This is a genomic window from Thalassospira mesophila (assembly GCF_002115755.1).
Taxonomy (GTDB): Bacteria; Pseudomonadota; Alphaproteobacteria; order Rhodospirillales; family Thalassospiraceae; genus Thalassospira; species Thalassospira mesophila.
The window spans coordinates 57,672-173,014 of the sequence record NZ_JFKA01000008.1 but is presented as its reverse complement, the minus strand read 5'-3'; the positions used below and the strand labels follow the sequence as shown (position 1 = coordinate 173,014).

The window sequence follows — 115,343 nt, the reverse complement described above, 5'->3', positions numbered from 1 at the left end:
GCATCGACTGGCTGCGCGCCCATCTTGATTCCGCCTATCTTGCTGCGCTGGCCCTTGAAGCAACACCGGATCAGATGGTGTCCAAAGATCTGGCGCGCGAATTATTGTCCAATGCCGGGGTTGAAGCGGTGGTTTTGCGCCGTGAAGATCGCAAATTGCTGCTCCAGCGCGACGATATGCCCGCCAAAACCGACCATAATGTCGATCTGGGCGAATTTACCATTGCCTCGGCATTGTCCGAGGCATTTGAAACCCTGATCCAGCCCAAAGACCGCATGTTACGCGTGATGGGCATGCCCTCGATGGCGCCAACCTTTAAAATCGAAATTCTGGTGCATGAACATAAACTTGCCCATGAAATGTATGAATTTGGCTGGCGGGTGCTGGGTCTGTCGCTGGTGATTTCGTTTTGCACGGCAGCACTGGTTTATTTTGCCCTTAACCTGTTGCTGGTGCGCCCGATGCGGCGCTTTACCCGCGAAATGATCCGGTTTCGCAAAAACCCGCAAGACAGTGCCAATATTATTGTCCCCGATCACCGCGAAGACGAAATCGGCATTGCCCAGCAAGAACTGGCCAATATGCAAAAAGACCTGCAGGCAATGCTTAACCAGCGCCGCCGTCTGGCCGCACTGGGCACGGCAGCCACCAAAATCAGCCATGATTTGCGCAATGCGCTGGCAACATCGATGCTAATGACCGAACGCCTGGCCAGCAGCGACGACAAGGAAGTGCGCGCCGTGGTGCCGCGCCTGTTGGCTTCGATGGAGCGGGCGGTTTATATCAGCGAACAAACGCTGTCTTACGCCCGCGAAGCCCCGCCAGTGCTGGATATTTCGCGTTTCACATTGCTAGAACTGTTTGAAGAATGCAGCGAAACCATCTGCGAACAGATTGCCGTTGGCAAAATGGACGACACCGACCTGAGCCAAAGCCCGATGATCATACCGCCCCTGGCACCGCACCCGCGCGAAGTGGCACTAAACATTGCCGATGAAATGGTGGTCGAGGCCGATTATGACCAGTTATTGCGGGTTTTTGGCAACCTGATCCGCAATGCATTTGAAGCCGGTGCCAGCAAAATCACCATTACCGCCAGTATGTGTGACAGCCCCCGGCCCACCGATAATAACGACCTTGCCGGGCCGCTTGACCTTGGGTCTGTTTCCGCCCGATCCGACGATTATGACGACCTGCCGGTGTCGCCCGCGCAAAAATCCATTCAGATCCTGATTACCGATGACGGGCCGGGTTTGCCGGAAAAAACCATTAAAAACCTGTTTGTCCCCTTTGCCGGAACCGCGCGCAAGGGCGGCACCGGGCTGGGCCTGGCCATTGCGCGCGAATTAATGGTGGCCCATGGCGGCAATTTGCGCCTGCGTGCTTCTGGGCCACAGGGCACCACATTTTGTGCCATCCTGCCGGTTAACGCCACGCCAACCGCGACTTCCCCTACCGCCTGATATCGCCATATCGCCATATCGCCGCGCAAGTAACGTCAAGCACCGCGTTTGTGCGAACTGACCCGCAAAAAAATGCAGCTGACCTGTATGGAAATTTGCGCCGGAAACTGTGCAACGGCAATTCCTAAACAGTTTTTTGGCGAAATCCATATGCTGCCCCGCGCAAATCAAAGGCATCATTTCAAGCCCCCCGAAATACCACACGCAATCAGGACCACTTTTCAACGGCATCATCGCCGTGCCGCGAATACGAAAACCCGTAAATAGATTTTACCTATCAAAAATAACATTTTATTCGATTTAACCCGGCGATTTGAATTTGGCATAGTTACGGCAAGGCGATACCGGGCCCATATCCCGATCCCCGATCCGCTCCTGACCCCGGGTTTGGTATCGCCCAAAAATTCACCAGCCCCCAAACTGGTCCCGGTTATCTGATCGCTCCCGCACAGATAACCAAATACAAAACCCCGCCGGGCAAGCTGGCGGGGTTTTGGTTATTGCTATATTTGAAATTAAATTTCACGATTAGAAATTTAATCGCGCCAAAAGTCCGGCGACAGCAAAATCAGCACAGTGAAAACTTCCAACCGGCCAATCAGCATCCCGGCCGACATCATCCATTTCGCCCCGTCGGGCAAAGTGGCAAAATTGCCCGATGGGCCCACAATCGGCCCCAGCCCCGGCCCGACATTGGCAATCGCGGTGCCGGCACTGGAAATGGCGGTGACAAAATCCAGCCCCATCGCCCCCAGGCCCGCGGCCAGCACGACAAAGCAAAACACAAACAGGAAGAAAAAGCTCAGCACCGATTCCGTCACATCCTCGGTCAGGGGTTTGCCGTTATAATAGGCAATGAAAACCCCGTGCGGGCGCAGCATGTGATTGAGCTGAATTTTGGCAATTTCATAAAGAACCTGCAGGCGGAAAATCTTGACGCCACAGGTGGTGGACCCGGCACAACCGCCGACAAACATGACAAAAAAGAACACCGCCACCGCAAATGCCCCCCACAAACCATAGTCCGTGGTGGCATAGCCCGTGCCGGTCATTACCGAAATGATATTAAACGACGAAAACCGTAATGCGGTCCAGAAACCGACATTATTAACTTCGCTATGCCAGATCGCCACGGCAAGGATGATGCTCGCCGCAATGGTGACAAACCAGCGCACCTGTGAGTCCCGAAACAACGACAGGGGCCGCCCGCGCAGGGTTTGCAAATACAGCAAAAACGGCAGCGCCCCGGTGGTCATGCCCAGCGTGATAATCACATCAATCAACGGATTGTCATAATAGCCAATCGAGGCATCCTTAGTCGAAAAACCGCCCGTGGCAATGGTGGTCATGGCGTGCGCCACCGCATCAAAAAACGACATGCCCGCCCACCACAACAAGAACGTCCAGATAATGGTAAACACCACATACAGGGTGAAAATGCCCATCGCGATCTGGGTGGCGCGGGGAAAGGCCTTGTCCGATTTGTCGGAATTTTCCATACGGAAAAGCTGCATCCCGCCAACACGCAGCATCGGCATGACGGCAATTGCCATCACAATAATCCCGATCCCGCCCAGCCATTGCAACAAAGCCCGCCACAGCAAAATGCCCGGCGGTGCGGTATCAAGCCCGACCATCACGGTTGAGCCGGTGGTGGAAATACCCGACATGGCTTCAAAAAACGCGTCGGTATAGCTCATATTCATGTTGGAAAAGGCAAAAGGCAGGGCCGACACCGCCGTAAGCACCAGCCAGCTTGCCGTGGTCAGGATAAAAGCCTGACGCGAGGTCATGCGCAATTTTTCGGTGCGGTTCATCATCACCAGCGCCCCGCCAATAAACAGCGAAACCGCCGAGGCCGCCGAAAACACGCGCCAGTCCGGGTGGCCATAATACAGATCGACCAGCGCCGGAACGATCATGCCAATCGCAAGCGTTGCCAGCAAAATGCCAATGATAAAAAGGATTGGTCGAAAATCGATCAATGAATAGCCCCGTCTTCGCCTGTCGGCATATGGCCGCCCTGTTTGTTCGTCACCGCAATATCATGTGCGATGCCGGTTTGCATCCTGCTTTGAGACCATCGCGTGCAATCGCGTTCACAATATGGGCCCGGGCTGATGCAATCTGGTTTACGGGCCTGATGAACGCTTCAAAAACCCGGCCATTCGCCACTGCGCCATGCCGCCCGCAAGGATGCCCGGTCAGGCGGCGGATTCTTGGCGAAAGTCCCGGCAATGTCCAGTTCTTTCCCTGTTTCACGGGCAGAACCGGGCCGGATGCAGACATATCCCGGCGATGGAAGACCGTAATATTACGTAGCGTACCAGCAAAATTACCGTTTACGGCGAAACGGAAAACACTTTCGCTGCAATAGCGGGTTGGCAGCGGCCCGGTCAGCCGCTATATCGCAAGGTCTGACATGCCTAATTGAATGAAAGCCGCAGCGGAAATGTCCGAACTTTCCAAAACCTTTATCCTCACCATCACCTGCCCCGACACCTTTGGCATTGTTGCCAGCGTCACCAGTTTTCTGGCCGACGAAGGGGCGTTTGTGACCAAGCTTGAACAGTTTGGCGACCCCGAGAGCAAACGTTTTTTTATGCGGGTCAAATTCGAGGCAGGCCGGGCATTACGAACGGAGGCCGAATTTGGCGACAAATTTGCCGCCATCGGCAACCGGTTTTCGATGCAGTGGCATTTGCATGATTATTACCGCAAGCCGCGCGTGGTTCTGCTGGTGTCAAAATTCGGTCATTGCCTGAACGATATTTTGCACCGCGTGGCATCGAACAATTTGCGCATTGAAATTCCGGCCATTATTTCCAACCACGAAGAAATGCGGGGCATCGTCGAATGGCACGGCATTCCTTATTATCATTTGCCGGTCAATCGCGAAAACAAGGCCGAACAGGAAGGCAAGCTGCTTGATGTGGTAAGCGCGCATAAAGCCGACCTGGTGGGGCTGGCGCGCTATATGCAGGTGCTCTCAACCGAGCTGTGCCAGGAACTTGAGGGACGGTGCATTAATATCCATCACTCGTTTCTGCCCAGCTTCAAAGGGGCCAAGCCCTATCATCAGGCCCACAAACGCGGCGTCAAGCTGATTGGGGGCACCGCCCATTATGTTACCGCCGACCTTGATGAAGGCCCGATCATTCATCAGGCCGTGGAACGGGTCGACCACAGCATGACAGCCGAAGACATGGTTGAGATTGGCCGCGATATTGAATCGGTGGTTTTTTCCCGCGCCATCCAGATGCATTGCGAACACCGGGTTTTTCGGAACGATAGTAAAACGGTTATTTTCCGACGCTAGAAAATTTTCCCCGGAATGCCGTTATAACCAGAAAATCCCCGGTCAGAAATCCATCTGACCGGGGATTTTTCATACCAAAAGTGCAAAAACTATCGTTACGAGTAGTAAAAACGGCGATGGCGTTCCGCGGTAATTTAAAATAGATTACACAACAGGAAATGATAATGAACGCGCATATCATTGGCCTTGTTTTTGTCTCTTAATCAGGAAGTCGACGTGCCGGGAAAAAAGCTACATTTCGCCATCATTCTTTGTATTTTGCTTGGAATAGGCTTTTTGACGACCAGTTTTGTCAGCTTTTACGTTGCCCGCGATTCCCTGCAAGAACAAATCGCCGAAAGCACCTTGCCGCTTACCAGCGACAACATCTATTCGGAAATCCAGCGCGACCTGTTGCAGCCGATTTTCATATCGTCGCTGATGGCGCATGACACTTTTTTCCGCGACTGGACCCTGAATGGCGAAAAAGACCCCGAACAGGTCAAACGCTATCTTAGTGAAATCCAGAAACGTTATGGCACGATAACGGCGTTTTTCGTCTCGAACAAAACAAAGAATTATTACCATACCAGCGGCATCTTAAAGCAGGTCTCGGAAGATAACGCCGATGATGCATGGTATTTTCATGCGCTGAACATGAAAGACACCTACGAAATCAATGTCGACCATGACACGGCCGACCGGTCGCGACTGACAATTTTTGTGAATTACCAGGTCCGCGATTACGAAGGAAAAGTCATTGGTGTCACCGGTGTCGGCCTGTCTGTCAGTTCGGTAACCAACCTGATCGAGACCTATCAGCAACGATATGGCCGTACCATTTATTTTGCTGATCGCAATGGCAATATCACCCTGCATGGCAGCGATTTTGGCAATGCAGCCACCTTGCAAACCCGCAAAAGCATCCGCCCGCTGGCAACCCAGATCCTGACATCGCCGGGAACATCGGTCAGCTATAATGACGGCACCCAGACAATTTTCGTCAATAGCCGTCTGGTACCGGAATTTAACTGGCTTTTACTGGTCGAACAGCATGAACAGCTGGGCGACCAGCGGATCGAAAACACCTTGCTGATCAACATTGCCATTTCGCTGTTCATTACCGTATTGGTGGGCTTTACCGCCTATTTCACCATTCGCGGATATCAGCGACGGCTTGAAGAACTGGCGTCCTATGACAAGCTGACATCGGCCTGCAATCGCCAGGTTTTTGATCTGGTATTTGAAAAAGTTACCAAGGCGTGCCGTCGGCGCAAGGAAGCCTTGTCGATGATCTGCATGGATCTGGACCAGTTCAAGGAAATCAACGATACCTTTGGCCATCCCGGTGGCGATGCCGCCTTGCGCGATGTTGCCAGCATGATCCGCAGTGTTATTCGCGATGAAGACACCCTGTGTCGTTGGGGCGGCGACGAATTTGTTGTGTTGCTGCCGGGCAGCGACCGCAGTGCGGCCATGCTAATCGCCCGCAACATTGCCGATATGATCCGCCAGAACGGTGTGCGCTTTGGCCGCGAAAACATCAACCTGACCATCAGTGCCGGTGTCACCGAATATCGCGACAATGAAACATTGTCGTCGATCATTACCCGCGTTGATCAGGCCCTGTACAGTTCCAAAAATGCCGGTCGCGACCATATTTCGCAGGCCTGATCGGAATACAGGCGACACCCACAAGCATTTGATTGCAAAGACGACATAAAAATGGCCCCGCAATTTTTTGCCGGGGCCATTTTCGTCTTGTTGGGTGCCGGTCAGTCATACCAGCCACGAGAGTTCTGCTCAGGCAATCGATGCTTCGGCAATCTGTACGGCATTGAGGGCGGCGCCCTTTAACAGTTGATCCCCGGCAACAAACAGTTCCAGCCCGTGGTCACCGAAAATCAAATTGGTACGAATGCGGCCAACTTCGACATCATATTGTTTGGTCGCGTTGATCGGCATCGGATATTCCAGCTTTTCCGGGTTATCCACCAGCTTCACACCCCTGGCTTTCGCCAGCACATCACGGGCGGCCTGCGGGGTTACCGGCTTTTCGGTTTCAACCACGATCGATTCCGAATGGGTCCGTTCGGTCGGGATCCGCACTGCGGTGCAGGAAATCGCCAGATCGGGCACGCCGAAAATCTTGCGGGTTTCCCAAGTGACCTTCATTTCTTCACGGGTATAGCCGTTTTCCTGGAAGGTATCGATATGCGGGATCACGTTAAATGCCAGCGGATGTGAAAACACTTCCGCCTTGATTTCCTCGCCCTTCAAGCCTGCCGCCAAGCCTTCGCGCAGTTCGTTCATGCCCGGCTGCCCTGCACCTGATGCCGCCTGATAGGTGGAAACAAACACCTTTTTCAAGCCAAACGCCTGATGCAACGGCCACAAGGCCACGGCAGCAATGGCGGTGGTGCAGTTGGGGTTGGCAATCAGCTTGGCTGTTTTGGCAAGGTCGCCATTGATTTCAGGCACAATCAGCGGCACATCGTCGTTTAAACGGAAAGCCGATGAATTGTCGATCACAAGGGCACCGTCCCCCGCCGCAATTTGCGGCGCGTATTCCTTGGCGAAATCGCCAGATACCGCCAAAAACACGATGTCGCATTTTCTGGCTTCTTCAACCGAAAACAAAGTCACGGTTTTAGTGCCGTATTTAGTCTCCAATGTTTTCCCTGCCGAGCGCTCGGACGCGAAAAGGGTAAGCTCACCCACAGGAAAATTGCGATCAAACATAACGTTGATCAGCTCGACGCCAACCGCACCGGTTGCGCCGATGACACCGACATGGAGATTTTCGGCACTCATAATATCTGACTATCCTCGTAATTTGTTGTGTCGTTTTGCGACCCCCGCGATCATCACGGGCCGTGCATTATAGGGATATCCGCCTATAACGCAAATCCGGGATCGTGCGGGTTATCGCGCAGAATGATTGCCCAGTTAAACGCAAATCGGGCATTATTGTTCCGTGCTGCCCTGGCAACGCACAACAAATGCCGGTGATCGCCGGTCTGTCAGATCCCATTCATCATTGATGATTTATGGCATGCAATTTTTGGCAAAGTCGCTGGTCTGGTTTGCGGTCCAGTCGCTTTTGGGCGTGTGTTCCAAATTGTTACACCAATCCCTGCTGCCAATTTCCGGCGCGCAGGCCACCAGTGTCATCGTTACCATCGTGGCGGTCAGGACAATGATCGTTTTGCGCATCGTTCCCATCAGGCTCCTCCGTTCTGGTTATTGTTAACCTGAACGCTAAAGCGGCGATGGGGCGAAAACAGGGCAAATACCTGTTCATCTAACGGCAACCAGCCCGATTGTGGCCCATACAGGCCTGATCGGACGTTATTTTTCTGAAAAATCAGTCACGCCAGAAGGCCGGCATCAACAACACCAGCAGGGTTTCAAATTCCAGCCGGCCCAGCACCATGGCAATATCAAGAACCCATTTTGCCGCATCGGGCAGGCTTTGGAAATTGCCCGCAGGGCCGATAATTGGCCCCATACCCGGGCCAACATTGGCAAGGGCGGTGGCAGATGCGCTCATCGCGGTAACCAGATCCAGCCCGGTCAGGCCCAGTGCCACGGTAACGCCGATATAGCTGATGGTCAGCAGGAAAACAAAAACCGTCACCGCACTATAGATGTCGCTGGTGATTTCGTTGCGGTCAATATAGCTGACCGTCACCGCGCTGGGGCTGCGCAAGCGCAGGAAATGGGCGCGCAGGCCGCTAAACACCACATAAAGGCGAAACATCTTAAACCCGCCCGCCGTAGAGCCGGAACAGCCGCCAATAAAGGTGGCAAAGAAAAACAGCATCACCGCCACCGGGCCCCATTGCAAATAATCGCCCGACGCAAAGCCGGTTGTGGTGATGACCGATACCAGATTAAATGACGCCAGCGTAAAGCTGGCCCATAAACCATCGTCGGAAATTTGCATCAGGCGAATGGTCAGCAACACGGTAAAAAAGGCCGACACCACAAAAAACAGGCGTATTTGCTGGTTATCGAACAAAGCGCGAATGCTGCGTTTGCGCACCATCACCGCATAGGCGGTAAAAGGCAGGCCGCCCGCAAACATAAAAACAGTACCCACCCAGTGCAGGGGCCAGTTACCGGCAAATTTGCCAAAAGACTGATCGGTGGTGGAATAACCACCGGTGGCCAGTGTGGTCATGGCGTGGTTGATGGCTTCAAACCAGGTCATGCCGAAAATACGGTACAAAACCATGCAGGTCAGCGACAGCATGGCGTAAATCACCACGATTTGCAGGCACATGTCACGCATGCGCGGGCTAAGCTTTTCCGACCGGTCCGAGCTTTCCATCTGAAACAACTGCATACCGCCCACCCGCATCATTGGCAGCAGGGCAAGGGCGGTCACGATAATGCCAATTCCGCCCAGCCATTGCAGAATAGACCGCCACAAAAGCAGACCCGGCGGCATGGTATCAAGCCCGGAAAGCACGGTGGAGCCGGTGGTGGTTAACCCGGAAATGGTTTCAAACACCGCATCGCAAAAGCTGATATTCAACGATGAAAACCACAGCGGCAAGGCCCCGGTTACACTGACCGCGATCCATGAAAACCCGGTCAGAACATAGCCCTGACGGGCCGTTACCCGTGGTCCGATATCGGACCGGCAGGCAAGGCAGGTCATGCCGCCAATACCAATGCTGGTAAACGATGCCTGGGTGAAAATCAGCCAGTCCGGGTTGCCAAAATACAAATCCACACATGCCGGAATCAGCATGGCCGCACCGATGATAATGACCATCAGCCCAACAACAAAAAAGATCGGTTGCAGTCGTAACAAGGCGGCATCCATGCAAGTTTGTACGATCGGCATTAACCCTGCCGGGGCTTTTGGGTCGGGAACGATCTGTAAACCCCGTTATCGCGCGGGCAGCGCCAGCATGGCTGTTTATGCCACGCCCTTTTCCCCGATCCCTGTTTTATCCTATGCTCTATAACCGCAAATTGTCCCGGGTGCATCCCGTTATCGCAAACTTGCTGTCAAACTGGCATCTTTTCGCCGTGTTTTCGCATCATCAATGTTATGGTTTGCACCACAAACCGCCAGGAAACGGCATGTCCCTGCCCGCCCGGTTTGTGCGCCCGGCCTCACTGCCCACCCGTTAACCGGGCGACGCATGGCGATATGGCGCAAAGCGGCCAAAACAACGATAAAACAAAGAGAACACCCATGACCCTGCCCGCATATTTATCGCGATTTTCCCACAAATCCCTCCGGCCCCGCCACATGAAAATTCCGGTTTTTCTTGTTGCCGTGATCGCGGCATGGACAGGTTGGCAGGGCACGGCCATGGCGCAAAAAGCCACGACGGCAACGCCCGCCACCCCGCCCGATATCAGCAATCAAACCACGTTCGAGGCCGATGGCCACAAGGTGCTGGCGGTTGATGGCGACACCATTTTGATCGACGGGCACGTGTTTGACATCGCCGGGATCGACGCCCCCGAACTGGGCCAGCAATGCCTGCATGACGAAAACCTGCAAGATTGCGGGCTTTCTGCCGGGATGCAGTTGCAAAAATATTTCATTATGTCGCCATTCCCCGCCAAATGTGTTTTGGCCGATGACCAACGCAACGATGCGGGCAAAAATAACGGACTTGATGGCAAAAACTGGCCACGGGTGGAATGCTCGATCGGTGATCGCGATATCGGCTCGGCCATGATCGCCGATGGCGAAGCCCTGCCGATCCCCGGTTTTTCACTTGATTATGATGACCAGGCCAAACAGGCCGCCAATGCCGGTATTGGCCTTTATGGTGCCAAAATGGTGCCGCCGGTCGACTGGCGCACAGGGACTCGCCTGGAAGGTGAAAGCCAGCGCTGCCTGATGGTCGGCGATGGCAAGGGCCATTATATCAGCCCGCTTGACCCGCGCTTTGTTAAATATGCCCGCGAAGATGCCCCGGTAACGCCGTGCAGCGACGAAGAAGCCCGCGAAAAGGGGCTGGAATATTTGCCGCGCGAATAAAACCGCCATAAAAGCAGGCAGCAAGCTGGCAACAAAAATGCAAAAGAACCCGCACGCGCAGGATTTTCAAACCGGTAAAACTGGGGGAAGGAAAGCTGGAGCGGGTGAAGGGAATCGAACCCTCGTCGTAAGCTTGGGAAGCTTCTGCTCTACCATTGAGCTACACCCGCTTTGCGGCACGCTTTATAGCCCGGCTGACCCGCCCGTGCAACAAATTCGCGCAAAGAGCACTGCAAATAATTTTGGCGCCGTCACGAACCCGGCGTTAAGCGCCAGATCACCCCGGCATGGTCATCGGAAACCAGCACGCTGCCATCCTTGCCATAGGATTTGATATCGACCGGGCGGCCCAGAACCGCGCCGTTATCGCGCAGAAAGCCTGACAAAAACGGGCTGGCGGAGACGGGTTTGCCATCCCTGAACGCCACCCGCACCACTTTATAACCATCAGGCACGCTGCGGTTCCATGACCCATGCAGGGCGACGAGCGCATCACCGTTATAAAAATGCACGCCCAGCGGGGCATTGTGGGCGTTAAAGGTAAAGGCGGGGAAGGTCACTTTGTGCGGCAGGTCTTCGTTTTTAAAATCAGGCGCGCGGGTTTTATTGCCCGCAAACCACGGATAGCCGTAAAAATCCCCGGCCCGGGTGGCGTGGTTAAGTTCCTCCCGCGGGATGTTATCGCCAAGGCCATCGCCCCCATTATCGGTGAACCACAAATCACCGCTGTCCGGATTAAACGTCAGCCCGACCGAATTGCGCAAACCCGATGCGTAAATTTCGGGCTTCCCGCTTGTGACCGGCAAGGTAATGATCGTGCCTTCAAGGCCGGAAACCTTGCAAATATTACAAGGGGCCCCCACCGCAACAAACAGGGTTTTTGCATCGGGCGACAGGGCAATATAGCGCCAGCCATGGTGGCTTTTATCGGGCAGGCCCTCAAACAACACCCGGTCCGGCTTGCCCAGTTTTTCGCCCGTAAAACCGGCCACATCAAACGACACCACCCGGTCCTGATCGGCCACAAACAACGTACCGGGTTTATAGGCAACACCATTGGCCGAGGTGAAATCCGACGATATCAGCGTAACGGCTCCGCCGGTGCCATTCGCTGCCGGGTCACTGACAAAATACAGGTTGCGCCCGCGTGTGCCAACAAACACGCCGCCCAGATCCGGTGCCACCGCCATAGAGCGCGCATTGGGCACAGCGGCAAACACGGCAAGATCAAAACCGTCGGCCACATCAAGCTGTGATCGTATTTTTTCCAGAACGTTGGCATTATCAGCGGCAAAGGAACGGTTAACGGGCCAAAAGGCCATGATAACTGCCAGCAATGCCGTTCCGGAATAACGCCAGCACCGGCTTTTGCGCGCAAAAACAGCATGAAGAAACAAAAAACGCCCGCCTGACCGCAAACCACGCCAAAGCGCAAGAAAACCGGTTAGAAACGGGCGTATTTTATAAGCATCGGCTTTGGCATCGGGCATCGTATTTTCCCTCGGTCAGAGTTGACCTTGGGAAGGGAAAATCACGATCCCAAGGCGACTTAGCGAGCGCGTTCGGAAATCGGTGCGTTAACCGAAAGTTCCATATCCCACGGGAAATAGATCCAGGTGTCCTGGGATACTTCGGTTACAAAGCTGTCAACGACTTCGCGGCCCAGCGGCTTGGCATAGACGGTGGCGAAATGTGCCTTGGGCAGTTTTTCGCGCACGGCTTTGGCCGTTTTACCGGTATCAACCAGATCATCAATGATCAGCATACCTTCGCCGTCACCTTCAACGTCTTTAAGCCATTCAATATCGCCACGGCTTTTGTCAGAATAGCTGCGAACGCAGACCGTATCAATCAAACGAATATCAAGTTCGCGTGCAATGATTGCGGCGGGCACAAGACCGCCACGGGTAATGGCGACGATGCCCTTATAGGGGCCTTTTTCCAACAGGCGCCATGCCAATGCGCGCGCATCACGATGCATTTGCTCCCAGGAAACCGGGAATCCCTTGTTGTATGCGGCTTCGCTCACAACGTTTCTCCTGCAAAATCCACAGGGCCGGTCCGCACAGAAACAGGCGAAACGGTTACCCCAAAAATATCAAGGCGCTTTCCTACGCCTTGTCCGATTGAAACACAAGTCCCGGCACAGCGTGAACAGAGATTTCGCCCAAAAACCGGCACCGCAAATGCAACAAGGCACAATGTTGCCCGCTTCAAGATGAGGCCGGTGGCACAATTGCCGCCTTGCGCGCCGTTACCAGATTATCAAAATCGCGTTTCAGGGCCGCAAATGGCTCGTCCCAACACGCGGGTTCCTGTTGGCGATAAATGCGCATGGTCGGGTACCAGGGGCTGTCGCTGCGCTCCACCATCCAGCGCCAGTCGGTGGTGTAAAGCTGCAACATCCAAACCGGCAAACCCAACGCCCCGGCCAGATGGGCGGGCGCACTATCAATGGTAATGATCAGGTCCATCTCGCTCATCAGGGCGGCACTGTCGCCAAAATTGCCAATGCGGTCGCCAAGGTCGTGAATAAAGGCCGATGCGCCAAGCCGGGCAATATCGGCCCGGCGGTCGTCGATTTGAAAACTGAAAAACGCCACACCGGGCGTGCCCATCAGGCCCATGAACTTTTCTAGCGGGCAGGACCGGTCACGCGGGTTCAGTTTACCGGCCCAGATCAGCCCGACCTTTAAAACAACATCGCTGGCAATGCCTGCCAAGGTCAATTTTTGCGGCGCGCTCATATAAGGGCTGGCCGAGGCCCGATGCAGGTCCTGTGCCTCAATGCCCAGCAAATGCGGCAGGCTTAACAAAGGCGCATGAACATCAAACGGCGGCGGGGTTGCACCCTTGGCAATCACCTGCCCAACCCCGGCCACGGTTTGCATAATGCCCAGCATTTCGGTGCGGCATTCGACAATCACATGGGCGGCCTTTTGCGCCACCTGCGGAATGAAGCGGGCAAACTGGATCATATCGCCAAAGCCCTGTTCGGCGCGTAACAACAGGGTTTTGCCGCGCAAATCGGCTTTGCCATCCCATTCGGGCACATCGGGCAGTGGGCGAATGGGGTTATCGGCCAAACGGCGACGCACTTCATAGGCCCTCCAACCTGCATCATATTGGCCCAGCGCCAACAGGGCCAGTGATCGGTCCCACAGGGCTTCGACATAATCGGGGTCGCGTTGCAAGGCCTTGTTGAAATAATCAATCGCCTGCTCAAAGCGGTTCATATCGCGATACACCAGCCCGGCATTAAACAGGTGCGATTTATCGCCGCCATCACGCGCCAGCGATTGTTCATGGGCCGCTATTGCATCGTCAAACCGCATCATTTCACGCAGACAATTGCCCATATTGGACCATAAACCGGCATTTTCCGGGCGCAGTGCTGCCGAACGGCGATAGGAAACCAGGGCAGCATCAAACTGTTTGCGCCGACGAAGCGCCACCCCCAGATTGTTTAAAATATCGGGCTGATCGGGGCGGGCGCGCAAGATGGTGCTGTAGAGTGCTATCGCCTCGTCCAGCTTGCCGGCCTGATGGGCGGCAACGGCGCGCGAAAACAGGGTATCACGGGGCACCCCGCCCCGATGAACCGTAACCTTGCGTTGCGGCGCCGGTGTTTCACCCGCCACGGCTTGCGGCGGTGAAACCGTTTTCACCTCTGCCGTAGACGACACAACGGCAAGCTCGGGCACGGTTGCTGCCGCCATCACCTGTTTGTCGCGTTTTGGCCCGGCCCCTTTGCCGGGCAAGGCGGCCTTTTTGCCCGCCTTTGATTTTGATTTTGCCATACCCACCCCAATAAGACACCGGCCCGCCACGCGACCTTTTGACACAATGACCGTTAAACTACCCCGGCCCGCGCCCGCCGCAAACGACATAAAGCGGTAAAAAACCCGTCAGCAAACTTTCATGCCGATTCGTGCCACCGGTTTTAGCGCCGTTTCAAGGCCGCACAAACCCCCATATAAGATCGCATTTTCAGCCGAAAATCAGCCAAAGGCGACCTTTCAAACAATTTTTCCCAAGTTTGTTATTAACGTTTCAGTTATTCGCAACCATCAGCTAGCCTTTCATATAAGGGCGATAGAACAAGCAGACAGATCATTCGCACAAAGCGCGATGTTATCCCTGCGTAAGACTGTATCCCTGCAAACAAGCAGGACAACCTTAAGGCCCCGACCAACAGGGGCACGCATGAAAATGCATTTACCCGGAGACCAGACATACCCCGCAATACTCAAAAAAACGGGCGATGTTTGTAAACAACCGGGAGGAAACAAATACAGGCAAGGCTTAAATGGACTGGGAGACATCTATGGCCGCAAAGGGAAAGTCCGGCGCATCTGTCGGACGTAAAGTGATTTTGGTGCTTGTGGCATTGCTGGTGGTGGGTTTCGCCGCAATGATGAGCATTCAGGCGATATCGCAACGCGATGCCATGATTGATTTGATGTATCGCGAATCTGTCAAAAAAACAGAAATGTTATCAACCGGCGTACAGGCGGGTTTCATTGCAATGGATGCCAATTCCATTGAAAAGGAATTTCGCAAACTGACCGACCGGCCAGACACCGAACTGGCCACCTTGCAAACCAATATGCCCGACGGCACCAATATTGCGCAATTTCAGGCCGAAAGCATGAAGGCCTATGACCTTAAGGCACTGGTTGAGCCCTATATGGCCCAACTGGAAAACAAGGAAATGGTCAGCTTTGTTGCCAATGGCGCGGTTATTGTTGCCGCCCCGATCACCAAATATTCCAAACGCAAGGACGATGACGTTTACCGGGGCGTGCTGTTAACAGCATGGAGCCTTGAAAACGTTAATGCCTCGGTGCTTAAGGCGGTAATCCTGCAACTGGCCCTGGCGGCGGCCATTCTGGTCGTGTTGCTGGGTGCGACCTGGTATGTGCTGCGCGGCCAAATCCTGATCCCGCTTCGCAAAATTAACGGGGTGATGACGCAACTGGCGCACGGCGACCTTGACGTTACCATTCCCGGCCTGAGCCGACGCGACGAAATTGGCGAAATGGCCGGATCGGTACAGGTATTTAAAGACAATGCCATCCGCGTAAGCCAATTAGACCGCGAACGCGAAAAAGAACGCGAACAAGCCGAGTTAAACCGCCGCGATGCCATGCAAAATCTGGCGGGCCGGTTTGAACGCACCGTCATGGGTGTGGTCGATGGTGTTTCAGGGGCATCTGGCGAAATGCAACAGGTTGCCCAAAGCATGGTTGCCGCCGTTCATCAAAACGAATCGGGTTCGCAGGCCGTTGTCAGCGCCATGGACCAGGCCAATAGCAGCGTTGAAACCGTCGCCAGTGCCGCCGAAGAACTGGCCCGGTCCATTCAGGAAATCAGTGCGCGGGTCAACGATACCTCCAACATTACCGAACGCGCCGCTACCGAAGCCAACCGGGTCAATGAAATGGTGCAGGGGCTTGATATTTCGGCGCAAAAAATTGGCGAGGTCGTTCAGATCATTCAGGCAATTGCCGAGCAAACAAATCTTCTTGCCCTTAATGCCACCATCGAAGCCGCGCGTGCCGGGGATGCGGGCAAGGGTTTTGCCGTGGTGGCCAACGAGGTTAAAAACCTTGCCAACCAAACCGCACGGGCGACCGAGGATATTTCGGCGCAAATTTCCGGCATTCAGGGATCAACACAGGATGCGGTTGGTGCCATTGATGGCATTACCCGGATCATTAACGATTTGAATTCCATTTCAGCCGAGGTGGCATCTGCCGTGCATCAGCAAGGCAGCGCCACCAGCGAAATTTCACATTCCGTGCAACAGGCGGTTAGCAGCACCCGCCAGGTCAGCGTTCATATTCGTGAAATGCAGGATGCCGCCGGGCAAACCGGGCTGGCGGCCCGGCAGGTTCTTGATGCTTCAGAAAAACTTGGTTCCCAATCAGGCACCTTGCGCACCGAAGTCGGCAGTTTTCTGCAAGATGTCCGTGAAAGCTGAGTTGCGGGCGGTGTGAATTTTTTCATTTTTAGCAAAAGGCACCCGTCAAACGGTGCCTTTTGTTGTTTCAACCCGCCATCCCATAACCGGCCATCCCAGAACCGGCCCTTTCGCATCAGGTTATTTCAGCGCAGGATGGTCGATGGCACCGGGGTTAAGGCGCATCATCATCATGTCGTCAATTTCAACATAACCAAGCCGACGATAAACCGGTTGCATATCGCGGGTCGCCAGCATCCAGCGTTTGACACGCCGCATATCAGGATGGTCATGCAAAGCCGTAATCAGCATCAAGGCAATACCGCGCCGCCGATACGCATCATCGACAAACACATCGGCGACATAGGCAATGGAAATATGATCGGTAACCACGCGGGCAAAGCCAACCTGGCACCCGTCGCAAAATGCGCCGACGCACAGGGATTTTTCCAGCGATTTTTCAAATTCCGCTCGCGAGCGGTTCATCGCCCAATAGGATCTGGCGATAAAATCATAGCAGTAATCCATATCGATCCGACCACGATCCGTGCTGATCTCAACTGAATTCCCGTTTTCCATGACCTTCACCGTCCGCTCGCCTTTGCCCGCCATTATAATTCGCAACTCTCGCCAGACGCGCAGGTTATTTCAGCACAACAGCAACCGTCAGGGCAAGAATGGCCACCCATAACAACACACCGTTTTTAAAAATACTCCGCCCGGCTGCCCGCCCGCCAAGCATGGCAGCCACCGTCTCGGGGTGCAGTTTAAGCCCGTGTTCGGTCAACACCCCCGATGCCCGTTCTGCCGCCTCGATCACGCGGGGCAAGCGGCGCAACATCGACCCGGCCTGACGGGTGGCTTCGGCAATTTTGGCTTCGGGACCCAGATTGTCGCGCATCCAGTCTTCAATCAACGGGCGCGACAGGTTCCACATATTTTCATTGGGGCTTAAAATGCGCGACAGGCCTTCGGCCACAATCATGGTTTTTTGCAGCATCAAAAGCTGGGGCTGGGTTTCCATGCCAAATGTTTCGGTCACCTGAAACAATTGCCCCAACAGCCGTCCGACCGAAATATCGGCCAGTTCCTTGCCCAAAATCGGCTCGCCGATGGAGCGACACACCTGCTGGAAATTTTCCAGCGACTGGTCGCGCGGCACATAGCCTGCTTCAAAATGAATTTCAGCCACCCGGCGATAATCGCGGGTTAAAAAACCCAGCAACATTTCGGCCAGATACAGCCGTGTTTGCCGATCCACCCGGCCCATAATGCCAAAATCAACCACGCTGACGCGGCCGGTTTCATCGACAAACAAATTGCCCGGATGCATGTCGGCATGAAAAAAACCGTCGCGGAAAATCTGCTGGAAAAATGCGGCGGCGGCCTTGGCCAGCAATTCGGTGCGGTTGATGCCCATTTGCTCAAGGGCTTCAACATTATCAATGCGCACACCCTTGACCCGTTCCATGGTCAAAACATGCTGGGCGGTGCGTTCCCAGTCAATTTCCGGGATATAATAGGTGGGGTCGTCTTTGAAATTCTCGCGAAATTCCGACGCCGCAGCGGCCTCGAACCGGAAATCCATTTCCAGTTTAACGCTGTCTTCCAGGGTTTTGATGGTTTCAACCGGCTTTAATCGGCGCAACCGCGGCTGCGTCCACTCCACAAGTTCTGCCGCCCAGTAAAACAGGTCCAGATCGCGGGCAAAGCGCACGGCAATATCGGGTCGCAATACCTTAATCGCCACTTCGCGGCCATCAGGTGTTTTGGCAAAATGCACCTGCGCGATGGAGGCTGCGGCCACTGGCGTTTCATCAAATTCAACAAACAAATTGTCAAACGGTGCGCCCAACTGGGTGGAAATCAACCGTTTGGCAATGCTGGCGGGAAAGGGTGGCAACCGGTCCTGCAAGGAGGACAAATCAGCCGCAACATCATCGCCAATCAAATCGGCACGGGTGGCAAGGGTTTGCCCCAATTTAATAAAAGCCGGTCCCAGTTCCTCAAGCGCGCGGGCAAGCCTGCGCCCCGGCGGCAGGGTGGAACCACCTGAAAACGGCGCTGTCAAACGGGCCAGCACGGCCAAAATCTTGCCGCCCGGCACCAGGTCAAGCGGGAACAGGGCATCGTGGCGGGCCAGGGTTCGCGCCATGGTGATCAGGCGAAAACTGTTACGAACAAAGCGGATCATGTGAAATGGCCCTCAGATTCGCCAGCCGGAATGAATGGCAGCAATTCCGCCAGACAGGTTGCGATAGCGCACCCGGCCAAACCCGGCATTGCGGATCATTTGAGCGAAGGTTTCCTGATCGGGGAACTGACGAATGCTTTCGGCCAGATACTGATACGCCTCGCGGTTGCCCGCAATAAACCGGCCAATTTCGGGCAACAGCTTGAAGGAATACATATCGTAAATCTTGTCAAACCCCGGCACCACGACCTTGGAAAATTCCAGACACAAAAAGCGCCCGCCGGGTTTAAGAACACGGTACGCTTCGCGCAATGCCTCGTCCACGCGGGTGACATTGCGAATGCCAAAGGCGATGGTGTAGGCATCCATCGACTGGTCGGGCAGCGGCAATTTCTGCGCATCGCCCACCATCCAGTCGATATTTTTCAAAATCCCGTGATTGGCCGCGCGGTCGCGCCCGACATGCAACATTTCATAGTTAATGTCGCACACCGTCACCGCCCCGCCGCCGCGCTTTAAAAAGCGAAAGGCAATATCGCCAGTTCCCCCGGCAACATCGATCAGGCGCATATCGGCGCGCGGCTTGAGTTCGTTGATGAAACTGTCTTTCCACAGGCGGTGGATGCCACCACTCATCAGATCGTTCATCACATCATATTTGGACGCGACCGTGTCAAACACCTCGCGCACCATGGATGCTTTCTGGTTTTCCGGCACATCGCGGAAACCAAAGTGGGTTGTTTTATCGCCGGTTTCGCCCGCGGCTGGGCCTTGATGCTTGCTCATGGCCGGAAAATAGCGCAGCAACCGCCCGCCCGCCAGTGTAAACCGGCAGTTTTTAGAAATATCCTGTTGAAGGGGGCTGGTTTCTGATAAGGAAAAATACCAACACCTTGTTATATGAAATCATTACAAACAGGATCTGCCATGAGCTGTATGGTTAAAATTTGCGGTATCAACAGCGAAGATGCCGTTCTCGCGGCCATGAGTGCAGGTGCAGATGCCCTTGGTTATGTGTTTTTCCCGCCCAGCCCGCGTCACATTTCGCTGAACGGGGCCGCAACCCTGACCGAACGTGTGCCCGACAGCATTTTAAAGGTCGGCCTGTTTGTCGATGCCGGAAACGAGGCGATTGCCAATGCGGTTAAAGCTGGCAACCTTGATATGATCCAGCTTCACGGCAGCGAAACACCCGACCGGGTGAAAGAAGTGCAGGATGTTTTTGGCCTGAAAGCGATGAAGGCGATTTCTGTTAGCACCACCAAGGATTTGGACAAGGCCGCAAAAACCTATGACGGCGTTGCCGATTTTTTGCTGTTTGATGCCAAGCCCCCCAAAGACAGCACCCTTCCCGGCGGCAATGCCACAAGCTTTGACTGGACCTTGCTGGCCGGGCGTGAGTGGAAAAGCAACTGGATGCTGGCTGGTGGCCTTGACCCCGACAATGTCGCCGAGGCCGTTGAAATTTCCAACGCCCCGTGGGTCGATGTATCGTCCGGGGTCGAGCGCACACGCGGCGTTAAAGATGCGCGCAAGATCAACGCGTTCGTTCGCGCCGCCAAGGGATATTAAACCGCTGTACGAACAATATACCGTGCCCCGACCAGATAAGGTTGGGGCACGGTTTTTATTGAGATACAACGCGGGTCATTGCCATCATTGGTAAATTATTGTTTTCTGAAGTACCAATGCGCACTATGACCACCTCATCGCATTTTGGTGCGACATCAAAGTCATAGACGGAGCCTTTGTTGATGAGCCAAGCCCTGCGCCAACGCTGTTCGGATATTTTGCGTGCCAAAGAGCGCCGCGAACCGGTAACGATGGCTGTGCACGGGGCGTTGTCGCTGCTGATTATGATCAATGTGGCATCGGTGGTGATGGATACCGTCGAGCCCTTTGCCCGCAACCATATCGACTGGTTCTGGGCGATTGAAATTGTCTGTAGTTCGGCCTTTACCCTGGAATATCTGCTGCGCATCTGGAGTGCGCCCGATGACGAACGTTTTGCCGGTCGGTTCGGACGGTTGCGCTATATCGCAAGTCCGATGGCCCTTGTGGATCTGGTATCAATTTTACCGGTTTTTCTGCTGTTGCTGACCAGCATCGATTTACGCTTTATCCGCATCATGCGGTTGCTGCGGCTGTTGAAATTTACCCGCTATTCCTACGGGATGGACCTGCTCACAACGGTTCTGCGCCAACAAATCGGCATGTTGGGGGCCGCCAGCACCGCCCTGGCCTGTTTTCTGATTTTCAGTTCAGGCGCGATTTATCTGCTCGAACACCAGATACAGCCTGAAACATTCGGCAATTTGCCCAAAACCCTGTACTGGTCGATCATTACCCTGTCGACGGTGGGGTATGGCGATGTGGTCCCTGTTACGGTTGGCGGCAAAATTCTGGCTGCCTTCATAGCCCTTAGCGGCATTGTGATGGTTGCCGTCCCTGCCGGTATTCTGGCATCGGCCTTTAGCAGTGAATTGCGCCGCCGCGAAGAAACCTATCGCCAGACCGCCGCCCAGCATTTGCAAGGCGGGGCGCATTTAACCGATGCCATGCGGACCCGTTTACAATCACACCAGGAAGAACTGGGCCTGACCGATGAACAGGCCGAACTGATTATCAACGATGTACGCGAGGTTCATCGCGGTCATATTGTCGATGACACCCTGTTTTGCCCGCATTGCCGCAAAGCCCTGCGGATCGAGGTTTCCGACCGCATACATGGCCGGTAATGCCGCCAAAACCGCCAATCCGATCAAAAGCCTTGACGTGCCCCGATTGCCCGCGCATATTTTGCCCATGAAAACACAAGACATGACCCCGATCCGCATTGCAAATCGTTGGTGGTGGCGCGCTTAAAGCGGGCGGCCAACCCCATGTCTTGACCATATTCCGGCCGCCTGATTTTACAGGCGGTTTTTTGTTTTCAGGCATCCCCATTTTCCATCTGAAAAACATTCTCCGTCTGTGGCTGTGCCCCACAACAGGAGACTTCCCGTGACCACCCCGATCCAGACTGCCCAGACTTCCCAAGGCATCGCGACAAACGACGACAAACCCGCCGGTGAATACCGATATGTCAGCGATGGTGGCGTTGCCATTTTGCGCCGCCAGATCGACATTGATTACGAAACCGCCACCGCCGGGCTGATTGAAAGCCTGGACACAGCCAAAGGCGTGTTGTTGTCATCGTCCTACGAGTTTCCGGGTCGTTATTCGCGCTGGGATATGGGGTTTGCCCAGCCACCGCTGGAAATTACCGGGCGCGACCGGGGCTTTGCCATTCATGCGTTAAATGACCGGGGCCGGGTATTATTACCGGTGATTGCCCCGGTTTTGGAAAACCATGCCCATATCGACGGCATCACCATTGGCGATGATGGCATTTATGGCACCGTCGCCCAGCCCGAAAAATGGTTTGCCGAAGAAGAACGCAGCCAGCAGCCCAGCCTGTTTTCGGTGGTGCGCGCCCTGCGCGACCTGTTTGCCCATAATGGCGACGAACGGCTGGGGCTATATGGCAGTTTTGGCTATGATCTGGCGCTACAATTTGAACAGATTGCCCTAAAACAGGACCGCCTGGCAGATCATAAGGATTTGCACCTGTATTTGCCCGACAGCATCATCACCGTTGACCATGCCGCCCGCCACGCCATGCGCTTTGATTATGAATTTAGCGCAGCCAACGGTGAAACGACCGAGGGAGTGGCGCGCAGCGGTGCCGCCCATCCGCCATCGCATGGCAGCAATCAGGTGGTGCAAAACGATATGGCAGAAGGCGAATATGCCAAAATCGTCGATGACACCAAGCCGCGCTTTGCCCGTGGTGAATTGTTTGAAGTGGTGCCATCACGGGTGTTTCGCACCAAATGCACCACCGCCCCGTCCGAAATTTTTCGCCGTTTAAAACGGCGCAACCCGGCCCCTTATGGCTTTTTGATCAATCTGGGCCATGGGGAACATCTGATTGGCGCATCGCCGGAAATGTATGTGCGCGTTAGCGGCAAGCGGGTGGAAACCTGCCCGATTTCGGGCACCATTGCACGCGGACGCGACGCGATTGAAGATGCCGAAAACATTCGGACCTTGTTAAATTCGGCCAAGGAAGAATCCGAATTGACCATGTGTACCGATGTCGATCGCAACGACAAGGCACGGGTATGCAACCCCGGATCCATCCGCATTATTGGCCGCCGACAGATCGAAATGTATTCGCGCCTGATCCATACCGTGGACCATGTGGAAGGCCGCCTGCGCGAAGGGTTTGATGCCCTGGATGCTTTTTTAACCCATTGCTGGGCCGTAACCGTAACCGGTGCGCCCAAACGCGCCGCGATGACCCATATTGAAAATGTCGAACGCAGCCCGCGCGCCTGGTATGGCGGGGCGATAGGTGCCGTATTATGCAATGGCGACCTTAATACCGGCCTGACATTGCGCACCGTGCGCCTTAAACAGGGTGTGGCCGAAGTCCGCGCCGGGGCAACATTGTTATATGATTCACAATCCGCTGCCGAGGAAGCTGAAACCGTGCTGAAAGCATCGGCAATGATTGATGCCATCACCCGGCCCGATAGCCATATTGTGGCCGATGACCCGACCCGCTCGGGCGTTGGCAAGCGGGTGTTGCTGATCGACCATGAAGACAGCTTTGTGCAAAACCTTGCCAGTTATATTCGCGCCACCGGGGCCGAAACCCTGACCATGCGGCCCGGCTTCCCCGACGCGGTGTTTGACGATTACAAACCCGATCTGGTGTTTTTATCGCCCGGCCCGGGCCGCCCCGATGATTATAATTTAAAGGGCAATATCGAACGGGCGCTGGCACATGGCCTGCCGGTTTTTGGCGTTTGCCTGGGCCTTCAGGGCATTGTCGAATTTTTTGGCGGTAAGTTGGGGCAACTGGCAACGCCGATGCACGGCAAACCTTCGAAAGTACGACTAGATAGCACCGACCCGCTATTTTCCGGCCTGCCCGAGGACATTGTGGTGGGCCGGTATCATTCGCTGTTTGCCAACCCCGATACCCTGCCCAGGGACCTGATTGTGACCGCCCAAAGCAGTGACGGCGTGATTATGGCCATTCGCCATGCGTCGCTGCCGATCAGTGCCGTGCAGTTTCACCCCGAAAGCCTGTTAACCCTTCAGGGCGATGCGGGCATGCATATGATTGCCAATTTGCTGCGCAACCCGCAAGGCCGCCCCAGCAGCGAAACCGACATTCCAACCAGCAGCAAAGCCGCCTGAGCCGATATAGCCGGGTATTATTGCATCTGTGCGGCATCTTTTGCCCCAAACCACCGGCATCCCCTGATACCCGGTGGTTCCTTACAACGACCATGTTGCCTCCCGCATGGTCGTTGTTTTTTTATGCGGCCCGCCAAACAGGCAGGCCTGAATATTCATCAATCGTCCCCGTCGTCATTTTCAACAAGCGCACCGTCAAGCACGCTGTAATCGGGCGGCGGCGCACGGCGAAAACCTTCGGGGTTGGCTTTCTTTTTATCTTTCAGGGTGCGAAACAGCTGGCGACCATGAAACGGCACCGGCTTTTCCTCGGTCGGGCCACCGGCGCGTATCGGGCGCGGGGCAAAACGGCCCAGCGTTATCAAGCGGTCATACATCACGATATTGGCGGCAATTGCTACATTGATGCAAAATTTCATCGGAATTTTCAGGATAAATTCGCAATGTTCCTGGGTTTCGGGCGATAAATCGCCCCGTTCCGGGCCAAAAACATAGGCCGCACGCGACGGGTGTTTGAAACTGGGCAGCTCAATCGCATCGGCGGTCAGTTCCACCCCGACCAGCGAACAGCCGGTGGGCAGCATCATGTTGTCAAGATCGGGGAAATGATAATAGGGCATCTGTTCGGATGCCTTGGAGGTATCGGTGGGGTTGCTGGTATCGTCTTCAAAATCCGCATCCACGGTGAAGGCAAAGCTGGCACCAAAGGCATGAGCCGAGCGAAACAGGGTGCCGACATTTAAAGGTTTGCTGGCCCCCTCAATCCCGATCCCGAAATAACCGCGCATCATTTTCCTCCGTGCTGCACGCCTTGTGCGCTTTCACACACTCCAAAATATAATTTGTTGTCCGGCTATAGCCCGAAGGGGCGACCGGATCAAGCCGGGGCGCAGTTATGTCTGCCTAGCCGTCAATTTCGACCTTTCCGGCAAGTGACGATCAAGACCTTTTCCCATCTTCCTGCCAAGCGGTTTAAACGTGAAAACAGGGCTAAATATCCCGCCTTTGGCAGCCTGTTATCCCCGTGAGGGACAAGGATAATTTGGCATTTCCACCAAAATACTCCTGACTGTCGCAAGGAGCGTACCAGCCCAAATACGGAACATCTGCCCCGCCCAACCGTTCTATTACCAGTTAGCCCGGTGGGAAAAGATGCTCTTGCCCGACGCAAAATTCCCTGCGGTCTGACGCCTAAAAACGCATAATCCTAAATGACAGGACAGGAGATCCACAATGAATTGGGATCAAATTGAAGGCAAATGGAAGCAATTGCGCGGCAGCGTCAAACAGCAATGGGGCCAACTGACCGATGACGACATTGATCGCGTCGATGGTAGCCGCGACAAACTTGTCGGAAAAATTCAGGAAGCCTATGGGATCGAACGCGAAGAAGCCGACCGGCAGGTCAGCCAATGGTTTGATCGCCTGTAACAGGCCCGACCCTGGTGTTGATACGGGGTCGTAAAACAAAACTGCACTGACATCACAGTTTTAAGCCCCCTTTTGCGTGTTTCCTCATGCGTAAAAGGGGGTTTTTACGCATTCGGGCATTTACAGCATGTTTTATATGCCCGATAAAATCAGCGCTCTCCGGTTCATATCCCAAAATCAGGCGTCATCGAAAATGTCGGTATCATCCCCATGTGTTGGCATTTGCCAGCTAGACACAAACGGCAAGGTTTGCACCGGTTGTTTTCGCACGATTGATGAAATCGGCCAATGGCGCACAGCCAGTGACGGCCTGAAAAAACGCATCTTGAAAACAGCACGGGACCGCCAGGCCACAACCGGATCCTGCAAAAAAGCCTGACCACCTGGCATCGGAATAAGGCACCACCCGCCGGGCGACGATACCGCCAATGGCTAAAGTATATTTCCTTTAAGAACCCTTGCCTTTAATCCGCATTATATTGCACATCGGTGGTAATGCTGGCCAGGCTTGCAGTTATCGGCACAACAATTCGAAATGTTGTTCCTTCATCCAGCACACTGTTAACTGTGATTTCGCCCATCAACACGCGATTAACCACATTTGCCACCACGCTTAACCCCAAACCGCTGCCGCCACTGTTCCATTTGGTTGACCAGAACGGTTCAAAAATGCGCTCGCGGAATTCTTCGGGAATGCCAACGCCATCGTCGGCCACTTCAATGCAAATCGTTTTTTCTGACAGTTTAAAAGCCCGAACCGATATCGTTCCTGATTTACGCCCGACAAAAGCATGAATTTTGGCATTTTGCAGCAGGTTTAAAATAATCTGATCAATCGCACTGGGATAACTTTCCATTTGCAAACCAGCCGGGCAATCCTTGCGCACCACAATGCTGGCTTTGCGAAATTCCGGGCGTACTGTTTCAAGCAACGAATTTAGCACATTTCTCAAATCAAACTGCCGCCGTTTTTGCGTGCTTTGGTCAGTGGCCGTCCGTTTAAAATGGCCAATCAGGGCGATGGCACGTTCAATATTGGACTGAACAATCTTGCATCCATCTTTAAGGTCGGCAAGATGCTGATCCAGTGTGCTGCGTTTTATTTCCGACGATTTAAATGCTGTCGTCAGGTCATCGACATCTTCGGACAGAGCAGAAACCGTGGTCAGGGCATTGCCAATTGGCGTACGCAATTCATGCGCCACCCCGGCCACAATACGTCCCAACGACGCCATACGCTGTACTTCCTGCAATTGCACGTCTACACGTTGCTGAATTTCACGGGATTGCTCACGTTTTATAACATGATAGGCCAATATCCATGACAAGGTCGCGCTCAGCAAAAACCAGATCCCGATAAAAATAAAATCGCGTGTTTCGGGGGAGAACAAACGGCTTTCCACCCTGGTACTGCCCAAAATAATCAGGTTTTCATCTTCGACCCTGCGACTGGTTAATCCTCCACCTGCAACAATACCCGCCAGCGGTAGACGTCGAACGGTAAGAAGCTGACCGTCATACTCAAAAACGCCTTCACTTTTCTGTTTTTTTAGCAATTCCCACAAAGCAGGATCACTGGTTGCCAATGACGTGCCACTGCCCGTCATAAACCCCCAAAGTTCACTGGTTTCTTTTCCTGCAAGCCAGTATCCGTCGTTGTTAAGAAGAGCGGTGTCAATATTACGTGGCGCAAAATGCCCAAACTCGGTCAGCATATCCGCAGCATCAATATTGAAAATCAGGTAACCTTCTATAACACCGTTTTTATCAGAAATCTGTGTAACCAGCCGAACAGTCGGTCGCCAGGGCAGTTCGATCGTGCCATTTTCAACATTCAGATCCAGAGGCGAGATATAAATCTCGTTTGCCATAAGTTTGCGGGCACGCTTAAAATAATAACGGTCAGATTTATTTTGTAATTTGTTTGCCGGGATATTGGCAGCACGATTACCAATACGATCAACCCGAATAACTTCCATGCCATCCTTTGAAAGGATGCGGGCCTGAAAAATATTCGGCAGCTGATTGACAATAACGGACAAATGCAACGCAGCACTGTTTTCCTCTGTCCGGAACTTTCGAATGTCATCTGTTTCAGCAGCAATCAGTAATTGTTGTTCGAAACTGATAAAGGCATTGTAAAGCAGGTTTTCGCGGCGGTTGGTAATGCGTTCAAGTGCCAGTTCGCTATCTTCGCGCAGGGAATTCTGCTCTGCTTGTGTCCAAAAGAAAACGCCTGCGGCCAATATCACGGAACATAATGTAAAAATAAGGCTAAACAGCCACCAGAAATGCAGTGACAGAAGCAACGAATGAAAGCTGACCGCCCGTGACAGGACACCTTCCTGGGCGCGTCTGATCATTCCCCGACGGACGGTTGTCATTGATTAACAACCTTTGCCATATCCCAATTTTGTTCCCAGGTCATAAAATCAGCCTCCGTCATGGGGCGCCCATACAGAAACCCCTGCACAAACTTTACACCTATGAACCGCAATATCTGGTGCTGTTCAACCGTTTCCACACCTTCAGCCAAAACCTCCAGCCCCAGATTATCGGCAATTGTCTGGGTTGAAGCGGCAATACTTTGCCGTGCGGTCACAACCTGAAGCGGACTGACAAAAGACCGGTCAATTTTCACTTCATCAATCGGCAAATGATCAAGATAGCTAAGCGATGAAAAACCGGTACCAAAGTCATCAAGCGACAACCGGAAACCGGCATCTTTTAGCTTGTTTATCGCTACCAGCGCATCGCTGGCCCCGTGCACTGCGAAACTTTCGGTGATTTCAAACTGCAATGTCGCAGGCGTTAAATCCGCGTCGCGCACATTCTTCAGCAATTGCGGAATAAATTCTTTCTGATTGATATCGGATACCGACAGGTTCAGGGAAACGCGAATTTCAGGCAATGCCTGCGCCTTGCGTTTGGCCACAAACCGCCCCACGGCCCGTAATGCCTGAAATGTCAGTTCGGAAATCAGCCCGCTTTTTTCTGCCAGCGGAATAAAGTATCCCGGCGACACCGGGGTCCCATTAAATGTCCAGCGTGCCAGCACCTCGGCCCCGATCAGCGCGCCACTGTTTAAGGCCAGCTGGGGTTGAAAGTGAAACTGGATATCGCCGTTGCGCAGAGCATCGTGCAGCCCGCCGCGCAACTGCACCGAACGGGCAATGTTTTCTTCAAGGTCGGGGGTATATAGCATGGCGCGGCCCGGTGTTTTTTGCGTCGCGCGCAACAATGTGGTGCGCACGGCCCGGTCAACCGCAACGGATTCATAGTTTTTCACCCCTTCGCGAACCACCCCGATGGTGGCCGACAGGGTGATGTTATTGTCATCAATTACAAATGCATGATCAAAAACCGACGACAGGATAGCTTCGCCAATCGTGCAACTTTCATCAATAACGGCAAGGCGAAACTCGCCCAGACGGGCAACAAAAATATCCTTGCCGATCATGACTTTCATACGTGAATGAACCGCCAGTATCACCCGGTCGATAAATTCCATGCCAAAGGCAACGGCAAATTGCGGGGCTTCGTCAATGGCAACAAGGGCGACATGGCAATCCTTGTTATGAATATCGATGATATCGGAAAGTTTGCGGAAATAGGCATTATGATTGGGAATGCCAAGTTTCTGATCAACAAAGGCCAGTTCATCAAGCCGATTGATCAGGGCCAGGTTTTCAAAACACAGGGCCAGATTGCCCGAAAACAGCCGCAACAGGGAAATTGAATCTTTTTCAATGCCCCCGGCATGTTCAAAATACACCAGTAACTCGCGGTCCTTGTTGGCGGCAAATCGCATGGCAATGCTTTTGCCGATCAGAACCGGTTCATGATCATTAAAGGGAAGGCGGCTGAGGGCTTCAACATCAATGCCCGGCAGGCTGGCAATATCCAGACCGATCTGTTCGCTAAACCGCCCAAGGCCGGCAATAATCGGCAATTGTTTAATGGCACTGTCGTCACCCTGGGCCGGGCCGATTGCGCAAATGGCCCCTTCGGGTTCCAGATGCAGAAGCGCGGCAAGCTGAACCAGCACCCCTTGGGCAAACAGATCGAAGCTGCGGCGATGATAAAGATCGCGCGTGCTTTCAATAATCAGTTCAAGCCCGGAACGGGTTTGTTCCAGCATGTTAATGTAATCATAAGCACGAATGGAGGCCGTCAGGGTTGTAATCAGGCGGGTGCGGGTTAGCTCGTCCTTGGTGCGGTAATCATTGATGTCGTAATCGCGGATAATGCGGCTTTCGGGGGCATAACCAGGGTGCCCTGTTCGCAAAATAATGCGCGGTTTATGATGGCCCTGCTCACGCAACTGGCGCACCAGTTGCAAACCGGCATGTTCTTCTTCCATCACCACATCAAGCAGCAACACGGCAATGTCGCTGTTTGCATTAAAAACGCGGTTGCCTTCCTCGCCCGAATAGGCGTGGATCAGTTCAAGTTTGCGGCCCAGAATTGTAACCTTGCGCAAAGCAAATTCGGTTGCCTCGTGAACATCAACATCATCATCAACAACCAGAATTTTCCACGAAGAAACACATGTGCTGGCGGGATAAACAACAATGTCCTCCCGCGATACAGCCTCGTCGCCCGGTTCATCAAAAATGTGAATAATGTCGTTATGTTCGCTGGTCACGTATCCCATTCCCCTTAAAACCACCAACACACTGCCATCGGCAGTCTGCCAAACATTCAACTCAAACAGGCACGTCTGCATTGTCGGTGCCTGTCTAAATACACTGTTATCCGTAGTATCCCCTGTGTTCGATACTATGCCGGGAAAAGCGGGATGCAAAACATCTTTAAGCTAGCAAAAACCAACCTTGCGTATAATCCATCTGCAATCCCTATGCTTTTTACGACATTTCAACTGCGAATATTCCCCTTAAACCCAGTATAAAAATTTACTTATATGGAGATCGGGACGCATCAACGGTTTAACAACCATTCGATAGATTAAAATTTTAAATAAACGCTTTAAAATTGCGTATACCTTTTGTCATCGCAACCGGGAAAGCAAACTGTGAAACAGCCATCCGACCAGCCTGGAAATGACACAACCAGCTTACGCCGCCTGATGCGTAATGCGCACGGAGCAACCCTTGCCACCCTGGCTTGCAAGCATGGCCAGGTTGAAAATGGCTGGCCCGTCACATCCATGGTACATCCGGTAATTTATATCGACGGAACCCCGATAATCCTGATTTCGGAACTGGCTGATCACACCCGCCATATTCATAACGATCCAAGGGTTTCACTGTTATTCAGGCCTGCGTGCCCCGTTGCTTCAGCATCGCCCGTTAACCCGGGCACGGCATCTTCGCCAACGCCGCCCGCACCCCTGACCGCTACCCAACGATTAACCGTATTTGGCACCGCCACACGTACTGACGACGATTTTTTACGACGTTATTATCTGGCCTGTCAGCCCGATGCCGCCCTTTATGCCGGTTTCGGTGATTTCGGGTTTTACCGGGTCAATGTCGTGGCGGCATATTGGGTGGGTGGTTTTGGCAAACAGCGGCGGTTACGTGGCGACCAGCTGGTTCGTCCCGATACTGGCGAACTGGCCCACCACCATGATGACCTGGTTCACTACCTTAACAGCACGGCACAAAACCGGATTGATCAGATTGTGGCGCACAATACCCGCCCCGGCGGCGACTCCGCCACCGGCTGGAAAGTGGTCACAATCGACTGTGACGGCATGAATTTGACCTGTAACGATACAGTCTTGCGAATCGATTTTCCTCATACAATAAGCAGCATGATCGAGGGGCAAAAGATTCTGGTAGAAATGGGTCAGAAACGGCACAAAAAACCGACATAAAACGGCAGATTTCCGGCATTTTTTGCATATACGAACATGGCATTTTCACATTCGGAAAACGGGGGGCAAAATGCGGGTTATTTGCCCAAAGCAGCGGTTGCTTTTGCCATGTCATTGTAACAATATGTCGCAATGTCAGGGACCCACCCCACGGGACCCTTGCATATCAAGACATAAACCCCAGACTTCTTGATCCCACTAGGAGAGATCTGTGCTGCAATCAGGACCCGTTGTCAGCCGTGTAGGCCTTGAAAAACATGGCCTCAAAAATCTTGGCGCCGTTCACTGGAATTTGGACGCTGCCGGACTTTATGAACATGCCATCCGTCGTTCGGAAGGCAAAATTGCCAAGGGTGGCGCCTTTGTTGCCCTGACCGGCGAACATACCGGCCGTTCCCCACAGGACCGCTATATCGTCGAAGAAGAATCCGTTAAAGCCGATATTGACTGGGGCGATGTAAACCGCCCGGTTTCCCCGGAAGTATTTGAGCGCATGTATCAGAAAATGCGCGCATATTTTCAGGGCACCGAACTGTTCGTACAGGATTGTTACGCCGGTTCCGACCCGCAGTTCCGCCTGCCGGTGCGCATCATCAATGAAAATGCCTGGCACAACCTGTTTGTGCGCAACATGTTCATTCAGCCGCCCAAGGAAGACCTGCGCGATTTCGATCCCGGCTTTACCATCCTGCATGCGCCCGGCCTTCAGTCTGACCCCGAAGTGGACGGCACCCGTTCCGAAATCTTTGTTATGGTCAGCTTCGAGCGTAAAATGGTGCTGATTGGTGGCACCTGGTATGCCGGCGAGATGAAGAAATCGATTTTCTCGGTTCTTAATCACATTCTGCCTGCCAAAAACGTTCTGCCAATGCATTGTTCGGCCAATATTGGCCCCAATGGCGACACCGCCATTTTCTTTGGCTTGTCGGGCACGGGTAAAACCACCCTGTCGGCCGATGCATCGCGCACCCTGATTGGTGACGACGAACATGGCTGGGGCGAAGATGGCGTCTTTAACTTTGAAGGCGGCTGTTATGCCAAGGTGATCAAGCTTTCGCGTGAAGCCGAGCCGGAAATTTACGCCACCACCGAAACCTTTGGCACGGTTTTGGAAAACGTTGTCATGAACAAGCAAACCCGCGAGCTTGACCTTGACGACCAGCGCCACACCGAAAATACCCGTTCGTGCTACCCGATCGAATTTATCCCCAATGCGTCGGAAAATGGCCGTGGCGGCCACCCGAAAAACATTGTCATGCTGACCTGCGATGCCTTTGGTGTTTTGCCGCCAATCGCAAAGCTTAGCTCGGCCCAGGCGATGTATCACTTCCTGTCGGGTTATACCGCCAAGGTTGCCGGCACGGAAAAAGGTGTCAAGGAACCGACCGCCGCATTTTCAGCCTGTTTTGGTGCGCCGTTTATGCCGCGCCATCCGTCGGTTTATGCCAAACTGCTGGGCGAACTGATTGAAAAGCACGGTGCCGATTGCTGGCTGGTTAATACCGGCTGGTCCGGTGGCGGTTTTGGCGAAGGGGCACGGATGAAAATCGGTTATACCCGCGCTTTGTTAAACGCCGCCCTGAATGGCGAGTTGAACCACGTACCGTTCGCCACCGACCCGTTCTTTGGCCTGACCTATCCGACCGAATGCGGCGATGTACCGGCCAAGGTATTGAACCCGCGTGAAAGCTGGTCGAACAAGGCTGCCTATGACAAGGCTGCTGCAAATCTGACCGCACGTTTTGAAAAGAACTTTGCCAAGTTCGAAGAACATGTGAATGATGCAGTGAAAGAAATTGCCATTCGTAACAGCGCCGAAGTTAAAGCTGCCGAATAAGGTTGATTTCAACGAATACCGAAAGGGTCGGCCCCAATTCGGGCTGGCCCTTTTTTTATGCCGTCCAAATACGTTAAGATAAAAAACGGTTCGCAAAGAAACCGCCAACAGGGCCTTGCAAGACAAAATTGCCGACAAATTTATTTTGGGGAACTGGGATGACAGGGTATCGGATACTCAAACTGGGCATCGCCGCAATGGTGATGGCGGCCTTTTACGCGTCAACACACCCGGCGCACGCGGACGATACACGCCGATCTGTCACAATGGCCTGCAACCCTTTTCCGCCTTCAAAAATAGACGAAAACATCCCGCTTCCGGGATATGATGTTGAATTGCTCCGTGCGGCCTTTGCCGTGGGAAACCTGGCCCTTGAAACCCCGTTTTACCCATGGAAACGGGCCTATCTTTTGGCCGAGGAAGGCCGGGTTGACGGGCTATGTTCGTGTTCCTACACAGTCGAGCGCGAACGCGACATGCTTTATTCAACCGAACTGGGGCGGGTGCGGATCGGCTTTTTTTCCATTGCCGGGCATATCGCACAAAACATCACCAGCCTTGCCGATGCGCGCGACCTGAGAATCGGGGTTGTTGCGGGCTATAACCTGGAAAATGCCGCCGAAAATGCCGGGCTAACGGTGATTACTGCCAACAGCGAGCAAGTATTGCTGGGCATGCTTTATAACAACCGCATCGACATGATTTATTCATTTCGCGAACCGGTTCTGGTCGCCCACAAAAAACGCGACACCCTGTTTTCACTTCAATATCATGAAGTTAGCCAGGCCCCGTATTATAGCTGCATTTCGCGCCGGATCGACGATGCCAGATCGTTGTTAAACATCCTTAACCACGGGATCAGCACCATTCGCGCCAACGGCGTGTATCACAGCATTCTAGAAAAATATGGCGTCGCCGATATTACAGATATCAAACAGCCAACAGCCTGGATCAACTGACCCCCGGTCAATCAGGTGCAGGGATCAGCGCAAATAATCAAACAGCGACAAATCCGAAACCTTTGCCACGGCTGAATAGGATGCCTCAAGCTGTACCGACAAGGTATCAAGCTTGACCATTGCTTCGGCGATATCGACTTCGGACAGGTCCGACACCATGCTTTCGGCGGTAAGCTGGAAATCTGTGTGCATATCGACCACCGATTCAAGTTCGGAATGGACTGAAGACATCCGCGATTGCTGTTCGCCAATACCATCAAGGGCTGCGTTAAGCAGGGTGGTTGCTTCGGCCAGGGCATCGTCGTCAATCGGGTCGGTGCTGGCATTGGCCACAATGTTAAGCGCCCGCATGGCATTTTCAAACGGGTCCATATCGGCCGTAATGCCATAATCCACCGTCATGCCATCGGCCACGCGGGCGGATGCCACATCGTCATTGCCGGCATAATATGATGTGTCGGTGGTAGAGGGCACCGTAATTGCCCCATAGCTGGCACTGTCGACCGAAACCGGCAATGTGTCGGTGGCGGAACCGGCATAAAGATAGCGGCCTTCATATTGGGTATTTAACAAAGTCGCCATGGTAGCAAGGGCGGATGTTGCCGAATCATCAAGGCCAATCACAGAACTTGTGCCACTGCTTTGGGCGGCGGAAAGATCAGTCAGCATGTCGGTTAAAACCTCGGTCATGCTGGTCAGGCTGTCATAATAAACATCCACCCGGCCCTGAATGCTTTCGGCGAGATCGGCATAACTTGATGCCTGTGAAATCTCGGCGGACAGGCTGGTCAAGACATAAGCCTGATCGGCAACCCCGGCGTAATTGGTGGATTTAATCCCGGTGGTGCTTTGTTCGGACGCGCTGTTAAGCTGGGTCTGAACATTGCGCATCTGGGTGATCAGGGACTGTTGCATGGCGGATGTGGAAACTCTCATGAAATCAAACCGTTACTGAACCATTTCCAACAAGGTATCCATCATCGATTTGGTAATATCGATCACAGAAGCGGCGGCGCTATAGGCACTTTCAAGATTGGTAAGCGTCAGGGCTTCTTCATCAAGATTCACCCCGTACTGGTTGGAAAAGCTTTCCACCAGATCGCTATAGGCGGCATCGGCGACATCAGCATTTGTTTGGGCATCGGATGTTTGCCGGGCCACGTCAGATAATATTTCGGATGCATAATTAGACAGGCTGGAGGATGTCGCCCCCATCCCGCCCGCAGCGGAAAAGGACTGATTTTCGTCAAACATGGCGGACAGGCTGGTGGCAACATCGGCACTGCCCACCGCAATCACGCTATCGCCCACGGCCAGCGCACTGTCGGACGATCCACTGCCCGACGGCAGCAACGACGGATTATCGCGCCAGGCCGAATTTAGCGACATGTCAGCCGCAGAGGTGCCGGTGAACATGTCGTTAAAGCCGAAATAATCGGAAAAACCCTGATCATCATCGCCAATGACGGCATCCATATTGACGATGGCAACATTCACATCGTCATTGGCCGCCGCAATCGTCAGGGTGCCATCCGTATTCAGGGTGGCGGTCAAATTGCTGCTGGCATTGATGGTATCGACCAGATCCTGCACTGTCGAAATGGTCGAAAGATCAATATCGAGGATCTCGGCGGCATCGCCATTGTCATCGGTGGCGACCAGCCGCACCGTGCCGGTGCCCGAAACCGCATCACCCGCGGCCACATCCTGGCTTGAGGTCAGTTCATCGGCCCCGGGATAGGCCGTACCCAGGTTGGTAATGGCATTGACACTGTCCATCAGGGTGACGGCCAGATTATCAAGCTGGTCCTGAATATCGGGCAGGGTTTCGTCGCGCAGTTCGATCAACCCGCCCAGCGTGCCCCCGTCAATCGAGGATGTCACCGCCTTGCCATTAACCGTAATGTCGCCAAAGGTGGTATCGGCACTTACGGCACCGGACGGGGTATAGGACAACTCGTTGACCTGACTTCCGACAAGCTGGGTGCCGCCAAGATAGATCTGGGTCTGGTTGGTTGAATCGGTAAAATAGGTAACATTAACCAGTTCCGACAGATCATTGATCGCCTGATTGCGCGCATCGGTTAGCTCGCTTGCGGCAACCGTGCCGGTATCCATGCCGGTCAGTTGTTCGTTATAGGACTGGATCTGATAAAGCAGATTATTGACCTGTTCGACCGTTTCATCAATTTTCTGGTCGGCATTGCCGCGTTCGCTTTGCACCGTTTCCGACAAATTATTCAAACTGTCGGAAATGTCTTCGGCATCGGCCAGCACCAGCGATTTTTGCGAGGTGCTGCTGGCATTTGATGCCAGGGTTGCCAGCGATGTTTCCAGGTCCGTGATCAGGGTCGCGAGCGAATCATCTTCGCCGACAGTGCCAAAGGCCGAACTGACCGTGGTCAGCGGATCGGTGAAAACATCGGCATAGCCGCTGTCGGTGGCCGAACTGCTGATGGATTTTAAAAGGTAATTATCCACCGTGGCGCCCGTCGCCGTAACATTGACCCCGGTCGTTGCCCCGGCAAGGGTATTGGTGGCCAGACTTTGGGTTTTGGCGGTGTATCCCTCGACCGAGGCATTGGCGATGTTGTTCGACGCCACCGCGATGCCGGCCTGGCTTGCCTGAAGCGCGCTTAGCGCGGCTGTCTGGGCGGCACGAATGGACATGGAATCTGCCTTTCTATCGTCGGTTTCGGGAATTCGGGATTAAAGTTTCAGGTTCAAAAGAACGTGGGAAAAATCGCTGGCAAGGTCGCCATCGCGGTCATAGCGGGTGGCACTGTCGGGGCGCACGGCCAGCCATCCGGCACGAATACGTTTCAAACAGGCATCCCGGCGCGCCAACAGGCGGGTATTGTTGCGATCCAGCTTCTTTTTAAGGTCGCTAACCATAAAATAGCTGTCGTTAAAACAGGCCAGCGGGCCTTTGACCGATATGCGGGCAAATTCGGCTTGCATCGCGGCCTGCAGGCTGTTTTGCAATGCAACCTTTTCGGTCGTGATATCAGGCAGCAGGTCGTATTGGGCCTGTTCCAAAATACGCCATTCCACATCCAGCAACGTATCAAGCCGGGATAAAATATCGGGCAAGCTGCCGGCAATGTCCGTGCTGGTGGCGGCGGTATTACTGGTCGGCGATAGCGGGGTTTGGGCCGGATTATTCATCGTTCGTCCCCTGTGCTTAATTCACTGCCGAAAGCAGCGTGTCATACATATCCGAGGTGGTTGAAACCACCTGGGCGGCGGCCGAATAGGCCTGCTGGGCGATAATCATTTTGGAAAATTCGGTGGTGGTATCGACGGTGGAACTCTCGAGCGAATAGCTGGAAATATCGCCCGTGCCGCCATTGCCCGGCGTATTGAGCACATAATCACCCGACACATTGCTTTGCTTGAAAACCGTATCGGAATAGGCAGTTAACCCGTTGGGATTGGTAAAATCGGCCAGAACTACCTGATAAATCGGCCGGGTAGAGCCATTTTCGAACGTTACCGACACCACGCCATCGGCGGAGACGGAGATCGAGTCCACTTCGCTGTAATTGCTGCCATCGCTGGTAACCGAATACAGCGTCATATCGCCATCGCCATCCTTCGATGACGATTGCTGCAAGCCATCGGTGCTGCCTGCGGTACCAAGATCGTTGGTAATCGTGCTGTCATTGGCCCCCGAGGTCCAGCCCGTGATCGACAATGTCGATGTATCGGTAACATCGGTGCCGGTGCTATCAGTGACGCCGGTAAGATTGCCGTTACCATCAAATGCAATGGTCAGCGGCCCGCCCGATGATGTACCGGTAACCGTGGTGCCATCCGATGTTAAAACCGGGTCGCCATAGGTTAGCTCCCACTCATTGGTCGCGGTTTTTTCATAGCTGTAGGTCACAGTGTTACTGGTACCAAGTGAGTCAAATACTTCGACATCAACCGAAAAACTGTCGCCGACTTCGGCATCGGCGGGCAAGTTCATGACCGTGGCAATGCTCGACGTCGCATCGGCGGTGCCGGTCAGTTCATTAAGGTTGATGGTGGACAGGGCCGAGGTGGAACTGGGCACGGTCCCCGTTGCCGGGTCGCCGTTTTCATCAACCGCATAGCCCATCAGATAATAGCCCGAGCTATTGACCAGATTACCTTCGTCGTCGGTGTCAAAGTCGCCCGCACGGGTGTAATAAACATCGCCGCTTTCATCGGTGACAACGAAAAATCCGTCGCCGGAAATGGCAAGGCTGGTGACATCTGAATCCGACTGGACCAACCCTTGCGAACTGATATTGGTCAGCGTGGTGGTGGTCACCCCGTTGGCATAGCCCTGGGTCGAGGACCCCGGCGTTGTCACCAGCGAGGAAAACGATGCCGCACTGTCCTTATACCCGACGGTGCCACTGTTGCTGATATTGCCCGAAATGACCCCTAGCGAGGTGGATTGGGCATTTAGCCCCAAAACGGCTGAATTCAGTGCGCTGCTCAGGCTCATGATATCAATCCTTCACATCAGGAAACGGTTTGCGTGCCCTGGACATCGTCCAGATCGACATCAACGCCATTGACGTACAAAACGGCGTCGTCCCCGGTCAGGTCCAGGGCGGACACCACACCGGTCATTAATGTTTGGGAATCGACCGCATTGCCGTCGCTGTCTGTGGCTGTGACCGACAGGGTATAAACACCCGATGTCGCAACCGACCCGTCGCTTTGCGTGCCATCCCAGACAAAGTTGTTTGATCCTTCGTCACCGGTGGTGGTGGTTTGATACACCACGTTACCGTCTTCATCAGACACGCTGAGATTGACGCTGGCGGCATCGTCATCAAGGACGAAATACCATTCGGCTTCCCCGTCTTCGAGCGGCGCACTGTCGCCAAGGGCAACAATGTCGGTGCCCAGATATGATTGCGCTGCCGAATTTTCGACCACACCCTGAAGCGACTGCAACGAACTGCTAAGATCGGTCAGCAGGGAATTATTCTGCTCGGCCAGGTTAAGCTGCTCGAAAGTGGCAAGCTGGGTGGTGATTTCCGATGTGTCTTCGGGATCGGTCGGGTTCTGGTTTTGAAGCTGGGTTAACAACAGCGTCATATAGGTGTCGTAGGTCGATGATGTGCTGCTGTCAGTATCGGTCGAGCTGGTTGTGCTCGACGCTGTCGTGCTGCTTGTTGACGAGGCCGCACTTAAAGTGCTGGTTGTCAGACCGCTCAGGAAACTCATCACCGCCTCCGGGAAATAACATGATCAGGGATCGCTTTGTTGATTTCACGGTTGGGCGGGCAAAAACTGGCGCATAAATTTCAATTATTTGCATCAGGCATAAAAAAGAGCGCCAAAGCGCCCTTTTTAAATTCTCCAAACCCCGGTTACGGGCCGGGGGGCGGCCCTGGCCGTGACAGGGGCGGCGTGTTAATCGCCAATTGATAGCGATCATCGGGCGACAGGCGAATGGCCATGCGCGCCATATGATCCAGAACCGTGGAAATCTCGCCGCTAACCGTTTCCGCAAACAAATGGAAGGTATTGGTGATTTCACTATCTTCGGGATGTTCCTTTAACAGCACCTTCGCCATATGCTGGAACAGGCCAGCTTCGCGGTTTTTGGCAATCAGATCCATGACCGGGCCCATTTCCTGATCAAAAATGTCCTGTCCCTGCGGCGACAGGCTTTCTCGCAGACGCTTCATCATGCGCAGGGGCGGCGGGCCGGGATGGCGGTCGTCAAATTGCGGGGCCTGGCGTTCAAAGGGCAAAATAGAGCCATTACCCGCAAAATAATTGCCTGCCAGCGCGCCCAGAATAAACAGGTTCAGCGCCATCGACGCCATCAGCAACATGGCAGTCGATGTCGGTTTGCGACGATCATTTATCATTTGGTTTTTTCCTCGGCGCCATCCGTCCCGGTTTCATCACCGGTTCTGTCATTATCTGGCAGGGCCAAATCGTAAAGATGCCTGTCCACGATCCGGGCAACCGGAAGTTCATCGGCTTCGGCCATATTGGAAAGGCCCTGACGCGCGGTAAACGTCACCCCGAAAACAAACCCGAAAACCACGCATAACACCATCCCCACCGCCGAAAGCACATAGGTGCGCGACACATTCGATGCGGTTACGGGCATATCAGGGCGCGCGGTTACACGGCCCGCTGTTCCCGCAATGCCATCGCCTGGCGCCAGATGGTGATTGTGTAAAACCTTGCGCGGCGATCCGGGTGGAACATGGCGGCGCGCGGTCTCGGCCGGTCCCGGTTCGGATAACGGTGCCCGATGATCTGCCGACAAATCGGTCATCGGTGCCTTGTCGGCCTCCGTTCCGTTCTGCCGGTAGTCATCATCATTATTATTGTCATCGTCATCACCAGAGGCGGCTTTGCTTTCGGCGGCTTCAATGGCGCCAAAAATATCGTCAATCGCCTTGTGCCGCCCCATCGGTACCGGGTCGGCGGCAAAGTCATCTTCCAGGGCATGCAGATGCCGGATCAGTTCAGCTGCTTCGTCATTCTGTGCAACGAACCTGTTGCCTTCCTGGCGAAGCGGCTCTGGCCAGGACGAAATGTCCCACCCGTGTTGATCCAGCAAGTTTTCAAATTCGCTGATATTCACTGGTCACCGCTTTTTTCATAGGACGAACCTACCTGTTCGAACATTTCGATAAGAATAGCGCTTACAGAATATTCTTCAATTCTTCCCGTAAACGTTTTCGTGCCCTTTTTAGCAAAGATTCCATTGCATTTACCGATATGCCAACGATTTCGGCTGCCTCCGCATTGGAAAGTTCGCGATCATAAAACAGATTAATGGCAATTTGTTGTTGGTCCGAAAGCTTTTTGACTGCCGCACGCAGCCGGACAAAGTCCTGATGTTGCGACAGTTTTTCCACCGGTGACATCGCATCATCCGGTGTTTCTTCTATTTCAACATTTTCCACCGGGCGGGGGCGGCGTTTAAAATCGATCACCCGGTTAACAGCCACCCGGTAAAGCCAGGTTTTAAACTTGGCCCCATCCGGTCGCCATTGCTCCCGATGCAGCCAGACGCGCACAAAAACATCCTGTGCGACATCTTCGCAATCCCCCGATGGCAAACCCATCCTGCGCGCGATGCCCTGAATAGGGCGATAATACCGCTCTACCAGCACCCGGTAAGACGCTTTGTCACCGGCCACAACCCGCGCAACCAATGCCTCGTCGCTTAACGCCGATAACGCGGCATTACGCGACACCGCTTCGCGGGCATGGTTTGCTGTTGTCATGTTCTGGCTAAGGCCTGCGTCCAACGATGCCTCACAAAACCTGATTGAACCGGGATTTTTCCGGCAATTGCGATGGATTGGCCGTTTCCGAATTGCCCAAGGCTACCTGATTCCATTGCCGCGCCATAGCTTCGAGATGGCGATCGACATATGAATATCGGGTTTCCTGGGGAACATCACGGCCCGCACGGGTCAGAACACGCAACATGCGCGTATAAAACGCCATCAAATCGCGCGACAGTTCTGGTGCATCGGTCGGGGCGACCACCGCGCGCAATCCGCGCAGCTTGCCCAGCACGATCGAACGTTCCCGAGTCTCCTCGTCAAACTGCCCCTCGGCGCGGTGTTTGCCCGCCTGACGCAAATGCTGGCGCACCCGCGTAATTGCCAGCACCATCATCGTCATCGGTGATGTTGTGCGCAGCGCATTGTTATACAAACTGCTGGCCCCGACAAACGCGCTCAGCGCCGGGCGCTGGGGCTGCACATCGCGGGATCGGGACTTGTTGCGGAGTTTCATTTTAGTCATCATTATTCCCCCATAGGGCCTGTAGCTGGTCGCGCAATAATTCCAACTGGTACATTTTCGTTTCGAGAACGGAATAACGGTCAATCAGCTTGGCCGCGTAATCATCGGCATCCTGGGTGATGTCGGAAACTTCGTCTTCCAGGTCGTCGGTCTGCTGTTCCAGCCGGTCGATCCGGTCGCTTAAAAACCCGTCCGATGTGTTGGTGTAATCATCGATGCTGTTTTTCAGGCCATAGGCCAGACCGGGCGTAATGGTGACATCAACAGACTCACTTGTGCTGCCGCCAAAATAAAGCGTCACCCCTTCATAGATCGACCCTTTAGCCCCGGTAATCTTGTTACCGCTAACGGTAAACAGGCTGTCGTCGCCATCGACATCGGCCGAGGCCAGACTGCCATCGTCATTGACGGTAATATTGATGGTAAAATTGCCGCTAAAGCTGCCATCGGCGTCATAAACCAGCAAATCGTCGGAACTGGTGTCAGCTTGCAGGGAAAACAGCGATGAAACGGTGTCAAAATCCGACACCAGCGCGTTTTCAAGCGTGTCGCTGTCAATCACCAGATAGTTGCTGTCGTCATAGGAAATGCCGATCGATGACAGCGACTGAAAAAGGCTTGAATCACTGCGAAACCCCAGCGCGTCATAAACATCGCGCGATACCGACGACAACAGATTATCGCCAAACAAAACCGCATCCTCATCGGCCCCGCTACCCGCGGTATAGGCCTGATTGGTCAGAACGAAACTGCGAAAATCGTTATAGGCATCCACAAATGTCTCGATTGCGTCATAGGCCGAACTGGCGTCGTCATCGACTTCAAGGGAAATTTTCGTGCCTTCTTCAGCATCATAGAGATACAGCGTCACACCGCTGATCACGTCATCAACCGTGTTGCTATTTCGCGTAACTTCCACCCCGTCGACCGAAAAAATCGCCGGTTGGGCGGCAATCAGTTCGTTGCTGTAACTGCCATCATCGCCGATCAGGCCAAGCGACTGCGCAACAGATGTATCTGCGCCAGCGGTGGAAAAATTGATTTCCTCGCCGGTATCGGCGGCCGATAAAACCAGCATGAACTGAGTATCGGAAATTTGCAAAACCGAGGCCGAAACGCCACTGGTCGATTTTTGCTTGTTGATTTCATCGGCAATGTCATCAAGCGACATATCGGCATCAACGCTAATATCCACACTGTCGCCATCGCCCAGCGCCAAACTTAAATCGCCCGCAACCCCGGCTGCATCGCTGGCACTGGTGGCCACGTCACCGGCAATTTTATGGGCCGTGGCGATCTGGCTGACTTCAAGTTCATAGGTGCCGGTTGTGGCGGTGTCATCGACCAGCACACCCACAACATCACTGGCCGTTACAGACCCGTCGGATGAGGATAAATACGCTGTTTTACTGACCCACACATCATCACGGGTGCTGGCAAGTTCGGCATCCGCACTCAGCGCATCGGCGGCATCTTCAAGGGCCCCGAGCAAATCCTGCAATTCCTGATAGGCAGCGATCTGAAGGTCGATATCGTCGATTTTGGCATCGATAACGTCGGCCTGGTCCATTTTGGCGTCGTAGGCGTCTTGCACCAGGGCTGCCGTATCAATGTCGGTCAGTCCTGATGTGTAGGAAGACGTTACATAACTTGACGATGAGGCAGAATTGACGGTCGACATAACCGGTTTCCTTGACGATGCCTGTGGCACATACCCGCAACATCAGGACCGCGCCAACCGGCGCGATCCTGTTATATTTGCGCCTATTGCATCAGGCGGCTGAGCTTTTCGAGATTGGAATTTGAAACCGACAGGGCCTGAATGGCGGAATCAAGTTTCACGCCCAGTTCGGTTTGCTGGGCACTAAGTTCGGCAACGTCGGCATCCATATAAACGCCCATTGCCGATTCCAGGTTGGTCGTTGCCGTGTCGATAACGTCGGAGGCAAAATCAAACCGGGATTCCAGCGCACCAATTTGTGCCCGGCCCGAAGAAACCGTTTGAATATCGGCATCAAGCGCGGTCAGGGCGGCAGCGGCATTGGTTGAATCGGTCAGGTCGGTACCAACCAGGGTCAAGGCACTGAAATCGGTGGACAGCGTGACCTGGATGGTGGCATTGGCATCAGAAGAATCGGCTGATACCAGAAAGCCTTCATCATAGGCGCCGTTCAGCAACTGGTTATCGAAATAGGTGGTCGATGCCACAGTCGAGGAAATCTGGGTTGCCAGATCCTGATATTCCGAGTCCAGATACCCACGTTCGGTATCGGTCACCGAGCCAGAGGCTGCTTCTGATGCCAGTTCGTACATCCGTTCAAGAATGTCCGAAACGGCCGACAAACCACCATCGGCGGTTTCCAGAATGGCATTGGCAATTTCAGAATTGTCGCCCGCCTGTTCCCAGGCAGCATAATCAACCGACATCGCGGTATAAACAGCAAGGCCAGAAGCATCGTCTGATGCAGAGTTGATGCTTTTGCCGCTCGACATTGCGGTCAGGACCGACGACATTTCGTCGTTGGTCTTGTTCAGGTTCGATACCGCCAGTGTAGCCGACATATTGGTGTTAATAGTGGGCATGACCCTGTCTCCTATATGGATATTGTGGATTTGACATACCTGCCAGCCGACCGGAATGCCGGCCGGTACAGATATCCACGCGGGAGACAGGGAAAACTGGCGCAATTTTTACAAAAAAAATGACGCCCTTTTTTCAAGGACGTCATTCATCGGGCAAAAACGGCGGGAAACAGGCGTTTGTCAGGAAGGTTTATTTTTGCTTTTTCGCCGCGAACGCAGTTTGCGCCAGTAACTGGTAATGTCTTTTTCCGGTTTGCCAAACAGATAGCCTTGGGCAAAATCAAACCCGGCCTTGGTCACCAGATCGCGCATGTCGTCGGTTTCGATCATTTCGGCCACCACTTCGATATCAAGCTGATGACACAGACCGACCAAGGATCGCAAAAATGCCCGGCCTTTTTGCGTTTTTAACGACTGGCGGATCGAAGCACCGTCAATTTTGACGTAATCAACTTCGAGCGCGCTGAGATAACTGAAATTTGCCGCCCCGGTGCCAAAATCATCCAGACAAATTTCAACCCCGTATTGCCGGAACCGCGCCAGCCACGCTGCCGCATGTTCCAGATCGGTAATTTCGGCGGTTTCGGTAATTTCGATCATAAGCTGCGACAGGCATTCCTTGCTGCGTTCAAACAACGCAATCACCGACCGGCAAAAATCCGGGTTGGCAAGGCTTTGACCGGAAACATTTACGGCAACACGGGCATCAATGCCTTCGTTTAACTGCTGGCGTATCCATTTCAGGGTCCGGCGCATCATCGCCAGATCCAGCCGGTGGATCATATTAACCTGTTCGGCAAACATGATCAGCTGATCGGTCGGGATCAGTTCGCCGTCTTCGCGATAAAAGCGTACCAGAACTTCAAAATGGTGGATTTCCGCCGAGGGCAAACGCACAATCGGCTGATATACCGCATCAAATTCCAGCCGGTCAACGCGCTGGCCAAAATCGCGCATGGCACCAAAGGTATCATTGACCAGATTGGGCATATGCCCGGTCAGCCGGGAAAAGGTAAAACTGTGTTGTTGTTTGTCGCAGAAACGGCGAATCGAATACAGCACCCCGCGCGCCAGATCGCCCGGCGGCATGGCATGGGCGGTAAAATCGGTTTCCGATGTGCGCACGATAATACCCTTGCCTTGCGGGTCGGCATCGCGGGCACATTCAGCAATGCGCTGTTCAAGGTCGCCAATCCGCACTTCGGGGCTGTGAAGCATGCCAAACTGGCTGGCGCTTATGCGCCCTGCGGTATCGCCTGCCACCGAATGGGCGCGAAAAAACGACCCGATTGTCGAAAGCATTTCATCGCGCGCCACATGTTCCATGCGCTCGCACAGGGGTTCGAATGCGTTCAGGGTAAACAGCGAGAATTTCTGGTTTTGCCCGGTTTCGCGCTGGGCCATCAAGCGTTCGGTCACCACGCGCGACAGGCTTTCTTCATCAAGCAACCCCGTCGGGCCGTCACGCCGGATGGTTTGCAACAAATCATGCGGCAGGGAATGCACAGTGACCCGCAAGGCAACAAAAAAATGGCTGCCCAGATCGGGCAGGAAATAGCCGGTCAGGGATACCGGCGGGCTTACCCTGTCGTCGGGCCGGGTAAAGCGCACCAGCACATTATCCATCCGCCCGCGCCGACGCGCCACATTCAGCATTTCGCTAACCAATGGCCGAAACTGGCTGGACAGCAAATCGACAAACCGGATACCGTCGATTTGTTCGGTACTTAACCCTAAAATGCCGTCAGCCGCCCCGGAGGCAAAGACAATCCGGAACTCTTCGTCAAGCTCCAGCAAAAGATCACCCCACACAAACGCCAGCGCTGCGAAACGATTTCGTTCGTTACGCAGAGACGACGCATGTTTTTTCAGGCTTTTATCCAATTGCCCCTCGCACGCCTAAACGGCACTGTCATTTCGACCAACCCACATAAATCATCCGCCCCCGGGAACACCCCTGCCACGGAAGCTTGTATTCGTTTAGTCCGTGATTATCACGCAGACAATTAAAACCGTCTTTACAGCTGTTTGTCGAATTTTATCTGCAATTGCAGGTCGTAATGGCGTTTCGCCGCTTCTTTCAAACTGTATTTGCCGCGTTTTTGCACTTTTTGTGCATCGCACACCCTTGCCGATATCAAGAATCCCGATGATTGGGCTTCATCATCGGGCCAAGTCGCGATATGAAGGAGCGATCATTTTTCGGGTTGTCCCTGGCGGTTTGCACACCCGACCCGCTTACGCCCCAGCAACGGAATGCATTTGATGAACAGCCCCGTCTTGCCGATAGATCCTGCCAACTTGCCGGTTGTCACCCGTGAAAGTGTTTTGATCTTTGATCTCGACAACACCCTGTATCCCTCGGCATGCGATCTTTTTTCGCAGGTTTCCGTTCTGATCAAAAAATATGTCAGCGAAACGCTGGGATTGCCCGATGAACAGGCATTTCTGATCCAGAAAAACTATTTTCGCCGCTATGGCACCACCCTGCGCGGTTTGATGCTGGAACATAAAATCGACCCGGCCGATTATCTGCACAAGGTGCATGATATCGACCTGTCAGTTGTCGCCCCCTCGCCGGTTTTGTCACAGGCGCTAACTGCCCTGCCGTGCCGCAAGGTTATTTTCACCAATGCGTCACGCAGCCACGCCGAACGGGTGATGCAACGCCTGGGCATTCATAACCATTTTGAAACCATTTTCGACATTGTCGATGCCGACTATATTCCCAAACCCGAACAGCAACCCTATGACCGCATGCTGGCACGCGATGGCATTAACCCCAAAAACGCGATCTATTTTGAAGACATGGCCAAAAACTTGCTACCAGCCAAGGACATGGGCATGACAACGGTTTGGGTGCATAGCGATTCCGACTGGGCACATGAAGGCCGCGATGACCCGCGCATTGACCACGAAACCGATAACCTGCCCGAATTTCTGGAAATGCTGGTGGCAAAAGCCGTTCGCTAACGGGCGCATTATCGCCATCGCCACAATTATTTCGCCTTCCTGCAATGACGCAGGCACGGTTGAAAGCTATAATCAGTCAAAATACGCAGACGGGCAGAGTTGACTTGACGATCGGCATTGCCCATTCTCCGCCGCGAAGAAAAAACCAGCCACACCGCAAGGACGACCATAGATGGACAAGATGGAACTTGAAGGCGTGATCAATGTCGCATGGGAAAACCGCGACCAGATCACCTCGGCCACCAAGGGCGAAATCCGCAAAGCTGTTGATCAGACCCTGACCGCACTTGATAATGGTTCATTGCGCGTGGCTGAAAAATCACCCGAAAAGAACGAAGGCCGCTGGACGGTGAACCAGTGGGCGAAAAAGGCGGTTTTGCTGTCTTTCCGCCTCAACGACATGACCACCATTTCGGGCGGCCCTGGCGAAAACACCAACTGGTGGGACAAGGTTCCGTCCAAATTTGCCGGTTGGGGTGATGAAGAATTTAAAGCCGCCGGTTTCCGCGCCGTTCCGGGCAGCATTGTGCGCCGCTCGGCCTATATCGCACCGGGCACGGTGTTAATGCCCAGCTTTGTCAATCTTGGTGCCTATGTTGACACTGGCGTAATGGTCGATACCTGGGCCACCGTTGGCTCCTGTGCGCAAATCGGCAAAAACGTTCATCTTTCGGGCGGTGCCGGTATTGGCGGCGTGCTTGAACCGTTGCAGGCTGGCCCGGTGATTATTGAAGATAACGCCTTTATCGGCGCACGGTCGGAAATTGTTGAAGGCGTGATTGTCGAAGAAGGTGCCGTCATTTCGATGGGTGTTTTCATTGGTGCCTCCACCAAAATCATCGACCGCGACACCGGCGAGATCTTTATCGGTCGTGTGCCGGCCTATTCGGTTGTGGTTCCAGGCTCGCTTCCGGGTAAACCACTGCCCAATGGCAAACCCGGCCCCAACCTGTATTGCGCTGTGATCATTAAACGGGTTGACGAAAAAACCCGTTCCAAAACCTCGATCAACGAATTGCTGCGCGATTGATCGCTGTCAGCCGATGATCTGATTGATTATAAGGGACGAAAGCGCACATCGCGTTTTCGTCCCTTGCCATGTTTGTCCCTTGCCATGTTTGTTCCCCGCCACTCCCCTGCAAAAGAGATTGCTCAATGTCCTCCGCCGCCCTGACCCTTGCCCAGTCGTTAATCCGTTGCCCGTCTGTTACGCCGGCCGATGCCGGGGCGCTCGATGTTTTGCAAACAGCGCTTGAAGCGCGCGGGTTCGAGGTTAAACGCAAACTGTTTGAAGAAGACGGTTGGGACAGCATCGATAATCTTTATGCGCGCCGGGGCACCAAAGGCCGCAATTTTTGCTTTGCCGGTCATACCGATGTGGTGCCCGCTGGCGATGAAGCTGCATGGACCGTGGCCCCGTTTGGCGGCGATGTGATTGACGGGCGGCTGTTTGGCCGCGGTGCCGTCGACATGAAAACCGGCATTGCCTGCTTTGTCGGTGCGCTGGACCGGTTTTTGGACGCCAACCCCGATTTTGACGAAAGCATCAGCCTGCTGATCACCGGCGATGAAGAAGCCGATGCCGTAAACGGCACCATCAAGCTTTTGCAATGGTGCGATGCGCACGGTGAAAAATTTGATGCCTGCCTGGTCGGCGAACCCACCAACCCAAAATATCTGGGGCAAATGATGAAGGTCGGCCGTCGCGGCTCCATCACCGGCTGGGTCACGGTTTACGGCGCGCAGGGACATGTGGCCTATCCGCATTTGGCCGATAACCCGGTCCCCCGTCTGATCCGGGTACTCGAAGCCCTGACATCGCGTGAGCTTGACACCGGCACCGATCATTTCCAGCCCAGCAACCTTGAAGTCACCACCATTGATGCCAACAACCCGGCCACCAATGTGGTGCCCGCCAAGGTCAGCGCAGCGTTTAACATCCGTTTTAACGACACCCATCAGGGCTACGAGCTGGAAAAATGGATCCGCGATACCTGTGCGGCCCATGCCGGGGCACATGATTTAAAGGTTAAAATATCGGGCGAAGCCTTTTTGTCTGAACCGGGCAAGCTGGCCGGGTTGATCGCCGATGCGTCGGAAAAAATCACCGGCCACCGCCCGGAAATGTCGACCACCGGTGGCACATCCGATGCGCGCTTTATTCACAAATATTGCGAAGTCGCCGAATTTGGTCTGGTCGGGCAAAGCATGCACAAGGTGGATGAACATGCGATGGTCGAAGATATCGACAATTTGGTTTTGATCTATGATGAATTGCTGACCCGTTTTTTTGACTGATATCGGCTAACAGAACAATCGCAAGCGACGAGCCCCCGCGAACACCTGCGTTGAATTTTTCGACCGCTTGCCAATAACGCGCTGACGCCGCTATGATCAGGCGGCGGGCGCGTTTTTTGTTCTGCCCCGCCTGTTACATCTTTTATCCTGCCGTTTATCCCGCCGTGTGTCCCGCCCTCTGTTCCGCCCGTTTTTGCCGGATATCCAAAATCATGAAAAAACCTGCCGCCGCCGCTGCATCTGCTGCCCCTGCGACCAAGGCCAGCGCCCAGCCCGTTCTTGCCTGTTATAAAGGCGACCCGGTGCCGCGCATTGCCCTGCCCGGTCTTGATGGCAAACCGGTTGACCTGACAGACCAGCGCATCGCCGGCGACAGTCTGGTGTTATGGGTGGGGCCGGACCTGCCATCGCCCGATGATTTTAAGGTGGCCAGCGGTTTTGCCGAACAAATGTCGGGCGCCAATATTCGGCTGTATCGGGTTATTGTTGGCACCAAAGCCAGCCTGAGCGACGATTTCCTGGCTGCAATCCCCGATTTTGTAACCGTACTGTTTGATCCTGAAAACCGGCTGATGCCGGTATTTGACATTACCACAACCAGCTTTATCGCCATTCGTCCCGACGGGCGGCTGGGCGGTGTGTTTTCGTCCACAACACCGATGAACGGTTTTGAAATGGCAATGGGCTATTTCCAGGCCAATCACGACATTGTGCCGTTTTCAATTATTCAGCGCCAGGCACCGGTGCTGGTGGTTGATAATGTGCTTGAACCTGCCCTGTGCGAGCAATTGCTAACCTATTGGCGTACCGGCGACAAACAGGCCAACGGTGTTTCCATTGGCAGCCAAAGCAACCAAAGCGGCGATACCGCCATCAAAGTGCGCAATGACGTGGTGTTGCTTGATCAAAAGCTGTTCGACGCGGTTAAAAACCGCATCATCAAGCGGGTGCTGCCGGAAATTTTCAAGGCGTTTCAGTTTCAAACCGCCAGCATGGAAGCCTTGCGCATTGGGAGTTATCACAGCAATGACAAAGGTTTTTTTGGTCGCCATCGCGACAATAAAACAACCTTTACCGCCCATCGCCGCTTTGCCGTTTCGCTAAACCTTAACCCGGTCACCTATGAAGGCGGGCAGGTCAATTTTCCCGAATATGGTCAGGCCCTGTATGCCCCGCCTCAGGGCGGTGCGCTGATTTTTTCCTGCTCGCTGTTGCATGAAGCAAGGCCGGTGACCCAAGGCGAACGTTTTGGCATTTTCACCTTTTTAACCGATGCCGCCGGGGCGCGCCACGAACAGGAAATGATCGCCAAAAACCGGGGCACGGTGCAGCCATTGAATATGAAAAAATAACGAGCCCTGTCGCCAGCATCCACGCCGAAATCAAACAAGCCGGGGAATATTACCAATCCCCGGCCCGCTTGTTTCCGTCGCTCAATTACGGTTTCCAGGTAATCGGCACGTAATCTGGCAAGGTGGCAAACCGCGCCACCCAGCGCGTGATACCGGGATATACCGACATATCGATCCCGGCTTCGTCGGCTACATGGGTATAGGCATATAATGCAATATCGGCGATGGAGCAGCAATCGCCGACCAGCCAGTCATGGTCTTTCAGGCGGTTTTCCATCACACCCAGTGCGTTTTTCGCCCCGGCTTGCTTGATCGGGAGCAACGCCTTACCGTAATCGGGCATGCCTTTGACACTTAACCACGACCGCAAAACGGCAACCGTTGGTTCGTGTTCATATTGTTCAAAAAACAGCCATTGGGTGACGGCGGCCCGTTGCCATTTATCGCTTGGCAACCACGGCGTGCCTTCGGCCAGAAACAGCAAAACCGAATTGCTTTCCACCAGCACATGGCCGTCCTCAAATTCCAGCGCCGGAATACGGCCGACCGGATTGATACGGTTTAAAAAGTCATCCGTGCGGGTTTCACCCTTGGTAATATCATATTCGGTCAGGGAAAATTCCTGCCCCAAAAACCGCAACATCAAGCGGATTTTATAGCCGTTCCCCGATGGCAGAAAATCATGCAAAATCATCAACTGGTTCCTGAAATGCTGTTTGGTTAACGCAGTCGGGCCGGCCCCGCAGCGCCATATTTGCCACCGGCGGGCTTTCAAACAATCGAATAGTTTTGATGATACTGGTCAATTTTATTGATGATTATTTCTGACCAATCACCGACTATGCTTACCTGCCCGCCCAAACAAACAGGACCCCGCCATTATGGATGCCGACCTTTTGCGCAGTTTTGTTTCCTTTGCCGAATGCGGCAGTTTTAACCGCGCAGCGGACCGTGTGGGCAGAACGCCATCGGCCTTTTCCATGCAAATGAAACGGCTGGAAGAAACCATGGGACAAAAACTGTTTAGCCGCGAAGGCCGCAATGTCACTCTGACCAATGAAGGCATTACGCTGGTGGGCTATGCCCGGCGCATTTTGTCGTTGCAGGACGAAGCACGCGAAAGTATCCGGGGTGAAACCCTGTCGCGCCCGGTTCGTATTGGTTGCCCCGATGATTATGCGGAAAAAATCCTGCCGGTTATTCTGCGTGCCATGCGCGATATTCACCCCGGGATACAGTTTTTCATCTCGATCAACCCGACGATTATTTTACGCCGGATGCTGGACCAGGGCGAGCTGGATTTAACCATTATCAGCCGGTCGGAAAAAGGCGAAGAAGGATACTTTTTGCGCCGCGAGGCCGGTGTATGGGTTACATCGGCCCAGCATCAACAGCACCTTAAAAACCCGCTACCGTTGGTATTGCCCGCCGAAGATTGCAAATTTCACGCTTGGGCGATTGATGCGATTTCAAAATCGGGCCGGGCGTTTCAATTGCTGGCAACCACCCGGCAGGCGGCATCGCTTTTGCATCTGGTACGTGACGGGCTGGGGGTGGCGGCACTGGCCGCGATTACAGTTAATGACAGCTTGCAAATCCTTGACCATCGCGACGGTTTTCCGCCCCTGCCTGCGGTGGGCATTGCCTTGCTGATCAACGAGGCCGCCCACCCGATGGTGAACCGCCAGCTTGCAACCAGCATTCAACTTCGTGTAAGTGACGCGTTCGAACCGGCCAAAACCGCCCGCCAGACAGCATGACCCCCAACCCGGATAACCCCCGCATAATGACCGTCAACACTGCCAAGCCCCGCCTTAATATCTGCATTACCTGCCGTGCCAGCGCAGATGCTAACGGTGCCACCGACAGCCGCGAAACAGACCAGCCCCGCGAACGCGACGGCAAATTGCTTTATGATGCCTTGTCGCATGAAATGGCGACCCGCACCGACCCGGCATCGTTTGACATTGTGCCGGTTGAATGCCTGAGCAATTGCAAATCGGGATGTTCGGTCGCCCTGAGCGCGGCGGGAAAATGGGGATATGTTTACGGCAACCTGACAATCAAAGATCACGCCGCCGATATTTTAAAACTGGCCGAGGCCTATGCCCATACCGAAACCGGCCTTGTTGCCTGGCGCGAACGCCCCGAAACCGTTCGGCGCAATGTTATCGCCCGCATCCCGCCCATCGGGGTTTAATTATCGGCGATCTCAATCAGGGCAATACCCCGCGATGCCAGCGCGACCAAACCGGGGCAATCGCATTTTCGGCCCGTAAATCATTAAGGTAACTGTTATAGCGTTCAACCGTGATCGGAGCATTGCGCGATATAACCGAAGCAAGCTGATAGCTGTTATCGGCACGCGGCCCCATTGCAATGCGGTCGGCCAAATCGGCAACATGACGAAATTTGCGCGACATAAACCCGGCTGACAGCACGCCAATTTCGGCATCGCCGCGGATCACGGCTTCAAGCACTTCGGGTTCGTTATACAGCAATGAAATATCAAGCAGCCGGGTCAACTGTTTGGGGTCGTCGCGAAAATCGACGAATTTGTAATGAAACCCCAAAACCCCGGCAATCGAACGTTCCAGAACCTTGCTGAAATAGGCCGGTCCGGGAACATGGTCGCGACGCGCCACCAGAATATCGTGTTCCCAAACAATCGGCGTTGAAAAATCGACATTGCGCCCGCCCCAGTGCCAATAAGGGTTTTGCAGCAGAATCATATCCACCTTGCCAGACGCAATATCCTTGTAGCGACGGCGCGACGAGGTTTCGACAGTGATGAAATGATATTCGCCCTGAATATCGTTCAGACGTTTGACCAGATCATGGGCAAATCCGACTTCCTTGCCATGCAGGTAAAAATGCACAACGCTATATTCATAAACGCCGACCATAACATCGGTTCTGTGCTGGGCAACAGCCGGACTTGCGGCAAAGACCACGGCTAAAAAACACAATAGCCGACATATCATCCTGTCCATTTTCCTCACATATAAGGTCAGTTTATTTTGGTTATCTGACTATATTTGGGGACAGTTAAATTCAAATACGACCCTGCGTCCAGTTTTCGAGCAAATAACGCGCGATCGAAATTTCGCGGGGGAGCTTTATGCCCCGGCTTGCCAGATCATACACCTCGTCGCGATGCACCCACATGGCATATTCGATTTCGTTATGATCAATTTTAATTTCGGTATCTTCCGCCTCGCAGACAAACCCCAACATCAGCGAGCCCGGAAACGGCCACGGCTGAGACGCGATATAACGCGGCATTTTGGTGCGAATGCCAACTTCTTCAAAAACCTCGCGTTGCACCGCCTGTTCCAGGGTTTCGCCGGGTTCAACAAACCCCGCCAGCACCGAAACCATATCGGGCAGGAATTGCGGCGAACGGGCCAACAAAACATGGTCGTTATGATGCACCAGCATAATCACCGCCGGGTCGGTGCGCGGAAAATGGGCGGTGCCACAGGCATGGTTCGAACATTGCAGGCGGTACCCGGCCTCGATAACGCGGTTGGCGTGGCCACATACCCCGCAAAACCGGTGCCGTGCCTGCCATAAAAACAGGGCGCGCGCCTGTGCGGCAAGGGCGGCTTCTTCATGCGGCAATGCCGCCATGCGGGTGCGCATATCGCCAAAGGCACCGTTAAGCGCGCTTGCCGCCTGATCGCGGTCGGCTTCCAGCGGGGAAACATCAAGGGCTAACACTGGCCCGCTGGCGTGGCGGCCCAGATAGGCCCAGTTTGCGGCCTCGTGATCAAAATCCATCTGCAAAAGCCGGGCGGCATCAAGCATGACAATATAATGTTCGCCGCTTTCCTCGGGCCGGGAAAAAAGCGGATCACCCCCGTGACACACCAGAATTCGCACATCGGATTCGCGCAAAACCTGCTGAAGCCAGCGCGACGAACTGCGAATTTCGGCATCACGATCAAGCCCGACAGACGCATAAAACAGCTGTTCCATTTCCTACCTGCAAATATCGGCCGGCCCAGCCATTGCTGCGCACCGGCCCTAAATTGAAATTTGCCCGAGATTAGACCGCCAGCCCCGCCCTGGCAAAGGCCGAACATGCGCTTTGTAAAAATTCCCAATCGGCCCTTGCGTTTTTAAACGCCCTGCGCGATATAGGGGGCGAGAGGCCGGTCGTGGACGGACTGCTCGCCAACTCGGTCAGGACCGGAAGGTAGCAGCCGTAACGAGTTTGCCCGGGTCGCGGTCCGGTCTCTCACCTTTGCAACACTGGTTGCCTTTCCCCCTGTTACATTTCAGATCGCTTTTATCATCGCGGACATTGCCGTGCGGATTGGTAATTTGATTGGTCTGATGCTGGCCAAGCCCCATCCATCCCCCCATATATCGACCAATGACAGCCCGTTAACCACCGGGATTGCTGCAAATGCGGCATCGATGCATATCTGATCTTTGCCCGTGGTGCCCGATGCTGTTAAAACACACTCACGCACCCAACATGCGCACACCAGAAACATGCCGGACCGGATAAATGACCGATCAGACCCAGACCGCCAGCCCAGATGCGCCCAAAAGCGAATATCAGGTACTGGCCCGCAAATATCGGCCCAAATCGTTCGACGAGTTGATCGGGCACGGGCCGATGGTCAAAACCCTTTCCAATGCCTTGGAAAGCGGGCGGCTGGCCCATGCCTTTATTCTGACCGGTGTGCGCGGCATTGGTAAAACCACCACGGCACGTATCATTGCGCGCGCGTTAAATTGCGTTGGCCCCGATGGCACCGGCGGCCCCACCATTGATCCCTGTGGTATGTGCCAGCATTGCCGCGCCATTGCCGAAGACCGCGATGTGGATGTGATGGAAATGGATGCCGCATCGCGCACCGGTGTGGATGACATTCGCGAACTGATTGAAGGGGTGCGCTATCGCCCCACCTCGGCACGCTATAAAATATACATCATCGATGAAGTGCACATGCTGTCAAAAAGTGCGTTTAACGCGCTGTTGAAAACGCTGGAAGAACCGCCAGAGCATGTGAAATTCATTTTCGCGACCACCGAAATTCGTAAAATTCCAATCACGGTATTATCGCGTTGCCAGCGGTTTGATTTGCGCCGGGTCCAGACCGACGAACTGGTCGCCCATTACAAGCGCATCGCCGGGCTGGAAAATGCCGAAATTGAAGAAGAAGCCCTGGCCCTGATTGCGCGCGCCGCCGATGGCTCGGTCCGTGACGGCATGAGCCTGCTTGATCAGGCGATTTCGCACGGGGCGGGCAAGGTGACCACCCAGCAAGTGCGTGACATGCTGGGGCTGTCAGACCGGTCGCGCATTTTCGATTTGTTTGATTTGACCATGAAGGGTGACATCAACGAAGCGCTGGAATTGCTCGGCGCGCAATATGCGCTGGGCGGTGACCCGGCCGTGATGTTGCAAGATTTGCTGGACCTGACCCATTGGTTAACCCGCGTCAAGCTGGCACCCGATGCCGCAAATGCACCGGGCGTTTCGCAAATTGAACGCGAACGCGGCCGCGAAATTGCCGTTAAACTGGCAATGCCGCAACTGACGCGGGCGTGGCAAATGCTGCTTAAAGGGTTGGAAGAAACCCGGATCGCACCATCGCCCATTCAGGCGGCTGAAATGATTTTGATCCGGCTGGCCTATGCCGCCGAAATGCCATCGCCGGGCGATTTGATCAAAAAGCTGAAATCGGGCCTGAATGGCCCGGCGGCGGGCAATAATGGCGCCGCTGGCGGCGGCAATGGTGGCGGGGGCGGCGGGCCCCGCATGCAGGTTGTGAACGGGGGCGGCAATGCGGCACGCGCCATCGCCCATCAGCACGCCCCGGCCCCGCAACAGGCCGACCAGCCCGTTTATGCCAAAATGCCCGAAAGCCTTGAGGAAGTGGTCGCCCTGCTGTCAGCCGACCGGGAAACCACCGGCCTTGCCATTCAGGTTAAAAACTATCTTCATCTGGTGAAATTTGAAAAAGGCCGGATTGATTTTCGCCCGGCACGCGGTGCCAATGCCGATTTATCGAGCCAGCTGATCAAGGCCCTGAATGGCCTGACCGGGCAGCGCTGGATTGTTTCCGTATCGGAGCGCGAACAGGGTGCCACCACCCTGAAGGAACAGGAACTTGAAGAACTTGAACAGCGCAAGGCGGATGCCTCGCTTGATCCGCTGGTGAAGGCTGTTCTTGAAGGATTTCCATCGTCAAAAATCGTCGCGGTGCATTTACCGGAGGGTCAAAACCCGGAACTGGCCGAAGGCGACGACAGTGGATCGGTTTATGATGATGCGTTTTATCTCGAAGGAGACGACGAGCTATGAAGAACCTTGCAGGGATGATGAAGCAAGCCCACCAGATGCAGTCCAAAATGCAGGAAATGCAGGAAAAACTGGTTGAGCTGCAAGTTGAAGGCCAGTCCGGTGCGGGCATGGTCAAGGTGATGTTGAATGGCAAAGGCGAAATGCGCGGCCTGAGCATCGACAAAACCATTGTTGACCCCGAAGACATCGAAGTCCTCGAAGACCTGATCGTGGCAGCTTATAACGATGCCAAGGTCAAGGTTGAAGCCACGGTTTCGGAAAAAATGAAAGAAGTCACCGGCGGCATGAATTTGCCCGAGGGCTTCAAACTGCCATTTTAAAAACGGGCCCGTTGGCGGTGCGTTTTACGCCCGATAACGACACGATATAAGGGCGGCATTGCGCCGCCCTTTATTTTTGTGCCAGAAATGACAAATCGCCATCTGTGATACAGGAAAATCATGACCGGACGGGAAATAGACAATCTGATCAAACTGCTGGCCCGCCTTCCCGGCCTTGGGCCGCGTTCGGCCCGGCGCGCGGTTTTGCAGATGTTGAAAAAACCCGAAACCCTGATGATGCCTTTGGCCCAGGCCCTTGAAGAAACCGCGCGCGCCATGACCAATTGCAGCATTTGCGGCAATGTTGATGTAACCGACCCCTGCCATATATGTGCCAGCCACAACCGCCAGCGCGACATGATTTGCGTGGTCGAGGAAGTGCAGGATTTATGGGCACTGGAACGCGGATCGTCGTTCAAGGGGCTATATCATGTGCTGGGCGGCACATTATCGCCGCTTGATGGCATTGGCCCCGAAGATTTGCGCATTGACCAGCTGGTATCGCGCGTTAAGGACACCAGGGCTTCCGAGGTTATTTTGGCCACCAACCTGACGGTCGATGGGCAAACCACCGCGCATTACATTACCGAACGCCTTTTGGAAACCGGGGTAAAAGTCACCCGGCTGGCCCATGGTGTGCCGGTTGGCGGCGAGCTGGATTATCTTGATGACGGCACGCTGACCGCCGCCCTGCGTGCGCGCAGCTAAACTATCCGTTTTAATCCACGCCCCGGTTGCCAGAGCATCCCGGCAAAAAAAATCCGACCTCATCTGCAAACAGAGAGGCCGGATAAAGCAAGATTGATAACATCGAGCCTGCCAGATGTGCATTTGGCCCTGTTGCATCTCGGGGAAAATACAAAGACCGTCACAATCTGAACAAGGGCGGCAACCCGGGGAGACCGATTACCGCCAAAAGACACCCAAGTCCGGGGGGATATCACGGTAAAAACACACTTTTTCGTGCAAGCCACAGAAAGACCGGGCAAAAGGCTTGCCGCTTATGTACCTTTTCGTGATACGTTGGAACTTCGGTAGTCTCCGATCCTTACGTTACGCCTTCTCCCCTGAGGATGCAGTGAACAGTTTCACAACACCACCACAGTTTGCAAAAGTCGCCTCGCGCATCTTGGCAGGCAGCTTTTTATTCGAAGACCTTGATCCGGCCTTGCTGGAACAATTGTCGGAATCGGCCACCATCAAACGGTTGGCGGATGGCGATTTATTGTTCGAAAAAGGCGACCCTGCCGACGGCCTTTATGCCGTTGAAGCGGGCAAAGTCCGCATTTCCAGCCTGTCGGGCTCGGGCAAGGAAATTGTCCTTAACGTGCTGGCACCCGGCGCTGTTTTTGGCGAAATCGCCTTGCTTGACAGCGAACCACGCACGGCAAGTGCGCGTGCGGTCGGCCCCACCCGGCTGCTTTACATTTCGCGCGATAATTTCTTTGAAATTTTCGACCGCGAAACCGACCTGCGCCGCCATATCACGGCCCTTTTGTGCCGTCGGCTGCGCTGGGTCAGTGCGTTGCTTGAAGATGCCAATTTTCTCGATCTGACCGCACGGCTGATCAAACGCCTGTTATGGCTGGCTGAACGCCACGGCGGCCCGGACCCGGAAGGCATTCGCATTGCCCTGCCGCTATCGCAGCAGGAACTGGGTTATATGCTGGGTGTCACCCGCGAAGCGGTAAACAAGAAACTGCGTGAACTGGAAAAGGCTGGCCTGATTACGCGCCGCGATGGCCGTCTGGTCATTCGCGACAAGGACGGGCTGGCTGAATTACTGGCCGATGCAAGCAAGTCCTGACAAACCCACCCTGTTTGACCGCCTTGTCGACCGCGAGGAACGACGAGGGCTGTTTGTCGTTGCGTTTTTACGCATCGCCATGCTGGCCTTCATCCTGTTGCTGTTTAGCAAGTCCAACACCCCCAGCGGCGAGCTTTATTCGCTGCTTGAGGTGCTGACATGGTTTATTCCCGGTGTGGCCATTCAGGTATTTGTCGCCTATCGCGGCCATAACTGGCGCTGGCTGCTTTATGTTCTGGCGATTACCGATGCATTGCTGATTGTTTATGTCTCGGTCGTGCCCGACCCGCAACACCCGTTTATCAACCACGAAGCCTGGGTTTACAGCTTTGTCGCGCGTGATCGTGGCATTGTCTTTTCCATGATCATGATGGCGCTGGTTATTCTAACCTTTTCACCGCGCCTGATTTTGTGGTTTGGTCTGTGGCTGTTTAACGCCTGGGTATTGGGCATTATCTGGCTGGTTAACCGGCCCGGCATTTTAATTTCGCAACATTTCGGCGACCAATGGAGCCCCGGCGAAAACGGGCAAGTCCCGCTTTATAACCGACCGGAATATCTTGATGTGTCGGCACTGGCCGAACAGGTGGTGATTGTTGTTGTTTTCACGCTGGCCTGTGCGGTGATGGTGGCGCGGTTGCGCATTCTCATCCGCCAGTTTGCCGCCGCCGAACGCGCACATGGCAACCTTGCGCGCTATTTCCCTGCCGCCCTGGCCGACCAGTTGGCCGAACGCGACGAGCCGATCCGCATTGGCGAACGGCGCGAATGCGTGGTGCTGTTTGCCGATATTATCGGCTTTTCCGGCTATGCCGAAAACCGCGACCCGCAAGATGTGATGCGCCTTTTAAACCGCTTTCACGGCACCATGACCACCCAGGTCGCGTCCTATGGCGGGATTGTCGAAAAATATATTGGCGATGCCATGATGGCCAGCTTTGGCGCCTTTGATGCCATGTCCTGCCCCACGGCCAATGCCCTGTCGGCCGCTCAGGCCATGATCGAACATATTCGTGAATGGCACGCGCTTGACCCGTCGGACCGCACCTTGCCATTGCGCATCGGGGTGGGCCTGCATTACGGGCCCGCAGTGGTGGGCGACATTGGCGAGGGCGAGTCGGTAACCCCGGCCGTTATCGGGGCCACGGTAAATCTGGCTGCACGGCTGGAACGGGCCACCCGCACCCTGAATGCCGAAATCGTCATGAGCGAGGCCTTTGCCCACCAGCTGGAACGCGAACTGCCCGCAGCGGGGAAAACCCTGCTCTGTGCGTTACCGAACCACGATACAATTCGAGTCAAGGGTTTTTCAGCGCCAATTCCGGTGCGGTATCAGTCGCGCAAAACTCAAACCCCGCTGATAACGGCCTAAAAACACCGTTTTTCATGCCGTGCGTGCTTTATTTTTCCGAAAATTGATCTGCTTGCTTTACCTGCACCGCGACTGCCCCAATATAGGGTGGAATAGCTGGTACAAAATAACTGCATAAAACGGCATCGGAGCGAGGCATGTTAGAAAATACCATCCGCGAAGAACTGGAAAAAAACAATATTCCGCAAACCGTCACCATTGCCACCTTGCTGGGGGACCGCGAATTTCGCTGGGACAAGGCAATTTACATGCCCGCCGGCTTAAGCGGCTTTTCCGACAATAACGTCTTTGCGCTGGCCAATTTTCCCAGCGAAATCAGTGATTCGTTCAAACTGCTGCAATGCCTGACCGACCCGGAGCTGGCCTTTATTGTCGCGCCCTATAATTCCGAAAGCGGTATTCTCGCTGACAGCGACGTTGCCCCGTTGGCCGCCATACATGGTATTTCCCCGGAAAACCTGGCGATTGTCCTGATCGTGACGCTGCAAAAGCCCGATACCGGCAAGGATGCGGAAATGACGGTTAATTTGCGCACACCAATTTTAATCGATACGTCGCGCCAAACGGCCTTTCAGGTGCAACTGAAACAACCAAAATATGATTATCGCCACCCGTTAACGGCGTAAAGCGATGTCGCCAGGTTACCTGAAAACACAGGCAACCCCCAAATACACCGGGGGCAAGCTGTTACACACAAGCGATTTTGGGCCGTTCCGGGCGGGAAGAAGTGCGTGCGGCTTACGTGGCGCGCTCTTTTCTGTCGCACTGACACAATTCTCAGCTTGACTGACCATAGATCAATTTTGCATTGATAAATTACGTATTTTGTGTATTTTACACATTAGATATATAAGTATGCAAGCTTAGGTATGTAGATATGCAAAGCAAAATTTCGGGGGCAATCGAAGTTCAGGCAACCGAATTTGCCCGTAATTTCCCCAAAATGAAGGAAGATGCACGCGAATATGGGGTTATAACTGTCTACAGCCACAAACGAACCGTTGGCGCTTTCATTTCCCCTGCCGTGTTGGCCGAACTCGAACTTCTCCGTCGCCGGAAACGGGAATTGATCCGCATTGAAGATGCAGATGATGCATTTTTCGATGCGCTGGACGATGCTGTCGAAACTTATGATCACCTCGCCTAATTCATGGCTCTTCCCAAACCACGCCCCGGCCTTGTCATCGGCTATGATTTTTTGTTTCGAGAACAAGCAAACGCTGGCTTGGAAAATGCCGCAAAACCTCACCCGGCTGCGATCATACTGGTAACACATCAGGCTCGCGTCAGCCTTGTCGCAATCAGTCATTCTCCACCTGGCCCCGATGAAGCTCCCTATCGTTTAAAACTCACATCTGCTGAATGCAAAGAGATGGGCCTTGATACAAGAGATCACTGGATCAACTTGCGTGACATTAACGCATTTGACTGGCCCGGATATGATCTCGCCAGATCAGCACCTGGCGGAAAATACGTTTATGGAATGATGTCAAAAGGCACATTCATCCGCCTTGTCAACGCGTTAAAGGCATGTGCGGGTCGCCGCTTAATCCCGAGCGAATAAGCACTTTTCGACCCTTCCCCCAAACATTTAATCTCCCAAAGAAACTGCCAGCCCCCTTTGCCAACAGAATTTGCACGTAAAATTCATATGGCGGCATATGCGTTTCTATTGTGGCTGGTGGTGCATACCCAAACAGGGCGGGCAACAATTGCCCTAAAGATTTCAAAAACTTGGGCCGCGATATCTGGCAAGATGATCGCGGTTTTTCCTTTTTGATGCCATGTTTGCACGGCACACTGCGCCAAATCATGCTTTCATGGCCAAGTGGCTGACATATTCAAAGGACCGTTTCATGGCATCTGAACTGCGTAATCGCCTTGTTCTTGCAACCATCCTGGGTGCCGCCCTGTTTGCGTCACCTGATTTGTCCATTTCCGATGCGCAAGCCGCCGATGCCGCAAAAAAAGCGGAAAACGCCGTTCCGCTGGCAGCCGATGATCGCAACAAATTACGCTTAACAGTTTATCCCGGTAACCTGTCCATGATTGCCGAACAGCGTAATGTGGCCCTGCCTGCGGGCCAGTCCACCCTGAAAATTATGGATTTACCCGCCACCCTGATCGACGACTCGCTGCTGATCGGGGCGGATAAAAACGCCAACCTGCAATTAATATCAACCACCGAACCCACCGGTTCGCGCGGCGGATATGCCCTGCTTGAACAGTTCATCGGCAAGGATATCAAAATTCGCCGCAATGACGACCTGATCAGCGCCACCCTGATTGCGCTTGATGGTCAGGCGCTGGTTAAAACCGCAGATGGCGTGGAATATATCCCCATCCAGAATATCGTCATGCCAACCCTGCCCGACGGGTTTACCGCCCGCCCCTCGCTAGATGCGGTTATCCGCACCGGCACGGCCACCGATCATGTTTCGCTGGCCTATCTGATTGGCGGCATCAGCTGGCAAACGGCCTATGTCGGGCATTATGACAGCAAAACCGGCACCCTTGATCTGGGCGCACGCGCGCGGATCGTTAATAACAGTGGCGGCGATATCGACAATGCCGATTTGCAACTCGTGGCGGGTGACCCCAACCAGAATTCGCCCCGGCCAATGGCAAAGGCCATGCGCACCGAAATGCTGATGTCTGCCAGTGCTGACAGCAATGGCGGGCAGGCCGGCCGCAACAAGTTTGAAAACCTGCATATTTATGGGCCCTATCACGGCCTGAATATGAAAAATGGTGACGCGGTGACATTGCCGCTGCTTGACACACGCCAGATCAAGGTTGCCCGCGACGTAATTTTTCGAGGCAACACTTCAATTTATTACAGCGGAAACGCCACAGGACAGGATTTTATCCGGCCTGATATTGAACTGACCATTGAAAATGATGGCGGAATCGACAAACAAAGCCCCTGGCCTGCCGGGCAGATTCGCATCTATGCCAATGATGCAACCGGCATCGCCACCTTTTTGGGGGAAGACCAGATCAACCTGACCCCGGCGGGCGAAAAAGCGAAATTGCAACTGGGACAGGCCAGCGACATTGCGGGTAGCCGCCATGTTGTGACCTATGATCGCAAGACCCGCAAAAACCTGCCCGATGAAGTTGCCGCCACCCTTGAATGGACCCTGAAAAACAGCGGCCCGCGCGATGAAACGATCACCATCGAGGAAACGCTTCCGGCAAACTGGAAAATCATCGAGGAAAATCACCCGCATCAGGACATGGATGCCGGGCAGATCAAATGGCAAATCACCCTGCCCGCAGGCAAGGAAACCAGCCTGCGCTGGACGGTTCATAGCGATCAGTAAAAACCGCACACGGCACGATGCGGCCTTAAAACATAGTACGTAATAAATTGATGGCGGGCTTTGCGGCCCGCCATTTCTGTTATCCCTTGTCGGCGATATCAACCACCGCATCCATCAGCCTGCCGTCATACAGTGCCCCGCAAACGCTATTCCGGTGTCCGTTTTTGCGCGGCCAGCCCCTGTAAAAGCGGAAATAACAGGGCAGGATCAGGCTTTTGCCCGGCCAACGCGCATACCTGACTGTAAAACGCCGTCATTTTCCCCAACAGGCCAAATGCCGGGTCGGTTTTGTCATCGGCCACAGGGCGCAACAACATCAGGGCATCGTGGCATGTGGCAAGGGCCGCGGGGAAGTTTCCCTCTCCGGCGTGGGCGCGCGCCAACGCCCCTAACGAATACACCAGATCGGCCCGCAATGATTTGTACAAGGCAGGATCTTGCACCGGGGTTTTGCTTTGCGACCAGTCGGCGTTAAGCAAATCCCGGCGTAAAGTAACCGCTTCGCTTGCCGCCCGTCTGGCCGCGTCCCACTGCGCCATATCAACCAGTAACGCCGCCCGATTGTTCAGACACAGGGCAAGCGCACTTTTTGCGTGGCGTGAATGAAGCGGGGGCTGCTCGCCCGAAAGGGCGCTATTGCCACCTTGCTGATGTTTACGAAAAATATCTTCGGCGCGGTCGTAAAAATGCAGTGCCCCTTGCCGGTCTTGCGTATCAAGGATGCTGGCACCTTCCAGATACAACGTTCCCAATGCCATCGACACAGGGTCGGTTGCTTCGAGATAGTTGATACGGTCCTGAAATTGCGCAAAATTTTCAGACATCAGATTTTCCATAATACAAGCAGCCGAAATTCGATGGCGCAAGGGTAAGCCTGTAAATGACATATGTGAGAAAGGTCATATTTCGGCGGCTGACTGTTTCCAATTATTTTAAAAACACCCTATGTTGAACCCAACAATGCCAAAACGCCACCCTGATGGCCCAAACACGAGATAGCAGTCCGAACCATGACAATCGCCACAGAAACCTTGCGCGCCCTTTATGGCACATGGCGCATTGCCCATGGCGATGCGCGCGGTGCGGGTTATTTTACGTTCACACAGCAAGGTTTCTGGCGTTCTTTTATCGCCGCCGCGCTGGTTTTCCCGGCCTTTGCCTTATTACGCTGGCACGATCTGGGCAGCGCGCCCGATAATTTTCCTGCCGGTCGTTACCTGACAATCGAAACCATTGCCTATGTGATTAAATGGGTCGCGTTTCCATTAATCATGCACAATGTCGTCACCCTGCTGGAGCGGCCATCGCGCTATATTCCCTTTATTACCGTTTATAACTGGTCCAGTGTCTTGCAAATGGCGGTCTATTTGCTGGCCCTGTTGCTGGGCGCGGCGTTTCCCGGGTTGGGTGCCGGGGGTTTTGCGCTGGTCGCAGTTATCGCGATGATGGTTTATAGCGGCTATATTGTTGTTTTGATGCTTGCCGTGCCGCTGTTTACAGCCATTGCCATTGTGCTGCTGGATTTTCTATTGTCGATGACCATCACCATTATTGGCGTGCGACTGGCCATGCACCAGCTATTCTAGGCTGCCAAACACCGAAAGCCCCCTGTCGATCACGCCATACCACACCACACCGTCCGCTCGCATTCTTCCTGCCCAACGATCTGGATTGAAAAGATGAAACCGGTTCTTGCCATTACCCGCCGCCTGCCCGCCGATATCGAAGCCCGCGCCCATGCCAGTTACGATGTGCGTCGTAACGAGGGCGACAAGCCGCTAAAACGCGACGAAATTCTGGCGCTGGCACAGGATGCCGATGCGATACTGGTGTCGGTTGGCGACCCGATTGATGGCGCGTTTTTCAAAGCCCTGCCACAGCGGGTTAAAATCATCGCCACATTTTCGGTGGGCACCGACCATATTGACCTTGCCGCCGCCGCCCAAAAAGGCGTGATTATTGGCAATACGCCGGGTGTTTTAACCGATGCCACCGCCGACATCACATGGTTGCTGATGTTAGGGGCCGCCCGCCGTGCCGGGGAAGGCGAAGCCGAAATACGCACCGCAAGCTGGCGCGGCTGGCGCCCGACCCACATGATTGGCACCCATGTAAGTGGCAAAAAACTGGGCATTATCGGCATGGGCCGCATTGGCCAGGCGGTTGCCAAGCGCGCACGCGGGTTTGATATGGAAGTGCATTACTTCAACCGCAAACGCCTGCCTGCCGATCAGGAAAACGGTGCAATTTATCATGACAGCATCGATGCCATGCTACCCCATTGCCAGTTCCTGTCGCTTCATTGCCCGTCCACGGCGCAAACACGCGGCATGGTGAACGCGGCCTTCCTGCAAAAACTGCCCAAGGGGGCCATTCTGGTTAACACCGCACGCGGCGACGTGGTTGATGATGCCGATGTGATTGCGGCCCTTAAATCAGGCGAACTGGCGGCGGCCGGGCTGGATGTGTTTGCAGGCGAACCCAATATTGCGCCCGCTTATCGCGATTTACCCAACACGTTTTTACTGCCCCATCTGGGATCGGCGACAGCCGAAACCCGCACCGCAATGGGCACCCGCGCACTTGATAATATCGATGCCTGCATGGCCGGGGCCGAGGTGCCGTTTCGCGTCACCGTCTGATCGGCATTACAATCGATTTCTATATATAAAACGATGTTGCTATATTTAAAGTATAGTGCCGGTTCATTGGCCGATTACGATCATTACGACGTGCTATTAACCAAGATCGCTTTCTTCGCCAGCTGGCAGGATGCAGGAAATTTCGCGGCCATCGCGGCTGATTTTAACCCGCCCGCCATGAATTTCGACCACAGCACGCACCATCGCCATGCCCAAAGCCCGACGTGCCGATGCCGGTTCGCCGTCGCGCAAACCTTCAAACAGCATTGGTTGCGGGGTTTCATCGGTCAGGCCGATGGTGATTTCAATATTTTCACCCCGACGCCGGGCCACAACCGAAACTTCGCTGCCTTCCGGGGCGGTACGCAATACGTTGGTGACCAAAATGAACAAGGCCTGTTTCAGGCGGCGTTCATCGGCCACCATCCAGCCAATATTGCGCGAACAATAAAGCCGCAATGACACATTTAGTTCCGCCAGCCGCGCGCGGGTGAGCGCCTCAAGCGAGCGCAGCAAGCGGCGCGGGTCAACGGTATCAAGTTCCAGTGCGACCTGGCCCGACCCCAATGTGGCGAGATCGCGCATGTCATCGACCAGTGCCAGCATGCTTTGGGTTTCGGTGCGAATAATTTCCACCGATTGCGACACATTGCCATGCAGATGCGGCAACATCCGGTCCGCCAGCCCGTTGATATGGTCGAGCGGCCGGGTCAGCTCGCGCGACACGGTGGAAATAAAATCCGACTTCATCTGATCGGCCGTGCGCAAGGCTTCGTTACGTTCACGAAGGGCACGTTCAACCCGGATGCTGTCTGTCACATCAAGATAAGACATCATCACCGCCCCGTCGGGCAAGGGCACCACGGCAAAATCAATGATGGAGCCATCGCTGCGTTCGAGGCGGCCCGACATTGGTTCGTGGTTGGTAATGCGCGCCACCATCCGGCTTTTAAACTTGTTCCAGTCGCCGGGAACCGACCAGAAATCGCGCGATTTTTGAATAACATCGGACAAATGCGGGGCCGCGGCCAAAAACACATCGTCAAGCGCCCACATATCGCCAAAGCCGTGATTATACAGCCGCAACCGGCCATCACCGCTTATCACGCCAACCGCTTCATGCAGGTTTTCCAGCGTTTCGCGCTGAACCGCAATCAGGGTATTATAGCTGCTTTCCAAAACCAGCTTGTCGGTGACATCTTCATAGGCAAACATCAGCCCGCCAAATGGATGGGGGGACACAAACCGGCGCAAGGTTACGCCGCTTGGTAAATGAAGCAGGTCTTCGACCGGTTTTAAAAGATCGGTGAAACGCTGGTTTTCCTGATCGCGGAACTGGCCAAAATCGGTGACTTCGGGCAGTTTGCGTTCGTCACGCAAACGGCGCAGCAAATCTTCCAATGCCGGTTCGCCCAGCAACCATTCCTCGTCAATATCCCACAGCGATGCAAAGGCCGCATTAAAGAAAATCAGCCGTTTGTTGCCGCCAAAAATGGCAATGGCCGTGCCCAGATTTTCCAGTACCTCGGCATGGGCGCGCACATGGCGCGACAAATCGGCCTGTTTTTCCTCCAATGCCGTGCAATCAATCGCAAATCCCACCATGCCGCCCACATCGTCGCCCTGCATGACCGGGGATTCGGTAATGCGCAGCAAACGCCGGTCGCCCAGCATGACAACGTGATAATCGCGCGTGGTGGTTTCGTTATTGCGCAATGCCGATGCCGCCAGCGCCCGGCCATTATCGGGAATAACCCCGGCACCCAGCTCGCTGCCTGCACTGATGACCTCTTGTGCGGTTTTACGTTCAACCGCCTCGACATAGGCCGCGTTACAATCCACCAGATTAAGCTCGCTATCGCGCCGCCACACCGGAAATGGCAATTCATCGATAACGTGGCGCAGGCTGGAAACATCCTGTCGCAGGGTGGCAAAATCGCCAATCTGGCTTTCACGTTCGCGGGCATGGCGGGTTTCGTCGCGAAACCACACCGCATGGCCCAGCACCGATGATTTACGGTCGCGCCGTGCCACAGTGCCCGTCACATGGAACTTGCGGCCATCAACCGCACTGACCCAGACCTCAAAGCGTTCATGGGTGGATTTCAAGGTCCGGACCCGGTCTTGCAGGGTGCGCGCATCATCGTCGCGCAACTGTTCAAGCAAATCGGGAAAACGGGCATCACCCGCCAAACTAAAACTGCGCATCAGGGCCGGGCTGCCGCCATCGGCAAACCCTTTATGTGCCCAATAATAAACCGGGTCGGGGGCAGCATAAAACAACTGGGTAAACAGTGCTGCGGTATCTTCCATTTGCGATTCGTGGTCTTCGGCTTCGTCAAGATGGCGACGCATCCGCACCGCCAGACGCCAGCCAATCGCCCCGGCAATGGCGGCCCCGCCCAATGTTGCCAGCCCGATCACGGTTAAATCACGCGCGCCAAGGTCGCCAATCGCCGATAAAAACCCGCCTGTGGGCACCGTAATTTCGGGGTTGCCCTGCAATGCGGCACTGCGCGCCTGCGCATGGGCAGGGGTTGGCTGCAAAATTTTAAAAATTGCACCGTAACCTGCTGAAAAAGCACCAAAGCGCCATAATTTGGACATGACAAGCGGGTCTTGTTTCGTCGTTAAACGACGAAGACGCCGACATGCCTTACGGTATGTGGACAAAACCCCTGTCACGTAATTACAACCAATCATCCATTTATGTTTTATGCACAGTTACGCGCGGTTTTAAAACCATTGCCATCATATTAACAGGTCCTGACCTTTGGGGGCAGTTTCGGTGATTTTGGGAAAATCCGCAATGACATAAGGGGGAAATCGGGCTATGTCTGCCAATGCCGTTAACTTGATCAAAAATCGACGCAGTTAGTATCAGAATGAGTGTCAAACCGCAGCTGGATCTTTTTGCACCGCGCGCCACGCCAAGACCGGCAGCGCCCCGCAAGGATTCGCCCGCTCTGCCCCCGGCACCCCAGGCCCCGATCGCCCAGGACCTGTTTGACAGCGACTTTAACGCCGACGACATTCGGGAATGGAACCAGCTTTTCCCCAATGCGCCGCAATATAGCTATCATTTCAAACGCGCCCAGATCAGCTCGGCCTTTGACCGACCATTGCATAAACGCCTGATCGCCTCGCACGCCTTTGAACGGCTGCGCGAAATTTCGTTTTTGGGGGCCATCGATTATTTGTTTCACCCCAACGGCAAACCCGCCAATATCCGCCATTCGCGCTATGATCACAGCATTGGTGTTGCTTTACTGTCGCAGCAATATTGCCGGTTAAATGGATTATCCGAAGCAGACCGCGACCTTTTGGGCGCGGCGGCCCTGTTGCACGATATCGGGCATGGGCCATTTTCGCACACGCTGGAACCCGAATTTGCCCGGCGCTTTAACCTGAACCACCATCAATTAACCAACAAAATCATTCTGGGTGAAGTGGATCTGGATTTATCGGTGCGTCATTTGCTGGAAAAGCACAATGTCGACCCCGAGGCGGTGATTGCGATTTTGTCCAAAAAATCCGACCATCCACATGCCACACTTTTTACCGGCCCGGTCAATATTGATACGCTTGAAGGCATCAGCCGGACAAAAACCTATGTGCATCCGCATTATGTGCATTGCCATCCGCGCCTGTTGCTTGATGCGGCGGTCAAGCTTGATGACGAATCGCTTCAGCGCCTTGATAAATTCTGGCAGCTTAAAGAAGACATCTATCGCAATTTCATTTTCGGGCCGATGTGCTTTGCCACCGACCATTTGTGCCGCGAATTTGTGGTCGAAAACGCGCCAGACTTTGCCGCCAATGACTTTTTGCTAACCGAACCGGCCTTTATGCGCCGCCACCCGGCCTTTCGCAAATTTCTGCACAGCCTGAAAAACCGCATCGAACTGGACGGGGTCGCCGACGTGATAGATGCAGACCTTGCCAGCCTGATCGGGGCAGAACAGGCAACCAAGGTTCCCAAGCGCGAATTTCACATTAATACCAATGTTGCCGTCACCAGCTTTGCCGACCTTGGCAAACGTTATTACGAAGAAAAACACAGCTTCCTGCGACGGGTGGGCAATCTGGCAGACCCGGCACAACAGGCCGCCGCCGCCAGCCTGTTTGACTAAACCGCAACACCCATAAGCCTGACCTGCCCAGATGCAGGCGGAACAAGCACATACGCCCTGACGTTGACTGTGAAACCCAGGGGTGATCACATCAAACAGTCATCGCCTGTTATTTTCCATCACGTTATCAGCCCTCTAATAATGGCAACCATAACTTCCAACCGGGATTGTCCGTTTCATGGCGCAAAACAAAGACAAGATCAAACGCAGCTTTGTCATTATCGGCCTGGGGACGTTTGGCGGCACCATTGCCACCGAACTGGCCCGTTTTGGCAACCGGGTGCTGGGCATTGATGTAAACGAAAAAAATGTCAGCGACCTTGCCGACACCGTTGCCGAAGCCGTCATTGCCGATGGCCGCGATGAAGAAGCCCTGCGCCAGGCCGGGGTCGACCATTATGATGTGGCCGTGGTTGCGATTGGCGAAGATCTGGAAGCCAATATTTTATGCACCATGAATGTCAAATTGCTGGGCATTAAAACCGTATGGGTCAAGGCGCTTAGCAAAACGCATCACCGCATCCTTGCCAAACTGGGGGCCGACCGGGTGATTTTGCCGGAACAGGAAATGGGCCAGCATATTGCACAAATGCTGCATAACCCGGTGGTGCGCGACTATCTTAGTTTGGGCAACAATTTCCACGTCATCAATATCAATGTCCCCGAAGAAATTGAAGACACGCCGTTAGGTGACCTTAAAATTGGCGAAAAATACGAAACCCGTTGCCTTGGCGTTATGCGCGGCAGCGAATATCTGGGCTGTGGCGATGATGTGCGCCTGAAAAAGGACGATAAAATGATGATTTTGGGCCGCAGGGACGAATTGCGCCTGTTTGGCGACGGGTTATAGGGGATTTTCCCGCAAAAACCGGCATTTGATACCGGGCTGTTGGCTTTTTGGCTTCATACTGGCTTTATCAGCTGATGACGATAAGCTGCCCCTGAATTTAAGGTTATAGTTCCCGCCCATGCAAATTTCGCTGCCCCAGATATCGTCGAAAAAGTTTCGGGTGCCGCCGCCGGCGGTGCTGGCAGCGACCTATGCCATATTGATCATTCTGGGCACCGTTCTTTTGAAAATACCCGGCGTTTCCCAACCGCTGGCATGGTCTGACGCGCTTTTTACCGCCACATCGGCCGTCACGGTTACCGGCCTGTCGGTGGTAGATATTGGCAGCCATTTCAGCCTGTTCGGGCAAATTGTGGTGCTGGTTTTAATCCAGCTGGGCGGGCTGGGGTTAATGACCTTTGCCGCCCTGGTGCTGTCGGTGCTGGGCCTGCCAATTGATATTCCGCACCGCACCTATTTGCGCGAGGATTTAAACCAGACCTCGGTCGGCGATCTGATCCGGCTGGTTAAAGTCATTTTGCGGGTGGTTTTGCTGTGCGAGCTGATCGGCGCCATTTTGCTGGCTTTTGTTTTCATCCCCGATGCAGGCTGGGCCGAAGGCCTGTGGCAGGCCCTGTTTCATTCTATTTCGGCCTTTAACAATGCCGGTTTTTCCCTGTTTCCCGACAGTTTAACCCGCTATGCCACCAACCCGCTGCTCAATTTCACCGTGCCGGGCTTGTTACTCATCGGCGGGCTGGGCTTCAGTGTGCTATCCGACATTTATTATGTCCGTCGCTGGCAGAAATTTTCGTTGCACAGCAAATTGATGCTCAGCGGCAGTGCCGCGCTGATTTTATGGTCTGTTGCGTCATTTGCCCTGCTGGAATGGAACAACCCCGCCACACTGGGGCATATTCCCGGCATTTTTGACAAAATCCAGATCAGCTGGTTTCAAGGCACCACAACGCGCACCGCCGGTTTTAACACCACCAATATTGCCGGAATGCATGACAGCACGACCCTGACCTTTATCCTGCTTATGCTGATTGGGGGGGGCAGCACATCAACGGCGGGTGGCATCAAGGTGACGACCTTTATTGTCCTGTTGCTGGCAACCGTCGCCTTTTTCAAACGTCGGCAACAGCTGCACGCCTTTGGCCGCGCCATTGGCCTTGAGGAAGTCCTCAAGGTACTGGCATTAACCATGATCAGCATGCTGATTGTGGCCGCCGCGCTGTTCGTGATTACCATTTCACATGATGGCGATTTTCTTGACCTGATGTTCGAGGTTGCATCAGCCTTTGGCACCGTCGGCCTGTCACGCGGGGTCACGACCGAGCTTGATACGCTGGGCCGCACGGTGATTATCCTGACCATGTTTATTGGCCGTGTTGGCCCGCTTACGCTGGGGTTTTTCCTGGCCACCCGCATGCCACCGCGCATTCGCTATCCGTCGAGCCAGATTTATCTGGGGTAAGTTCTGCCAAACGACCTTGCTTGCTCAGTCGGCAGGCAGGCACCGGTCAACCAGCGTGCGAATATAGGCATTATCGGGCGCGGTTTCTGAAAACAAAATACGGTAGACCATGGGGGCAAAGATGCCATCGATCAGAAACGCGGTCGAAGGGGGTGTTTCACCACGCGCCACGGCCCGTTCTGCCAGCACGACAAGCCGCTTTGTGATCAGCTCGGCACAGCGCAACGCACAATTGTTATCGTCTGTCGCCACCACATCGCGCAGCATCGATCGGCCGAGATCAGAACTCATTTCATCAAGGTAAAGTTCCGCATAGGCCAAAACATCGCCGCGAAAACCGCCGGTATCGGGCAGATGCTCATCAGGTTCAAACCGTTCCAGCGCCACATCGGCCAGTAATGTCGCGATATCGCCCCAGCGACGGTAAATCGTCGAGGGGGTCACACCCGCGCTCTGGGCGATCATCGGCACAGTCACATCCGCCCGATCATGGGACTCCAGCAGTTTTTTAACCGCCGCATGAACCGATTGTTGCACCCGGGCGCTGCGGCCACCGGTGCGTATGCCTTTGTGAATCGTCATAAAAATACCTTAACACAAATCATTTGCGTTAAGCGAGATTTTACATCACACTGCACTTAACGCAAATAATTCGCTTTTATGGAGATGCCCATGAGCACCCCATCCCCTGTTACCGTTGCCGATGCGCCCCATCCGACTGTGCGCTGGTTTCTGTCACTGGTTTTAATGACCTTTCTGGCGGCTTCGGCCGCACCAACACCGATGTATCATCTCTATCAGCAATCCTGGCATTTCTCGGCCACGATGCTGACCCTGATTTTTGCTGTCTATCCTTTCACCTTGCTGATCACGTTACTGGTTTTAGGCTCGCTGTCGGACCATGTTGGCCGCAAGCCGGTTATATTCGCCGCCCTGATACTGGAAATATTATCGATGGCGCTGTTTATCAAGGCTGATGGCGTTGACGGGCTGCTGTTTGCCCGCGTCATACAGGGCCTTGCCACCGGGATCGCCACCAGCGTGCTTGCCGCTGCCCTGTTTGACAGCGACCACCACAAAGGCCCGCTTGCCAACAGCATTTCCCCGCTAATCGGCCTTGCCGCCGGGGGCTTGCTGTCCAGCATACTGGTTGAATATGCCCCAATGCCCCTGCATCTGACCTATTGGGGGATGGCGGGGTTAATGGCGGTGCAGGCTTTGATGGTTTGGGGCCTGCCCGAAACGGCAAAACGCCAGCCCGGTGCGCTTAAATCATTGCACCCGCGCATTGCCGTGCCAGTTGCGGCCCGCCGCGCGATGCTTGAAATTGCCCCGGCCAATATTGCGGCATGGGCCCTGGGCGGGTTTACCCTGTCGCTGGCACCCTCGCTTATTACGGCGGCTACCGGGTTAACGTCATCGTTAAATGGCGGCATTGCCGTTGCAGTTCTGACCCTTGCCGGTGCGGTGTCGGTGGTAACATTGCGCACAAAAAATGCCGCCGCGGTGCTGCGTCTGGGCACGGCAACACAGGCCTGCGGCGTTGCGGTTTTTCTGGTTGCCATCAATAGCGGCCAGTTATGGCTGTTTTTTCTGGGGTTTCTCATCGCCGGGGCCGGGTTTGGCGGCAGCTTTCTGGGATCAGTCCGCACGCTGGTACCGCTGGCTGCGCCGCATCAGCGCGCCGGTCTTATGTCGGCATTTTATGTGATGTCCTATCTGGCATTTAGCGTCCCCGCCCTTCTGGCCGGTACCATGGTGCGCAAGGTTGGCCTCATCACAACCGCCAATGGTTATGGCATGATCCTGATTGCCCTGGCTGCCGTTGCCCTGACCGGCCAAATTCGCCGTCGAAACGCCGCCTGCCCGGTTAAATAAGGTCCAATTTAACACCCCCATCCAACTAAAATCGCCCGGAACGCAGGCCGAACACACTGTTCATCTGCTGTCCGGGCGATCTGTTGTTTGGTGGCAAACGGCACATTCCCGCCATCCCCGAACCCTATGGAAAATCTTATATAAACCCTGTGGAAAATTCTGTGGGCAGATTGTGCAAAACAGCACAAAAACGGCATTTTTCCTGTGGAGAAAACCCGGGACAGTTTGTGAATATCGTTTTTAAAACCAAGCGTTCCTAGTGGTTTGGCAGGCCATTTTCACGTCGGGTCTGACGGATGTCTTCGGCGCGGCTGGTGACCATGCGGCGCAAATCATCCAGCCCGGCGCGTTGCAGTTTAACCGCGTCCACGCATTGGGTTTTCGGGGTGAAACCATTCGGTGTTGCCCGGTCCCAGTCCAGAACCCGGTCGATTGTCGTTGTCAGGGCCTCAACATCGCCAAAGGCATAAACGTTTAGCGGGCGACCGATTTGTTCGCTGAGCGATCCAAACAGGGCCGGGTCACCATCAGGCGGCAAGTCGGGGTGGCAGGTCAGATACACGCGATAACGCAACTGCCCGGCATAAAACCAGAAAACCGCTTCCTGGCGCTGTTCATCGTTAAACAGCTTTTGCGCCAGAATATAATAGGCGGCAGGGTGTTTGTTTTCGATATGATCGCGAATTTCGTCCGCCGACATTTCGTTGAAGGTCGGTTCGGTTTCGCCATAAGCCTGTCCAGACATTGCCCCCAGAGCAATAACCACGGGCAACGCCATCAAAAATTTGCGAAGCTGCACTTTAACAGGCACTCCTTTGTTTGCGGGGTCCATCAACCATTTCGGATCAACTTTTACAGGTCGTGATCCAACTGTACCGGGTGCCTTGCCGGTATCGTTTTAAGGCCACCTTTGGTGGTCCTTGCTTCTTACAGGGGTATTTATTCCCCTATTGGTTAAATTGCCAGTCGGGGGGCAGGAATTATTCGTCATATTTGCCCGCAATGCCGGTTTTTAATTGCCGCCTGGTATGTCAATAATAACAAACGTAAACCCCCTCAAAACGGATAAAACGGAACGAGTTGTGCTGCCCGCTTGTATCGCCCAAAATCAGGAATATTCTGCCCGCCATCTGGGCAATATGCGCCAGGCGCTGGCGGCACATTTGCATGGCAGTGCCTTTTGCGTGGTTGTGACCGGGTCGTTTGGCCGCCACGAGGCATCGGACCAGTCGGATCTGGATTATTTCCTGATTGGGCGCGAAGCCGACCGCGATCTCGCCCCCTATAGCGCGGTTGGCGATATTCTAGGTGCCATGGTTGCCAAAAAACCTGCCGTGGGCGGGCCGTTTTCGGCCTATGTCCCGGCGGAAGAACTGGTCAACCGCATTGGGCTGGACGGCGATACAAATTCGATCACTACCCGCCGGTTGCTGTTTTTGCTGGAATGCGAATGGCTGTATAACGAACCGGCCAAACGCGCCTTTTTTGACGAATTGATTGCCAATTACGTCACCGAAAATGTCACGCGGGAATCCATCGCCCGGTTTCTGGTCAATGACGTGATCCGCTATTACCGCACCATCAGCGTGGATTTTGAAATTAAAACCCGTGAGGGCCGGGCCAAGGCATGGGCACCGCGCCGCCTGAAACTGGTTTTTTCGCGCAAGATGTTGTATTTCGGCGGCATTATTGCCGCGGCTGAAACCGCCGGGTTTGATTATGTTGGCAAACGGGCAAAATTATCGGAACTTTTGCAGTTGCCGCCCATTACCCGCCTGCAAACCGTTTTTGGGGATCGCAGTTTGCCTGCGCTGGAACTGTATGACCATTTTCTATCGCGCTTGAACGACCCCGAAATTCGCCAACGGCTGGAAAAAATCGACCAGAACGACCGCAATCACCCGGAACTGCGCAAATTGCTGGATGACGGCAAACAGTTTTCGCGCGAATTAATCAGCCTTCTTAACCATCGTTACAGTGCCGACCACCCCATTCACGAAGCCCTGCTGATGTAAAAACGGCGATTTTCTTGCGCATTCACTTTGGCGGCAATTGCTCATGGATGGCGGTCATGGCGTTGCAAAAGGCCTCTATCAGGCGGGCCTTGGGCGATACACGCGGATAAACCAGATCGATATTACGGTTAAATCCCGCATCCCCCACCGGGTGCCAGCGTATATCCAGCTCCATGTCATAAACCCGCAGCCAGTCTGGCACCAGCGACACCCCTAACCCTTCATGCACCATGCGGGCCATGGTTTCCTGTGAATCAATGGTGCAAAACAGACGCGGCTGAATATTTTGCTGCGCCAGATATCGTTCGGCCAGCCGCCCGCCCCACGATGCCGGATCATAGCGAATATAGGGGTTTTGCGCCAAAATTTGCCCTGTATCGCCCTGTATGGACGAGGGCGTAATCAACATTAAGGGTTCAGCGCGCAAATTACGCGCTTCTAGCGACTTTGGCCGTGCAAATGGCGGCGCAATTGCAACAATCACGTCAAGTTCCTGCGCCGATATGCGGTCATGCAGGCTAACCGAGGTGCCGGGGTGAATTTCGGGGACCAGCATCGGGGCCGTTTGGCGCAGGTATTTCAAGGTGCGCGGTACAAGGCTGGTCATCACCGTGACAATCGCGCCGATTTTAAGGGTTCCGGTTAATCCCTCGCGATCAAGCACGCCGGTCAATAGCGAGGCCTGCTGTACCATTTCACGGGCATGGGGCAACAGGCGCGCGCATTCCGCTGTCGGCTGCACAGTTTTGCCACTGCGGCGAAACAACGCCACGCCAAGTTCGGTTTCTACAACTTTCAACCGCTGTGAAATTGCGGCTGCCGTTATGCCCTGAAGGCGCGCCGCCGCCGCGACCGAGCCGTGTTCGGCAACCATCAGCACCGTTTCCAGAAACCGCGTCTCCAACCAAACTTTTCCTTATGAATGATGCAACAAATCCAAGTTATTTTATTCTTTGAAAAGATGCAATTCTCCCGCCGGGAAAGGGAGAAAAATGACACTCACCGTATTTTTTGCCGTTTTATGTTCGGCCCTGCTGCATGCAGGCTGGAACAGTTTTGTCAAAGGCTCGGCCCGTAAGGATCTGGCCACATTTTCGCTGGTACTGGCCCATGTGCCCATTGCCGTGATTGGTGTTGTTGCATCGCCGCTGCCTGATGCCGCCAGTTTTGCTTATGTGCTGGTGGGGGCGCTGTTGCATGTGGGGTATCAGCTGTTTTTAATGCGCAGCTATATGCATGGCGATCTATCGCAGATTTACCCGCTGGCCCGCGGCCTGTCGCCGGTATTGATAACGCTGGTGTCGCTGGTGTTTTTAAAGGTCCATCTGGGACCGATTGAGTTGGCGGCCATTGCCATTATTGCCGTGGGAATTGCCATGCAGGCCAAATCGGCATGGCACAGCCGCAACAGCCAGTCCTTTATCCTGGCTTTTGTCACCGGTTGTTTCATTGCCGGGTATAGTCTGATCGATGGCACCGGGGCGCGCATTGCCGGCACCGCATTGGGGTTTTACAGCTGGCTTTCCATTTTAAACGCCATTTTCATGCTGGCCTTTATGGCCGTTACAAAACCATCGCTAATCCGTGCGTTGCCAAAGGTCTCGCTAACAAATGCCGCCATTAGCGGGGCGGGTTCGTTTTGTGCCTATGCCATTGTGATTTGGGCCTGCACACAGGCACCAATTGCGCTGGTATCGGCATTACGCGAAAGCAGCATTCTGTTTGCCATTCTGATTGCCCGGTTTGTTTTAAAAGAACAAATCACCCGGCATCGCATGCTGGCGGTATCGCTCATTGCAACGGGTGTGGTTCTGTCACGACTAGGGCACTGAGGTCACGCCTCACGCCAACCCGGATTATGCGATACCCAAGCAGCCGACCACCAAAAAAGCCGCCCCGAAACGGGACGGCTTTAAGGCAAAATCAGCTATGCTTCACCCGTTAGGGCGCACCATTTCCAATTAGTAGCGGTAATGATCCGGCTTGAACGGACCAGCCTGCGGAACGGCAATGTATTCGGCCTGCTCAGCGGAAAGTTTGGTCAGTTTCACACCAAGACGGGCGAGGTGCAGGGCTGCAACTTTTTCGTCAAGATGTTTGGGCAGGACATAAACCTGGTTTTCGTAATTGGCGTGGTTTTTCCACAATTCGATCTGGGCCAGCACCTGGTTGGCAAAAGATGCCGACATCACAAAGCTGGGGTGACCCGTTGCGCAACCAAGGTTCACCAGGCGGCCTTCGGCCAGAACGATCAGGCGTTTGCCATCGGGGAATTCAACTTCGTCAACCTGCGGTTTGACGTTATCCCATTTGTAATTGCGCAGCGAATTGATCTGAATTTCGGAATCAAAATGGCCGATATTACAAACAATCGCCCGGTCCTTCATCGCCCGCATATGATCAAGCGTGATGATGTCGATGTTACCAGTGGTGGTGACAAAAATGTCGCCAACCGGGGCTGCATCTTCCATCGTGGTGACTTCATAGCCTTCCATGGCGGCCTGAAGGGCACAGATTGGGTCAATTTCGGTAACCAGAACGCGGGCACCCTGGCTGCGCAGGGATGCAGAGGAGCCTTTACCCACATCGCCATAACCGGCAACAACGGCGACCTTACCGGCAACCATAACGTCAGTTGCGCGTTTGATGCCGTCAACCAGGCTTTCGCGGCAACCATAAAGGTTATCGAACTTCGATTTGGTAACCGAATCGTTCACATTGATGGCCGGAACCTTCAGCGTGCCTTTTTTCGCCATTTCATACAGGCGATGTACACCGGTGGTAGTTTCTTCCGACAGGCCTTTAATGTCGGCCAGCAGTTCCGGGTATTTTTCGTGGATCAGCTGGGTCAAATCGCCGCCATCATCAAGGATGAGGTTCGGTTTCCAGCCATCCGGCCCTTCGATGGTCTGCTCGATGCACCACCAGAATTCTTCCTCGGTTTCGCCCTTCCAGGCGAAAGTCGGAATTTCAGCAGCGGCCATAGCGGCGGCAGCCTGATCCTGGGTCGAGAAAATGTTGCAAGACGACCAGCGAACGGTTGCCCCCAAAGCAATCAGGGTCTCCATCAGAACGGCGGTCTGAATGGTCATGTGCAGGCAACCGGCGATGCGGGCACCGGTCAGCGGCTTGGCGGTGCCAAATTCTTCGCGCAAGGCCATCAGGCCCGGCATTTCGGTTTCGGCAATCGCAATTTCCTTGCGGCCCCAGCCAGCCAGCGAAAGGTCTGCAACCTTGCAATCGGTAAAGTTTGACATGTCGTCTCCATCAATCAGATATGGCGCTTTCATATCCTTTGCCGATTTGCACCGAAAAAGGAAATGAAACCGCCGTTAAATACGTGCATCTGGTCAGCAACGCCAACCGCGCTTGGTGCATATATAAAGATATGTTTATATCGACATCAAGTGTTTTCTTGCGCCCACCGCAAACACATTGCGCAACAGGCTATGTGCCTTGTGGTTAATTGCCTGCCACATATCGGGATGCACCGGGCGGATAACCAGTGGCACCGGGGCAAAGGGTAAAGGCAGCGCCCTCAACCCTGCCTGCGATCAAGCCAGATCGTTAAAATCGTCTAGCATCATGGCAATGCGGTCCGGGTCCCATTGCTCCAGAATTTGCCGGGTCTGATACTCGGATGTGCGGCTGTCAAGGCGGCGAACCCGTTGTTTGACAAGCAATAAACTGCCCGGTGACATTGATAAATTACGCAGCCCCATGCCCAAAAACAGCGGCGTATAGCGCGGGTCACCGGCCATTTCGCCGCAAACACTCATGGGAATGCCAGTTCGCGCCGCGGCCTTTGCCGCCTCGTAAATCAACCGTAAAATAGCAGGATGCAGCGGGTCATATAAATGCGCCACCTGGTCGTCGCTGCGGTCAATCGCCAGGGTGTACTGGGTTAAATCATTGGTACCAATGGCAAAAAATTCGCATTCGCGTGCCAGCGCATCAATGCTCAAGGCGGCGGCCGGTATTTCAATCATCGCCCCTAACGGCGGCAGGGTTTTGGGCACGGCGTGGCCCTGGCTGCGCAACCTGTCGGCGACTTTATTGTAAATCTGGCGCACGCGGGTCATTTCCCCCACGGTGACCACCATCGGCACCAGCACGCGCACCTTGCCATGCAACGAAGCCCGCAAAATGGCGGCAAGCTGGGTTTCCAGCAAATCCTCGCGGCGTAGCGACAGGCGCACACCGCGCAGGCCCAATGCCGGGTTCGGCCCGCTGCCAACTTCGTTTTGCAGGGCAACTGCCAGTTTTTCACCGCCAATATCAAGGGTGCGGATGGTCACCGGCAGGTCTTTCATCTGGCTGACAATACCGGCAAGTTCCTGATATTGTTCTTCTTCGTCGGGCAAATAGCTTTTGTTCATGAACATGAACTCGCTGCGCAAAAGCCCGATGCCCGATGCCCCGTTTTGCAAAACGGTTGAAACCTCGACCGGCAATTCGATATTGGCATGCAGTTCCACCAGGACATTGTCCCGGGTTTCAGAGCGCAGGCTGCGCAGGCCCAGCAACCTGGTCCGTGATGCCAGCCAGTCTTCGCGCCGCTTGCCATAGACAGCCAGGTCGGCCGCATCGGGCCGCAAAATAACCTCGCCGCGCAAACCATCGACAATGATGGTATCGCCGCCCGAAATGCCGCGAATAATATCAGCAGCACCCAAAACCGCTGGAATGCCCAGCGCGCGGGCCATAATTGCGGTGTGGCCTTCGGCCCCGCCAATGGCGGTCACAAAGGCACCAACCGTACCCGGTTGCAGGCGGGCCATGTCGGCCGGGCTCATTTCCTCGGCAATTAATATGGCACCGGGCGGGGCATGGTCGAGCGCACGGTCGGTTTCACCGATCAGGCAGCGCATCAGGCGCAGGCCGACCTCGCGAATATCGGCGGCGCGCGCGGCAATATATTTGTCTTTGATGCCGGTAAATTGCTGGGCGATGCTGTCGATCACATCGCTGACCGCCCAGACAGCATTCATTTTTTGCTGGCGGATACGGTCTTCGGCCCCGCGCAACAGGCGCGACTGGGTCAGCATCTGGATATAGGCGTCGAGCAAAAAGCCCAGCTCGTCCGATGCTGATGCCTCAAGCGCGCCTGATTGCGATTTTAACCGTCGCAACTGTTCAATGCTGTCATCAACACCTTGATGCAGGGCGGCAACTTCGTCTTCGATACGGGCGCTGGAAATGGTCTGACGGACAACATGGATATATTGCCGGTCCAGCACAAAGGCCCGGCCAATGACGATACCGCCAGACGCCCCAAGGCCCACAATCATACGTCGCCCGGTAACCGAGGCGTCCTTGCTCTGGTCAGTCGTTTCGCGCGGTGTAACTTGCAAACGTTTCCTGATCGGTTTTTACCGTTTTATTCTTCGTGGAACTTGGCCTCGACCAGTTCACTTAGTGCCGCAATCGCCTGATGACAATCAATGCCGGTTGCTTCTATTTCAATTTCAGTGCCGGTCGATGCCGCGAGCATCATCAGCCCCATGATCGAAACACCGGAAACCTCGGTTCCCCGGTTGCGCACCATGATACGGGCTTCAAACTCGCCCGCCAGTTTAACAAATTTTGCCGCCGCCCGCGCGTGTAAACCGCGCTGATTAACGATGGTAACAATACGCTTTTCAGTTTGCGACATTCTGTTCCCCGTCGGCAGAAGGAAATCGGATCCTGTCTGCCGCGCCTTTAATGGTCTTATTCTTCACCGCTTAACAAACGCGAAGCGACATTGATGTATTTGCGACCGGCATCCTGTGCGGCATTAACAGCCTGGGCCAGCGTCCCCTCGACCCGGACCGATGCCAGCTTGATCAGCAAGGGCAAATTAACCCCGGCGATCACTTCGACATGGGCCTGTTCCATAATCGAGATCGCCAGATTGGACGGGGTTCCGCCAAACATATCGGTCAGCAAGACAACGCCCTGACCACTGTCGACATCTTCCACAGCAGCCAGAATATCGGCGCGCCGCTGTTCCATGTCGTCATCTGGCCCGATGCAGACGGCTGCGACATTTTCCTGCGCCCCGACAACATGTTCCAATGCTGCGACAAATTCCCGCGCGAGATCGCCGTGGGTGACAAGCACCATCCCGATCATGCAGTTTTCTCCATCAAATCATTTCCCCCGGCTTGATTTCATCCGGCTCCGCCGGTTTGTCACGATGACTGAGATGAACGTCATATCCCAGTGTTGATATCCAGTCATTAAGCAGGCGCGCAATATACACGGACCTGTGTTTCCCGCCAGTGCAACCAACCGCAAGGGTCAAATAGCTTTTACCTTCTTCGGCATAGCGGGGCAGTATCGGCCCGATCAGGGCCTTTAGCCGGTCCATAAAACCGGCAAAATCACGATCCTGTGCAACATAGTCGCCAACCCGCACATCCATGCCGGTCAAATTGCGAAGTTCGGGATCATAATGCGGATTGCGCAAAAAGCGCACATCAAAAACCAGATCCGCTTCGCCGGGCACCCCTTGGCGAAACGAAAAACTTTTAACAAAAATCGCCATCTGGCCCGAGGTCGGGCTGGCGAACTGGTCTTGCAAAATTTTGCGAAGCTCGGTGGCCTTCAGGCGCGATGTGTCGATTTGCATATCGGCAATCGCGGCAATCGGTGCCATCAGGCGTTTTTCATGGGCAATCGCATCGACCAGCGGGCGGTCCTGCGTTAATGGATGCGGGCGGCGGCTTTCGGTAAAGCGCTGTTGCAAAACCGAGCTTTGCGCATCGACAAAAACCACAGTCACATCCAGCCCGGACTGCGCGCGCAAAGCGGCTATAATCTCGCCAAACTGATCAACACCAAAATCGCGGGTGCGGATATCAAGGCCGATGGCAACGGGCACGCGCAATTCGGCATCGCCCGATAACAGGTTGGGCAACAGGCGCAAGGGCAAATTATCCACCGCGTCAAAGCCGAAATCTTCCAGAATTTTAAGGCTGGTGGTGCGGCCCGCACCGGAAACGCCGGTGACCAGCACCAGACGCGCATTACCATTGCCCGCAGGCGCGATGCGGCCACTTACGGGGGCATCAACGGTGCTGGAATTGTCTGTCTGGGCTGCATTGCGTTGCGGCATGTCGGGCTTTTGGGGCAGGTCAGTCATGATATAATCCGCATTTTCCCGGTGGCGACGGCCAGTGCGATTTCAATTTTATCGGGCGCACTGGCTTCAAACGCGTTGATCTTCCACACCGGAATTGACACCCCGCACAGCATCTCGCTTGCAAGCTCCGGCATACGGTCGATTATATCATCGCTACCGGGTTCGACCAGATCGGCAATCATGCAAATTTCGGCATGGCGGCAATGCGAAATGCCCGTGATAACACCCAGGCCGCGTATTTCGATCAGCCCGGCGATTTGTTCGGGGGCCGATGCCACCAGCGCCCCGTCGCGGGCAACAAGATCGGTGCGGTCATCAGATACCAGTTGTGCCCCGCGCAAGATCAGGCGCAAGGAAAGATCGGATTTGCCGCTGCCTGACAGGCCCCGCACCAAAATGCCCTGGCCATCAAACGCGACACAGTTTGCGTGAAGCTGTGTCATATCGGGCAAAACGATGCGCGGCCCGGCCCGGCTTGTCAAACGGGGAATTACGGTAAAACGCCCGCACTGCACAAAAAACATCTTTAACGGATTAACGCCCGTTATTTTCCAGCGGTAAACGCACAGTAAACACCGCCCCTTTAACCTCGCCGTCAAGGGTACGGTTGCTCGCACTTAAATGACCATTATGGGCGGCGACGATTCGCTGCGAAATTGACAGGCCCAACCCGGAATGCTGGCCGAACTTCTCGCTTGACGGGCGTTCTGTATAAAACCGGTTGAAAATGGCTTCTTCCTTACCTGCCGGAATACCCGGCCCGTCATCCTCAATCGTGATCACAGCCTGATTTTTATCGCGCCATGCCCGCACGCGCACGTCGCCGTCGGCGGGGCTAAAGGTCAGGGCGTTGGAAATCAGATTGCGAAACACCTGTACCAACCGGCTTTCAAGGGCGGGCACCACCAGGTTTTCAGGGGCGGTTACCTTGACCTGCGGCCCGTCTCCCGCCGCATTATAAAGTTCGGACAAGGTTTGCAGCAAAATGCGCAAGTCAACTTCTTCGCTTTCGGCGCGCGATAATTCGGCGTCCATGCGCGAATAATCGGAAATATCGCTAATCAGCCGGTCCAGTCGTTGCACGTCTTCGGCGATGATTTCCATCAGGCGGCGCTGGCGTTCGGCATCTTTTAACCGGGTGGCGGTTTCAACCGCACTGCGCAAGGATGTCAGCGGGTTTTTAATTTCATGGGCGACGTCGGCGGCAAAACGCTCAATCGCGTCCATGCGGTCCCACAGGGTTTCCGTCATGTCGCGCAGGGTGCCTGACAAATCGCCGATTTCGTCATTCCGGTCGGTCAGGTCGGGGATGGTGAACTGGCGGTTTTTGCTGCGCCGCACCCGTTCAGCCGCGCGGGCCAACCGGTTCAGCGGGCGGGTGATGACGCCTGCCAGATAAATCGACAGCAACACCGTAATGCCAAAGGCAAAAACGAATATTTTTAAAATATCGAGCCGCACCGCATGCAGGGCGGTTTCAATGGTGTCGCCATTTTTGGTCAGCATGATTGATGCCAGAACCTGCTTGAAGCGCTGAACCGGAACGGACACCGACAAAACCCGGCGCCCCCTTCCATCCACCCGCACCACCCCGCGCGAATAGCCCGCAAGGGCGGCGCGCACTTCAGGGTAATCCGACGCACTGGCAATCGGCGGGTCAATATATAGTGGCAGGGGCTGATCACCTTCAAAAAGCGACAACACCCCTTCGGTCAAATTGCGCATAATTTCGGCAAGTTCGTCGTCGTCACCCGGGGCGGGTAATTCTTCGGCCTGCACCGCGCCCGCGCCAAAAGACTGGATATTGCGGCTATCGGCAATCAGTTGCCCGTTGGCCCCAAACAAACGCGCCCGTGCCCCGGTAATGCCGACCAGGCGCCGCACCATTTCACGCGCTGTTTCCAGTTTGACGCGTTCGGTGGCGTCATCGCCGCGGCCCACGGCCGCGGTCGACAAGGCAGCGGCATACATTTCGGCCTGCACCGCCATGGCTTCAAGTTCGGAATGGATAAGTTCCTGCTTGTAGCGCCCCAAATACAAAATCCCCGCCACCAGCACAAAAAGTGCCAGCGCGTTAACGGCAAGGATTCGCCATGTCAGCGGGGAAAACAGGCCATGCCGTTCCTCAAGGCGCACCGTGCGCGCCTCGCCGGAGCGGGTTTCGGTCTGGTTTCCTCCCTGTTGGGGTGCCGAAGCAGTTTTATCGCTCATGCAATCCGTACTTTACCCCGGCACATTTGCGCTAGCCGGGTTGTTGAAGTCGTGTCTGGTGTTTATGCCAAATATCCTAGTCCGTCGAAACACCAACTGCACCGGGCACCACGGCGGCGGCGGTATCGCGATAGCGATAGCCCACACCGTAAAGTGTCTCGATTTCCTTGAATTCCTTGTCGGTTTCACGGAATTTTTTACGCAGGCGTTTGATGTGACTGTCGATTGTACGGTCGTCGACGTAAATATGTTCACCATAGGCCGCATCAATCAGCTGATCGCGGTTTTTAACGTGGCCGGGATGTTTGGCCAGCGCCTGAATCAGCAAAAATTCGGTCACGGTCAGGTTCACATGCTGGCCTTTCCAACTGCACATGTGGCGCGACGGATCAAGAACCAGCTCGCCCCGCTGAATAACATCATCGGACCCCGACGGGCGAATGCCGCCTGCGCGAATAATTTCGGCCCGGCGCAGCAAGGTGCGAATACGTTCAATCAGCAAACGCTGGGAAAACGGCTTTTTGATATAGTCATCCGCCCCAAGACGCAGACCGGTCAGCTCGTCGACCTCGTCATCCTTCGATGTCAGGAAAATCACCGGCATCTGGGTTTTTTTGCGCAAATGCGTCAAAAGTTCCAGCCCGTCCATACGCGGCATTTTAATATCAAGCACCGCCAGATCGGGTTCTTCCCTGGTCAGGGCATGTAATGCTTCGGACCCGTCGGAATAGGTGCTGACTTCATAACCTTCTTCTTCCAGAGCCATCGAAACCGATGTCAGAATATTCCGGTCGTCATCCACAAGCGCTATCTTACTCACCTGGACCCTCGTTTCAAAAATTGAACTACTTAACGTGGACTATACAAAAAACACTGCTTTGTGGCGAAAAAATAACCAGATGCGGCATCTTTGAGGTTTTTCATACCCACTAAACACTGTTGCAATACAACGCATGCAATGCCAAACAAATTCCGGTACCACAATCTGGTACGACAATATCGATATACGCCACCGATATAGGCTAGCCTATTCTTTGGAAGTCCCCTAAGCTGCCGTCACGCTGGCGTGAAGTAAGAACCGTGAACGAGGCGGCACCGGGGCGCAAATGAATTCATATCTTCAAGGGAGGAAGACCTGATGACATCCATTCGTGCGAAATCCGTACTTGCAGGGGCAATGGCGGTAGCACTGAGCTTTGGCACCATGTCGATGGCCAAAGCCGACGAATTTATCAATGTTCTGACCGGCGGTACTTCGGGTGTGTATTACCCGTTGGGCGCGGCACTCGCCAATGTTTATGGCGACAAGATCGAAGGGGTTCGCACCCAGGTTCAGTCAACCAAGGCATCGGTTGAAAACCTGAACCTTCTGCAGGCTGGCCGGGGCGAAATCGGCTTTGCCCTTGGCGATTCGGTTAAACTTGCCTGGGAAGGCAACACCGAAGTCGGCTTTAAAAAGCCGCTTGATAAACTGCGGGGCATTGCCGCCATTTATCCCAACTATATCCAGATCGTGGCATCCAAGGATTCGGGCATCAAGACGCTGGCCGATCTTAAGGGCAAAAGCGTTTCTGTCGGTGCGCCGAAATCGGGCACCGAACTTAATGCCCGCAAGATTTTCGAAGCTGCCGGCATGTCCTATGACGATCTTGGCAAAGTCGAATATCTGCCGTTTGCAGAATCGGTCGAACTGATGAAAAACCGTCAGCTTGATGCGACCCTGCAGTCTGCCGGTCTTGGCGTTGCGTCGCTTAAGGATCTGTCGGCATCGATGGAAGTGACCATTGTGTCGGTTCCTGCCGACGTAGCCGAAAAACTGGGCGCACCTTATGTTGCCCGCGAAATTCCGGCTGGTACCTATGAAGGCCAGGCTGACGATGTTCCGACCGTTGCCATCGTCAACTTCCTGGTCAGCCATTCGGGCGTATCTGATGAAATCGCCTATCAGATGACCAAACAGCTGTTTGAAAACCTGCCGACCCTTGAAGCAGCCCACAATGCTGCCAAGGCCATCAAGCTGGAAAATGCGATTAAAGGCATGCCGTTGCCGCTGCACCCGGGTGCAGAACGTTACTACAAAGAAAAAGGCATCATGTAATCGCCTTGCACGGACAGAAAGCCTCCCACAGGTGATTTGTCCGGTGCTACTTTTTCACCGGTCGGGGTGCAATGCCCCGGCCGGGATTTGCTTTTGCACAGGGCGAACACGCCTTTCGTGACAAATGAAATCCCTTCCTTTGCCTGTTGCCGACATTGCCGGGGAACCTAAATGTCACAAGACCATTCCACCCACCACGTACCTGCCGATTCCCCTGACCTGGCCATCCATGACCCGCTGGTCGACAGCTTTGCCCCGACATTTGAAGGGCGCTTGCTGTTCTGGATCGCCTTTGTGTTTTCGGCCTTCCAAATTTCGACCGCCGCTCATCTGATCGATTTACCCAGCCAGGTCACCCGCGCCATTCATATCGGGTTCCTGATGCTGCTGATCTTTCCGCTGATCGCGATTGGCCGCAGATCCAGCCTGCCGGTTAAAACACTGGCATGGATCCTTGCGCTGTCGGGTGTTGCTGTCGCAGGTTATCAGTGGGTCGAATATAACGACCTGATCCTGCGCGCGGGCGACCCGGTCACCACCGATATTGTCTTTGGCATTGTTGCCCTGATCGGGGTTTTTGTCGGGGCTTATGTCTTAATGGGCCCGGCTTTGCCGATCATTGCGGCATGTTTTCTGGCCTATTGCCTGTTGGGCCAATACCTGCCGTCACCGCTTAATCACCGGGGATACGATTTTACCCAGGTGATCGACCATATGACCTATGGCACCGAGGGCATTTACGGCATTCCGATTTATGTGTCCTCGACCTATATTTTCCTGTTCATCCTGTTTGGCGCTTTTCTTGAAAAGGCCGGGATGATTCAGCTGTTTACCGACGTGTCGATGGGCCTTGTCGGCCATGCGCGCGGCGGCCCGGCCAAGGTTTCGGTGATTTCATCGGGGCTTATGGGTACCATTTCGGGTTCTGGCGTGGCCAATGTGGTCACAACCGGCCAGTTCACCATTCCGCTCATGAAACGTTTTGGCTATCGCCCGGCCTTTGCCGGCGGGGTTGAAGCCACATCAAGCATGGGTGGCCAGTTGATGCCCCCGGTGATGGGGGCTGTGGCCTTTATCATGGCCGAAACACTGGGCGTTGAATATTATCAGGTCGTTCAGGCGGCGTTAATTCCGGCGATCCTGTATTTTGCCTCGGTCTTCTGGATGGTGCATCTTGAAGCGGGTAAATATGGCCTGTCGGGCATTGCCAAAGCCGACCTGCCCTCGCCGCGTGCGGCCATCCGCAAAAGCTGGTATTTGCTGTTGCCGTTGGGCGTCCTGGTTTATTTGCTGTTTACCGGTTACACCCCGCTTTTTGCTGGTACGATTGGCCTGTCGCTGACGGTATTGCTGATTTTGGGAAGCTCGATTGTGCTGGGCATGCCCAAGGGCACAATCCGCATGATTTTCTGGATCGGCCTTGGCCTGATTGCCGCGGCTTTTCTGGAATTTGGCATTTACGTTATTATCACCGCCATTGCCGTGCTGATGGTGTGGAACGCCCTTTCCAAGGGCGGACGTGAAACCTTGATAATCTGCCGCGACTCACTGGCAGAAGGGGCAAAAACCGCCCTGCCGGTCGGCGTTGCCTGCGCCATTGTTGGCATCATCATTGGCACCATGACCCTGACCGGGGTTGCCAATACTTTTGGTGCCTTCATTGTTCATGTCGGGTCGCAAAGCCTGTTTTTATCGCTGATCCTGACCATGATCACCTGCATCGTGCTGGGCATGGGCATTCCGACCATTCCCAACTATATCATCACCTCGTCCATTGCCGGGCCCGCCCTGTTGCAACTGGGTGTTCCGCTTATTGTCAGCCACATGTTCGTGTTTTATTTTGGCATTCTTGCCGATCTGACGCCGCCGGTGGCACTGGCCTGCTTTGCCGCAGCGCCAATTGCGCGGGCAAGCGGGCTTAAAATTTCGTTCGAGGCGATAAAGGTGGCGGCGGCGGGCTTCCTGATCCCGTTTATGTCGGTTTATACCCCGGCATTGATGCTTCAGGATGGCGGCCCGATGGCCGATGAAATCGGCTATTGGCCGGCTGTTGCCTATATCTTTATCAAAACCACCATCGCCATTGGCCTGTGGGGCATGGCCGTGATTGGGGCGCTTAACATTCGTCTGACGGTACCAGAACGGTTGATTGCCGTGGCTGCGGCCTTCACCCTGATTGCAGCATACCCGATAACCGATCTTCTCGGTTTTGCCCTGTTTGCCCTGTTTTGCGTCATGCACTGGTTGCGGTTACGCAAAATCAGCGACGCGGCAGGGGCCTGAACCGATGGGACTTTGCATACTGACAGCAAGTAAAGCCATCAGCCTTGCCATCACGGCTTTTACCTTGTCGTGGATGCATTCGGTGGAACATACCGGCTGGCAGGAAGATTACCATATTACCCCTGCCGGGCTTGAACTTGTGCAAGCCCGCGTCAAGGGCAGCGGTGCCGGAATGGAACCGCCGCCCGATGCGATTTTAAAAGACGACTGGTGGGTTTACACCCCGCACCTGCAACCGTTGCCCGAACTTAACCTTGCGGCATCGGGGGCAACTGGCGGGGGCTGGCATGTATGCAGCCCGCAATTAAAGAACTGCCTTGATCTGGGCGAACAGGCGCAAGCCCCGATCAAGGTAACACCATGCGATGTGGATGGCCCGACCGGCACGGTTTCCGCGCACGGGTAACCGGGACAGGCCGGGGCCATGGTTCCGGACCGCCAAAAACCACCCAAAATACCACGCGGCATTGTCACATTGGCAATGCCGCTTTTTCGTATGCGCTCTTGTTTACCAGCGGTTTGGTCTGGTTGACCTATCCAGTGGGGCAGGTAGACGCCTCCGATTTGAATCGATACAATTACCGTCATATTCACAATCAACATTCAAACCTGCAAGTTATTAAATGGCATTTTTCCACCTTCTGCGGCAAGCACCCCGCCCGTTGGCTTTTGGTGCGCTGCACAGTTTTGGCTCGGCCTTTGGCCAGACATTTCTGATCGCCCTGTTTGTCCCGTTTATTTCACAAAGCCTGGGCATCAACGAAACCGGCTTTGCCAATATTTACGCTGGCATCACCATTGCCAGTGCAGCGGCCCTGCCGTTTATCGGCCGCATGATCGACCGGGTCGACATGTTGCGTTACAGCCTGATCGTCATGGTTTTTCTGGCCGCGGGCTGTTTTGTGATGTCGGCGGCAAGCAATGTTATTGTCCTGATCGGCGGGCTGTTTATGTTACGCTTTGCAGGCCAAGGCTTGATGTCACATGTCAGCATGACCAGCATCGCCCGGTATTTTGACCGCAACCGGGGCCGTGCCCTTGCCATTGCGGCCTTTGGCTTTCCCATGGCCGAGGCGATTATGCCCGCGATCTTTCTGGCGCTGATTGCCGCCTTTGGCTGGCGCGGGGCCTATATTGTGGCGGGCATTGTTATTTTGCTGGTGATGGTGCCGCTTGCAACCTGGCTGGTGCGCGGTAATCGCCATTTTCGGGCCGTGCCCGTCGCCGAACCGGCCCTAACAGCGCCGGAGCCAGGTGCCGACATCGGCGCAGGCACCGTTGGCACCACACAAACCCCGTCAGAAACAGAAAATGATCGCGTTGCGGCGGCTGCGGCGGCGGCGACTCCTGATCCCCATCACCAAACCAGCCACAGCCACCCCATCCATCCCCGCCTGTTTAAATCGGCTTATATCTGGTTATCGATGCCAATGTTGGCGGGGCAGCCCCTGGTGTTAACCGCCCTGTTTTTTCATCAGGCGGTTATTGCCGCTCAAAAGAACATCGATCTGGGCTGGTTTGCTGCTGGCTTCACCCTTTTTGCCATCACATCGGTATTGGGGGCTTTTGGCAGCGGGCCGTTGATTGACAAATACGGGGCGCGAAAGCTGTTTCCCTATCATCTGCTGCCGCTAATGATGGCGGTTGTGGTGCTGGCGATGACCGAAACGGCACAGGTTATTCCGGTTTATATGGCGTTGGCAGGCTTTACCACCGGCACGGCCACCACATTACGCACCGCAATCATCCCCGAACTGGTCCCCATGAGCGAAATTGGCTCGGTGCGTTCCAGCCTGACCGCGATCATGGTGCTGGCATCCTCGGCGGGGCCGCCCATATATGGCTGGCTGTTTGCCGCACATGTTAATTTGCCCACCATATTAATCGCCACAGTGATCGGCATGGCGATTGCCACCGCGTTATCGTGGCTGGCCGAACGGCCGGGTTTTTATGTGCCGCCGCATTTCGGGCAGCGCCGGGCGGCCTGAACATCGCGTCGCCAAAACCGCCGTCATGTTAAATCAGGTTGATCTTGCACATTTGGGCACAAATTGGTGCGAGCAGACAAAAAAATGGCCCGGAACACCAAAGTGTCCGGGCCAGTCGGGAAAACAGCGTCATAACTTGGGAGGAAGGACGCTATAGTAAAACTCGGGTAGAGACCGGATCGCACAAAGCGCGCTCACGGTTAACATCCTTGCGGATGATCAGGCTGCACCACCAACGGTGCCATGCGGGGTCGCATCGTGGCGCGCCTTCGGGCTGATGCCCTTAAACAGGCTGCGGAAGAAACCACTGATATATTCAGCACGAAGCTGCTGGCCCTTACGCACGCCAGCTTCGATCTCGCTGGTTTCGATCGTCAGCAATTTGATGTCAGCAAACGTCCTCATAGCGGACCTCCTTGAATTTCGTTTTCTGCGGCATGATCGCCGCCTCGTCTGAAAAACAATCTAATTCTCTTTACTGCGAAGGGGAATTACCTCAATATGCACATTACTTATGAAGAATGATCACAAATAACGAAAATGGTCTGAGGAAACGCCGATGGATCGCGCCGCAGAAATGGAAATCTTTGTCTATGCTGTTGAAGAAGGCAGCTTTTCCGCAGCGGCCCGGGCCTTGCGCCTGTCGCCATCGGCGGTATCGAAATACATATCAAGGCTGGAGGACCGTTTGGGTGCCCGTTTACTGATGCGCACCACCCGCCAGCTTAGCCTGACCGAGGAAGGCCGCGCCTTTTACGAACGCGCGCGCACCATTCTTAATGAAATAAACGAAGCCGAAGAAGTCGTCACCCAGCTTTATGCCGCCCCGCGCGGTACATTGCGAATAAACGCGTCGGTGGCCTTTACCAAATATCAGGTCGTGCCGCTGATTCCGGAATTTCTCAATATGTATCCCGATGTGCGGATCGAACTCACACTCGACGATAAATTTACCGATCTGGTCAACGATGGGTATGACCTGGCGATCCGGTTATCCGAGCTTGAGGATTCCTCGCTGATTGCGCGCAAATATGCGGTTAACCGCCGTTTTATCGTCGCATCGCCCGATTATCTGGAAAAAAACGGCATTCCGCGCAAGCCGCAGGATCTGGTTAATCATAACTGTTTGCACTTGTCCTCGCGCGAAAGTTTTAACGACTGGCATTTTGAAACCCCCGAAGGCCATATGTCGTTTCGCGCCCAGGGCAGTTTTTCCGCCAATGACGGCGACGCCCTGCATGCCGCCGTGGTCGCTGGCCTTGGTATGGCGCGACTGGCCGAATATCTGGTTCATGAAGACATTCGCGCTGGTCGCCTTACTCCGGTTCTAACCGACTTTATCCATGACCGGGCGTGGATTTCGGCGGTGTATCCGCATAAACGGCACCTTTCGCCCAAGGTCCGCGCCTTTGTGGATTTTCTGGCCGAAAAATTCACCCCGGTACCGCCATGGGAACTGGGCATGCGCGATGCGCGGTCCTTTACCCGCCCGCGCGAAGACGGCAAACCGGCGCAAACCGACCAAAAGGCCTTAAACCCCGAAGCCGCCGCCAAAGGCCAGCCATCCTGATTTTTACCGTTCCGGTACGGGCCTTGCTATACAACAACACCCCGCCGCACATAGTGCCGACGGGGTGTTTTGCTATGGCATGGCCCCGAAAACAACAGGGCTGGCATTAACGGGCGGAAAAAGCCGGAACTGATTTATTCCAGAACAACGCCCTGTGCCAGTTTATCAAAACCGCGCAACACCGCATCGGCATCCATTGCCGCTTTGCCGGGGCGCTGAATCCGCGTTGGGCGTAATCCGCCGCCACTGCCGCATGCAATGGTCAGTTGATCGTCAACAATTTCGCCAGGTTTGCCCGTGGCCCCCTTGGCGTTGGCAATAATTTCGGCCCGCTGGACCTTGATCCGTTCTTTCCCAAGGTCAAAATAGGCCCCCGGCCACGGCGTAAAGGCGCGGATTTTGCGTTCCAGCGCGGCCGCGTCGTCGGCGAAATCCAGCCGGGCTTCGGTTTTTTCGAGTTTGGCGGCATAGGTCACGCCATCATCAGGCTGTGGTGTTGCCACCAATCGACCGGCTGGCAGTTTTTCCAGCGCATCGACAATCAAACGTCCGCCCATTTCAGCCAGATCATCATGCAGGGCATTGGCATAGGTGGCAGGCGTGATGGCAATTTCATCGACCAGCAACATATCGCCGGTATCAAGCCCGACATCCATTTGCATGATCGTCACACCGGTTTTGTCGTCTCCGGCTAAAATCGCACGCTGAATCGGTGCTGCGCCGCGCCAGCGCGGCAGCAAAGACGCATGGATATTCAAACACCCCATTTTCGGCGCATCAAGTATCGTCTTGGGCAAAATCAGGCCATAGGCCGCAACCACCGCCACATCGAGATTCAAATCGGCAAAGGCCTGCTTTTGCGCATCTGATTTCAGCGAAACCGGGGTGCGCACCTCGATCCCGTGATCGGCGGCCCAGGCATGAACCGGCCCGGGGGTTTCCTTGTGCCCGCGCCCGGCGGGGCGGGGCGGTTGCGAATAAACACACACCACATCATGACCCGCTGTCACCAGTTCCTTTAACGCCACCAGGGCAAAATCCGGCGTTCCCATAAAGGCAATTCGCAGCTTTGTCATGACCCAACCCAATTCTTTCTGATTCCCAAACTGATATGCGCGCAATTTGGCGCTATGATCGCCAAATTACAAGGCCAGCTTGCAGCACAAACCATTCTGCCAAGCAACCCGCCAAGGAACATATCAGTTAGCCTTTTAAATATAGCCTTTGACGAATAACATATCGAGATGTATATTCATCAAAGGCTATATCTTTATTTGATAATTTTATACACGGTCGTGGCGATTTCCGCCTCAAAACCTTTTCAGGAACGAGAACTGTGTGGACAGTTGTTTTTTGTGATGAATTTGACGATGAATTTAGCAATAACTTCGATCAGAACTTACAAAATACAATTCTTGCCAAGGCCCGAGCCCTTGAAAAGGGTGGTCCAACGATTGGGCGACCCTATGTCGATACGTTAAATGATTCCAGACATCCCAACATGAAAGAACTCCGGTTTGATCATGCCGATGGAACATGGAGACTGGCCTTTGTCTTCGACCCGGATCGAAATGCCGTCGTTCTGGTCGCAGGTGATAAATCCGGTGTTTCGCAGAAACGCTTTTACAAACAGCTGATTCGGAAGGCTGATCAGCGTTATGACAATCATCTCGCGTCACTGAAACGGAAATAGCACGTCCATTTCCGAATTCCGCAGTTACCTATTCAGCAATTTATAGCGTCAGGAGATGTTAAATGGCACGCAAACTGGGCGAGATACTCGAGAAACTCCCCAAAGAACGGCGCGATTTGATTGAGGCCCAAGCAGACCTCTTTCTTGATGAAATTCACGGTCTGGAAAAGCTTCGCAAATTAAAAGGGCTGGTACAAAAAGATATCGCCAACCATCTTGGTATCCAACAGGCTTCCATTTCGAAAATGGAACGCCAGACAGACATGTATCTTTCTACGTTAAGAAACTTTGTCGAGGCATGTGGCGGCAAACTGGAACTGACCGTGACTTTCCCCGATCAGACCGTTCCGCTAAAGCTCAAGGCATTATCCGAATAAGACGACCTATGAAAGCTCCGTGAAAAATCGGGGAACTTTTCAGGCTGATTTTTTGGATTTTTGCAGCTTGATGACCTTTTTCAGGATCATGTTGCGTTTCAGCGCGCTCAGATAATCGGTGAACAGGATGCCATCGAGATGGTCAACCTCGTGCTGGATACAGGTTGCCAGCAATCCGTCTGCCTCGATCTCGTGTTCCTTGCCGTTTTCGTCAAGGTAGCGCACACCCACTTCAAGCGGGCGTTCGACATCGGCATATTGATCGGGGATCGACAGGCAGCCTTCCTGATAGACCGCGCAATCTTCCGATTCCCAGATGATTTCGGGGTTCACCATTTTCAGGGGGGCGGGCGTTTCCTTATCTTCGGAAACATCCAGCACGATCAGGCGTTTCATCACGCCAATTTGCGGACCGGCAAGGCCAATGCCCGGCGCGTCATACATGGTTTCGAGCATATCATCGAGAATCTGGCGAATGTCGTCATTCACCTCGGATACCGGGTCGCATTCCTGCTTTAAGCGAGGATCAGGAACGATAAGAATTTCGCGCAAGGCCATGTCAGGTTTTCCGGATGCAAAAGATGAAACCGCCCCCAATGGAACGGCTTCAATATAATATAAGTCGGGCTTGGAGATAAGACCGCAAGTTATGGGAGTCAAGAAGTCCGTCCCTGTCCCCCCAACAAAGATGCCCTGCCACCCCTTGCAAGGCCCGTAACAACACATCCGTCTCAGGATCAGGATCAGGCCTTAGATGCGTCGCCGTCTTCGAGCAAGTCCGCCGTCAGTTCCGGCTTGCTCAATTGGCGCACATGGGTTTCAGACTGTAACGGTTGATCAATCTCGCGGTCATCAGCAACAATATGTTTTTCCTTCAAGCGCTTGGCCGAAACCAGAACCGAGCTTTCCAGCGAGCCGAGTGTTTTGTTGTAATGTCTGACCGTGCCTTCAAGCGATTTGCCCATCGCGGTAAAGTTTTTGGCAAGTGCGCCTAACCGGTCAAACAGTTGCTGGCCAATTTCGCTAATGTCGCGGGCATTATCGGCCAGGGCTTCCTGGCGCCAGCCATAAGCCACCGCCTTTAACAGGCCCAAAAGCGTGGTCGGCGTTGCCAAAATCACCCCGTCGCGGAAACTGTCTTCGATCAGGCTGGGGTCACGCTCTAATGCTGCTGAAAAAAAGCTTTCACCGGGCAAAAACAGCACCACAAATTCCGGCGAATTAACCGATTTCCAGTATGATTTCTTGGAAAGGCCGGTAATAACCTTGCGCACATTGGCAACATAGGTCGTCATCAGGGCTTCGCGGCGGTCATCATCGTATTTTTCTTCAATCGCTTCGAGATAGGCCGATGTCGGGGCCTTGGCATCAACAACAATGTTTTTACCGCCCGGCAGGCGAATCACCATGTCGGGTTTCTGGTCGCCTTCATCGGTTTTAAAGTGAACCTGTTCTTCGAAATCACAATGGTTGAGCATGCCCGAAAGCTCGACAATGCGCTTAAGCTGCAATTCGCCCCACTTGCCCGAAACTGACGAACTGGACCGCAAGGCAGAACTTAACGTTTGCGTTTCGCGTGACAGGCGCTGTTGCGATGTTACCAGCGACCCCACCTGTTCACGCAACTCGCCATAGGCTTGCTTGCGTGAATTTTCAAGCTCATTAACCTTGACATCAAAGGCTTCCAGCCGTTCCCGGATGGGTTTTACCAACCCGTCAATCGCCTGCTGGCGTTTTTCAAGGTCGCCCTTGGCCCCTTCCTGAAGACGCGAGAAGTTTTCGCGCGCCATTTTCATGAACTCGTCATTGTTGATTTTCAGGGCATCGGACGACAGCGCCTTGAAACTATCAAGCAACTTGACCCGCGCATCATCAAGCATTTGCAGCTTTTCCTGCGCGGCTTCGCGTTCTTTTTCCAGCGAGGTTTCAAGCTCGGCGCCTTTTTCGCGCCAATGCTCCAGCGAGCTCCGCAATTCGCGAATTTCACCTTCCAGCCCCGGCACCCGGTTGGCTGTGGTTTCGGCAATCGCACGTTTTTCCGATGCGGCATCAAAACGGTCGCGCAATTGCGCCAGCTCGGTGGCAAGGTCGCGCCGGGTTGCTTCGGTCTGTTCCAGTTGTGCTGCCAGCAGGGCATTGTGCGCCTCGGCCTCAGCCCTGGCCGAGTCCCGCGCGCGTTTAACCAACTGCACACTGAAAATTAGCGACACCACCAAAACCGCAATGCCACCCACGGCAAGAGAAACCGGATCCATAACCACACCATCTGATTGCAATATCATCTGCTTGTATCTGTTTTGTTCCATCAAATCCAGCAGCCATCCCGTTATTTGGCAAAGTTCATCTTCCAGGACGCGGGGAAAGCGGCATTTTCATTTCCAACCGGATTTTCAAGGCAACGACAATGACATTAAGGAACTGGCCGCACAGATCGTAATGCAGGGCTGCGCCGCGCAAAGACGCAACCTTCACTGGAAATTTCCGTAAAATTCACCTATGTTTCAACGAGATAATTAACCGACGCCAGAAATTTTCCCGCAGCCCTGTTTTTGCGCCATCACATCGCGTTGCCCCGGCCGGGCGCTTTGCCCCCGTCTTAAGTTGTATTTCCTGCAACGGTTCAGGCCGCTAGCATGGAATAAGACAAAGGCCAGCGATTGACGGCGTAACCACCGGGTATCAGGATGATTTCGGTGAACCATAAAACGGCCACATCAATCGGTTAGCCGGAAAAAAGCAGGGGTTGGCGTCGGCCACGATGCCGTGTTGCAAACGGCCCCTGAAAACCGTGACCGACCACAGGAAACGAACAAGAGGCTTAACAATGTCTGCGAACGTTTATCCCGTCTCCGAGGAAATCGCCAAAGGCGCCTTGATCGACAAGGCCAAATACGATGCCATGTACAAACAATCGGTCGAGGATCCGGAAGGCTTCTGGGGCGAACACGGCAAGCGCATTGACTGGATCAAGCCTTACACCAAGGTCAAAAACGTCAGTTATGACCCGCACAATCTTTATATCAAATGGTATGAAGACGGCACACTGAACGTTGCGGCGAACTGCCTGGACCGCCACCTTGCGACGCGCGGCGACCAAACCGCGATCATTTTTGAAGGTGACGACCCGTCAGTTTCCGAACACATCACCTATAAAGATCTGCATGAACGTGTTTGCCGTTTTGCCAATGCCCTTAAATCCATGGGTGTTAACAAAGGCGACCGGGTTGTCATTTACCTGCCGATGATCCCCGCCGCCGCTGTCTCCATGCTGGCCTGCGCACGCATTGGTGCCATCCATTCGATCGTGTTTGGCGGTTTCTCGCCCGAGGCGCTGGCGGGCCGTGTCGAAGATTGCGGCGCCAAGGTCGTAATTACATCGGACGAAGGTTTGCGTGGCGGACGTGGTGTTGCCCTTAAACGCAATGCCGACGAGGCCCTGTCCCATCCCGGTATCAAAACCGTGGAAAAGCTGGTTGTGGTCAAACATACCGGCAAGGACATTCCGTGGAATGACGCGCGCGACGTCTGGTATCAGGATGTCTGCGATGCCGCATCGCCCGATTGCCCGCCGACCGAGATTAACGCCGAAGACCCGTTGTTTGTGCTTTACACATCTGGCTCGACCGGCAAGCCGAAGGGTGTTTTGCACACCTCGGGCGGGTATCTGGTTTATGCGTCGATGACGCATCAATATGTGTTTGATTATCACGATGGCGATATTTACTGGTGTACCGCCGATGTCGGCTGGGTCACCGGGCACAGCTATATTGTCTATGGCCCGCTGGCCAATGGGGCCACCACCCTGATGTTTGAAGGTGTGCCCAGCTACCCCGATGCCTCGCGTTTCTGGCAAGTGTGCGAAAAGCACAAGGTCAATATTTTCTATACCGCACCGACTGCCATTCGCGCCCTGATGCGTGAAGGGGCCGACTGGGTTGATAAGGCCGATCTGTCGTCGCTGCGCATTCTGGGTTCGGTCGGTGAACCGATTAACCCCGAAGCATGGGAATGGTATCATGAACATGTTGGCAAGCGGAAATGCCCGATTGTTGATACCTGGTGGCAAACCGAAACCGGCGGCATCCTGATTTCGCCGCTGCCCGGCGCCACCGATTTGAAACCGGGTTCGGCCAGCGTGCCATTTTTCGGCATTGAACCTGCCCTCCTTGATCATGAAGGCAAGGAACTTGAGGGTGCCACCGACGGCAACCTTGTGATCAAATATAGCTGGCCGGGCCAGATGCGCACGGTTTATGGCGACCATGAACGTTTCATCCAGACGTATTTTTCGGCCTTTCCGGGTGTTTACACCACGGGCGACGGCGCACGCCGCGATGAAGACGGATATTACTGGATCACCGGCCGCGTGGATGACGTGATCAACGTTTCGGGCCACCGCATGGGCACCGCCGAAGTGGAAAGCGCGCTTGTTGCCCACCCCAAGGTTGCCGAAGCCGCCGTTGTCGGGGTACCGCACGACATTAAGGGACAGGGCATTTATGCCTATGTCACGCTTAATGCCGATGAAGAACCAACCGAGGAATTGCGCGCCGAACTGGTGAAATGGGTGCGCAAGGAAATTGGCCCGATTGCCAGCCCCGATTACCTGCAATGGTCACCGGGCCTGCCCAAAACCCGGTCGGGCAAAATCATGCGTCGTATCTTGCGCAAAATTGCCGCCAACGAATATGACCAGCTTGGCGACACCTCGACCTTGGCCGATCCCGGCGTGGTCGATGACCTGATCGATAACCGCCAGAACCGCTAAGCATACGGTTTTATCGGCAGCGACATTAAGGACGGCATCTTTAACGGATGCCGTCCTTTTTCGTGGTTAAAGCATATTCTCTCACCGCCGCTGCCAACCCAAATTCAGCCCGGAGAACCGCAACAAAATTCCCGGTCGATAATGCGCCGCATGTTGCCACGCAAGGTTTTGGAATGATCGTTCACATTTAGATCACTTTGGCAGCACACAGATTTGATTTCCCCGAACCCGCGATGCCCCAGATAAAACCTTAGGCATCGGATTAATAAGGCGCGTTCGGCCTATGACGAGCGTCGCAACGAACGGGAAGATATATCGTGGGTTTTCTAGCCAAAATGTCATTACGCCGGGTTATTCCCACTGTCATTGCCCTGATCGCGATATTGGCCACCGCCATTACAGCCATTTCAAGCTATGTCATTGCCCGCAACGCCCTCAATGAAGGGGCGACCGACAAACTTTATGCCCTTGCCAATTCACGCCAAAGCGAACTGGCACAATATCTGGGCTCTGTCCGGCAGGATTTGCTTATTCAGGCTGATAGCCCCGCCATTCGCCAGGCGATGAAACTGTTTTCGTTTGCCTGGTCCGATTTGGGCAATTACCCGGAAAAAACCCTGCAAAACCTGTATATCAGCCAAAACCCCAACCCGGCAAACCAGCGCGATCAGTTGTTGCAGGCCAAAGATGGCTCTACCTGGTCTGATATCCATCACCAGTATCATCCATGGATGGATAAACTGCTGCATGAACGCGGTTACGCCGACATTTTCCTGATTAATAACGATGGCGCGGTTTTGTATTCCGAGGCCAAGCGCCCCGATTTCGCCAGTAATGTTGCCAATGGCGCGTGGGCGCAAACCGGATTGGGCCGGGCGTATAAAACAGCAAGCACAGCCATGCCCGGACACATCGCGTTCGAGGATTTCAGCCTGTATCAGCCCGCCGAAAACACCGGCAACGCCTTTTTGGCAACCCCGGTTTTTAGCGATGACGGCAAAAGCCGGGTCGGTGTTTTTGCCGTCGAAATTCCGGCCGCCCGCATAAACGATGTTTTGCAACAAAGCGAAGGACTGGGCCAAAGCGGCGAAGTTTATCTGGTTGGTCAGGATTTGCTGATGCGCAATGACAGCCGCATGGGCAGCGAAAGCACCAGCCTGAACCGCAAGATCGACACCAAACAGGTGCGCGATGCATTGTCGGGCAAAACCGGCACGATGGAAGATTTGAACTATCGTTCGGCCAGCGTGGTGTCGTCCTATGTGCCAATGACATTTGAAAACACCAAATGGGCCATCGTCGCCGAAATTGACAGCGACGAAATTTTCGCCCCTGCCATCTGGATGCGTAATTTTTCACTGATGTTACTAGTGGGGGTGGCGGCAGTCGCCATACTGGTGGGCCTGTCATTGGGGCGCGGCATTACCCGCCCGCTGACCCAGGCGGTAGCACTGATGGAACGTTTGGCACAGGGCGAGCTTGATATTGCCATCCCCGCACCGGGCAGCCGCAATGCGGTTGGCCGCATTTTTGAAACTTTGGCCCTGTTTCGTACCAATTTGCGCGAAAATGCCCGCCTGACTGCCGAACGCGAAGCCGAAAGCCAACGCAAGCTGGACCGCGCCGACGAAATTCGCCGTTCAATCGATAAATTCCGCAGCCGCAGCGACCAAGCGCTGGCATCGGTGCAACAGGCATCACAATCGATGCGGACCAGTGCCGGTGTGATGGGCGAAACCGTGGCCCAGACCAACCTTCTCAGCAACAATGTTATTGTGGCGGCGCGCCAGGCATCGGGCAATGTCAAATCGGTTGCATCTGCCGCCGAACAATTATCGGCATCCATTTTGGAAATCAGCGATCAGGTCCATAAATCCAGCGACATTGCCCAAGGGGCCGTTACCCGCACCAACGAAAGCAACAACCTGGTTAAAACCCTGGCGCAAAGTGCCGATCGTATTGGCGAAGTTGTTACCCTGATTAACGATATTGCCGGGCAAACCAACCTGTTGGCGTTAAACGCCACCATCGAGGCCGCACGGGCCGGAGATGCCGGCAAGGGATTTGCCGTGGTTGCGGGCGAGGTTAAATCGCTGGCATCGCAAACCAGCCGGGCCACCAGCGAAATCAGCGATCAGATTATCACCATTCAGGATGCCACCCGCGAAGCTGTGCTTTCGATGCAGGCGATTTCCGAGGTGATTGGCGATATTAACACCATCGGCACCACCATTGCCGCATCGGTCGAACAACAAGGGGCTGCTACCCGCGATATTGCGCGTAATACCCAGCAAAGCGCGCAAGGGACCGATGAAGTTACCCGCAATATTGCCGGGGTGGGCGATGCCGCCAAACGCAGCGAAACCGCCACCGCCGATGTCACCATCGCTGCCGATAGTCTGGCCCGGCAGGCCGATAATTTACGGCGCGAGATCGATGGTTTTCTTGCTGAAATTCAGGATCGCGACTGAACGGCAAAAACATGCCCCTGCCATAGCGAATTAATAACATTATATAAAACCGGGTCTTTGCATTGAAAAGGCCCGGTTTTTGCTGTGTCGCATCCCCGCACAAACCAGCGGCATGGTTGTTTTTTGATCAAAATTGCGCTAGATACAACCCGCTGCGCCGCAGCATTTGATTTGAATAATGACGGATTTTGGTTTGATGTAAGGTGCCACACATTCATTGCCGCGATGTCACTGCGACGGAACCCCTTTTCCCGGCGCAACCCGCGTGTGCAACCGGCAAGGCACCTGACCGACCATTTCACAATCCATTTCACGATTTCGTACATTCCAATAAAATGACGACCCGCAGCACGGACTGCGGGACGGGGGACGACTGGAGATATTCCTGTGAACACAGATTTCCTACCAAAACTACGCGCCGAGTGGCTGGGCAATATTCGGGGCGACGTCTTGTCGGCCATGGTTGTGGCGATGGCCTTGATCCCTGAAGCCATCGCTTTTTCCATCATCGCCGGGGTTGACCCGAAAGTTGGCCTGTTTGCGTCTTTTTCCATTGCCGTGATTACCTCCATTTTTGGCGGTCGGCCCGGCATGATCTCGGCAGCAACGGCGGCAACGGCCGTGTTGATGGGGTCGCTGGTTCGGGAATACGGGCTGGATTATCTTTTGGCGGCAACCGTGCTGGCGGGTATTTTGCAAATGGTCGCAGGCGTGCTGCGGCTGGGCAATTTGATGAAGTTTGTTTCGAAATCGGTGATGACCGGCTTTGTTAACGCGCTGGCGATTTTGATTTTCATGGCGCAATTGCCAGAGCTGACCAATGTGCCGTGGGTGACCTATGTGATGGTGGCCGGGGGCCTTGCCATTATTTACCTGTTCCCGCGCCTGACCAAGGTGGTGCCATCGCCCCTGGTCGCGATTGTGGTTTTGACCACCATTTCGCTGTTTATCACTTCGGACTTCCACACTGTTGGCGACATGGGCAAACTGCCCGATGCCTTCCCGGCCTTCATGATCCCCAATGTGCCGTTCAACCTTGATACATTGCTGATCATTCTGCCCTATTCGGCAGGGGTGGCGGCCGTGGGCCTGCTTGAATCGCTGATGACGGCATCGATTGTCGATGATCTGACCGACACGCCGAGCAACCGTATCCGCGAATGTTATGGTCAGGGCATTGCCAATTTCTGCACCGGCTTTATTGGCGGGATGGCAGGCTGTGCCATGATCGGCCAATCCGTGATTAACGTTAAATCAGGGGGCCGTGGCCGGTTATCGACCTTTCTGGCCGGTGTTTTTCTGCTGATCCTGATTGTGGTTCTGGGCGATCTGGTGCGGATCATTCCGATGGCGGCCCTGGTTGCCATCATGATCATGGTATCGATCGGTACTTTTAGCTGGTCGTCGATCAAAAACCTTAAAACCCATCCCCGCAGTTCGTCCGCTGTTATGCTGTCAACCGTGGTTGTGGTGGTTGCCACCCATAATCTGGCCATCGGCGTTCTGGTGGGTGTTTTGCTGTCGGGTATTTTCTTTGCCTGGAAAATCTCGCAAATTTTCCGCATCCGCAGCGAAATTTCAACCGATGGTGCCACCCGCACCTATCATGTTGAAGGGCAGATTTTCTTTGCATCAGCTGAAAAATTCACCCAGGCCTTTGATTTTAAAGAAGCCCTGGATAAAGTCGTGATTGATGTCAGCCATGCGCATATCTGGGATATTTCCAGTGTGTCCGCACTTGATATGGTGGTGCTTAAATTCCGCCGCGAAGGGGCCGATGTGGAATTGATTGGCCTCAATGACGCCAGTGAAACCATTGTCGATAAACTGGCCCTTCACGATAAACCCGGCGCATTTGAACGCCTGATGGGGCATTAAGGGAACATATCCGATGACACATTTGATCGCACTGATCGACGGGTCGGTTTATTCGCACAGCGTTTGTGACCACGCCGCCTGGATCGCCGGGCGTGCCGGGGCATCTGTTGATTTGATGCATGTCTTGGGTCGCCGCCATGCCAGCGGTGAAAATGCCGATTTCAGCGGCAACCTGCAACTGGGTGCGCGCAGTGCCCTGTTGCAGGAACTCGCTGATCTTGACGAACAAAAAGCCAAGCTGGCCTTAAAACATGGCCGTTTGTTACTGGCCGAGGCCAAGGCGCAACTGGAAAGCCAGGGCATTGCCGAAGTTGGCACCAAGCTGCGTCACGGCGACCTTATCGAAGCCATTGCCGAATTTGAAAAAGACACCAACCTGATCATTATTGGCAAACGCGGTGAAGCCGCCGATTTCGCCAAAATGCATTTAGGGTCCAATCTCGAACGTGTGGTGCGTGCGGCAACCAAGCCGATCATGGTGACATCGCGCGCGTTCAAGCCGATTGAAAAATTCGTCATCGCCTTTGACGGTGGCCCCAGCGTGATGAAAGCCATTGATCACATTGCCCAAAGCAAAGTGTTTAAAGGACTTTCCTGCCTGCTTTTGTCTGCGGGCGAGTTAAACAACGACGCACGCCAGACCCTGGAAGACGCGGTTGCGATTTTGCAAAATGCCGGGATCGACACCGAAAGTGCGATTGAAAAGGGCAATGCAGAAACCGTGATCAAAACCCGGATTGAAAAAGACGGCTATGATTTGCTGGTGATGGGGGCCTATGGCCATTCACGCATTCGCAACCTGATCATTGGCAGCACCACCACCGAAATGGTGCGGTCCTGCCATGTGCCGGTGATGCTGTTTCGCTAGGCCTTATGGCAGTCGGCAAACGATACAAGGCGTGCAACCGTTCAGGTTCGCACGCCTTATCTTTATCAAATATCACGGCCCAGCTGACGGCGGATTTCATCGGCCAGCGGATGCAACAAACCATCCCCCAGCGGAGCAACCACGCTATATCCCAGCCCCTTGTCCGCCCAGCTATACCCGCCAAGGTCACCCCGGTGGCTGCTGGTCATGGGCGCGTTTTGATCAATCTCCATCGGGCGTGTCAGCATCACCAGCCGAACGCCTTTATCGTCATCATACATCAGCATGGCAGCCGGCCCATGCGCGGTTGCAATGATCCGCCCGCCCATAAACCGGTACCCCGCCGGGGCAAGGTCGGGCACGCGCACCGGGTGCGATAATCGTTGTGATGCCCAGCGCACAAAATCGGCACTGTCATCAGCGCGCATTTCGACCGGGCGAAAACTGTCGGGCGCATAAACGGCATAGCTGTCTGCTGCCTCGCTTGCCAGGGCGGCAATGCCGCTTGCAGGGCCTGCGGCCACCACTGCAACAGGCGGGCCCCATTGCCCATGCAACGACCAGCCCCCAGCCACCCCCACCACCAGCATCACCATTGCGGCAACGGCCAGTTGCCACACCTGATAGCGCGATGCGTGGCGCTGTGCGATCATGCGGTCCACATTCAGGCGCGATGGTACGGGTTCCTCGGCCACGCGGGCAAAGGCGTTGCGCAAAAGATCGCGGTCTTTGCGGTATCCGGCAACCCGGGCGGCAACATCTTCGTGGCGCGCCAGATAGCGTTCAACCTCGCCGTGGCGTGCGGCGTCCAGCGCAAGGTCAACATAGGCATGAAGGTCATCTTCGGTGATCGGCCGGTCGCTCATTTCACCCTCCGCAAGGCTGGTCCGTGGGGGTTTTCTACCGTGCCATTTGCGGCACCGGCAAGGATTTGATGCAGGCGTTCGCGCCCGCGTGACAAACGCGACATCACCGTGCCCACCGGCACACCCAGCACCTTGGCGGCATCGGCATAGGATAAATCCTCGACCGATACCAGCAAAACAACACTGCGCTGATCATCGGGCAATTGTTCCAGTGCTGCCATCACATCCTGTAAATGCAGGTTTTCGTCCTGCTGTGGCGGATGTGAAAATGCGGCATCGCCGACATCGTCAATTGTCACATGCACACCGCGAAAACGGGCCTGCTGCCAGTTATTCACCGCCAGATTATGCAAAATGGTAAACATCCATGTGCGGGTATTGCCATCAACACGGTGCTGATGCCAGCGGCTGATCGCCCGTTCCAGGCAATCTTGCACCAGATCATCGGCCATCGCCGGATTTTTCATCAGGGCGCGCGCATAACGGCGCAATGCCGGAATAAGTGGCGCGATCCGTCTGGTCATCTCGTCGTCATGCATCACGCTGGCCTCCGGCCCGGACTGTTGGTCGAGTATGCCTGTTTTTGACTCAAGGTGCTAAAACATGCTGCCCGGCGCCGGTTGACGCGGTTGGCACCGGGCAGCACCTCATCGCTTAAACAGGGCTAGTCCGCGGCCTGCACCTGAACCGGCTTGCCAATATTACCAACCGTGCCACTGGCAATAACCAGATAGCGTTTGGCAACCCCTTCCTCGCCCTGAACAAGCTGGCGAATGGGGCCAAGCGCGTTAACAATGCCCGCGCCAACCGGGTTGGCCTTAAAGGCCGCAATCGCCTGCAACGCCCCGCTACCATCGGCATGGTTGGACAATGCCAGGACATAATCCTTTTTGGGTTCCAGCCCGCTTACCGATGCCTGAACCACCTGCGTCAGGCCCTGATCAAACAGGGACACACTGGTGGGCTGGTGGTCGGTATCGCCCACCGGATGCAACACAAACTGCACCGCCTGATCAGTTTCACCCAACGGCTGCAAATTTGCCATGCCATCGCCACTGGTAACGGCACCGGGCACATAATTCACCGCCTGCGGGGCCTGCCCCACCGGAATGGTCGCCACCACCTTGTTGATCAGGGTATCAATCGCGGCCAGGGCATCGGCATTTTCCAGCCCCACATAAATCCGCGTGCCATCGCCCGACGGCCACAGGCCATGTGGCAATTTTCCGACCGGTACGGTTGCCACCTGTTCAAACGTTTTCGCATTAAAAACCTTCACCTGGTTCAACCCGCCAATGGTGACATAGGCAAAGGTGCCCTTGGCGTTATGGACCAGATTAACGTGGTTGGTGATAGGCCCGGTATCAATGGTTTTGATCACGTCAAAGGGCGGGCGGGCATTAAATACCTGCACCTTGCCAATGTCTTTAAGCGTAAACCACACCTGTTTGCCATCGGGGCTGGCGGCAATATTGGGGCAAAACGGGCTGGCCTGTTTGATGTGACCTACCACCTTATGATCGGCGACCGAAATCACCAGTGTTTCGGGGTTAAACGATGAACAGACATAGCCGTATTTACCGTCGGGTGAAAAGATCTGCATGCCCGGCCCGGCAGGCACTTTGATGCGGGTTTTTTCCTCGAACGTGGCGGCATCAATCACGGAAACATAATCTTCCCCGCGAATGGTAACCCACACTTCCTTGCCATCGGGGGTGTAAAATGCCTCGTGCGGGGAGCGACCCAGATAGGTGGTGTGTTTGACACTGTTGGTCGCGGTATCGATAAAAGAAATCGAATTGCTGCCAACGGCAACAACGGCCAGTGTTTTATGATCGGGCGCAAAGCCCATGCCATGCACCAGCACCTGCCCGCGATAAAGCGGGCTTAAATTGCGCGGCTGCGGGTCACCCAGGCGAATAACACCCAGCAATTTATTATCTGCCGGGTCGACCACGGAAACCGTGTTGGAAAACTGTTCGGCGGCATAAACCCGGTCGTGATGGCTGATCGGAATATCCTTTGCCGTATCGGCCAGCGGGGCCTGCCCGGCCAAGGCCGCACTGGCCCCGGCAAACAGGCTACAGGTTAAAAAGGTTGAGGCGAATAAACGTTTCATGAGGTTTCCAGACATTTACAGGATGGGGGAAAGAAAGGGATTGGACGGCGTTTTTGGGGAGGGCGTAAAATGAAAACGGCCAAACCGGGGCCGGGCGGGAAAAGTGACCCGGCCCCGGATACAGAATGTGAAGGTGGAAAGCCCTGCACATTCCAGGCGGGATGAAACCGATTGATCTAACGGGTTGGCGCGGGGGTCGACGGGGGAAGGTCTTTGCCAATGGCGAGAAACATCGCGGCAATTTCCTGTTGCTGCGTCACGATAATTTCCTGACACAGGCGTTTAAGCTGCGGGTTTTGGGCATAGGGCAAAAAGGCAACGCACATATCAATCGCACCTTGATGATGCGGCGCCATCATCGCCACAAAGTCGCGGTCAATGTCGCCGGTGGCTTGTACATTCATCCCGGCCATCATTTTGGTCATTGCGGCTTCGTTGCCCTGCAAAAACGGCTGTTCATGAGCGAGATTTTCGCTTTCGGCAGGGTCAGACGCGGCAGGACTTGCCATTGCCATACCCGATACGGCGTCGGGTTGCGGTTTGCTGTGATCAACGCCGTTATGGGCGAACGCAATGCCACCGCCCAGCACAACAAACGATAGCAGGGCACCACCAATATGGCGGCTTACAAATCGGGCGAGGGTCATGGGGCGGGCTCCTGTCTGGGATGTGATAATAGTTAGACAGGTGGCCAGGCCGATTATTCCATCGCTGATGATATTTTTTGATTTTTAAGGCATATCCCCCTCGGGGCGGCCCCCGATCCCAACTGATATTTGGCGATTCCTAACGCGGCTCTGCCGCCGTCAGCAGGGCAATTAATTGGGCTTCACAGGGCGAGGGTTTATGTCCGCGCCGATGCGACGTCATGAAAGTCAGATCGTGCAAATGCCATGCGTGACGATCAATTTTGATTAATTTTCCAGACGCCAGATCATCGGCAACCAGATCAAGCGGCATATGCCCCCAACCCAGCCCGGCGATCAGAAAATCATGTTTGGCACCAAGGTCGTTGACCCGCCAGCGACGCTCGCCCGCCACCGACATTTGGGTTTTTTCCGCACCGGGCTGATTGTCGGTCACAACAAGCTGGATATGGCAGCCAAACGCATCGCGCGAAACCGGCGACGGCGCGTTGGCCAAGGGATGGTCTGGCGCACAAACGGTAACCATGGGTGCCACGCACAGCCAATTGCGTTCAATGGCCGCGGGTTTTAGTTCCGGCACATCAGAAATTGTAAGTGCGAAAGCACAATCCCCTTCCAGCACCAGCGCCTCGCCCGCCTGCATTGTTGTCATTTGCAGGTTTATGGCAACGGTGGGCCACAGGCTTTGCAAGGTTTGCAGGCTTTTGATCAACTTCTTTCTGGGAAAATAAACATCTGCAGCAATTGAAAGCTGCGGCGCGCCAACCTCTATCACGGTGCGGGCGCGGGTTTTCATTTCTTCGGTCCGGGCAATAACCGCCCGTGCATCGGCCACAAGGTTGCGCCCCGCCGCACTTAACGCTGCGCGCCGCGACCCGCGCTCAAAAAGCTCAACCCCCAACGCCTTTTCAAGGGCGGCAACGGCATGGCTGACGGCGGATTGGGCGCGCAAAAGCTCCTGTGCGGCACCCGAAAAACTTCCGGCATCACACACCGCCACAAACGTCCGCAATTGGTTGATTGTTACATTGTCGAGCATATCACTATCTATAAACCAGATGACAATTAGCGATATTACGTCAATTAACACGATGGCTCAACGTCGCTAGATATCGGGGATATCAAGTTATCTCCTGCCGCGAAGGCCCCTGCCATGGCCTTCCCAGCGAATTGAATGGATCGTGAAATGACATACAGCATTATTGGCACCGGCAGCGTCGGCACGACACTGGCGGGTTTTTTCGCCCAAAACGGCATCGACGTTCTGATCGCCAATACCCGTGGTGTTGAAGGGGCCGCCAAATCGGCCGCAGAAATCGGGGGCACTGTAACTGCCGCCAGCATCGATCAGGCGCTTGACGCCGATATTATTATATTGGCCGTCCAGTTTCTCGATTTTAAAAAGGTCGGTGCATTGCGTGCGGACTGGACCGGCAAAATTGTCGTTGATGTTACCAACGCTGCCTTTTTACCGGTGGAAGTTCAGGAACGCGAATTGCAAGGCCGTTTGTCATCAGAGGTAAATGCAAACCACGTTCCGGGGGCCAAACTGGTTAAGGCATTTAACCAATTGCCCATGCAGGGCCTTGCCGCACCTGTGCCCGACGGGGGGCGTCGCGTGATTTTTGTTGCCAGCGATCATGCCGATGCCAGCACCACAATCGCGGCGATGGCAAGCGACCTTGGCTTTGCCCCGATCGAACTGGGCAAGATCGCCGAAGGCGGCAAACTTATTCAGGCAAGAAACGAGCTTGTTTTTCAAAACCTGATCAAGTTCGCTTCATAATTATATAGACGCATTATAAAAAAACGGACGGCCCATCAAATAACGGGCCGTCCGCAATGCTGTATAAATATGGTTTTTCGGCTACAGGCTTTCATGCCGTTGCAACCACACCCGGCAGGGTTATTTCAAAACATACCGTGCCAGATTTTTGTGAATTTGCTTGTCCAGTTCGCGGTCAAGATCCATCAAAAGGGCGGCTGTTTCGTCGTAAATTGCTTTTTCACGCTCTGCTACCGACATCGATTCTGACAGGGTCCGGCTGCGTTCAACCACAGCGGCCACTTCGCCCTTGGGCGTGCCATCTTCCGACATCAGTTCAAGCTTCGCACCGACCTTAAGGTCAACCTTTTGCGACTGGTCATCGGTGAACATGCCGCTTAGGCCGCTTTTGGTTTTAAGGTTGGCGGTGGTAATTTCGGCGTCAGTGACGCTGTAGCGTAAAATGTCGTTGGTGCCGACGGTCTGTAACCGGTCGTCGGGCCAGTTCATGGCCATGCGGCCCAGATCAAACGGCAGGTCGGGCTGCAAATCATTGGCCGCAGGCACGCCATACGCCGCTACTTTTTCAATCGGCCCGGCCGAAAACGCAATAGGTTGCAAGTGCCGCCAGGTGACATCGGGGTAGGTTTGCACAGGCGCGCTGGTACACGCCGCCATCATCATCGCCATTCCACCTGCCAAGGCCAGGCTCATGCCACGCATAGACAACCCCATCATTACCCCGTTCTCCAAAACATTTATCGTCATAAAAGGAACCGGGGATACGTCCCCGGCCCTGTTATTTGTCATCGTGAGGATGAAGAATGATTAAGGCAAGCCTGTGACCATGTTGGCATTACAGGCTTTTTTGGTCTTTACGCGTTAGAACCGGCTGCATCTTCTGCGGCATTATCGGCTTTTAACGTCCGCAGGTCGGCTTCGTTAAAACCGTAATGGGTATTGCAGAACTGGCACGTCACACCGACTTCGCCGGTATGGGCTTCGCGCATGTCGAGCAATTCTTCCAGCGGATAGGATGCCAGCGCCCCTTCGATTTTATGGCGCGAACAGCGGCATTTGAACTGCAAATGGTCCTGGTCAAACACACGCGGTTCTTCGTCATGAAACAACCGCCAGATCAAATCATGCGCCGAAAGCGAAATATCAACCAGTTCGGTCGCGGTGGCACTGGCCATCAAAATTTTGGCGCGGTTCCAGTTATCCTGCCATTCGGCATCCTGTTCGGGGGTTAGCGCATCGCCCGATGCACTGCCGGGCAGGCGTTGCACAAACATGCCACCAACCCACCATTCGCGGTCGGTGTCGCCACGATGGACTTCCATCTTGAACGCGGTTTCAAGCTGTTCGGACTGCTTGAAATAGGATTCGGCACATTCCGACAGGGTTTCGCCTTCCAGCGACACAATGCCCTGATAGCGTTCATGGTCGTCGCCCTGATCGACGGTAAAGGCAATATGCCCATGCCCCATCAGTTTATGAACCTTGCCGCGCAACGCATCTTCGCCACCTTCTTCGGCAGCGATCATGGCGTTTAGCCGGTCTTCATCGACCCGCAAACAGGCGCGGATGTTGCCATCGCTGTCCACATCCACCACCATCATGCTGATCGGCCCGTCAGATGATGTCTGAAGGGTAAAAAGCCCTTCATATTTCAGGGCGGATGACAACAAAACCGCCAGCGCGACGATTTCAGCCAGCAGGTCATTTGCCAGCGCAGGATAGTTATGCTGCCCGACAATGGTTTGCACGCTCGGCCCGAGGCGGGCAAAGCGGCCACGAATGTTGGAATGGTCCAGCGTAAAGGGCTGACAAAAATCGACAGCAACTTGCATGATCAGGTTCCGATGGTTGCAATTTCATTTCAAATGCCAAAGGGGCGAACATTGCTGTCCGCCCCGAAATCTGTCCCTAATCTAGGACGAAATCTTATGCTGGCAAGCCGTTAAAGCAGTATAGCAGAATGCCCTTTTGTGCATGCAGACGATTTTCAGCTTCGTCAAACACCACAGATTGCGGGCCATCAATGACGGCATCGGTCACTTCTTCGTTGCGGTGCGCAGGCAGGCAATGCATGAAAATAGCATCCTTAGCCGCTTTCGCCATCGCCGCATCATTGATCTGATAGGGGGTTAAGGCCGCCATGCGGGCATCATAATCCTTGTCGCCCATGGAAACCCAGCAATCAGTGACCACAATATCGGCCCCCGAAAGGGCATCGTTAAATTCAGTCAGACGGACTTTTCCACCCGCCGCATTTGCCGCTTCAATCAGCCCTTGCTGCGGGCGATAGCCAACCGGACACGCCATATCAAGCGAAAAGCCGAATTTTGACGTCGCATGGATCATCGATGTCGAAACATTGTTACCATCGCCAACCCAGGCAAATTTCAGCCCTTCAAGCTTGCCTTTATGTTCGCGCACCGTCATCAAATCCGCCATGATCTGGCAGGGGTGGCTTTGATCGGTCAAGCCGTTAATCACCGGCACCGTGGCATATTGTGCCAGTTCCAAAAGTTTGGATTCATCGGTGGTGCGGATCATAATGGCATCGACATAGCGCGACAGAACACGCGCGGTATCGGCAATGCTTTCCCCCCGGCCAAGCTGGCTGCTTGCAGCATCGAGCACGACAACATCGCCGCCCAGCTGGCGCATCCCGACTTCAAACGAAACCCGGGTTCGGGTTGAAGGCTTTTCAAAAATCAGCGCCAGCGTTTTGCCTGCCAGCGGCTTGGCCCCAAACGGGGCCTTGCCTGCCTTTTCGTTGTCTCCCAACGCCAGAATATCGTGCAGCGTCCCAGTGGACATGCCTTCGATATCCAGAAAATGTCTGATATCCGTCATTAAATCATTCCTTACGAGGTAAAGGCAGCCGCCACGGCTTCAATCGCCGCCAGCGCCTCGTCCACCTGGGTTTTTGTGATGTTTAACGGCGGCAACAGCCGCACAACATTGTCGCCTGCCGGAACCGTCAGCAGGTTTTGGTCGCGCAGTTTGACCACCACATCACCATTATTCGGGACCATTTTCATGCCCAAAAGCAAGCCGGTGCCACGCACCTCGTCAATGAAACCGGGATGTTTGGCGGAAATTTTCGCCAACCCGTCACGGATCAATTTGCTCATGGCCAGAACGTTATCAAAAAATCCCGGCTTTAAAACTTCGTCCAGCACCGCATTTGCCGCCGCCATCGCCAGCGGATTACCGCCAAAGGTGGAACCGTGCAT

At 54.4% G+C, this 115,343-nt stretch carries 104 protein-coding genes, 1 tRNA gene and 1 other RNA gene (2 of these 106 cut by a window edge); 50 read left to right on the top strand and 56 right to left on the bottom strand.

Annotated features, from left to right (window positions below):
• On the top strand, positions 1–1,463 hold the 3' portion of the coding sequence (locus tag TMES_RS16645; protein WP_085584564.1) for a sensor histidine kinase. 127 nt of this gene lie to the left of the window's left edge; the window shows 1,463 of its 1,590 coding nt (coding positions 128–1,590); its start codon lies off the left edge, out of view; it ends in the stop codon at positions 1,461–1,463.
• 536 nt (positions 1,464–1,999) lie between these two features.
• Here TMES_RS16645 and TMES_RS16640 read toward each other — a convergent pair.
• Entirely contained in the window at positions 2,000–3,448 is a 1,449-nt protein-coding gene (locus TMES_RS16640) for a TrkH family potassium uptake protein (protein WP_085584562.1), read from the bottom strand.
• A gap of 449 nt (positions 3,449–3,897) precedes the next feature.
• Here TMES_RS16640 and purU point away from each other — a divergent pair, with 449 nt between their 5' ends.
• Entirely contained in the window at positions 3,898–4,782 is an 885-nt protein-coding gene (gene purU, locus TMES_RS16635; RefSeq protein WP_425444059.1) for a formyltetrahydrofolate deformylase, read from the top strand.
• A 276-nt stretch (positions 4,783–5,058) separates the two neighbouring features.
• The gene (locus TMES_RS16630) at positions 5,059–6,435 is read left to right on the top strand and encodes a sensor domain-containing diguanylate cyclase (protein ID WP_245835491.1); all 1,377 of its coding nucleotides are present in this window, start codon (positions 5,059–5,061) and stop codon (positions 6,433–6,435) included.
• A gap of 129 nt (positions 6,436–6,564) precedes the next feature.
• Here TMES_RS16630 and TMES_RS16625 read toward each other — a convergent pair whose 3' ends face one another.
• The 3 genes from TMES_RS16625 to TMES_RS16615 all read right to left on the bottom strand — a co-directional run bounded on the left by TMES_RS16625 (position 6,565) and on the right by TMES_RS16615 (position 9,619).
• The gene (locus tag TMES_RS16625) at positions 6,565–7,575 is read right to left on the bottom strand and encodes an aspartate-semialdehyde dehydrogenase (protein WP_085584560.1); all 1,011 of its coding nucleotides are present in this window, start codon (positions 7,573–7,575) and stop codon (positions 6,565–6,567) included.
• A gap of 234 nt (positions 7,576–7,809) precedes the next feature.
• Positions 7,810–7,986, bottom strand: a complete 177-nt coding sequence (locus tag TMES_RS16620) for a DUF3012 domain-containing protein (protein ID WP_211275941.1) — start codon at positions 7,984–7,986, stop codon at positions 7,810–7,812.
• A gap of 142 nt (positions 7,987–8,128) precedes the next feature.
• Positions 8,129–9,619 carry a TrkH family potassium uptake protein gene (locus tag TMES_RS16615; protein WP_245835490.1) on the bottom strand — a complete coding sequence of 497 codons (1,491 nt, stop codon included), beginning with the start codon at positions 9,617–9,619 and terminating at the stop codon, positions 8,129–8,131.
• A gap of 414 nt (positions 9,620–10,033) precedes the next feature.
• Here TMES_RS16615 and TMES_RS16605 point away from each other — a divergent pair, with 414 nt between their 5' ends.
• Positions 10,034–10,777 carry a thermonuclease family protein gene (locus TMES_RS16605; RefSeq protein WP_085584610.1) on the top strand — a complete coding sequence of 248 codons (744 nt, stop codon included), beginning with the start codon at positions 10,034–10,036 and terminating at the stop codon, positions 10,775–10,777.
• Between the two features lie 96 nt (positions 10,778–10,873).
• Here TMES_RS16605 and TMES_RS16600 read toward each other — a convergent pair.
• From TMES_RS16600 to TMES_RS16585, 4 genes are all read right to left on the bottom strand, one after another.
• Positions 10,874–10,947 (bottom strand) — tRNA-Gly (locus TMES_RS16600).
• A gap of 81 nt (positions 10,948–11,028) precedes the next feature.
• A complete protein-coding gene (locus tag TMES_RS16595) occupies positions 11,029–12,267 on the bottom strand; it encodes a PQQ-dependent sugar dehydrogenase (protein WP_245835489.1) in 1,239 nt (412 codons plus the stop codon).
• 59 nt (positions 12,268–12,326) lie between these two features.
• A complete protein-coding gene (gpt, locus tag TMES_RS16590) occupies positions 12,327–12,806 on the bottom strand; it encodes a xanthine phosphoribosyltransferase (protein ID WP_085584556.1) in 480 nt (159 codons plus the stop codon).
• 184 nt (positions 12,807–12,990) lie between these two features.
• Positions 12,991–14,577, bottom strand: a complete 1,587-nt coding sequence (locus TMES_RS16585) for a tetratricopeptide repeat protein (RefSeq protein ID WP_085584606.1) — start codon at positions 14,575–14,577, stop codon at positions 12,991–12,993.
• A 527-nt stretch (positions 14,578–15,104) separates the two neighbouring features.
• Between TMES_RS16585 and TMES_RS16580 the strand changes: the two genes are divergently transcribed.
• Entirely contained in the window at positions 15,105–16,763 is a 1,659-nt protein-coding gene (locus TMES_RS16580) for a methyl-accepting chemotaxis protein (RefSeq protein WP_085584554.1), read from the top strand.
• Positions 16,764–16,883: 120 nt separating this feature from the next.
• On the opposite strand, the gene TMES_RS16575 is transcribed toward TMES_RS16580, so the two are convergent.
• From TMES_RS16575 to ubiE, 3 genes are all read right to left on the bottom strand, one after another.
• On the bottom strand, positions 16,884–17,321 hold the full coding sequence (locus TMES_RS16575) for a GNAT family N-acetyltransferase (RefSeq protein ID WP_085584552.1): 438 nt from the start codon (positions 17,319–17,321) through the stop codon (positions 16,884–16,886).
• Between the two features lie 64 nt (positions 17,322–17,385).
• Positions 17,386–18,936, bottom strand: a complete 1,551-nt coding sequence (gene ubiB, locus TMES_RS16570) for a 2-polyprenylphenol 6-hydroxylase (protein WP_085584550.1) — start codon at positions 18,934–18,936, stop codon at positions 17,386–17,388.
• 12 nt (positions 18,937–18,948) lie between these two features.
• Positions 18,949–19,722 carry a bifunctional demethylmenaquinone methyltransferase/2-methoxy-6-polyprenyl-1,4-benzoquinol methylase UbiE gene (gene ubiE, locus TMES_RS16565; protein ID WP_085584604.1) on the bottom strand — a complete coding sequence of 258 codons (774 nt, stop codon included), beginning with the start codon at positions 19,720–19,722 and terminating at the stop codon, positions 18,949–18,951.
• A gap of 141 nt (positions 19,723–19,863) precedes the next feature.
• Between ubiE and TMES_RS16560 the strand changes: the two genes are divergently transcribed.
• The 3 genes from TMES_RS16560 (at position 19,864) to TMES_RS16550 (ending at position 24,189) form a co-directional block, all read left to right on the top strand.
• Complete coding sequence (locus TMES_RS16560; RefSeq protein ID WP_085584548.1) at positions 19,864–20,508, top strand: phosphoribosylanthranilate isomerase; 645 nt, start codon at positions 19,864–19,866, stop codon at positions 20,506–20,508.
• A 182-nt stretch (positions 20,509–20,690) separates the two neighbouring features.
• A complete protein-coding gene (locus TMES_RS16555; RefSeq protein WP_085584546.1) occupies positions 20,691–21,674 on the top strand; it encodes an ion transporter in 984 nt (327 codons plus the stop codon).
• 265 nt (positions 21,675–21,939) lie between these two features.
• Positions 21,940–24,189: an anthranilate synthase component I gene (locus TMES_RS16550; RefSeq protein WP_085584544.1), complete on the top strand. Its 2,250-nt coding sequence runs from the start codon at positions 21,940–21,942 to the stop codon at positions 24,187–24,189.
• Positions 24,190–24,347: 158 nt separating this feature from the next.
• Here the strand turns inward: TMES_RS16550 and TMES_RS16545 are convergent, their stop codons facing one another.
• A complete protein-coding gene (locus TMES_RS16545; protein WP_342746321.1) occupies positions 24,348–24,980 on the bottom strand; it encodes an RNA methyltransferase in 633 nt (210 codons plus the stop codon).
• Positions 24,981–25,422: 442 nt separating this feature from the next.
• Between TMES_RS16545 and TMES_RS16540 the strand changes: the two genes are divergently transcribed.
• Positions 25,423–25,620: a CsbD family protein gene (locus TMES_RS16540; RefSeq protein ID WP_085584542.1), complete on the top strand. Its 198-nt coding sequence runs from the start codon at positions 25,423–25,425 to the stop codon at positions 25,618–25,620.
• 127 nt (positions 25,621–25,747) lie between these two features.
• Positions 25,748–25,999, top strand: a complete 252-nt coding sequence (locus tag TMES_RS16535; protein WP_342746320.1) for a DUF1289 domain-containing protein — start codon at positions 25,748–25,750, stop codon at positions 25,997–25,999.
• Between the two features lie 85 nt (positions 26,000–26,084).
• Here the strand turns inward: TMES_RS16535 and TMES_RS16530 are convergent, their stop codons facing one another.
• Positions 26,085–27,983: a sensor histidine kinase gene (locus TMES_RS16530; RefSeq protein ID WP_158091256.1), complete on the bottom strand. Its 1,899-nt coding sequence runs from the start codon at positions 27,981–27,983 to the stop codon at positions 26,085–26,087.
• A gap of 17 nt (positions 27,984–28,000) precedes the next feature.
• The gene (locus TMES_RS16525) at positions 28,001–30,268 is read right to left on the bottom strand and encodes a putative bifunctional diguanylate cyclase/phosphodiesterase (RefSeq protein ID WP_158091255.1); all 2,268 of its coding nucleotides are present in this window, start codon (positions 30,266–30,268) and stop codon (positions 28,001–28,003) included.
• A gap of 387 nt (positions 30,269–30,655) precedes the next feature.
• Here TMES_RS16525 and TMES_RS16520 point away from each other — a divergent pair, with 387 nt between their 5' ends.
• The 3 genes from TMES_RS16520 (at position 30,656) to TMES_RS16510 (ending at position 34,258) form a co-directional block, all read left to right on the top strand.
• Positions 30,656–31,462, top strand: coding sequence for a HugZ family pyridoxamine 5'-phosphate oxidase (locus TMES_RS16520; RefSeq protein ID WP_245835488.1), 807 nt, complete (start codon positions 30,656–30,658; stop codon positions 31,460–31,462).
• A 211-nt stretch (positions 31,463–31,673) separates the two neighbouring features.
• Complete coding sequence (locus TMES_RS16515; protein WP_085584536.1) at positions 31,674–33,299, top strand: phosphoenolpyruvate carboxykinase; 1,626 nt, start codon at positions 31,674–31,676, stop codon at positions 33,297–33,299.
• Positions 33,300–33,457: 158 nt separating this feature from the next.
• On the top strand, positions 33,458–34,258 hold the full coding sequence (locus tag TMES_RS16510; RefSeq protein ID WP_085584534.1) for a substrate-binding periplasmic protein: 801 nt from the start codon (positions 33,458–33,460) through the stop codon (positions 34,256–34,258).
• Between the two features lie 24 nt (positions 34,259–34,282).
• On the opposite strand, the gene TMES_RS16505 is transcribed toward TMES_RS16510, so the two are convergent.
• From TMES_RS16505 to TMES_RS16450, 12 genes are all read right to left on the bottom strand, one after another.
• Positions 34,283–35,194, bottom strand: coding sequence for a flagellin (locus tag TMES_RS16505; protein ID WP_085584532.1), 912 nt, complete (start codon positions 35,192–35,194; stop codon positions 34,283–34,285).
• Between the two features lie 12 nt (positions 35,195–35,206).
• Positions 35,207–36,928, bottom strand: coding sequence for a flagellar hook-associated protein FlgK (flgK, locus tag TMES_RS16500; RefSeq protein WP_085584530.1), 1,722 nt, complete (start codon positions 36,926–36,928; stop codon positions 35,207–35,209).
• Positions 36,929–36,967: 39 nt separating this feature from the next.
• Positions 36,968–37,426, bottom strand: coding sequence for a hypothetical protein (locus TMES_RS16495; RefSeq protein WP_085584528.1), 459 nt, complete (start codon positions 37,424–37,426; stop codon positions 36,968–36,970).
• A gap of 16 nt (positions 37,427–37,442) precedes the next feature.
• Positions 37,443–38,738, bottom strand: coding sequence for a flagellar hook protein FlgE (gene flgE / locus TMES_RS16490; RefSeq protein WP_085584526.1), 1,296 nt, complete (start codon positions 38,736–38,738; stop codon positions 37,443–37,445).
• Between the two features lie 17 nt (positions 38,739–38,755).
• A complete protein-coding gene (locus TMES_RS16485; RefSeq protein ID WP_085584524.1) occupies positions 38,756–39,469 on the bottom strand; it encodes a flagellar hook assembly protein FlgD in 714 nt (237 codons plus the stop codon).
• Positions 39,470–39,615: 146 nt separating this feature from the next.
• Positions 39,616–40,122: a periplasmic heavy metal sensor gene (locus TMES_RS16480; RefSeq protein ID WP_085584522.1), complete on the bottom strand. Its 507-nt coding sequence runs from the start codon at positions 40,120–40,122 to the stop codon at positions 39,616–39,618.
• Complete coding sequence (locus tag TMES_RS16475) at positions 40,119–40,853, bottom strand: hypothetical protein (protein WP_085584520.1); 735 nt, start codon at positions 40,851–40,853, stop codon at positions 40,119–40,121. The genes TMES_RS16480 and TMES_RS16475 overlap by 4 nt, the downstream gene beginning before the upstream one ends.
• 61 nt (positions 40,854–40,914) lie before the next feature.
• Positions 40,915–41,502 (bottom strand): sigma-70 family RNA polymerase sigma factor, encoded by a 588-nt coding sequence (locus TMES_RS16470; RefSeq protein ID WP_085584518.1) that lies wholly within the window; start codon positions 41,500–41,502, stop codon positions 40,915–40,917.
• Positions 41,503–41,533: 31 nt separating this feature from the next.
• Positions 41,534–42,034: a flagellar protein FliS gene (locus TMES_RS16465; RefSeq protein WP_085584516.1), complete on the bottom strand. Its 501-nt coding sequence runs from the start codon at positions 42,032–42,034 to the stop codon at positions 41,534–41,536.
• Entirely contained in the window at positions 42,024–43,712 is a 1,689-nt protein-coding gene (gene fliD / locus TMES_RS16460) for a flagellar filament capping protein FliD (RefSeq protein WP_085584514.1), read from the bottom strand. Before fliD ends, TMES_RS16465 begins: the two co-directional genes overlap by 11 nt.
• Positions 43,713–43,795: 83 nt before the next feature.
• On the bottom strand, positions 43,796–44,614 hold the full coding sequence (locus TMES_RS16455; RefSeq protein WP_085584513.1) for a flagellin: 819 nt from the start codon (positions 44,612–44,614) through the stop codon (positions 43,796–43,798).
• Positions 44,615–44,794: 180 nt separating this feature from the next.
• Positions 44,795–46,498: an EAL domain-containing protein gene (locus TMES_RS16450; protein WP_085584511.1), complete on the bottom strand. Its 1,704-nt coding sequence runs from the start codon at positions 46,496–46,498 to the stop codon at positions 44,795–44,797.
• A gap of 381 nt (positions 46,499–46,879) precedes the next feature.
• On the opposite strand from TMES_RS16450, the gene TMES_RS16445 reads away from it, so the two are divergent.
• The 4 genes from TMES_RS16445 to TMES_RS16430 all read left to right on the top strand — a co-directional run bounded on the left by TMES_RS16445 (position 46,880) and on the right by TMES_RS16430 (position 51,237).
• Positions 46,880–47,587: a pyrimidine 5'-nucleotidase gene (locus tag TMES_RS16445; protein ID WP_085584509.1), complete on the top strand. Its 708-nt coding sequence runs from the start codon at positions 46,880–46,882 to the stop codon at positions 47,585–47,587.
• A 172-nt stretch (positions 47,588–47,759) separates the two neighbouring features.
• Positions 47,760–48,617, top strand: a complete 858-nt coding sequence (gene dapD, locus TMES_RS16440) for a 2,3,4,5-tetrahydropyridine-2,6-dicarboxylate N-succinyltransferase (protein WP_085584508.1) — start codon at positions 47,760–47,762, stop codon at positions 48,615–48,617.
• 125 nt (positions 48,618–48,742) lie between these two features.
• Positions 48,743–49,885: a succinyl-diaminopimelate desuccinylase gene (gene dapE, locus TMES_RS16435; RefSeq protein WP_085584506.1), complete on the top strand. Its 1,143-nt coding sequence runs from the start codon at positions 48,743–48,745 to the stop codon at positions 49,883–49,885.
• Between the two features lie 212 nt (positions 49,886–50,097).
• Positions 50,098–51,237 carry a 2OG-Fe(II) oxygenase gene (locus TMES_RS16430; protein ID WP_143589695.1) on the top strand — a complete coding sequence of 380 codons (1,140 nt, stop codon included), beginning with the start codon at positions 50,098–50,100 and terminating at the stop codon, positions 51,235–51,237.
• 85 nt (positions 51,238–51,322) lie between these two features.
• Here TMES_RS16430 and TMES_RS16425 read toward each other — a convergent pair whose 3' ends face one another.
• Positions 51,323–51,931, bottom strand: a complete 609-nt coding sequence (locus TMES_RS16425) for a glutathione S-transferase family protein (protein ID WP_085584502.1) — start codon at positions 51,929–51,931, stop codon at positions 51,323–51,325.
• A 187-nt stretch (positions 51,932–52,118) separates the two neighbouring features.
• Here TMES_RS16425 and TMES_RS16420 point away from each other — a divergent pair, with 187 nt between their 5' ends.
• Both TMES_RS16420 and TMES_RS16415 read left to right on the top strand, forming a co-directional pair.
• Positions 52,119–52,997: a LysR substrate-binding domain-containing protein gene (locus TMES_RS16420; RefSeq protein ID WP_085584500.1), complete on the top strand. Its 879-nt coding sequence runs from the start codon at positions 52,119–52,121 to the stop codon at positions 52,995–52,997.
• Between the two features lie 26 nt (positions 52,998–53,023).
• Positions 53,024–53,437, top strand: coding sequence for a DUF1636 family protein (locus TMES_RS16415; protein WP_085584596.1), 414 nt, complete (start codon positions 53,024–53,026; stop codon positions 53,435–53,437).
• Between the two features lie 16 nt (positions 53,438–53,453).
• Here the strand turns inward: TMES_RS16415 and TMES_RS16410 are convergent, their stop codons facing one another.
• Positions 53,454–54,221, bottom strand: coding sequence for a transporter substrate-binding domain-containing protein (locus tag TMES_RS16410; RefSeq protein WP_158091254.1), 768 nt, complete (start codon positions 54,219–54,221; stop codon positions 53,454–53,456).
• A gap of 70 nt (positions 54,222–54,291) precedes the next feature.
• Positions 54,292–55,218: an NAD(+) diphosphatase gene (gene nudC / locus TMES_RS16405; RefSeq protein ID WP_085584496.1), complete on the bottom strand. Its 927-nt coding sequence runs from the start codon at positions 55,216–55,218 to the stop codon at positions 54,292–54,294.
• 171 nt (positions 55,219–55,389) lie between these two features.
• Here nudC and ffs point away from each other — a divergent pair.
• From ffs to TMES_RS16360, 11 genes are all read left to right on the top strand, one after another.
• Positions 55,390–55,484, top strand: an RNA gene (gene ffs, locus TMES_RS16400) — signal recognition particle sRNA small type.
• Between the two features lie 67 nt (positions 55,485–55,551).
• On the top strand, positions 55,552–55,674 hold the full coding sequence (locus TMES_RS23425; RefSeq protein WP_281253491.1) for a hypothetical protein: 123 nt from the start codon (positions 55,552–55,554) through the stop codon (positions 55,672–55,674).
• A gap of 82 nt (positions 55,675–55,756) precedes the next feature.
• The gene (locus TMES_RS16395; protein ID WP_085584494.1) at positions 55,757–57,562 is read left to right on the top strand and encodes a DNA polymerase III subunit gamma/tau; all 1,806 of its coding nucleotides are present in this window, start codon (positions 55,757–55,759) and stop codon (positions 57,560–57,562) included.
• Positions 57,559–57,882 (top strand): YbaB/EbfC family nucleoid-associated protein, encoded by a 324-nt coding sequence (locus TMES_RS16390; RefSeq protein ID WP_085584492.1) that lies wholly within the window; start codon positions 57,559–57,561, stop codon positions 57,880–57,882. Before TMES_RS16395 ends, TMES_RS16390 begins: the two co-directional genes overlap by 4 nt.
• A 120-nt stretch (positions 57,883–58,002) precedes the next feature.
• Entirely contained in the window at positions 58,003–58,590 is a 588-nt protein-coding gene (gene recR, locus TMES_RS16385; RefSeq protein WP_085584490.1) for a recombination mediator RecR, read from the top strand.
• Positions 58,591–58,960: 370 nt separating this feature from the next.
• Positions 58,961–59,689, top strand: a complete 729-nt coding sequence (locus TMES_RS16380) for a Crp/Fnr family transcriptional regulator (RefSeq protein WP_085584488.1) — start codon at positions 58,961–58,963, stop codon at positions 59,687–59,689.
• Positions 59,673–61,061 (top strand): adenylate/guanylate cyclase domain-containing protein, encoded by a 1,389-nt coding sequence (locus TMES_RS16375; RefSeq protein WP_085584486.1) that lies wholly within the window; start codon positions 59,673–59,675, stop codon positions 61,059–61,061. Before TMES_RS16380 ends, TMES_RS16375 begins: the two co-directional genes overlap by 17 nt.
• Positions 61,062–61,198: 137 nt before the next feature.
• The gene (fliW, locus tag TMES_RS16370) at positions 61,199–61,687 is read left to right on the top strand and encodes a flagellar assembly protein FliW (protein WP_085584484.1); all 489 of its coding nucleotides are present in this window, start codon (positions 61,199–61,201) and stop codon (positions 61,685–61,687) included.
• A gap of 251 nt (positions 61,688–61,938) precedes the next feature.
• A complete protein-coding gene (locus TMES_RS16365) occupies positions 61,939–62,208 on the top strand; it encodes a hypothetical protein (RefSeq protein WP_085584482.1) in 270 nt (89 codons plus the stop codon).
• Positions 62,209–62,211: 3 nt separating this feature from the next.
• On the top strand, positions 62,212–62,625 hold the full coding sequence (locus TMES_RS22660) for a hypothetical protein (protein ID WP_143589693.1): 414 nt from the start codon (positions 62,212–62,214) through the stop codon (positions 62,623–62,625).
• 292 nt (positions 62,626–62,917) lie between these two features.
• Positions 62,918–64,387 carry a DUF4139 domain-containing protein gene (locus tag TMES_RS16360; protein WP_085584481.1) on the top strand — a complete coding sequence of 490 codons (1,470 nt, stop codon included), beginning with the start codon at positions 62,918–62,920 and terminating at the stop codon, positions 64,385–64,387.
• A 146-nt stretch (positions 64,388–64,533) separates the two neighbouring features.
• On the opposite strand, the gene TMES_RS16355 is transcribed toward TMES_RS16360, so the two are convergent.
• Complete coding sequence (locus TMES_RS16355; RefSeq protein WP_143589692.1) at positions 64,534–65,211, bottom strand: hypothetical protein; 678 nt, start codon at positions 65,209–65,211, stop codon at positions 64,534–64,536.
• A 186-nt stretch (positions 65,212–65,397) separates the two neighbouring features.
• Between TMES_RS16355 and TMES_RS16350 the strand changes: the two genes are divergently transcribed.
• Positions 65,398–65,973: a hypothetical protein gene (locus TMES_RS16350; RefSeq protein WP_085584477.1), complete on the top strand. Its 576-nt coding sequence runs from the start codon at positions 65,398–65,400 to the stop codon at positions 65,971–65,973.
• Between the two features lie 93 nt (positions 65,974–66,066).
• Entirely contained in the window at positions 66,067–67,029 is a 963-nt protein-coding gene (locus tag TMES_RS16345; RefSeq protein WP_085584475.1) for a 2-hydroxyacid dehydrogenase, read from the top strand.
• A 96-nt stretch (positions 67,030–67,125) separates the two neighbouring features.
• On the opposite strand, the gene TMES_RS16340 is transcribed toward TMES_RS16345, so the two are convergent.
• Positions 67,126–69,636, bottom strand: coding sequence for a PAS domain-containing sensor histidine kinase (locus TMES_RS16340; RefSeq protein WP_085584473.1), 2,511 nt, complete (start codon positions 69,634–69,636; stop codon positions 67,126–67,128).
• 278 nt (positions 69,637–69,914) lie between these two features.
• On the opposite strand from TMES_RS16340, the gene TMES_RS16335 reads away from it, so the two are divergent.
• The 3 genes from TMES_RS16335 (at position 69,915) to TMES_RS16325 (ending at position 73,471) form a co-directional block, all read left to right on the top strand.
• Positions 69,915–71,162 (top strand): HD domain-containing protein, encoded by a 1,248-nt coding sequence (locus TMES_RS16335; protein ID WP_085584471.1) that lies wholly within the window; start codon positions 69,915–69,917, stop codon positions 71,160–71,162.
• Positions 71,163–71,340: 178 nt separating this feature from the next.
• Positions 71,341–72,012, top strand: coding sequence for a potassium channel family protein (locus TMES_RS16330; RefSeq protein WP_085584470.1), 672 nt, complete (start codon positions 71,341–71,343; stop codon positions 72,010–72,012).
• A gap of 118 nt (positions 72,013–72,130) precedes the next feature.
• The gene (locus TMES_RS16325; protein WP_085584468.1) at positions 72,131–73,471 is read left to right on the top strand and encodes a TrkH family potassium uptake protein; all 1,341 of its coding nucleotides are present in this window, start codon (positions 72,131–72,133) and stop codon (positions 73,469–73,471) included.
• 24 nt (positions 73,472–73,495) lie between these two features.
• Here the strand turns inward: TMES_RS16325 and TMES_RS16320 are convergent, their stop codons facing one another.
• The gene (locus TMES_RS16320) at positions 73,496–74,053 is read right to left on the bottom strand and encodes a TetR/AcrR family transcriptional regulator (RefSeq protein WP_085584466.1); all 558 of its coding nucleotides are present in this window, start codon (positions 74,051–74,053) and stop codon (positions 73,496–73,498) included.
• A gap of 90 nt (positions 74,054–74,143) precedes the next feature.
• Here TMES_RS16320 and TMES_RS16315 point away from each other — a divergent pair, with 90 nt between their 5' ends.
• Entirely contained in the window at positions 74,144–75,349 is a 1,206-nt protein-coding gene (locus TMES_RS16315; protein ID WP_085584464.1) for an MFS transporter, read from the top strand.
• A 256-nt stretch (positions 75,350–75,605) separates the two neighbouring features.
• On the opposite strand, the gene TMES_RS16310 is transcribed toward TMES_RS16315, so the two are convergent.
• A complete protein-coding gene (locus TMES_RS16310; RefSeq protein ID WP_085584462.1) occupies positions 75,606–76,148 on the bottom strand; it encodes a hypothetical protein in 543 nt (180 codons plus the stop codon).
• Between the two features lie 283 nt (positions 76,149–76,431).
• On the opposite strand from TMES_RS16310, the gene TMES_RS16305 reads away from it, so the two are divergent.
• On the top strand, positions 76,432–77,364 hold the full coding sequence (locus TMES_RS16305; protein ID WP_085584460.1) for a DUF294 nucleotidyltransferase-like domain-containing protein: 933 nt from the start codon (positions 76,432–76,434) through the stop codon (positions 77,362–77,364).
• Positions 77,365–77,386: 22 nt separating this feature from the next.
• On the opposite strand, the gene TMES_RS16300 is transcribed toward TMES_RS16305, so the two are convergent.
• On the bottom strand, positions 77,387–78,268 hold the full coding sequence (locus TMES_RS16300) for a LysR family transcriptional regulator (RefSeq protein ID WP_085584458.1): 882 nt from the start codon (positions 78,266–78,268) through the stop codon (positions 77,387–77,389).
• Positions 78,269–78,356: 88 nt separating this feature from the next.
• Between TMES_RS16300 and TMES_RS16295 the strand changes: the two genes are divergently transcribed.
• Positions 78,357–79,196: a DMT family transporter gene (locus TMES_RS16295; RefSeq protein ID WP_085584456.1), complete on the top strand. Its 840-nt coding sequence runs from the start codon at positions 78,357–78,359 to the stop codon at positions 79,194–79,196.
• Positions 79,197–79,325: 129 nt separating this feature from the next.
• Here the strand turns inward: TMES_RS16295 and ahcY are convergent, their stop codons facing one another.
• The 8 genes from ahcY to TMES_RS16255 all read right to left on the bottom strand — a co-directional run bounded on the left by ahcY (position 79,326) and on the right by TMES_RS16255 (position 87,524).
• Entirely contained in the window at positions 79,326–80,621 is a 1,296-nt protein-coding gene (gene ahcY / locus TMES_RS16290) for an adenosylhomocysteinase (protein ID WP_085584594.1), read from the bottom strand.
• Between the two features lie 297 nt (positions 80,622–80,918).
• A complete protein-coding gene (ptsP, locus tag TMES_RS16285) occupies positions 80,919–82,718 on the bottom strand; it encodes a phosphoenolpyruvate--protein phosphotransferase (RefSeq protein ID WP_245835487.1) in 1,800 nt (599 codons plus the stop codon).
• Between the two features lie 26 nt (positions 82,719–82,744).
• Positions 82,745–83,020: an HPr family phosphocarrier protein gene (locus tag TMES_RS16280; protein ID WP_085584451.1), complete on the bottom strand. Its 276-nt coding sequence runs from the start codon at positions 83,018–83,020 to the stop codon at positions 82,745–82,747.
• A gap of 56 nt (positions 83,021–83,076) precedes the next feature.
• Positions 83,077–83,481 carry a PTS sugar transporter subunit IIA gene (locus TMES_RS16275; RefSeq protein WP_085584449.1) on the bottom strand — a complete coding sequence of 135 codons (405 nt, stop codon included), beginning with the start codon at positions 83,479–83,481 and terminating at the stop codon, positions 83,077–83,079.
• A gap of 13 nt (positions 83,482–83,494) precedes the next feature.
• Positions 83,495–84,493 carry an RNase adapter RapZ gene (gene rapZ / locus TMES_RS16270; protein WP_245835486.1) on the bottom strand — a complete coding sequence of 333 codons (999 nt, stop codon included), beginning with the start codon at positions 84,491–84,493 and terminating at the stop codon, positions 83,495–83,497.
• Positions 84,490–84,936 (bottom strand): HPr kinase/phosphorylase, encoded by a 447-nt coding sequence (locus tag TMES_RS16265; protein ID WP_085584590.1) that lies wholly within the window; start codon positions 84,934–84,936, stop codon positions 84,490–84,492. Before TMES_RS16265 ends, rapZ begins: the two co-directional genes overlap by 4 nt.
• 91 nt (positions 84,937–85,027) lie before the next feature.
• On the bottom strand, positions 85,028–86,704 hold the full coding sequence (locus TMES_RS16260) for a stimulus-sensing domain-containing protein (protein WP_085584447.1): 1,677 nt from the start codon (positions 86,702–86,704) through the stop codon (positions 85,028–85,030).
• Positions 86,705–86,780: 76 nt separating this feature from the next.
• Positions 86,781–87,524, bottom strand: coding sequence for a response regulator transcription factor (locus TMES_RS16255; protein WP_085584445.1), 744 nt, complete (start codon positions 87,522–87,524; stop codon positions 86,781–86,783).
• Between the two features lie 318 nt (positions 87,525–87,842).
• Between TMES_RS16255 and TMES_RS16250 the strand changes: the two genes are divergently transcribed.
• From TMES_RS16250 to TMES_RS16235, 4 genes are all read left to right on the top strand, one after another.
• Positions 87,843–88,802 (top strand): TAXI family TRAP transporter solute-binding subunit, encoded by a 960-nt coding sequence (locus TMES_RS16250; RefSeq protein WP_085584443.1) that lies wholly within the window; start codon positions 87,843–87,845, stop codon positions 88,800–88,802.
• A 171-nt stretch (positions 88,803–88,973) separates the two neighbouring features.
• Positions 88,974–91,085, top strand: coding sequence for a TRAP transporter permease (locus TMES_RS16245; RefSeq protein ID WP_085584441.1), 2,112 nt, complete (start codon positions 88,974–88,976; stop codon positions 91,083–91,085).
• Between the two features lie 4 nt (positions 91,086–91,089).
• Positions 91,090–91,491, top strand: a complete 402-nt coding sequence (locus TMES_RS16240; RefSeq protein WP_085584439.1) for a DUF1850 domain-containing protein — start codon at positions 91,090–91,092, stop codon at positions 91,489–91,491.
• A 217-nt stretch (positions 91,492–91,708) separates the two neighbouring features.
• Positions 91,709–93,073: an MFS transporter gene (locus tag TMES_RS16235; RefSeq protein WP_085584437.1), complete on the top strand. Its 1,365-nt coding sequence runs from the start codon at positions 91,709–91,711 to the stop codon at positions 93,071–93,073.
• Positions 93,074–93,292: 219 nt separating this feature from the next.
• Here TMES_RS16235 and TMES_RS16230 read toward each other — a convergent pair whose 3' ends face one another.
• Complete coding sequence (locus TMES_RS16230; RefSeq protein ID WP_085584435.1) at positions 93,293–93,478, bottom strand: RSP_7527 family protein; 186 nt, start codon at positions 93,476–93,478, stop codon at positions 93,293–93,295.
• Positions 93,479–93,632: 154 nt separating this feature from the next.
• On the opposite strand from TMES_RS16230, the gene TMES_RS16225 reads away from it, so the two are divergent.
• Positions 93,633–94,643, top strand: coding sequence for a LysR family transcriptional regulator (locus TMES_RS16225; protein ID WP_085584433.1), 1,011 nt, complete (start codon positions 93,633–93,635; stop codon positions 94,641–94,643).
• 134 nt (positions 94,644–94,777) lie between these two features.
• On the opposite strand, the gene fmt is transcribed toward TMES_RS16225, so the two are convergent.
• Positions 94,778–95,719 (bottom strand): methionyl-tRNA formyltransferase, encoded by a 942-nt coding sequence (gene fmt / locus TMES_RS16220; protein ID WP_085584431.1) that lies wholly within the window; start codon positions 95,717–95,719, stop codon positions 94,778–94,780.
• Positions 95,720–95,979: 260 nt separating this feature from the next.
• On the opposite strand from fmt, the gene TMES_RS16215 reads away from it, so the two are divergent.
• The gene (locus TMES_RS16215; protein ID WP_085584429.1) at positions 95,980–96,336 is read left to right on the top strand and encodes a type II toxin-antitoxin system RelE/ParE family toxin; all 357 of its coding nucleotides are present in this window, start codon (positions 95,980–95,982) and stop codon (positions 96,334–96,336) included.
• A gap of 62 nt (positions 96,337–96,398) precedes the next feature.
• Positions 96,399–96,713, top strand: coding sequence for an XRE family transcriptional regulator (locus TMES_RS16210; RefSeq protein ID WP_085584427.1), 315 nt, complete (start codon positions 96,399–96,401; stop codon positions 96,711–96,713).
• 39 nt (positions 96,714–96,752) lie between these two features.
• On the opposite strand, the gene def is transcribed toward TMES_RS16210, so the two are convergent.
• The 3 genes from def to TMES_RS23420 all read right to left on the bottom strand — a co-directional run bounded on the left by def (position 96,753) and on the right by TMES_RS23420 (position 99,185).
• Positions 96,753–97,271 carry a peptide deformylase gene (gene def / locus TMES_RS16205; RefSeq protein WP_085584425.1) on the bottom strand — a complete coding sequence of 173 codons (519 nt, stop codon included), beginning with the start codon at positions 97,269–97,271 and terminating at the stop codon, positions 96,753–96,755.
• A 185-nt stretch (positions 97,272–97,456) separates the two neighbouring features.
• Positions 97,457–98,995, bottom strand: coding sequence for a DNA recombination protein RmuC (locus tag TMES_RS16200; protein ID WP_245835485.1), 1,539 nt, complete (start codon positions 98,993–98,995; stop codon positions 97,457–97,459).
• A gap of 58 nt (positions 98,996–99,053) precedes the next feature.
• Complete coding sequence (locus tag TMES_RS23420) at positions 99,054–99,185, bottom strand: hypothetical protein (protein ID WP_281253490.1); 132 nt, start codon at positions 99,183–99,185, stop codon at positions 99,054–99,056.
• A 352-nt stretch (positions 99,186–99,537) separates the two neighbouring features.
• Here TMES_RS23420 and acs point away from each other — a divergent pair, with 352 nt between their 5' ends.
• From acs to TMES_RS16175, 4 genes are all read left to right on the top strand, one after another.
• Positions 99,538–101,481, top strand: a complete 1,944-nt coding sequence (gene acs / locus TMES_RS16195) for an acetate--CoA ligase (RefSeq protein ID WP_085584423.1) — start codon at positions 99,538–99,540, stop codon at positions 101,479–101,481.
• A gap of 317 nt (positions 101,482–101,798) precedes the next feature.
• Positions 101,799–103,952: a methyl-accepting chemotaxis protein gene (locus tag TMES_RS22815; RefSeq protein WP_158091253.1), complete on the top strand. Its 2,154-nt coding sequence runs from the start codon at positions 101,799–101,801 to the stop codon at positions 103,950–103,952.
• Positions 103,953–104,339: 387 nt separating this feature from the next.
• Positions 104,340–105,830: a SulP family inorganic anion transporter gene (locus tag TMES_RS16180; protein ID WP_085584417.1), complete on the top strand. Its 1,491-nt coding sequence runs from the start codon at positions 104,340–104,342 to the stop codon at positions 105,828–105,830.
• A 13-nt stretch (positions 105,831–105,843) separates the two neighbouring features.
• Positions 105,844–106,698: a universal stress protein gene (locus TMES_RS16175; RefSeq protein ID WP_085584415.1), complete on the top strand. Its 855-nt coding sequence runs from the start codon at positions 105,844–105,846 to the stop codon at positions 106,696–106,698.
• Positions 106,699–106,763: 65 nt separating this feature from the next.
• On the opposite strand, the gene TMES_RS16170 is transcribed toward TMES_RS16175, so the two are convergent.
• The 5 genes from TMES_RS16170 to TMES_RS16150 form a co-directional block, all read right to left on the bottom strand.
• Positions 106,764–107,564 carry an anti-sigma factor family protein gene (locus TMES_RS16170; RefSeq protein WP_085584413.1) on the bottom strand — a complete coding sequence of 267 codons (801 nt, stop codon included), beginning with the start codon at positions 107,562–107,564 and terminating at the stop codon, positions 106,764–106,766.
• A complete protein-coding gene (locus TMES_RS16165; RefSeq protein WP_211275939.1) occupies positions 107,561–108,103 on the bottom strand; it encodes a sigma-70 family RNA polymerase sigma factor in 543 nt (180 codons plus the stop codon). Before TMES_RS16165 ends, TMES_RS16170 begins: the two co-directional genes overlap by 4 nt.
• 125 nt (positions 108,104–108,228) lie before the next feature.
• On the bottom strand, positions 108,229–109,683 hold the full coding sequence (locus TMES_RS16160) for a YncE family protein (protein ID WP_211275938.1): 1,455 nt from the start codon (positions 109,681–109,683) through the stop codon (positions 108,229–108,231).
• A 176-nt stretch (positions 109,684–109,859) separates the two neighbouring features.
• A complete protein-coding gene (locus TMES_RS16155) occupies positions 109,860–110,330 on the bottom strand; it encodes a DUF305 domain-containing protein (protein ID WP_211275937.1) in 471 nt (156 codons plus the stop codon).
• Positions 110,331–110,469: 139 nt separating this feature from the next.
• Positions 110,470–111,369, bottom strand: a complete 900-nt coding sequence (locus tag TMES_RS16150; RefSeq protein WP_085584409.1) for a LysR family transcriptional regulator — start codon at positions 111,367–111,369, stop codon at positions 110,470–110,472.
• Between the two features lie 147 nt (positions 111,370–111,516).
• On the opposite strand from TMES_RS16150, the gene TMES_RS16145 reads away from it, so the two are divergent.
• Entirely contained in the window at positions 111,517–112,116 is a 600-nt protein-coding gene (locus tag TMES_RS16145; RefSeq protein ID WP_085584582.1) for an NADPH-dependent F420 reductase, read from the top strand.
• Positions 112,117–112,236: 120 nt separating this feature from the next.
• Here the strand turns inward: TMES_RS16145 and TMES_RS16140 are convergent, their stop codons facing one another.
• From TMES_RS16140 to TMES_RS16125, 4 genes are all read right to left on the bottom strand, one after another.
• Complete coding sequence (locus TMES_RS16140) at positions 112,237–112,833, bottom strand: hypothetical protein (RefSeq protein WP_085584580.1); 597 nt, start codon at positions 112,831–112,833, stop codon at positions 112,237–112,239.
• A gap of 137 nt (positions 112,834–112,970) precedes the next feature.
• Positions 112,971–113,948: an Hsp33 family molecular chaperone HslO gene (gene hslO, locus TMES_RS16135; RefSeq protein ID WP_085584407.1), complete on the bottom strand. Its 978-nt coding sequence runs from the start codon at positions 113,946–113,948 to the stop codon at positions 112,971–112,973.
• A 94-nt stretch (positions 113,949–114,042) separates the two neighbouring features.
• Entirely contained in the window at positions 114,043–114,960 is a 918-nt protein-coding gene (argF, locus tag TMES_RS16130; protein WP_085584405.1) for an ornithine carbamoyltransferase, read from the bottom strand.
• A gap of 11 nt (positions 114,961–114,971) precedes the next feature.
• Positions 114,972–115,343 carry the end of an aspartate aminotransferase family protein gene (locus tag TMES_RS16125; protein WP_342746319.1) on the bottom strand. The gene runs 801 nt beyond the window's last position, so 372 of the gene's 1,173 nt are visible here — the last part of the coding sequence; its start codon lies beyond the right edge, outside the window; the stop codon is at positions 114,972–114,974.

What these genes read in the sequence shown, in the direction of transcription:
- TMES_RS16155 (WP_211275937.1), bottom strand. Translation starts at nt 110,330, where the DNA reads ATGACCCTCGCCCGATTTGTAAGCCGCCATATTGGTGGTGCCCTGCTA.
- TMES_RS16345 (WP_085584475.1), top strand. Translation starts at nt 66,067, where the DNA reads ATGAAACCGGTTCTTGCCATTACCCGCCGCCTGCCCGCCGATATCGAA.
- def (WP_085584425.1), bottom strand. Translation starts at nt 97,271, where the DNA reads ATGGCCTTGCGCGAAATTCTTATCGTTCCTGATCCTCGCTTAAAGCAG.
- TMES_RS16360 (WP_085584481.1), top strand. Translation starts at nt 62,918, where the DNA reads ATGGCATCTGAACTGCGTAATCGCCTTGTTCTTGCAACCATCCTGGGT.
- TMES_RS16390 (WP_085584492.1), top strand. Translation starts at nt 57,559, where the DNA reads ATGAAGAACCTTGCAGGGATGATGAAGCAAGCCCACCAGATGCAGTCC.
- TMES_RS16530 (WP_158091256.1), bottom strand. Translation starts at nt 27,983, where the DNA reads ATGATCAGACGCGCCCAGGAAGGTGTCCTGTCACGGGCGGTCAGCTTT.
- dapE (WP_085584506.1), top strand. Translation starts at nt 48,743, where the DNA reads ATGTCCTCCGCCGCCCTGACCCTTGCCCAGTCGTTAATCCGTTGCCCG.
- TMES_RS16315 (WP_085584464.1), top strand. Translation starts at nt 74,144, where the DNA reads ATGAGCACCCCATCCCCTGTTACCGTTGCCGATGCGCCCCATCCGACT.
- TMES_RS16175 (WP_085584415.1), top strand. Translation starts at nt 105,844, where the DNA reads ATGACACATTTGATCGCACTGATCGACGGGTCGGTTTATTCGCACAGC.
- TMES_RS16355 (WP_143589692.1), bottom strand. Translation starts at nt 65,211, where the DNA reads ATGTCTGAAAATTTTGCGCAATTTCAGGACCGTATCAACTATCTCGAA.
- TMES_RS16140 (WP_085584580.1), bottom strand. Translation starts at nt 112,833, where the DNA reads ATGATGGGGTTGTCTATGCGTGGCATGAGCCTGGCCTTGGCAGGTGGA.
- TMES_RS16480 (WP_085584522.1), bottom strand. Translation starts at nt 40,122, where the DNA reads ATGATAAATGATCGTCGCAAACCGACATCGACTGCCATGTTGCTGATG.
- TMES_RS16230 (WP_085584435.1), bottom strand. Translation starts at nt 93,478, where the DNA reads ATGAGGACGTTTGCTGACATCAAATTGCTGACGATCGAAACCAGCGAG.
- TMES_RS16265 (WP_085584590.1), bottom strand. Translation starts at nt 84,936, where the DNA reads ATGACACAGCTTCACGCAAACTGTGTCGCGTTTGATGGCCAGGGCATT.
- TMES_RS16165 (WP_211275939.1), bottom strand. Translation starts at nt 108,103, where the DNA reads ATGCATGACGACGAGATGACCAGACGGATCGCGCCACTTATTCCGGCA.
- TMES_RS16200 (WP_245835485.1), bottom strand. Translation starts at nt 98,995, where the DNA reads ATGATATTGCAATCAGATGGTGTGGTTATGGATCCGGTTTCTCTTGCC.
- fliD (WP_085584514.1), bottom strand. Translation starts at nt 43,712, where the DNA reads ATGTCGACCGTCAATTCTGCCTCATCGTCAAGTTATGTAACGTCTTCC.
- TMES_RS16240 (WP_085584439.1), top strand. Translation starts at nt 91,090, where the DNA reads ATGGGACTTTGCATACTGACAGCAAGTAAAGCCATCAGCCTTGCCATC.
- TMES_RS16375 (WP_085584486.1), top strand. Translation starts at nt 59,673, where the DNA reads ATGCAAGCAAGTCCTGACAAACCCACCCTGTTTGACCGCCTTGTCGAC.
- flgK (WP_085584530.1), bottom strand. Translation starts at nt 36,928, where the DNA reads ATGTCCATTCGTGCCGCCCAGACAGCCGCGCTAAGCGCGCTTCAGGCA.
- argF (WP_085584405.1), bottom strand. Translation starts at nt 114,960, where the DNA reads ATGACGGATATCAGACATTTTCTGGATATCGAAGGCATGTCCACTGGG.
- hslO (WP_085584407.1), bottom strand. Translation starts at nt 113,948, where the DNA reads ATGCAAGTTGCTGTCGATTTTTGTCAGCCCTTTACGCTGGACCATTCC.
- TMES_RS16160 (WP_211275938.1), bottom strand. Translation starts at nt 109,683, where the DNA reads ATGAAACGTTTATTCGCCTCAACCTTTTTAACCTGTAGCCTGTTTGCC.
- TMES_RS16330 (WP_085584470.1), top strand. Translation starts at nt 71,341, where the DNA reads ATGGCGCAAAACAAAGACAAGATCAAACGCAGCTTTGTCATTATCGGC.
- recR (WP_085584490.1), top strand. Translation starts at nt 58,003, where the DNA reads ATGACCGGACGGGAAATAGACAATCTGATCAAACTGCTGGCCCGCCTT.
- TMES_RS16430 (WP_143589695.1), top strand. Translation starts at nt 50,098, where the DNA reads ATGAAAAAACCTGCCGCCGCCGCTGCATCTGCTGCCCCTGCGACCAAG.
- TMES_RS16575 (WP_085584552.1), bottom strand. Translation starts at nt 17,321, where the DNA reads ATGGAAAACGGGAATTCAGTTGAGATCAGCACGGATCGTGGTCGGATC.
- TMES_RS16295 (WP_085584456.1), top strand. Translation starts at nt 78,357, where the DNA reads ATGACACTCACCGTATTTTTTGCCGTTTTATGTTCGGCCCTGCTGCAT.
- TMES_RS16170 (WP_085584413.1), bottom strand. Translation starts at nt 107,564, where the DNA reads ATGAGCGACCGGCCGATCACCGAAGATGACCTTCATGCCTATGTTGAC.
- TMES_RS16250 (WP_085584443.1), top strand. Translation starts at nt 87,843, where the DNA reads ATGACATCCATTCGTGCGAAATCCGTACTTGCAGGGGCAATGGCGGTA.
- TMES_RS16505 (WP_085584532.1), bottom strand. Translation starts at nt 35,194, where the DNA reads ATGAGAGTTTCCACATCCGCCATGCAACAGTCCCTGATCACCCAGATG.
- fmt (WP_085584431.1), bottom strand. Translation starts at nt 95,719, where the DNA reads ATGACAAAGCTGCGAATTGCCTTTATGGGAACGCCGGATTTTGCCCTG.
- TMES_RS16325 (WP_085584468.1), top strand. Translation starts at nt 72,131, where the DNA reads ATGCAAATTTCGCTGCCCCAGATATCGTCGAAAAAGTTTCGGGTGCCG.
- TMES_RS16615 (WP_245835490.1), bottom strand. Translation starts at nt 9,619, where the DNA reads ATGCCGATCGTACAAACTTGCATGGATGCCGCCTTGTTACGACTGCAA.
- TMES_RS16445 (WP_085584509.1), top strand. Translation starts at nt 46,880, where the DNA reads ATGAACAGCCCCGTCTTGCCGATAGATCCTGCCAACTTGCCGGTTGTC.
- TMES_RS16335 (WP_085584471.1), top strand. Translation starts at nt 69,915, where the DNA reads ATGAGTGTCAAACCGCAGCTGGATCTTTTTGCACCGCGCGCCACGCCA.
- ahcY (WP_085584594.1), bottom strand. Translation starts at nt 80,621, where the DNA reads ATGTCAAACTTTACCGATTGCAAGGTTGCAGACCTTTCGCTGGCTGGC.
- TMES_RS16320 (WP_085584466.1), bottom strand. Translation starts at nt 74,053, where the DNA reads ATGACGATTCACAAAGGCATACGCACCGGTGGCCGCAGCGCCCGGGTG.
- TMES_RS16280 (WP_085584451.1), bottom strand. Translation starts at nt 83,020, where the DNA reads ATGTCGCAAACTGAAAAGCGTATTGTTACCATCGTTAATCAGCGCGGT.
- TMES_RS16540 (WP_085584542.1), top strand. Translation starts at nt 25,423, where the DNA reads ATGAATTGGGATCAAATTGAAGGCAAATGGAAGCAATTGCGCGGCAGC.
- TMES_RS16560 (WP_085584548.1), top strand. Translation starts at nt 19,864, where the DNA reads ATGAGCTGTATGGTTAAAATTTGCGGTATCAACAGCGAAGATGCCGTT.
- fliW (WP_085584484.1), top strand. Translation starts at nt 61,199, where the DNA reads ATGTTAGAAAATACCATCCGCGAAGAACTGGAAAAAAACAATATTCCG.
- flgE (WP_085584526.1), bottom strand. Translation starts at nt 38,738, where the DNA reads ATGAGCCTGAGCAGCGCACTGAATTCAGCCGTTTTGGGGCTAAATGCC.
- rapZ (WP_245835486.1), bottom strand. Translation starts at nt 84,493, where the DNA reads ATGACTGACCTGCCCCAAAAGCCCGACATGCCGCAACGCAATGCAGCC.
- acs (WP_085584423.1), top strand. Translation starts at nt 99,538, where the DNA reads ATGTCTGCGAACGTTTATCCCGTCTCCGAGGAAATCGCCAAAGGCGCC.
- TMES_RS16210 (WP_085584427.1), top strand. Translation starts at nt 96,399, where the DNA reads ATGGCACGCAAACTGGGCGAGATACTCGAGAAACTCCCCAAAGAACGG.
- TMES_RS16245 (WP_085584441.1), top strand. Translation starts at nt 88,974, where the DNA reads ATGTCACAAGACCATTCCACCCACCACGTACCTGCCGATTCCCCTGAC.
- TMES_RS16275 (WP_085584449.1), bottom strand. Translation starts at nt 83,481, where the DNA reads ATGATCGGGATGGTGCTTGTCACCCACGGCGATCTCGCGCGGGAATTT.
- TMES_RS16225 (WP_085584433.1), top strand. Translation starts at nt 93,633, where the DNA reads ATGGATCGCGCCGCAGAAATGGAAATCTTTGTCTATGCTGTTGAAGAA.
- TMES_RS16145 (WP_085584582.1), top strand. Translation starts at nt 111,517, where the DNA reads ATGACATACAGCATTATTGGCACCGGCAGCGTCGGCACGACACTGGCG.
- TMES_RS22660 (WP_143589693.1), top strand. Translation starts at nt 62,212, where the DNA reads ATGGCTCTTCCCAAACCACGCCCCGGCCTTGTCATCGGCTATGATTTT.
- TMES_RS16350 (WP_085584477.1), top strand. Translation starts at nt 65,398, where the DNA reads ATGACAATCGCCACAGAAACCTTGCGCGCCCTTTATGGCACATGGCGC.
- TMES_RS16260 (WP_085584447.1), bottom strand. Translation starts at nt 86,704, where the DNA reads ATGAGCGATAAAACTGCTTCGGCACCCCAACAGGGAGGAAACCAGACC.
- ubiB (WP_085584550.1), bottom strand. Translation starts at nt 18,936, where the DNA reads ATGATCCGCTTTGTTCGTAACAGTTTTCGCCTGATCACCATGGCGCGA.
- ubiE (WP_085584604.1), bottom strand. Translation starts at nt 19,722, where the DNA reads ATGAGCAAGCATCAAGGCCCAGCCGCGGGCGAAACCGGCGATAAAACA.
- TMES_RS16535 (WP_342746320.1), top strand. Translation starts at nt 25,748, where the DNA reads ATGTTTTATATGCCCGATAAAATCAGCGCTCTCCGGTTCATATCCCAA.
- TMES_RS16595 (WP_245835489.1), bottom strand. Translation starts at nt 12,267, where the DNA reads ATGCCCGATGCCAAAGCCGATGCTTATAAAATACGCCCGTTTCTAACC.
- TMES_RS16465 (WP_085584516.1), bottom strand. Translation starts at nt 42,034, where the DNA reads ATGATGACTAAAATGAAACTCCGCAACAAGTCCCGATCCCGCGATGTG.
- TMES_RS16340 (WP_085584473.1), bottom strand. Translation starts at nt 69,636, where the DNA reads ATGTCCAAATTATGGCGCTTTGGTGCTTTTTCAGCAGGTTACGGTGCA.
- TMES_RS16395 (WP_085584494.1), top strand. Translation starts at nt 55,757, where the DNA reads ATGACCGATCAGACCCAGACCGCCAGCCCAGATGCGCCCAAAAGCGAA.
- TMES_RS16410 (WP_158091254.1), bottom strand. Translation starts at nt 54,221, where the DNA reads ATGATATGTCGGCTATTGTGTTTTTTAGCCGTGGTCTTTGCCGCAAGT.
- TMES_RS16235 (WP_085584437.1), top strand. Translation starts at nt 91,709, where the DNA reads ATGGCATTTTTCCACCTTCTGCGGCAAGCACCCCGCCCGTTGGCTTTT.
- TMES_RS16510 (WP_085584534.1), top strand. Translation starts at nt 33,458, where the DNA reads ATGACAGGGTATCGGATACTCAAACTGGGCATCGCCGCAATGGTGATG.
- nudC (WP_085584496.1), bottom strand. Translation starts at nt 55,218, where the DNA reads ATGGAACAGCTGTTTTATGCGTCTGTCGGGCTTGATCGTGATGCCGAA.
- TMES_RS16585 (WP_085584606.1), bottom strand. Translation starts at nt 14,577, where the DNA reads ATGGCAAAATCAAAATCAAAGGCGGGCAAAAAGGCCGCCTTGCCCGGC.
- TMES_RS16365 (WP_085584482.1), top strand. Translation starts at nt 61,939, where the DNA reads ATGCAAAGCAAAATTTCGGGGGCAATCGAAGTTCAGGCAACCGAATTT.
- TMES_RS16605 (WP_085584610.1), top strand. Translation starts at nt 10,034, where the DNA reads ATGAAAATTCCGGTTTTTCTTGTTGCCGTGATCGCGGCATGGACAGGT.
- TMES_RS16455 (WP_085584513.1), bottom strand. Translation starts at nt 44,614, where the DNA reads ATGCCCACTATTAACACCAATATGTCGGCTACACTGGCGGTATCGAAC.
- TMES_RS16580 (WP_085584554.1), top strand. Translation starts at nt 15,105, where the DNA reads ATGGCCGCAAAGGGAAAGTCCGGCGCATCTGTCGGACGTAAAGTGATT.
- TMES_RS16470 (WP_085584518.1), bottom strand. Translation starts at nt 41,502, where the DNA reads ATGACAACAGCAAACCATGCCCGCGAAGCGGTGTCGCGTAATGCCGCG.
- TMES_RS16545 (WP_342746321.1), bottom strand. Translation starts at nt 24,980, where the DNA reads ATGATGCGCGGTTATTTCGGGATCGGGATTGAGGGGGCCAGCAAACCT.
- TMES_RS16420 (WP_085584500.1), top strand. Translation starts at nt 52,119, where the DNA reads ATGGATGCCGACCTTTTGCGCAGTTTTGTTTCCTTTGCCGAATGCGGC.
- TMES_RS16625 (WP_085584560.1), bottom strand. Translation starts at nt 7,575, where the DNA reads ATGAGTGCCGAAAATCTCCATGTCGGTGTCATCGGCGCAACCGGTGCG.
- TMES_RS16415 (WP_085584596.1), top strand. Translation starts at nt 53,024, where the DNA reads ATGACCGTCAACACTGCCAAGCCCCGCCTTAATATCTGCATTACCTGC.
- TMES_RS16555 (WP_085584546.1), top strand. Translation starts at nt 20,691, where the DNA reads ATGAGCCAAGCCCTGCGCCAACGCTGTTCGGATATTTTGCGTGCCAAA.
- TMES_RS16485 (WP_085584524.1), bottom strand. Translation starts at nt 39,469, where the DNA reads ATGAGTTTCCTGAGCGGTCTGACAACCAGCACTTTAAGTGCGGCCTCG.
- purU (WP_425444059.1), top strand. Translation starts at nt 3,898, where the DNA reads ATGAAAGCCGCAGCGGAAATGTCCGAACTTTCCAAAACCTTTATCCTC.
- TMES_RS16150 (WP_085584409.1), bottom strand. Translation starts at nt 111,369, where the DNA reads ATGCTCGACAATGTAACAATCAACCAATTGCGGACGTTTGTGGCGGTG.
- dapD (WP_085584508.1), top strand. Translation starts at nt 47,760, where the DNA reads ATGGACAAGATGGAACTTGAAGGCGTGATCAATGTCGCATGGGAAAAC.
- TMES_RS16425 (WP_085584502.1), bottom strand. Translation starts at nt 51,931, where the DNA reads ATGATTTTGCATGATTTTCTGCCATCGGGGAACGGCTATAAAATCCGC.
- TMES_RS16495 (WP_085584528.1), bottom strand. Translation starts at nt 37,426, where the DNA reads ATGAATAATCCGGCCCAAACCCCGCTATCGCCGACCAGTAATACCGCC.
- TMES_RS16620 (WP_211275941.1), bottom strand. Translation starts at nt 7,986, where the DNA reads ATGGGAACGATGCGCAAAACGATCATTGTCCTGACCGCCACGATGGTA.